At 71.8% G+C, this 109324-nt stretch carries 117 protein-coding genes, 1 tRNA gene, 2 pseudogenes and 1 riboswitch (1 of these 121 cut by a window edge); of the genes and pseudogenes, 65 read left to right on the top strand and 55 right to left on the bottom strand.

The window, feature by feature from the left end; translation table 11 throughout:
- Together AB0412_RS26985 and AB0412_RS26980 are read right to left on the bottom strand one after the other, a co-directional pair.
- A protein-coding gene (locus tag AB0412_RS26985) for an ABC transporter ATP-binding protein (RefSeq protein WP_366405163.1) crosses the window boundary here: on the bottom strand, window positions 1–376 show its beginning. 533 nt of this gene lie to the left of the window's left edge; 376 of the gene's 909 nt are visible here — the first part of the coding sequence; it begins with the start codon at window positions 374–376; its stop codon lies off the left edge, out of view.
- Window positions 373–780, bottom strand: coding sequence for a GntR family transcriptional regulator (locus tag AB0412_RS26980; protein ID WP_366405206.1), 408 nt, complete (start codon window positions 778–780; stop codon window positions 373–375). Before AB0412_RS26980 ends, AB0412_RS26985 begins: the two co-directional genes overlap by 4 nt.
- Window positions 781–891: 111 nt before the next feature.
- Here AB0412_RS26980 and AB0412_RS26975 point away from each other — a divergent pair, with 111 nt between their 5' ends.
- The 8 genes from AB0412_RS26975 (at window position 892) to AB0412_RS26940 (ending at window position 9765) form a co-directional block, all read left to right on the top strand.
- On the top strand, window positions 892–1449 hold the full coding sequence (locus AB0412_RS26975) for an RNA polymerase sigma factor (RefSeq protein WP_366405162.1): 558 nt from the start codon (window positions 892–894) through the stop codon (window positions 1447–1449).
- The gene (locus tag AB0412_RS26970) at window positions 1446–2306 is read left to right on the top strand and encodes a zf-HC2 domain-containing protein (RefSeq protein ID WP_366405161.1); all 861 of its coding nucleotides are present in this window, start codon (window positions 1446–1448) and stop codon (window positions 2304–2306) included. Before AB0412_RS26975 ends, AB0412_RS26970 begins: the two co-directional genes overlap by 4 nt.
- 49 nt (window positions 2307–2355) lie before the next feature.
- Window positions 2356–3219 (top strand): ABC transporter ATP-binding protein, encoded by an 864-nt coding sequence (locus AB0412_RS26965; protein ID WP_366405160.1) that lies wholly within the window; start codon window positions 2356–2358, stop codon window positions 3217–3219.
- Window positions 3216–4742 carry an ABC transporter permease gene (locus AB0412_RS26960; protein ID WP_366405159.1) on the top strand — a complete coding sequence of 509 codons (1527 nt, stop codon included), beginning with the start codon at window positions 3216–3218 and terminating at the stop codon, window positions 4740–4742. Before AB0412_RS26965 ends, AB0412_RS26960 begins: the two co-directional genes overlap by 4 nt.
- A gap of 28 nt (window positions 4743–4770) precedes the next feature.
- Window positions 4771–5451, top strand: a complete 681-nt coding sequence (locus tag AB0412_RS26955) for an ABC transporter (protein ID WP_366405158.1) — start codon at window positions 4771–4773, stop codon at window positions 5449–5451.
- Window positions 5452–5675: 224 nt separating this feature from the next.
- Window positions 5676–7655 carry an ATP-binding protein gene (locus tag AB0412_RS26950; RefSeq protein WP_366405157.1) on the top strand — a complete coding sequence of 660 codons (1980 nt, stop codon included), beginning with the start codon at window positions 5676–5678 and terminating at the stop codon, window positions 7653–7655.
- Window positions 7652–8359, top strand: a complete 708-nt coding sequence (locus tag AB0412_RS26945) for a response regulator transcription factor (RefSeq protein ID WP_366405156.1) — start codon at window positions 7652–7654, stop codon at window positions 8357–8359. Before AB0412_RS26950 ends, AB0412_RS26945 begins: the two co-directional genes overlap by 4 nt.
- A 224-nt stretch (window positions 8360–8583) precedes the next feature.
- Complete coding sequence (locus AB0412_RS26940) at window positions 8584–9765, top strand: PASTA domain-containing protein (RefSeq protein ID WP_366405155.1); 1182 nt, start codon at window positions 8584–8586, stop codon at window positions 9763–9765.
- A gap of 71 nt (window positions 9766–9836) precedes the next feature.
- Here the strand turns inward: AB0412_RS26940 and mshD are convergent, their stop codons facing one another.
- Complete coding sequence (mshD, locus tag AB0412_RS26935; protein WP_366405154.1) at window positions 9837–10763, bottom strand: mycothiol synthase; 927 nt, start codon at window positions 10761–10763, stop codon at window positions 9837–9839.
- Between the two features lie 172 nt (window positions 10764–10935).
- On the opposite strand from mshD, the gene AB0412_RS26930 reads away from it, so the two are divergent.
- Window positions 10936–12768 (top strand): bifunctional metallophosphatase/5'-nucleotidase, encoded by a 1833-nt coding sequence (locus tag AB0412_RS26930; RefSeq protein ID WP_366405153.1) that lies wholly within the window; start codon window positions 10936–10938, stop codon window positions 12766–12768.
- 76 nt (window positions 12769–12844) lie between these two features.
- Window positions 12845–14089 (top strand): LmeA family phospholipid-binding protein, encoded by a 1245-nt coding sequence (locus AB0412_RS26925; protein ID WP_366405152.1) that lies wholly within the window; start codon window positions 12845–12847, stop codon window positions 14087–14089.
- A 126-nt stretch (window positions 14090–14215) separates the two neighbouring features.
- Here AB0412_RS26925 and AB0412_RS26920 read toward each other — a convergent pair whose 3' ends face one another.
- The 7 genes from AB0412_RS26920 to AB0412_RS26890 all read right to left on the bottom strand — a co-directional run bounded on the left by AB0412_RS26920 (window position 14216) and on the right by AB0412_RS26890 (window position 20662).
- On the bottom strand, window positions 14216–14560 hold the full coding sequence (locus AB0412_RS26920) for a hypothetical protein (protein WP_366405151.1): 345 nt from the start codon (window positions 14558–14560) through the stop codon (window positions 14216–14218).
- 147 nt (window positions 14561–14707) lie between these two features.
- Complete coding sequence (locus AB0412_RS26915) at window positions 14708–15328, bottom strand: hypothetical protein (RefSeq protein WP_366405150.1); 621 nt, start codon at window positions 15326–15328, stop codon at window positions 14708–14710.
- Window positions 15329–15370: 42 nt separating this feature from the next.
- On the bottom strand, window positions 15371–16825 hold the full coding sequence (locus AB0412_RS26910; RefSeq protein WP_366405149.1) for a HAMP domain-containing sensor histidine kinase: 1455 nt from the start codon (window positions 16823–16825) through the stop codon (window positions 15371–15373).
- Window positions 16822–17580 carry a response regulator transcription factor gene (locus AB0412_RS26905; RefSeq protein WP_366405148.1) on the bottom strand — a complete coding sequence of 253 codons (759 nt, stop codon included), beginning with the start codon at window positions 17578–17580 and terminating at the stop codon, window positions 16822–16824. The genes AB0412_RS26910 and AB0412_RS26905 overlap by 4 nt, the downstream gene beginning before the upstream one ends.
- Before the next feature lie 94 nt (window positions 17581–17674).
- A complete protein-coding gene (locus tag AB0412_RS26900; protein ID WP_366405147.1) occupies window positions 17675–18685 on the bottom strand; it encodes a trypsin-like peptidase domain-containing protein in 1011 nt (336 codons plus the stop codon).
- Between the two features lie 102 nt (window positions 18686–18787).
- Window positions 18788–19810, bottom strand: a complete 1023-nt coding sequence (locus tag AB0412_RS26895; RefSeq protein WP_366405146.1) for a LacI family DNA-binding transcriptional regulator — start codon at window positions 19808–19810, stop codon at window positions 18788–18790.
- 72 nt (window positions 19811–19882) lie between these two features.
- Window positions 19883–20662 (bottom strand): response regulator transcription factor, encoded by a 780-nt coding sequence (locus AB0412_RS26890; RefSeq protein WP_366405145.1) that lies wholly within the window; start codon window positions 20660–20662, stop codon window positions 19883–19885.
- A 217-nt stretch (window positions 20663–20879) separates the two neighbouring features.
- Between AB0412_RS26890 and AB0412_RS26885 the strand changes: the two genes are divergently transcribed.
- From AB0412_RS26885 to AB0412_RS26850, 8 genes are all read left to right on the top strand, one after another.
- A complete protein-coding gene (locus tag AB0412_RS26885) occupies window positions 20880–21716 on the top strand; it encodes an alpha/beta fold hydrolase (RefSeq protein ID WP_366405144.1) in 837 nt (278 codons plus the stop codon).
- A gap of 40 nt (window positions 21717–21756) precedes the next feature.
- On the top strand, window positions 21757–22011 hold the full coding sequence (locus AB0412_RS26880) for a MoaD/ThiS family protein (RefSeq protein ID WP_366405143.1): 255 nt from the start codon (window positions 21757–21759) through the stop codon (window positions 22009–22011).
- Window positions 22012–22019: 8 nt separating this feature from the next.
- Window positions 22020–23222: a hypothetical protein gene (locus tag AB0412_RS26875; protein WP_366405142.1), complete on the top strand. Its 1203-nt coding sequence runs from the start codon at window positions 22020–22022 to the stop codon at window positions 23220–23222.
- Between the two features lie 136 nt (window positions 23223–23358).
- The gene (locus AB0412_RS26870; RefSeq protein ID WP_366405141.1) at window positions 23359–24099 is read left to right on the top strand and encodes a DUF2993 domain-containing protein; all 741 of its coding nucleotides are present in this window, start codon (window positions 23359–23361) and stop codon (window positions 24097–24099) included.
- A gap of 172 nt (window positions 24100–24271) precedes the next feature.
- Window positions 24272–24352, top strand: coding sequence for a putative leader peptide (locus AB0412_RS26865; protein WP_350310325.1), 81 nt, complete (start codon window positions 24272–24274; stop codon window positions 24350–24352).
- Between the two features lie 124 nt (window positions 24353–24476).
- Window positions 24477–25322, top strand: a complete 846-nt coding sequence (locus AB0412_RS26860) for a sulfurtransferase (RefSeq protein WP_366405140.1) — start codon at window positions 24477–24479, stop codon at window positions 25320–25322.
- 40 nt (window positions 25323–25362) lie between these two features.
- Window positions 25363–25650 (top strand): DUF1416 domain-containing protein, encoded by a 288-nt coding sequence (locus AB0412_RS26855; protein WP_010351646.1) that lies wholly within the window; start codon window positions 25363–25365, stop codon window positions 25648–25650.
- Window positions 25651–25749: 99 nt separating this feature from the next.
- A complete protein-coding gene (locus AB0412_RS26850; RefSeq protein ID WP_366405139.1) occupies window positions 25750–26022 on the top strand; it encodes a DUF3099 domain-containing protein in 273 nt (90 codons plus the stop codon).
- Here AB0412_RS26850 and AB0412_RS26845 read toward each other — a convergent pair.
- A complete protein-coding gene (locus AB0412_RS26845) occupies window positions 26016–26378 on the bottom strand; it encodes a DsrE family protein (RefSeq protein WP_366405138.1) in 363 nt (120 codons plus the stop codon). The genes AB0412_RS26850 and AB0412_RS26845 overlap by 7 nt on opposite strands.
- Before the next feature lie 101 nt (window positions 26379–26479).
- Here AB0412_RS26845 and AB0412_RS26840 point away from each other — a divergent pair, with 101 nt between their 5' ends.
- The 6 genes from AB0412_RS26840 to AB0412_RS26815 all read left to right on the top strand — a co-directional run bounded on the left by AB0412_RS26840 (window position 26480) and on the right by AB0412_RS26815 (window position 31464).
- Complete coding sequence (locus AB0412_RS26840; protein ID WP_366405137.1) at window positions 26480–27274, top strand: hypothetical protein; 795 nt, start codon at window positions 26480–26482, stop codon at window positions 27272–27274.
- Window positions 27275–27630: 356 nt separating this feature from the next.
- Window positions 27631–28290, top strand: coding sequence for a hypothetical protein (locus AB0412_RS26835; RefSeq protein ID WP_366405136.1), 660 nt, complete (start codon window positions 27631–27633; stop codon window positions 28288–28290).
- On the top strand, window positions 28287–29222 hold the full coding sequence (locus AB0412_RS26830; RefSeq protein WP_366405135.1) for a hypothetical protein: 936 nt from the start codon (window positions 28287–28289) through the stop codon (window positions 29220–29222). The genes AB0412_RS26835 and AB0412_RS26830 overlap by 4 nt, the downstream gene beginning before the upstream one ends.
- A gap of 220 nt (window positions 29223–29442) precedes the next feature.
- Window positions 29443–30018, top strand: coding sequence for an FABP family protein (locus tag AB0412_RS26825; RefSeq protein WP_260825149.1), 576 nt, complete (start codon window positions 29443–29445; stop codon window positions 30016–30018).
- 32 nt (window positions 30019–30050) lie between these two features.
- Window positions 30051–30488 carry a transcriptional repressor gene (locus AB0412_RS26820; RefSeq protein ID WP_366405134.1) on the top strand — a complete coding sequence of 146 codons (438 nt, stop codon included), beginning with the start codon at window positions 30051–30053 and terminating at the stop codon, window positions 30486–30488.
- A gap of 10 nt (window positions 30489–30498) precedes the next feature.
- Window positions 30499–31464, top strand: coding sequence for a folate-binding protein (locus AB0412_RS26815; RefSeq protein ID WP_366405133.1), 966 nt, complete (start codon window positions 30499–30501; stop codon window positions 31462–31464).
- Between the two features lie 30 nt (window positions 31465–31494).
- On the opposite strand, the gene dtd is transcribed toward AB0412_RS26815, so the two are convergent.
- Window positions 31495–31920 (bottom strand): D-aminoacyl-tRNA deacylase, encoded by a 426-nt coding sequence (dtd, locus tag AB0412_RS26810; RefSeq protein ID WP_366405132.1) that lies wholly within the window; start codon window positions 31918–31920, stop codon window positions 31495–31497.
- 178 nt (window positions 31921–32098) lie between these two features.
- Between dtd and AB0412_RS26805 the strand changes: the two genes are divergently transcribed.
- The 3 genes from AB0412_RS26805 to AB0412_RS26795 all read left to right on the top strand — a co-directional run bounded on the left by AB0412_RS26805 (window position 32099) and on the right by AB0412_RS26795 (window position 35153).
- A complete protein-coding gene (locus tag AB0412_RS26805) occupies window positions 32099–32731 on the top strand; it encodes an aerial mycelium formation protein (protein ID WP_366405131.1) in 633 nt (210 codons plus the stop codon).
- 73 nt (window positions 32732–32804) lie between these two features.
- Window positions 32805–33797 carry an asparaginase gene (locus tag AB0412_RS26800; RefSeq protein ID WP_366405130.1) on the top strand — a complete coding sequence of 331 codons (993 nt, stop codon included), beginning with the start codon at window positions 32805–32807 and terminating at the stop codon, window positions 33795–33797.
- A gap of 99 nt (window positions 33798–33896) precedes the next feature.
- On the top strand, window positions 33897–35153 hold the full coding sequence (locus AB0412_RS26795) for a GNAT family N-acetyltransferase (protein WP_366405129.1): 1257 nt from the start codon (window positions 33897–33899) through the stop codon (window positions 35151–35153).
- 190 nt (window positions 35154–35343) lie between these two features.
- On the opposite strand, the gene AB0412_RS26790 is transcribed toward AB0412_RS26795, so the two are convergent.
- Complete coding sequence (locus AB0412_RS26790; protein ID WP_366405128.1) at window positions 35344–35529, bottom strand: hypothetical protein; 186 nt, start codon at window positions 35527–35529, stop codon at window positions 35344–35346.
- 174 nt (window positions 35530–35703) lie between these two features.
- Here AB0412_RS26790 and AB0412_RS26785 point away from each other — a divergent pair, with 174 nt between their 5' ends.
- Window positions 35704–36618: a GntR family transcriptional regulator gene (locus AB0412_RS26785; protein ID WP_366405127.1), complete on the top strand. Its 915-nt coding sequence runs from the start codon at window positions 35704–35706 to the stop codon at window positions 36616–36618.
- Between the two features lie 72 nt (window positions 36619–36690).
- Here AB0412_RS26785 and AB0412_RS26780 read toward each other — a convergent pair whose 3' ends face one another.
- A complete protein-coding gene (locus AB0412_RS26780; RefSeq protein WP_366405126.1) occupies window positions 36691–36879 on the bottom strand; it encodes a hypothetical protein in 189 nt (62 codons plus the stop codon).
- Between the two features lie 138 nt (window positions 36880–37017).
- Here AB0412_RS26780 and AB0412_RS26775 point away from each other — a divergent pair, with 138 nt between their 5' ends.
- Entirely contained in the window at window positions 37018–37899 is an 882-nt protein-coding gene (locus tag AB0412_RS26775) for a winged helix-turn-helix domain-containing protein (RefSeq protein WP_366405125.1), read from the top strand.
- A gap of 47 nt (window positions 37900–37946) precedes the next feature.
- A complete protein-coding gene (locus AB0412_RS26770; RefSeq protein ID WP_366405205.1) occupies window positions 37947–38648 on the top strand; it encodes an HAD-IA family hydrolase in 702 nt (233 codons plus the stop codon).
- A 68-nt stretch (window positions 38649–38716) separates the two neighbouring features.
- On the opposite strand, the gene AB0412_RS26765 is transcribed toward AB0412_RS26770, so the two are convergent.
- Window positions 38717–38899, bottom strand: a complete 183-nt coding sequence (locus tag AB0412_RS26765; RefSeq protein ID WP_366405124.1) for a hypothetical protein — start codon at window positions 38897–38899, stop codon at window positions 38717–38719.
- Between the two features lie 174 nt (window positions 38900–39073).
- Here AB0412_RS26765 and AB0412_RS26760 point away from each other — a divergent pair, with 174 nt between their 5' ends.
- Both AB0412_RS26760 and AB0412_RS26755 read left to right on the top strand, forming a co-directional pair.
- Window positions 39074–39949, top strand: coding sequence for a GntR family transcriptional regulator (locus AB0412_RS26760; RefSeq protein WP_366405123.1), 876 nt, complete (start codon window positions 39074–39076; stop codon window positions 39947–39949).
- 389 nt (window positions 39950–40338) lie between these two features.
- A complete protein-coding gene (locus tag AB0412_RS26755) occupies window positions 40339–42375 on the top strand; it encodes an aminoglycoside phosphotransferase family protein (protein WP_366405204.1) in 2037 nt (678 codons plus the stop codon).
- A gap of 21 nt (window positions 42376–42396) precedes the next feature.
- On the opposite strand, the gene AB0412_RS26750 is transcribed toward AB0412_RS26755, so the two are convergent.
- The 3 genes from AB0412_RS26750 to AB0412_RS26740 all read right to left on the bottom strand — a co-directional run bounded on the left by AB0412_RS26750 (window position 42397) and on the right by AB0412_RS26740 (window position 44210).
- Entirely contained in the window at window positions 42397–42867 is a 471-nt protein-coding gene (locus tag AB0412_RS26750) for a pyridoxamine 5'-phosphate oxidase family protein (RefSeq protein ID WP_366405122.1), read from the bottom strand.
- Window positions 42864–43520 carry a glyoxalase gene (locus AB0412_RS26745; RefSeq protein ID WP_366405203.1) on the bottom strand — a complete coding sequence of 219 codons (657 nt, stop codon included), beginning with the start codon at window positions 43518–43520 and terminating at the stop codon, window positions 42864–42866. Before AB0412_RS26745 ends, AB0412_RS26750 begins: the two co-directional genes overlap by 4 nt.
- Window positions 43521–43799: 279 nt before the next feature.
- The gene (locus tag AB0412_RS26740) at window positions 43800–44210 is read right to left on the bottom strand and encodes a VOC family protein (RefSeq protein ID WP_366405121.1); all 411 of its coding nucleotides are present in this window, start codon (window positions 44208–44210) and stop codon (window positions 43800–43802) included.
- Between the two features lie 172 nt (window positions 44211–44382).
- On the opposite strand from AB0412_RS26740, the gene AB0412_RS26735 reads away from it, so the two are divergent.
- The 5 genes from AB0412_RS26735 to AB0412_RS26715 all read left to right on the top strand — a co-directional run bounded on the left by AB0412_RS26735 (window position 44383) and on the right by AB0412_RS26715 (window position 47696).
- Complete coding sequence (locus AB0412_RS26735; protein ID WP_366405120.1) at window positions 44383–44943, top strand: pyridoxamine 5'-phosphate oxidase family protein; 561 nt, start codon at window positions 44383–44385, stop codon at window positions 44941–44943.
- A 196-nt stretch (window positions 44944–45139) separates the two neighbouring features.
- Window positions 45140–45880 carry an alpha/beta hydrolase gene (locus AB0412_RS26730; protein WP_366405119.1) on the top strand — a complete coding sequence of 247 codons (741 nt, stop codon included), beginning with the start codon at window positions 45140–45142 and terminating at the stop codon, window positions 45878–45880.
- Between the two features lie 137 nt (window positions 45881–46017).
- Window positions 46018–46560, top strand: a complete 543-nt coding sequence (locus tag AB0412_RS26725) for a helix-turn-helix transcriptional regulator (protein WP_366405118.1) — start codon at window positions 46018–46020, stop codon at window positions 46558–46560.
- Window positions 46561–46636: 76 nt separating this feature from the next.
- The gene (locus AB0412_RS26720) at window positions 46637–47245 is read left to right on the top strand and encodes a hypothetical protein (RefSeq protein ID WP_366405117.1); all 609 of its coding nucleotides are present in this window, start codon (window positions 46637–46639) and stop codon (window positions 47243–47245) included.
- 118 nt (window positions 47246–47363) lie between these two features.
- A complete protein-coding gene (locus AB0412_RS26715; RefSeq protein ID WP_260825175.1) occupies window positions 47364–47696 on the top strand; it encodes a DUF2516 family protein in 333 nt (110 codons plus the stop codon).
- 89 nt (window positions 47697–47785) lie between these two features.
- On the opposite strand, the gene AB0412_RS26710 is transcribed toward AB0412_RS26715, so the two are convergent.
- From AB0412_RS26710 to AB0412_RS26700, 3 genes are all read right to left on the bottom strand, one after another.
- Window positions 47786–49207, bottom strand: coding sequence for a fused response regulator/phosphatase (locus AB0412_RS26710; RefSeq protein ID WP_366405116.1), 1422 nt, complete (start codon window positions 49205–49207; stop codon window positions 47786–47788).
- A 344-nt stretch (window positions 49208–49551) separates the two neighbouring features.
- Window positions 49552–50637 (bottom strand): NlpC/P60 family protein, encoded by a 1086-nt coding sequence (locus AB0412_RS26705; RefSeq protein ID WP_366405115.1) that lies wholly within the window; start codon window positions 50635–50637, stop codon window positions 49552–49554.
- A 263-nt stretch (window positions 50638–50900) separates the two neighbouring features.
- Complete coding sequence (locus tag AB0412_RS26700; RefSeq protein WP_366405202.1) at window positions 50901–51692, bottom strand: class I SAM-dependent methyltransferase; 792 nt, start codon at window positions 51690–51692, stop codon at window positions 50901–50903.
- Between the two features lie 285 nt (window positions 51693–51977).
- Here AB0412_RS26700 and mshA point away from each other — a divergent pair, with 285 nt between their 5' ends.
- From mshA to AB0412_RS26685, 3 genes are all read left to right on the top strand, one after another.
- A complete protein-coding gene (mshA, locus tag AB0412_RS26695; protein ID WP_366405201.1) occupies window positions 51978–53315 on the top strand; it encodes a D-inositol-3-phosphate glycosyltransferase in 1338 nt (445 codons plus the stop codon).
- Entirely contained in the window at window positions 53308–53808 is a 501-nt protein-coding gene (locus tag AB0412_RS26690; RefSeq protein WP_366405114.1) for a YbjN domain-containing protein, read from the top strand. The genes mshA and AB0412_RS26690 overlap by 8 nt, the downstream gene beginning before the upstream one ends.
- 72 nt (window positions 53809–53880) lie before the next feature.
- Window positions 53881–54687 carry a hypothetical protein gene (locus tag AB0412_RS26685; protein ID WP_366405113.1) on the top strand — a complete coding sequence of 269 codons (807 nt, stop codon included), beginning with the start codon at window positions 53881–53883 and terminating at the stop codon, window positions 54685–54687.
- On the opposite strand, the gene AB0412_RS26680 is transcribed toward AB0412_RS26685, so the two are convergent.
- Window positions 54669–55508, bottom strand: coding sequence for an AraC family transcriptional regulator (locus AB0412_RS26680; RefSeq protein WP_366405112.1), 840 nt, complete (start codon window positions 55506–55508; stop codon window positions 54669–54671). The two genes, AB0412_RS26685 and AB0412_RS26680, sit on opposite strands and share 19 nt — an antisense overlap.
- A 50-nt stretch (window positions 55509–55558) precedes the next feature.
- On the opposite strand from AB0412_RS26680, the gene AB0412_RS26675 reads away from it, so the two are divergent.
- Both AB0412_RS26675 and AB0412_RS26670 read left to right on the top strand, forming a co-directional pair.
- Window positions 55559–55975 (top strand): DUF2000 domain-containing protein, encoded by a 417-nt coding sequence (locus AB0412_RS26675; protein WP_366405111.1) that lies wholly within the window; start codon window positions 55559–55561, stop codon window positions 55973–55975.
- Between the two features lie 12 nt (window positions 55976–55987).
- On the top strand, window positions 55988–56623 hold the full coding sequence (locus AB0412_RS26670) for an HAD domain-containing protein (protein WP_366405110.1): 636 nt from the start codon (window positions 55988–55990) through the stop codon (window positions 56621–56623).
- Here AB0412_RS26670 and AB0412_RS26665 read toward each other — a convergent pair.
- The 8 genes and pseudogenes from AB0412_RS26665 to AB0412_RS26630 form a co-directional block, all read right to left on the bottom strand.
- Window positions 56606–57520, bottom strand: a complete 915-nt coding sequence (locus AB0412_RS26665; protein WP_366405109.1) for a phosphorothioated DNA-binding restriction endonuclease — start codon at window positions 57518–57520, stop codon at window positions 56606–56608. The two genes, AB0412_RS26670 and AB0412_RS26665, sit on opposite strands and share 18 nt — an antisense overlap.
- 44 nt (window positions 57521–57564) lie before the next feature.
- Window positions 57565–57951: a toxin-antitoxin system, toxin component, PIN family protein gene (locus tag AB0412_RS26660; RefSeq protein ID WP_366405108.1), complete on the bottom strand. Its 387-nt coding sequence runs from the start codon at window positions 57949–57951 to the stop codon at window positions 57565–57567.
- On the bottom strand, window positions 57941–58597 hold the full coding sequence (locus tag AB0412_RS26655; RefSeq protein WP_366405107.1) for a DUF433 domain-containing protein: 657 nt from the start codon (window positions 58595–58597) through the stop codon (window positions 57941–57943). Before AB0412_RS26655 ends, AB0412_RS26660 begins: the two co-directional genes overlap by 11 nt.
- 85 nt (window positions 58598–58682) lie before the next feature.
- Window positions 58683–59520 (bottom strand): annotated as a pseudogene (locus tag AB0412_RS26650) (hypothetical protein).
- Between the two features lie 374 nt (window positions 59521–59894).
- Window positions 59895–60539, bottom strand: a complete 645-nt coding sequence (locus AB0412_RS26645) for a response regulator transcription factor (RefSeq protein WP_366405106.1) — start codon at window positions 60537–60539, stop codon at window positions 59895–59897.
- A complete protein-coding gene (locus tag AB0412_RS26640) occupies window positions 60530–61702 on the bottom strand; it encodes a histidine kinase (RefSeq protein ID WP_366405105.1) in 1173 nt (390 codons plus the stop codon). The genes AB0412_RS26645 and AB0412_RS26640 overlap by 10 nt, the downstream gene beginning before the upstream one ends.
- A gap of 92 nt (window positions 61703–61794) precedes the next feature.
- Window positions 61795–62463 carry a DedA family protein gene (locus AB0412_RS26635; RefSeq protein ID WP_366405104.1) on the bottom strand — a complete coding sequence of 223 codons (669 nt, stop codon included), beginning with the start codon at window positions 62461–62463 and terminating at the stop codon, window positions 61795–61797.
- A 218-nt stretch (window positions 62464–62681) separates the two neighbouring features.
- Window positions 62682–63443 carry a phosphoglyceromutase gene (locus tag AB0412_RS26630; RefSeq protein ID WP_366405103.1) on the bottom strand — a complete coding sequence of 254 codons (762 nt, stop codon included), beginning with the start codon at window positions 63441–63443 and terminating at the stop codon, window positions 62682–62684.
- 149 nt (window positions 63444–63592) lie between these two features.
- Between AB0412_RS26630 and AB0412_RS26625 the strand changes: the two genes are divergently transcribed.
- Complete coding sequence (locus AB0412_RS26625; RefSeq protein WP_366405102.1) at window positions 63593–64858, top strand: MFS transporter; 1266 nt, start codon at window positions 63593–63595, stop codon at window positions 64856–64858.
- 18 nt (window positions 64859–64876) lie between these two features.
- On the opposite strand, the gene AB0412_RS26620 is transcribed toward AB0412_RS26625, so the two are convergent.
- From AB0412_RS26620 to phoU, 3 genes are all read right to left on the bottom strand, one after another.
- Window positions 64877–65125 carry an SCO4226 family nickel-binding protein gene (locus tag AB0412_RS26620; RefSeq protein ID WP_366405101.1) on the bottom strand — a complete coding sequence of 83 codons (249 nt, stop codon included), beginning with the start codon at window positions 65123–65125 and terminating at the stop codon, window positions 64877–64879.
- 132 nt (window positions 65126–65257) lie between these two features.
- A complete protein-coding gene (locus tag AB0412_RS26615) occupies window positions 65258–65422 on the bottom strand; it encodes a hypothetical protein (protein ID WP_366405100.1) in 165 nt (54 codons plus the stop codon).
- 133 nt (window positions 65423–65555) lie between these two features.
- Complete coding sequence (gene phoU / locus AB0412_RS26610) at window positions 65556–66236, bottom strand: phosphate signaling complex protein PhoU (RefSeq protein ID WP_366405099.1); 681 nt, start codon at window positions 66234–66236, stop codon at window positions 65556–65558.
- Window positions 66237–66457: 221 nt separating this feature from the next.
- Here phoU and AB0412_RS26605 point away from each other — a divergent pair, with 221 nt between their 5' ends.
- Window positions 66458–67798 (top strand): ATP-binding protein, encoded by a 1341-nt coding sequence (locus AB0412_RS26605; RefSeq protein ID WP_366405098.1) that lies wholly within the window; start codon window positions 66458–66460, stop codon window positions 67796–67798.
- Window positions 67795–68478, top strand: coding sequence for a response regulator transcription factor (locus AB0412_RS26600; RefSeq protein WP_366405097.1), 684 nt, complete (start codon window positions 67795–67797; stop codon window positions 68476–68478). The genes AB0412_RS26605 and AB0412_RS26600 overlap by 4 nt, the downstream gene beginning before the upstream one ends.
- A gap of 82 nt (window positions 68479–68560) precedes the next feature.
- Here AB0412_RS26600 and AB0412_RS26595 read toward each other — a convergent pair whose 3' ends face one another.
- Window positions 68561–69277, bottom strand: coding sequence for a DUF461 domain-containing protein (locus AB0412_RS26595; protein ID WP_366405096.1), 717 nt, complete (start codon window positions 69275–69277; stop codon window positions 68561–68563).
- A 659-nt stretch (window positions 69278–69936) separates the two neighbouring features.
- On the opposite strand from AB0412_RS26595, the gene AB0412_RS26590 reads away from it, so the two are divergent.
- The 6 genes from AB0412_RS26590 (at window position 69937) to AB0412_RS26565 (ending at window position 76344) form a co-directional block, all read left to right on the top strand.
- Window positions 69937–70419, top strand: a complete 483-nt coding sequence (locus AB0412_RS26590) for a CarD family transcriptional regulator (protein ID WP_003953493.1) — start codon at window positions 69937–69939, stop codon at window positions 70417–70419.
- Window positions 70420–70745: 326 nt separating this feature from the next.
- Window positions 70746–71522, top strand: coding sequence for a 2-C-methyl-D-erythritol 4-phosphate cytidylyltransferase (gene ispD / locus AB0412_RS26585; protein ID WP_366405095.1), 777 nt, complete (start codon window positions 70746–70748; stop codon window positions 71520–71522).
- Window positions 71512–72006 carry a 2-C-methyl-D-erythritol 2,4-cyclodiphosphate synthase gene (gene ispF, locus AB0412_RS26580; RefSeq protein WP_366405094.1) on the top strand — a complete coding sequence of 165 codons (495 nt, stop codon included), beginning with the start codon at window positions 71512–71514 and terminating at the stop codon, window positions 72004–72006. The genes ispD and ispF overlap by 11 nt, the downstream gene beginning before the upstream one ends.
- 129 nt (window positions 72007–72135) lie before the next feature.
- Window positions 72136–73536, top strand: coding sequence for a cysteine--tRNA ligase (cysS, locus tag AB0412_RS26575; protein WP_366405093.1), 1401 nt, complete (start codon window positions 72136–72138; stop codon window positions 73534–73536).
- Window positions 73537–73586: 50 nt separating this feature from the next.
- Window positions 73587–74528, top strand: a complete 942-nt coding sequence (rlmB, locus tag AB0412_RS26570) for a 23S rRNA (guanosine(2251)-2'-O)-methyltransferase RlmB (protein WP_366405092.1) — start codon at window positions 73587–73589, stop codon at window positions 74526–74528.
- Window positions 74529–74646: 118 nt separating this feature from the next.
- Complete coding sequence (locus AB0412_RS26565; protein ID WP_366405091.1) at window positions 74647–76344, top strand: DoxX family membrane protein; 1698 nt, start codon at window positions 74647–74649, stop codon at window positions 76342–76344.
- Between the two features lie 85 nt (window positions 76345–76429).
- Here the strand turns inward: AB0412_RS26565 and AB0412_RS26560 are convergent, their stop codons facing one another.
- The 4 genes from AB0412_RS26560 to AB0412_RS26545 all read right to left on the bottom strand — a co-directional run bounded on the left by AB0412_RS26560 (window position 76430) and on the right by AB0412_RS26545 (window position 80158).
- Window positions 76430–77161: a nucleotidyltransferase family protein gene (locus AB0412_RS26560; protein ID WP_366405090.1), complete on the bottom strand. Its 732-nt coding sequence runs from the start codon at window positions 77159–77161 to the stop codon at window positions 76430–76432.
- A 49-nt stretch (window positions 77162–77210) separates the two neighbouring features.
- Entirely contained in the window at window positions 77211–77663 is a 453-nt protein-coding gene (locus AB0412_RS26555; protein WP_366405089.1) for a hypothetical protein, read from the bottom strand.
- 191 nt (window positions 77664–77854) lie between these two features.
- The gene (gene ugpC / locus AB0412_RS26550; protein ID WP_366405088.1) at window positions 77855–78943 is read right to left on the bottom strand and encodes a sn-glycerol-3-phosphate ABC transporter ATP-binding protein UgpC; all 1089 of its coding nucleotides are present in this window, start codon (window positions 78941–78943) and stop codon (window positions 77855–77857) included.
- Window positions 78944–79186: 243 nt separating this feature from the next.
- On the bottom strand, window positions 79187–80158 hold the full coding sequence (locus AB0412_RS26545) for a WYL domain-containing protein (RefSeq protein ID WP_366405087.1): 972 nt from the start codon (window positions 80156–80158) through the stop codon (window positions 79187–79189).
- Window positions 80159–80260: 102 nt separating this feature from the next.
- Between AB0412_RS26545 and AB0412_RS26540 the strand changes: the two genes are divergently transcribed.
- On the top strand, window positions 80261–80674 hold the full coding sequence (locus AB0412_RS26540) for a DUF3224 domain-containing protein (protein WP_366405086.1): 414 nt from the start codon (window positions 80261–80263) through the stop codon (window positions 80672–80674).
- A gap of 84 nt (window positions 80675–80758) precedes the next feature.
- Window positions 80759–80832: transfer RNA gene (locus AB0412_RS26535), tRNA-Thr, on the top strand.
- Window positions 80833–80872: 40 nt separating this feature from the next.
- Here AB0412_RS26535 and AB0412_RS26530 read toward each other — a convergent pair.
- Window positions 80873–81760, bottom strand: coding sequence for an aminoglycoside phosphotransferase family protein (locus AB0412_RS26530; RefSeq protein ID WP_366405085.1), 888 nt, complete (start codon window positions 81758–81760; stop codon window positions 80873–80875).
- A gap of 103 nt (window positions 81761–81863) precedes the next feature.
- Here AB0412_RS26530 and AB0412_RS26525 point away from each other — a divergent pair, with 103 nt between their 5' ends.
- Entirely contained in the window at window positions 81864–83267 is a 1404-nt protein-coding gene (locus AB0412_RS26525; RefSeq protein WP_366405084.1) for an FAD-dependent oxidoreductase, read from the top strand.
- Window positions 83268–83287: 20 nt separating this feature from the next.
- Here AB0412_RS26525 and AB0412_RS26520 read toward each other — a convergent pair whose 3' ends face one another.
- Together AB0412_RS26520 and AB0412_RS26515 are read right to left on the bottom strand one after the other, a co-directional pair.
- The gene (locus tag AB0412_RS26520; RefSeq protein WP_366405083.1) at window positions 83288–84262 is read right to left on the bottom strand and encodes a zinc-binding dehydrogenase; all 975 of its coding nucleotides are present in this window, start codon (window positions 84260–84262) and stop codon (window positions 83288–83290) included.
- A gap of 75 nt (window positions 84263–84337) precedes the next feature.
- On the bottom strand, window positions 84338–85498 hold the full coding sequence (locus AB0412_RS26515; RefSeq protein WP_366405082.1) for an FAD-dependent oxidoreductase: 1161 nt from the start codon (window positions 85496–85498) through the stop codon (window positions 84338–84340).
- A 137-nt stretch (window positions 85499–85635) separates the two neighbouring features.
- On the opposite strand from AB0412_RS26515, the gene AB0412_RS26510 reads away from it, so the two are divergent.
- Entirely contained in the window at window positions 85636–86313 is a 678-nt protein-coding gene (locus AB0412_RS26510) for a pentapeptide repeat-containing protein (RefSeq protein WP_366405081.1), read from the top strand.
- A gap of 24 nt (window positions 86314–86337) precedes the next feature.
- Here AB0412_RS26510 and AB0412_RS26505 read toward each other — a convergent pair whose 3' ends face one another.
- The 3 genes from AB0412_RS26505 to AB0412_RS26495 are packed head-to-tail and all read right to left on the bottom strand — an operon-like array spanning window position 86338 to window position 88750.
- Window positions 86338–86838, bottom strand: coding sequence for a hypothetical protein (locus AB0412_RS26505; protein ID WP_366405200.1), 501 nt, complete (start codon window positions 86836–86838; stop codon window positions 86338–86340).
- Between the two features lie 35 nt (window positions 86839–86873).
- Complete coding sequence (locus AB0412_RS26500) at window positions 86874–87548, bottom strand: response regulator transcription factor (protein WP_366405080.1); 675 nt, start codon at window positions 87546–87548, stop codon at window positions 86874–86876.
- Window positions 87545–88750 (bottom strand): sensor histidine kinase, encoded by a 1206-nt coding sequence (locus AB0412_RS26495; protein WP_366405079.1) that lies wholly within the window; start codon window positions 88748–88750, stop codon window positions 87545–87547. Before AB0412_RS26495 ends, AB0412_RS26500 begins: the two co-directional genes overlap by 4 nt.
- Before the next feature lie 257 nt (window positions 88751–89007).
- Here AB0412_RS26495 and AB0412_RS26490 point away from each other — a divergent pair, with 257 nt between their 5' ends.
- Both AB0412_RS26490 and AB0412_RS26485 read left to right on the top strand, forming a co-directional pair.
- The gene (locus AB0412_RS26490; protein WP_366405078.1) at window positions 89008–89604 is read left to right on the top strand and encodes a heme-binding protein; all 597 of its coding nucleotides are present in this window, start codon (window positions 89008–89010) and stop codon (window positions 89602–89604) included.
- A gap of 76 nt (window positions 89605–89680) precedes the next feature.
- Window positions 89681–91072: a M1 family metallopeptidase gene (locus AB0412_RS26485; RefSeq protein ID WP_366405077.1), complete on the top strand. Its 1392-nt coding sequence runs from the start codon at window positions 89681–89683 to the stop codon at window positions 91070–91072.
- A 10-nt stretch (window positions 91073–91082) separates the two neighbouring features.
- On the opposite strand, the gene AB0412_RS26480 is transcribed toward AB0412_RS26485, so the two are convergent.
- The 3 genes and pseudogenes from AB0412_RS26480 to AB0412_RS26470 all read right to left on the bottom strand — a co-directional run bounded on the left by AB0412_RS26480 (window position 91083) and on the right by AB0412_RS26470 (window position 92581).
- Window positions 91083–91553 (bottom strand): hypothetical protein, encoded by a 471-nt coding sequence (locus AB0412_RS26480; protein WP_366405076.1) that lies wholly within the window; start codon window positions 91551–91553, stop codon window positions 91083–91085.
- 29 nt (window positions 91554–91582) lie between these two features.
- Window positions 91583–91937 (bottom strand): annotated as a pseudogene (locus tag AB0412_RS26475) (GNAT family N-acetyltransferase); the annotation flags it as partial.
- Window positions 91938–92005: 68 nt separating this feature from the next.
- Entirely contained in the window at window positions 92006–92581 is a 576-nt protein-coding gene (locus tag AB0412_RS26470) for a TerD family protein (protein ID WP_260825064.1), read from the bottom strand.
- A 144-nt stretch (window positions 92582–92725) separates the two neighbouring features.
- On the opposite strand from AB0412_RS26470, the gene arfB reads away from it, so the two are divergent.
- Window positions 92726–93163, top strand: coding sequence for an alternative ribosome rescue aminoacyl-tRNA hydrolase ArfB (gene arfB, locus AB0412_RS26465; protein ID WP_366405075.1), 438 nt, complete (start codon window positions 92726–92728; stop codon window positions 93161–93163).
- Window positions 93164–93439: 276 nt separating this feature from the next.
- Here arfB and AB0412_RS26460 read toward each other — a convergent pair whose 3' ends face one another.
- Window positions 93440–93910 (bottom strand): GNAT family N-acetyltransferase, encoded by a 471-nt coding sequence (locus tag AB0412_RS26460; RefSeq protein WP_366405074.1) that lies wholly within the window; start codon window positions 93908–93910, stop codon window positions 93440–93442.
- A 76-nt stretch (window positions 93911–93986) separates the two neighbouring features.
- The gene (locus AB0412_RS26455; RefSeq protein ID WP_366405073.1) at window positions 93987–94571 is read right to left on the bottom strand and encodes a flavin reductase family protein; all 585 of its coding nucleotides are present in this window, start codon (window positions 94569–94571) and stop codon (window positions 93987–93989) included.
- 350 nt (window positions 94572–94921) lie between these two features.
- Here AB0412_RS26455 and cdgB point away from each other — a divergent pair, with 350 nt between their 5' ends.
- Complete coding sequence (gene cdgB, locus AB0412_RS26450; protein WP_366405072.1) at window positions 94922–96625, top strand: diguanylate cyclase CdgB; 1704 nt, start codon at window positions 94922–94924, stop codon at window positions 96623–96625.
- Between the two features lie 118 nt (window positions 96626–96743).
- Window positions 96744–97673 (top strand): carbohydrate-binding protein, encoded by a 930-nt coding sequence (locus AB0412_RS26445; RefSeq protein WP_366405071.1) that lies wholly within the window; start codon window positions 96744–96746, stop codon window positions 97671–97673.
- Between the two features lie 361 nt (window positions 97674–98034).
- Here AB0412_RS26445 and AB0412_RS26440 read toward each other — a convergent pair whose 3' ends face one another.
- The 3 genes from AB0412_RS26440 to AB0412_RS26430 form a co-directional block, all read right to left on the bottom strand.
- Window positions 98035–98964, bottom strand: a complete 930-nt coding sequence (locus AB0412_RS26440) for a 1-phosphofructokinase family hexose kinase (RefSeq protein WP_366405070.1) — start codon at window positions 98962–98964, stop codon at window positions 98035–98037.
- Between the two features lie 121 nt (window positions 98965–99085).
- Entirely contained in the window at window positions 99086–100231 is a 1146-nt protein-coding gene (nagA, locus tag AB0412_RS26435) for an N-acetylglucosamine-6-phosphate deacetylase (RefSeq protein WP_366405069.1), read from the bottom strand.
- Window positions 100231–101175 carry an ROK family protein gene (locus AB0412_RS26430; protein ID WP_366405068.1) on the bottom strand — a complete coding sequence of 315 codons (945 nt, stop codon included), beginning with the start codon at window positions 101173–101175 and terminating at the stop codon, window positions 100231–100233. The genes nagA and AB0412_RS26430 overlap by 1 nt, the downstream gene beginning before the upstream one ends.
- 118 nt (window positions 101176–101293) lie before the next feature.
- Here AB0412_RS26430 and AB0412_RS26425 point away from each other — a divergent pair, with 118 nt between their 5' ends.
- Both AB0412_RS26425 and AB0412_RS26420 read left to right on the top strand, forming a co-directional pair.
- Window positions 101294–102562 (top strand): extracellular solute-binding protein, encoded by a 1269-nt coding sequence (locus tag AB0412_RS26425; RefSeq protein WP_366405067.1) that lies wholly within the window; start codon window positions 101294–101296, stop codon window positions 102560–102562.
- A gap of 53 nt (window positions 102563–102615) precedes the next feature.
- Window positions 102616–102867 (top strand): DUF3263 domain-containing protein, encoded by a 252-nt coding sequence (locus AB0412_RS26420; RefSeq protein ID WP_366405066.1) that lies wholly within the window; start codon window positions 102616–102618, stop codon window positions 102865–102867.
- An 8-nt stretch (window positions 102868–102875) separates the two neighbouring features.
- Here the strand turns inward: AB0412_RS26420 and otsB are convergent, their stop codons facing one another.
- The 3 genes from otsB to AB0412_RS26405 are packed head-to-tail and all read right to left on the bottom strand — an operon-like array spanning window position 102876 to window position 106190.
- Complete coding sequence (gene otsB, locus AB0412_RS26415; RefSeq protein WP_366405065.1) at window positions 102876–103739, bottom strand: trehalose-phosphatase; 864 nt, start codon at window positions 103737–103739, stop codon at window positions 102876–102878.
- Window positions 103740–103796: 57 nt separating this feature from the next.
- Window positions 103797–105185 carry a trehalose-6-phosphate synthase gene (locus AB0412_RS26410; protein WP_366405064.1) on the bottom strand — a complete coding sequence of 463 codons (1389 nt, stop codon included), beginning with the start codon at window positions 105183–105185 and terminating at the stop codon, window positions 103797–103799.
- A gap of 60 nt (window positions 105186–105245) precedes the next feature.
- On the bottom strand, window positions 105246–106190 hold the full coding sequence (locus AB0412_RS26405; protein WP_366405063.1) for a glucosyl-3-phosphoglycerate synthase: 945 nt from the start codon (window positions 106188–106190) through the stop codon (window positions 105246–105248).
- A gap of 163 nt (window positions 106191–106353) precedes the next feature.
- Window positions 106354–106501, top strand: a riboswitch (SAM riboswitch).
- Window positions 106502–106519: 18 nt separating this feature from the next.
- Here AB0412_RS26405 and thrC point away from each other — a divergent pair.
- The 3 genes from thrC to AB0412_RS26390 all read left to right on the top strand — a co-directional run bounded on the left by thrC (window position 106520) and on the right by AB0412_RS26390 (window position 108840).
- A complete protein-coding gene (thrC, locus tag AB0412_RS26400; RefSeq protein WP_366405062.1) occupies window positions 106520–107803 on the top strand; it encodes a threonine synthase in 1284 nt (427 codons plus the stop codon).
- 117 nt (window positions 107804–107920) lie between these two features.
- A complete protein-coding gene (locus AB0412_RS26395) occupies window positions 107921–108196 on the top strand; it encodes a MoaD/ThiS family protein (RefSeq protein WP_061918629.1) in 276 nt (91 codons plus the stop codon).
- A gap of 440 nt (window positions 108197–108636) precedes the next feature.
- The gene (locus AB0412_RS26390) at window positions 108637–108840 is read left to right on the top strand and encodes a cold-shock protein (protein WP_004986573.1); all 204 of its coding nucleotides are present in this window, start codon (window positions 108637–108639) and stop codon (window positions 108838–108840) included.
- Window positions 108841–109324 lie beyond the last annotated feature (484 nt).

Raw genomic sequence — 109324 nt, 5'->3', positions numbered from 1 at the left:
GGTCGCCGCCGGCCACGACCCGCCGCGCGGTGTCCGCGTCCCAGCGGCCGGGGTTGAGATCCGCGCCCATGCGCAGCGTCTCGGCGACCGTGAGCTGCGGGTACAGCGGCTTGGCCTGGTCGACGAAGCCGACCCGGGGCCGGGCGGACGCCGGGTCGGTGCCGAGGACGGCGACCGTGCCCTCGGTGGGGGCCAGCAGCCCGGCGGCGAGCGCGAGCAGCGTGGACTTGCCCGCGCCGTTGGGGCCGACGACGGCGCAGACGCGGCCGGCCGGCAGCCGGAACGAACAGTCGCGCAGCGCCCAGGACGCTGAGCGCCGTCCTCGTCGGCCGAAGCGCTTGCCGAGCGCGGCTGCCTCGAGGGCCGGGTCGGTCATGACGGGTCTCCCTGAGAGGTGGGCTGGGGTGCCGGGAAGTGTGTGTCGAGTACGGCGCTGAACAGGGCTGCCACGTCCTCGCGCTCCAGACCGGCCGCGCGGGCCCGTGCCGCCCAGTCCTCGAGTTCCGCGCGCAGCGGGGAGTCGGCCGGGGCGGCGCCCAGCGAGCGCCGTACGAAGGTGCCGAGGCCGCGCCGGGCCTCGACCAGGCCCTCGCGCTCCAGTTCGCGGTAGGCCTTCAGCACGGTGTTGGGATTGACGGCGGTGGCCTCGACGACCTCCCGGGCCGTGGGCAGCTTGTCGCCGGGCACGAGCAGGCCCAGGCGCAGGGCCTGTTTGGTCTGCTGGACGATCTGGACGTAGGTGGCCACGCCACTGTGCCGGTCGATCCGGTAGTCGACCACTCGGACAACCACCCTTTCACTAATTGAGTAGTGAAAGGGTGGTGCACGGGGTGCCGGAAAGTCAACTGCGATCGTGTGAACCGACCGGCCGGGCTCGTCCGATGAGGAGACGTGAGCGAAACGAGAAGCGACGGGGAGCTGCTGCGCGCCATCGCGGCGGACCGGGACCGGCGCGCCTTCGAGGAGCTGTACCGGCGGTACGCGCCGTGGCTGACCGCGCGGATGCGCAGCCGGTGCGCCGACGCGGCGATCGTCGACGACGTCGTCCAGGACACCTTCCTCGCGGTGTGGCGCGGCACCGCCCGCTACCGGCCCGAGGCGGCCGGTGCCTCCGGCGACGCCGCCGGCTGGCTGTGGCGGATCGCCTCGCGGCGCCTGATCGACGCGCTGCGCGGCGCCGGGGCCCGGGGACGGCTGCGCCAGACGCTGGCCCGGCTGCGGCACCGCGACGAGGCGTCGGCGGAGGAGCGGGTGCTGGCCGGGGTGGAGCACGGGGACCTGGCCGGCGCGCTGGTCCGGCTCTCCCCGGAGCTGCGCGCGGTCCTCCAGGCCACGGTGATCGACGGACTGACCACCCGCGAGGCCGCCGTCCTGCTCGGCATCCCGCCGGGCACGGTCAAGACCCGGGCGATGCGCGCCCGCAGGCAACTCCGGGAGGCGCTGGCATGACGGACCGAACGAACAACGGCTCGCAGTGGCACGTCCGCGAGGACGACCTGCGGGCCTACCTGCGGGGCGAGTTGGCGGCGCCCGCGCTGTGGTCGGCCGACTCCCATCTCACCGCGTGCGCCCGCTGCCGCGGGGCGCTCGCCGAACTGAGCGATCCCGCGGCCCTCGACGCCGGATGGCAGCGGCTGGACGCCGAACTCGACGCACCCCGGCCCGGGTTGCTGGAGTCCCTGCTGCTGCGGCTCGGCGTCGCCGACCACACCGTGCGGCTGCTCGCGGCCACGCCGGTGCTGCGGCGGTCGTGGCTCGCCGCGGTCGTCGCCGTGCTCCTGCTGACCGTGACCGTGGGGCACGCGGCCGGCGGCGCCGGCTCGCCCACCCTGTTCCTCGCCCTCGCGCCGCTGCTGCCACTCGCCGGCGTCGCCCTGTCGTACGGGCCCGCGCTGGACCCGACGTACGAGATGGCGGTCGTCGCCCCGATGCACGGCTTCCGGCTGCTGATGATCCGCACGGTGGCGGTGCTCGTCGCCGTCCTCGGACTCAACGGGCTGGCGACGCTCGCCCTGCCCGGCTACGGACTGCGCGCGCTGGCCTGGCTGCTGCCCGCCCTCGCGCTCACCGCGACCGGGCTGGCGCTGACGGCCCGTCTGGGCCCGGTGCTCGCGCCGTCCCTCGCCGGCGGCGGCTGGGTCGCGCTGCTGCTCGCGGCGGACGTGGTCCGCGCGAGCGCCGACGAACCGCTGGCCCCGTTCACCGCGGCCGGGCAGGGCGTGGCGGCGCTGGTCGCCGTCCTGGCCGCCGGGCTGATCCTCCTGCTGCGCGACCGCTTCGACCTCGGTGAGGGCAGCCCCGCATGACCACCGCCGACCTCCTCGATCCCTTCTGCGACTTCCCCGGGAGTGCCGTATGACCCCCACCGTCTCCGCCTCCGGGCTCAGCCTCCGCTACGGCGCCACCCGCGCCCTCGACGACGTGTCGCTGCGGCTGTCCGCCGGAGTCACCGGGCTGCTCGGGCCCAACGGCGCGGGCAAGACCACGCTGCTCAGGGTGCTCGCCACCGCCGTACCCGCCGACCGCGGCGCGTTCACCGTGCTCGGCCACGACCCCGGTACCTCGCGCGGCCGCCAGGAGGTCCGCCGCAGCCTCGGCTATCTGCCGCAGAATCCGGGGTTCCACCCCGACTTCACGCCCTTCGAGTTCGTCGACTACGTGGCGATCCTCAAGGAGCTCACCGACCGCACCGCCCGGCACCGCGAGGTGCGGCGCGTGCTGGACGAGGTCGGCCTCACCGACGTACGCGGCAAGCGCATCAGGAAGCTGTCCGGCGGCATGCGGCAGCGGGTCGCGCTGGCGGCGGCCCTCGCCGGGGACCCCGCCTTCCTGGTGCTGGACGAGCCGACCGTCGGACTCGACCCGGAACAGCGCATGCGCTTCCGCGAGTTGATCGCGCGGGCCGGTGAGGGCCGCACCGTGCTGCTGTCCACCCACCAGACCGAGGACGTGGCGATGCTCTGCCACCGGGTCGTCGTCCTGGCCGGCGGTGCCGTCCGCTTCGACGGCACCCCCGCCGAGCTGACCGCGCGGGCGCAGGGAAGGGTGTGGAGCAGTACGGAACGCGACCCCGGCGCGAAGGCGGGCTGGCGCACCGGACTCGGCACCTTCCGCAACCTGGGCGATCCGCCCCCCGGCGCCGACCTCCTCGAACCCACCCTGGAGGACGGCTACCTGCTCACCCTCGACGGCACGGGCGCGGAGGTGACGGCCGCATGACCGCCGTGACGCGACCCCCGGCCCCGGCGACGACCGTCCCGGCGGCGCGACCGCACACGACATGGGCCGCCGTGCTCGCCCTGGCCCGCTTCGAGGCCCGCGGACTGCTGCTGCGGCTGCCCGTCCTCGTCGCCTTCGCCGTGTACACCGGCTGGACGCTGTGGCGGACCCCCTCCTCCTGGAACGGCTACCCCGCACTGCAGGACGCCGACCGCGCCACCCAGAGCGGTGCCCTGCTCATCGGCCTCGCGGTGCTGCTGTGCGCCAACCAGGCGGTGCTGCGGTCGCGGCGGCACGACACCGAACGGCACTTCGCCGTGTGCGTGCTGCCGCCGTGGCGGCGTACGGTCGCGCATCTGCTGTCCGTCGTACCGGCGGCGCTGCTCACCGCGGTGTGCGTCGGAGGGCAGTTCACCTGGGAGGCGCTCAAGCCTGGGGCGGTCGGCCACGGGTCGCCGGGGGAGCTGCTCGTCGGGCCCCTGGCGGTGCTGCTGTTCGGGGCGGCGGGGGTGCTGCTGGCGCGCGTCGTGCCCGGGGCGCTCGCGGCGCCGCTGCTGATCGTCCTCGCCCTGTCCTTCGCCGTGCTCGGCACCGGATTCGGCGGCGAGGGCCGGACCCGATGGCTGGCGCCCGTGGTGGGCGAGAACAGCACCGCCACCCTGCCGTCCGACCTGCTGGGCCGCCCCGCCGCCTGGCACGCCCTCTACCTGACCGGGCTCGCGCTGTCCCTGGCCCTGGTCGCGGTGCTGCTGTCCGGCGGCCTGCGGCTGCGGACGGTCCAGGCGGGCCTCGCCGGTGCGGTGGCGCTGACGATGGTCGGGGCGGTGGCCCAGTCGGGAGAGGTGCCGGCGGAGACGAGCGCGGCGCGCACGCGGGCGTCGGTCAGCCCGGAGAAGGTGCAGGACTGCACCGAGCGGGACGGCACGACGTACTGCGTCTACCCGGAGTGGGGGCCGAGAGTCCGTCACTGGGCCCCGGTGGTGGACCGGGTGCGGTCCCTCGCGGGCGCCACGGCCGCGGACCGTCCGCTGCTCGTACGGCAACGCGTCGAGGCGCGCTACGGCCTGTCCGGCGACGCGGCGATCCGGCCGCTCACCCGGCCCGGCGAGGTGACGGTGGGCACGGCCTGGGGCGGCAACCGGGTGCCGGAGTTCTCCGTCGCGGTGGCCGGCGTGCTGGTCGCGGGCAGGGAATCGGAGGTGGGCGCCCTCTGCGACGGCCGGATGGTCACCGTCATGTGGCTGGGCCTCGCCGGGCGGCCCGACCCGCTGGGCGACCTGCGCGGCGTACGTCTGGACGACAGCACCAGCGGCGCGGCCGTGGTCGTCTCCCGGACGGAGCCGCTCAGCATGACCGGGGCGCACACCGAACTCGTGCGCGAGCTGCTGGAACGGCCTCGGGACGCGGTGGCCGCGAAGGTGAGGGCGAACTGGGCCGAGCTGACGACGCCGAAGGTGACGACGGGACGAGTGGCGGAACTGCTGGGGCTGCCGGCGCCGGCCGAGCCGGACGAGTGCCTGTGAGGGAGGGACGGGGAAGCGAGGGATGTCCATGAGCGCGGGAGCGGCAGGCACCGTCGTGGGGCTCGCGTTGGTCCGGCCGGTGGCGCGGGCGCTGCCGTGGCGGGCGATCGCGGCCGCGGGGTGTCTCGGCCTGATGCTCGCCGGTGTGGCCCGGCTGATGGGAGATCGGACGACCGAGTGGCAGGCGGTGAACGTGCTGCGGGCCTGCGCCCTCGCCTTCGCGATGGGGCTGGCGTTCCTGCTGGACGACCCGGCGCGGCACACCACCGCCGCCGTACCGAACCGGCGAGCCGTCCGCCACCTGCTGCGCGCAGCCCTCGTCGCGCCGGTCGCCGCCCTGTGGTGGACCGCCGCGCTGCTGCTCGTCCCCTCGGACGTACGGCCCCCGGCCGCCGGCATCACCCTGGAGGCGTCGGCGGCCTGCGCCCTCGCCCTGGCCGGCGCGGCCCTCGCCGTCCGCCGCGGCGACAGCACCCGCCCGGGCCGGTCCGTCGCCGGCGCACTGCTCACCTCGGCGGTCCTCGCGGTGCTGCTGTGGCCGGACCGGTGGGAACTGTTCGTGGCACCGGGCCAGCCGGCCTGGGCGGCGGCGCACGACCGGTGGGCCGTACTGCTGGGGGCGGCGCTGGCGGTGTGGGCGGCGTGCGGGGCGGAGCCGCTGCGTCGACGGCCGAGGGGCCGCACACCGCGCCTGCGCCGGCCGGGGTGACGGGAACCGGGGCGGGATTTGCCGCCGGACACGCACAGGATGCCCCCGGTCGCGTACGGTGACGGGGAGCCCTGCTCGGGCGACCAGGCCGTCGGCGTGGCGGGGACCGGGCCGGGGTACGACACCGGGTGCGCGGGGGGACCAGGCAGCCGACTCGTCGAGGTGCGCGGGAGTTTCGCGCACCCGAGGCGAGGGCCGCCGTCACAGGGGGAGGGGTGGTGCCCATGCGGGGCAGCGCTCGGCGGGCCGCCCGCGTCTTACCGTCCGCCCGCGCCTTGCCGTCCGCCGGGTCCGCTCCGCCGCGACCGGCTGCCGTCGGGCCGACGGGACCGTCCCCCCGGCACACCGCCGTCGTTCTCGCCGTCGTCGGCGCCGGATTCGGCACGTACGTCCTGCTGATCACCGCGCCCGACCGGCACGCCGACTCCACCTCGACGCTGTTCTCCGGCGCCGTCGGCGGCCTGTATCTCGCGGCCGGTCTGCTGGCGCGGCTGCGCAGACCGCGCAACGCGGTCGGGCTGCTGATGCTGCTCGTGGGCATCGGGTGGTTCGCCGAGGACCTGCAGATCTCCGCCGACCCGCTGGTGCACACCGTGGGCCTGTTCGTGACCTCGGCGTCCAGCGGCTTCCTCATCCCGCTTCTGCTGGTGTTCCCCGACGGCCGGCTGCGCTCCCGCCACGGTCCCGGCCACGGCTGTCCCCGCGACCCCGACGTCGAGGCAGGGCCGCCCGCGAGCGACCGCCGGAACCACCCCACGGCCGCCGCCGTGGTGGACCGGACCCTGGTCGTGGCGGGCTGCTCGGTGGCGTTCGTCCTGGTGCCGCTCAGCGTGTTCTTCCATCCGAGCGTGGTCCCCAACCTGCTGCTGGTGCACCCGGTGTGGGAGCTGCACCAGGTGATCGACGCGGTGCAGTTCGTGATGAGCGGAGCGGTCGTCGCCGTACTCGTCTGGCGCTGGGCCTCCGCGACACCGCCCGCTCGCCGGGTGCTCTCCCCGCTCCTCGCCGTCGGCCTGGTGGGCGGCCTCGCCTCCGGGCTCGACGCGCTGCTCGGTACGCACGGCGACTGGCTGCACACCCCGCTCCTCACCGCCGTACACCTGTCGGTCCTCCTGCTGCCGCTGGCCTTCCTCGCCGGCGTGTGGCGCGTCCGGCTGGGCCGCACGGCCGTCGCGGAACTGCTCCGGAAGATGCCGTTCGATTCACGGGCGGAGCTGAACGAGGCACTCGCCAGGGCGCTCGGCGACCGCCCGCTGCAGGTGGGCTACCCCACGCCCGACGGGGCCGGCTACCTCGACGCCGACGGCAGACCACTGGTCGTGCGGCCTGGACGGCAGATCACCGCCTTGGAGCGCGACGGCCGCAGAGTGGGCGTACTCGTCCACGACCCCGCGCTGTGGGAGGACCGTTACGTCCTGGAGGCCGTCCTCTCCGCCACCGCCCTGGAACTCGCCAACCAGGCCCTGGTGGCCGAGTTGCGCGCGTCCCGCCGGGAGGTCATCGAGGCCGGTGACAAGCAGCGCCAAGTCGTGCAGCAGTCCCTGCACGACGGTGCGCAGCAGAAGTTCATCAATCTCGGCCTCCAACTGGAACTCGCACGCCGGCGCCTCGACCGTCGCCCGGCACCGGACCGCGACCCGGAACTGGCCCGGATGCTGGAGGCCGCCGTCACCACGCTGCACCAGGGGCACACCGAACTGCGGATGGCCGCCCGGGGCATCCACCCGGCGGTCCTGACCGAAGCGGGCCTCATGGCGGCCCTGCGAGCGCTGGCCGCCGACCTGCCCCTGCAGATCGACCTCCATGCCCCCGCGCTGCCGCCGCTGCCCGAACCGGTCGAGATCACGGTCTTCTACGTGGTGAAGGAGGCGATCAGCAATGTGCTCAAGCACGCCCACGCGCACACGGTCCGCGTCGACCTCCGCTTCGATCCCGGCCCCGCGGACGGGGACGGCACCGGAGTGCTGCGGCTCAGCATCACCGACGACGGCGTCGGGGGCGTGGACCCGGCCCGCGGCAGCACGGGGCTGTTCGGACTGCGCCCCCGGGTGTCCGCGTACGACGGCGAACTGACCGTGCACAGCCGCCCCGGGGAGGGCACCACCGTCTCGGTGACGCTGCCGACCGCCCTGCGGACGCCGTGTGACAACGCCGAGAGCGCCGAGAAGAGCAGGAACAGCGAGAAGGACGACGCACCGCGATGACCGACGAGGGGAACCACCGGGCGCCACGGCGGGCCCTGCGCATCGTGCTGGCCGACGACGACCCGGTGTACGTGCGGGGACTGGCCGGCATTCTGGAGGAGGAGGGCCACGAGATAGCCGGACGGGCCGGGGACGCGCCGGGGCTGCGGGCCGCCGTCTCCGCGACGTTGCCCGACCTGGCCGTGGTCGACATCAGGATGCCGCCCGCCTACGGCCTGGAAGGGCTCCGGGCCGCGGTGGAGATCCGCCGTGCACACCCCTCCGTGGGCATCCTGCTGCTGTCCAAGGACATCGAGCTGACCCACCTGCGCCAGTTGCTGGAAGCCGGCGCGCAGGCCGACGCCGGCGGAATCGGCTATCAGCTCAAGTGGCGGGTGACCGGACCGGACTTCGTCACCGACGTCGTGCAGGCCGTCGCGGCGGGCCAGTACCGCATCGACGGGGAGATCCAGCGCGCCCTGTACAGCAGTCCCCGCAGACGTGAGCGTCTCGCCGGGCTGACGGACCAGCAGCTGAAGGTGCTCGCGCTCATGGCGGAGGGGCTGGCGAACTCCGCCGTCGCCGCCAGGCTTTCGATCAGCAAGCGCACGGTGGAGGACCACGTCAACACCATCTTCGACCGGCTGGCGCTGCCCCCCGAGGCCGGCAAGACCTACGACCGCCGGGTGCGCGCGGTGCTCATGCACCTGGAGTCCGACGGCTGACGGGGCCGTCGCCGGCGAGCAGCGCAGCGGCGAGCAGTGGAGTGCGGGGCATGGCCCCATGCTCGACGTCGCCCGGCTCGCAGGCATCCGTGCCGGCACGGTGATCGCCCTCCCCGTGGCCCGTGCGGACGCTGATGACCGGGCCGGTGCCCTTCCGCAGACTGGCGTGGCAGGGCGCTCCCCCGGGAGCCGCCGCACATCCGGAAGGAGCCCAGCACACGATCATGAAACGCACAGGGGGGACCGGACGGGTCGCGCTCGCGCTCGCTTCGGTACTGATCATCGTCGGAATGCTGTCCACGGCCTGCGGATTCGTCGTCAACAAGGTCGCCGTCCGGGCCGTCGCCCGGGGTGCCCCGGCGGCGGCTCCCTTCTTCTCGCAGGCGCTCCGCCTCGGCGGTGACATCGCCGTGGGCGAGGCGCTCTCCCGTTTCGGCGGTGAGAAGAAGGGCAACCAGCCCGGCCTGTACGGCGGCACCCGGGACGCCGCCCACTGCGACAAGGACAGGCTGGTCGCATTCCTCGGCAAGCCGGAGAACCGCCGCAAGGCCGAGGAGTGGGCCAGGGTCTCAGGGCTCGACGGGCCCGGCGAGATCGCCGGGTACGTGAAGAAGCTGACGCCCGTGCTGCTGCGCGGCGACACCCTGGTCAAGAACCACGAGTTCAAGAAGGGCAAGGCGGTGCCCTTCGAGGCTCTGCTGGAGGCGGGCATCGCCATCCTGGTCGACCACCTCGGCAGACCGGCCGTCCAGTGCAGCTGCGGCAACCCGCTGAGCGCGTTCGACCACGACATCGGCGCCGCCGACGTGGAGTTCGACCGCCGCAACAAGAAGTGGGCGTCGTACGACTCGAAGAAGGTGAGCAAGGTCGAGCCGGCGCCGAAGGACAAGCCGGTCGAGGTCTACGCACTCGTCGACGTCGAGGAACCGGACGACGGGCTGGCCCGGCCCGCCGGCTCGGACGGCACCAGCGACACGGTGCTGGAGGAGGCACCGGTCGAGTCGTCGTCCTCCTCCTCGCCGACGGCGGGCACCGGGGTTCCCGATGTGGTGGGCGCCTCCGCGGAAGAGGCACGGCGGATCCTGGAAGAGGCGGGCCTCACGGTGGGCCCCGTGCAGGAGGTCTTCGACCCGGCCGCGGCCGGCACGGTCCTCGCGCAGAGCCCGGCAGCGGGCGAGGAGGCCCCGGGGGACGGCGTGGTGACACTGACCGTGGCGACCGCCACGAGCCCGACGGCCGATCCGTCTGCCTCGGGGGAGCCCGTGGGCGAGACGACGGAGGACACCACGGGGGACACCACGGGAGGTGCGGGAGCCGTCGGCGGTGTCGGGGATCCCGGCGGCGGCACGGCGGAGCCCGGGGCCTCCGGTACCGAGGGCGCACCGGACGGCTCGGACGCCGTATGACAGCCGTGTGACAAGGGCCCCTCCCGGCCGGAGGGGCCTTGCCGCACCGGGGGAAGCAGGGAGGAACCCGCTCACGTCTCCGTGCGGTACATCAGGTCCGTCTCATGCGTCACGAAGCCCAGCCGCTCGTACACCGACACCGCCGCCTTGTTGTCGGCGTCTACGTACAGCATGGCCGTCGGCAGACCCCGCTCCGCCAGGTGGCGCAGCCCGATCGTGGTGAGGGACTTGCCGAGGCCGCCGCCCTGAGCGTCGGGGCTCACGCCCAGCACGTACACCTCGCCGAGCCCCTCCTGCGCGTGCACCTTCGTCCAGTGGAAGCCGACGATGCGGCCCTCGCGTTCGGCGAGGAAGAAGCCCTCGGGGTCGAACCAGGGCTCGGCCTTGCGGTCGTCGAGGTCGCGTTGGGTGAGGGAGCCCTGCTCGGGGTGGTGGGCGAAGGCGGCGGCGTTCACCGCGAGCCAGGCCGCGTCGTCCTGTCCGGGGACGAAGGTGCGGACGGTCACGCCCTCCGGGAGCACCGGATCGGGCAGGTCCAGGCCCGCCAACGGCCGCCGCATCTGGCGGAGTTCACGGAACAGCGTGAGTCCGAGGACCTGCGCGAGATGCCGGGCGGCGGAGTGGCCGCCGTGCGCCCACACCCGCAGCCGCTTGCCGGAGGCGGCGAGCAGCGCGGCACCCAGCGCCCGCCCGTGCCCCTGCCCGCGGTGCGAGGGATGCACGACCAGCTCCGCGGCCGGCGGCTCCACGGGGTCGGTGTCCTCCAGCTGGGCGTAGCCCACGAGTTCACCGTCGACGGACAGCAGCAGATGGGACACGCCCTCCCGCTCCCGGCCGCGCAACTGCAGCCGCCCCTGCTCGGACACCGCCTGCTGCCCGTCGGTCCGGGCGGCCTCCGCGAGCAGGGCGAGCACCGCCTCGATCTGTTCCGGGGAGAGCGCGGCATAGGTCTGGAGCGAGCGGGGCCGGCCCGGAGTTGCGATGTCGTCGCTGGTCATGCGTACGAGGGTAGGGGAGCGGGCGGCGAATCGGACGGCCACGGCGGTCACGGAACCGGGTGACGCGGCCGGATCGGAAGAATAAACCAGGATGTAACCCCGAAAGCCCTGTTGCGCTACGCGCGTTGACTCTAGGCTGCGCCCGGACCACACCAGACCCACAGGGGGGCGTATGCCAGCCACATCCCCGGCGCACCACCCGCGCCGCAGACGCCGTACGAACCGTCTCCTCGCGACCGCAGCCGGCGTCCTCACCGTCGGCGCGCTGGCCGCGGCGGCCCTGCCCGGGTCGGCGAGCGCGGGGGAGAACGCCGAGACCAAGGGCGCGTCGTACGGTCACGGCCACCAGGGCCGCTACCAGGACGTGCAACTGCTGTCCTTCAACGACCTGCACGGCAACCTCGAGCCCCCGGCGGGCTCCTCCGGCCGGGTCACCGAACTCCAGCCGGACGGCACCACGAAGACCATCGACGCGGGCGGTGTGGAGTACCTCGCCACCCATCTGCGTGAGGCCCGCAAGGGCAACCGGTACTCCATCACGGCGGCCGGCGGCGACATGGTCGGCGCGTCCCCGCTCATCTCGGGCCTGTTCCACGACGAGCCGACGATCGAGGCGCTGAACAAGCTCGACCTGGACGTCACCTCCGTGGGCAACCACGAGTTCGACGAGGGCGCGGCCGAACTCGCCCGCCTGCAGAACGGCGGCTGCCACCCGACCGACGGCTGCTACACGGACCAGGAGTTCGAGGGCGCCGACTTCCCGTACCTGGCCGCGAACGTCCAGAACGAGAAGACCAGGAAGCCGATCCTCGACCCGTACTGGGTGTGGAAGAAGAACGGCGTCAAGGTCGGCTTCATCGGCGTGACCCTGGAGGGCACCCCGGACATCGTCTCCGCGGAGGGCGTCAAGGGCCTGGTCTTCAAGGACGAGGTCGAGACGATCGACAAGTACGCCAAGGAGCTGCGCCGCAAGGGCGTGAAGTCCATCGTCGCGCTCATCCACGAGGGCGGCTTCCCGGCGTCCCAGTCGTACAACTACGACTGCGACTCCCCGGGCGCGGGCGACGGCATCTCCGGTCCGATCGCGGAGATCGCGAAGAACGTGACGCCCGACGTGGACGCGCTGGTCACCGGCCACACCCACGCGGCGTACGTCTGCACGATCCCCGACCCGGCGGGCAAGCCCCGCATGGTCACCTCTGCGGCGTCCTTCGGCCGTCTCTACACGGACACGACGCTGACCTACGACCGCCGCACGGGTGACATCGCCCGTACGGCCGTGAAGTCCGCGAACCACGTGGTGACGCGGGACGTTCCCAAGGCGCCCGACATGACGGCGCTGATCGACCAGTGGAACACCCTCGCCGCCCCGATCGGCAACCGCCCCATCGGCTACATCTCCGCCGACATCTCCCGCGACGGCACCGAGTCCCCGCTCGGTGACCTGATCGCCGACGCGCAACTGGCGTACGGCAGGACGCTGGACCCGGAGACGGACCTGGCGCTGATGAACCCCGGCGGCATCCGGGCCCCGCTGACCTACGCCGCCAAGGCCGGGGAGGGCGACGGCGTGGTGACGTACGCCGAGGGCTTCACGGTGCAGCCGTTCGCCAACACGGTGAACCTGCAGAACTTCACGGGCGCCCAGCTGATCCAGGTGCTCAAGGAGCAGGTGAGCGGCGCGAACGAGGCGGCCCCGAAGATCCTGCAGATCTCGTCCGGTCTCACCTACACGCTGGACATGACGAAGACGGGCGCGGACCGCGTCGTCACGGACTCCATCAAGCTGAACGGCCGGCCGATCGACGCGGGTGCCACCTATCGTGTCGCGACGAACAGCTTCCTCGCGGGCGGCGGCGACGGCTTCCCGACCCTCGGCCAGGGCACGAGCGACCTGGTCGGCGAGGACGACCTGACGGCCCTGGAGCAGTACCTGACGGCCAACTCGTCGGCGGCGGACCCGCTGGAGCCGCCGAAGGCGGACCGGATCACGGTCGTGAACTAGGTCGCATACCTCGGGCAGAGGTTGCGGGTGGGGCCGGTACGCATGGTCGGATGGACCGATGCGTACCCCCCACCGCATGACCGCGCATCACCGTCCGAACCCGTACGAAGAACTCGGCGCCCTCGACGAGGGCCCGCTGCAGGAGACCCGGCTCGAGGACTTCCTCGGCCGGGAACCCTGGGACCCTGGGGATCCGGAGGATCCGGTCGAGGGCGCCGGGAGTTCCGCGGACGGCGAGGGCCCCGAGGACCCCTGGTCCCCGCCCGTCCACCGGCGCGGCAGCCGTCGGCGCCGACGCCGCTTCTCGACCCTGCCGCTCGCCGCCAAGGCGCTGGTGGCGGTACTGGTCCTCACCGCCTTCCTCACGCTCGCCGACCGCTGGGCCGTGCTCTACGCGGAACACCGCGCCGCCGACGTCCTGCGGGACCGCATGCATCTCGCCGCCGCTCCGGAAGTGGAGATCGGCGGATTCCCCTTTCTCACCCAGGTCGCGGACGGCCGACTGGATTCCGTCCGGCTGACGGTCCCGGACGTGGCGGCCGACCGCGTCTCGCTGGCCCGGGTCAGCGCCACGGCACGGGACGTACGCCTGGACACCGACGGACCGGTCTCGATACGCGGTGCCCACGCCCCGCGCCTCGACGGCGAGGTCCTGCTGTCCTTCGCCGACCTCAACCGCGAACTCGGTGCCTCCCAGGTGACGTTCACCGGTGTGGGCGGCGACCGGGTGCGCGCCCGCGGCACGCTGCCCGTCGCCGGTCATGAACTGCGGGTGAGTGCTCAGGCGCGCATCCAGCGTGACGGCGAGCGGGGCATCTCGACCAGCATCGACGGCATGCGCCTGGACATAGGCGAGCTGGCGACGTACCGCCCCGGCACCCGCGCCTCCCAGGGCCTGCACCTCACACCGGCCGCCGCGGCCGACGTGGCCCGGGAGTCCCGCAAGGCGAAGGCCCTGCTCTCGCTGCCGGCGATGGCGCGACGTCTCGGAGTGCCGGATGGGGTGATCCGCGAGGCCCTGAGCGACGACGGCAAGCTCGCCGAGCTGACCGGTTCCCCGCGCTTCGCCCGCCAGGCGGTCCGCCTCAACCTCGTCGACCTGGCCCTGGACCATCCCGAGGCCCTCCGCCGCCTCGGCCTCGACCCCAAGCTCCTCGACACCCTCACCCACCTCACCCGCCCGGCCCTCGCCGACCGCCTCTCCCTCGCCTTCGACCTCCCGGCCCCGACCCACGGCGACCTGCGCCTGCGCGACGTGCGGGTGGAGAAGGAGGGAATCAGGGTCCGGGTAACGGGCGAGCACCTGACGACGGGCCACTGAGCCGAGGATCCTCGATCTCCCAGTACAACTGGGCGAATTCCGTGAGGGAAGCCGGTAGTGAGAAGGGCGGCGGTGCCGGGGAGGTTTCTCGGCACCGCCGTTTCTTTGGTGTTCGTGTGGTTCGGGTCAGCTGGGCCAGTAGATCCAGCCGGAGCAGCCGACGTGGTCCTCGCAGACGCGGAACTGCTTGATCTGGGAGTCGTAGGTGGCCCACGGGCCCCAATCGCCCTTGGCGCCGTTGCCGTCCCACTGGGAGACGTGGGCGCCGTTGGCCAGGTAGGCGTCGGCGTAGACGCCGTTGCCGTCGCGCTCACCGTCGAAGGCGCGCATCGAGTAGCTCGTCGCCTGTGCGCGGTCGGATCCGTGGCTGGCGGTGGCGGCCGAGGCCGAGGTGGCGGTGGTGACGGCCAGGAGCGCAGCACCGGCGAGGACCGTCGAGGTCCTCAGCAGATTCCTCGCTGACAGTTTCATACGGTTTGTTCCCCCTTGCTCGTATCGGTCGGTATGACCGTGGTCGGGGGCCACGCTAGGGAGAGCCTGTGTCTCCGTGCCAGCCTCGATTCCGCCAACCGGCATGCTGCGCAAGGGAGTTGAGGGAATCGGACAGCGGCGACGCTGTCAGGAGCGGAACCCGATGACGCCGAAGCCGGGGCGGTCCGCCGCGTGGCGCATCCAGCTCAGGCACTGCATGACGGCTTCCACGACCTCCCGCTCGAGCGGCGGTGCCTCCCCCGACGCGTCGACGGCCCGCTTGGTCGCCTCGAACTGCTCCAGCGCCAGCGCGATCCGATCCGGCGTCCACTCACCACACCCCGGGGTGTGGGTGTACGGCAGCGGTGCGGGCAGGTCGCCGTAGCCGAAACTCTCCACCGACACGGCGGTGATGCCCAGCGCCCTCAGTCCCTCGTCGACGACCGACAGCCACGCGCCGCGGTGCGGTGTGAAGCAGGAGTTGTCCAGGAAGGACCCGGTGAGCGAGCACAGCCGCTTGTAGGCGTAGCCGTACTGGAAGGCGTGGTCCTTGTCGTCGCTGAACGGCCCGCCGTGCACGACCGCGCGCAGCGCCTCGTACGCCGTGGGAGCGCCGTCGGCTATCTCGTGACCGAAGTAGTCGTCGTCGCGGGCGAGGTCGTCACCGAAGCTGGTGCGAATCACCTCGAGCAACTGATCGTCACGGGAACCGACAAGGGCGCGGGTGGCGGCGACATCGAGGAGGTAGACGCTCAAGGAGGAACTCATGCGACCCACCGTAGGCGCCGCCACCGACAACGCGTCGAGCTGTCACGGCGCCTCGGCCGGCGGCGGTGTCGGGGCGCCCGGCAGACGGATCGTGGCGGTGGTGCCGCCTCCCTCCGCCGGGGTCAGGGTGACCTCGCCCCCCGCCTGGCGGACCGTGCGGGCCACGATGGACAGGCCGAGGCCGGAGCCGGGCAGGGCGCGGGCGCCGGGGGAGCGCCAGAAGCGGTCGAAGACGTGCGGGAGTTCGTCGGCGGGGATGCCGGGGCCGTGGTCGCGGACGGTCAGGACGCCGTCGGCCAGGCGGACCTCGATCGTGCCGCCCTCGGGGCTGAACTTCACCGCGTTGTCCAGGATGTTGACCACGGCCCGTTCCAGCGCGGACGGTTCGGCGCGTACGTACCAGGGCTGGACGTCCGCCGTGATCGTCAGCTCCGGGCCGCGCAGCCGGGCGCGGCGCAGGGCCGAGTCGACGACGTCCTGCCAGGCGACGATCTGGGCGCGGGCCGAGTGCTGGCCCACGTCCGGGCGGGACAGCTCTTGCAAGTCGCCGATCAGCGCGGCCAGTTCCGTCATCTGCGCCTTCACCGACGCGAGCAGCGCCTTGCGGTCGGCCGGCGGGATCGGGCGGCCCGTCTCCTCGCTGCGGGTGAGGAGTTCGATGTTCGTACGGAGAGAGGTCAGGGGGGTGCGCAGTTCGTGGCCGGCGTCGGCGATCAGCTGCTGTTGCAGGTCGCGGGAGCTGGCGAGGGCGGAGGTCATCGAGTTGAAGGAGCGGGACAGGCGGGCCACCTCGTCCTCCGACTCCTCCTCCACGGGGATGCGGATGTCCAGGTCCTCCGTGCGGGCCACGTGCTCCACGGCCTCGGTGAGCTTGTCCACGGGGCGGAGCCCTGCGCGGGCCACGGCGAGACCGGCGGCGGACGCGCCGAGCACGCCGACCCCGGAGACGAGGAGCAGGAGCAGGGCCAGCTCGTTGAGGGTGGAGCGGGTGCTGTCGAGGGGGACGGCCGCCACGTAGGCGTAGTTCTCGGCCACTCCCCGGCCGACGGGAGTCTTCACGGTGACCGCGGTGGTGAGCACGCGTACCGGGTCGCCGTTGCTGTCGGTGCCGTTGCGGTACCTCAGCACCTCCGGGTCCGGGTCCTTGGCCACGTCCCGGTCCTGGCCGGTGACCTTGACCGCCGCGGAGGCGAAGGGCAGCAGGCAGACCGTGCCGTCAGTGCGTACCAGTTGCCCGTATGTCCCACTGCGCGGGCCGATGCCGTCCGTCTCCGGGGTCTGCCCGCAGGTGGCCGCGACACTCTCGAGCTGGCCCCGGTCGAAGACGACGACCGAGGACTGCAGATCGTCGTCGAGCTCGGCGTACAGCTTCCCCTGCACGATGAACCAGCACGTCACCGACACCGCCGCCACCGCGAACGCCACCGCCGCCGCCACCAGCAGCGCCAGCCGCGCCCGGATCGGCAGTGCGCGGAACCCGCGTACGACTCTGCTCACTCCGCGCCGCCCTGCCGCAGTACGTACCCCACGCCCCGCACGGTGTGCACCAGGCGCGGCTCGCCTCCCGCCTCCGTCTTGCGGCGCAGGTACATCACGTACACGTCCAGCGAGTTGGACGACGGCTCGAAGTCGAAGCCCCAGACCGCCTTCAGGATCTGCTCACGCGTGAGGACCTGGCGCGGGTGTGCCATGAACATCTCCAGCAGGGTGAACTCGGTGCGGGTCAGCTCCACCGGCCGCCCGCCCCGCGTCACCTCCCGCGTCGCCAGGTCCATGCGCAGGTCGGCGAAGGTCAGGACGTCGCCGGAATCGGCCGACGCCGCCACCGCCGCCGCATAGGAGCTGCGGCGCAGCAGCGCGCGGATCCGGGCGAACAGCTCGTCCAGCTCGAACGGCTTGACCAGGTAGTCGTCGGCGCCCGCGTCCAGCCCCGTCACCCGGTCACCGACCGTGTCCCGGGCGGTCAGCATGAGGATGGGCGTGGTGTCGCCGGTGCCGCGGATCCGCCGCGCGGCGGTCAGGCCGTCCATGCGGGGCATCTGGATGTCGAGGACCACGAGGTCCGGCCGGTAGGCCGCCGCCTTCTCCAGCGCGTCCGCCCCGTCCACGGCGACCTGAGTGTCGTATCCCTCGAAGGCCAGGCTGCGCTGGAGCGCTTCGCGGACCGCCGGCTCGTCGTCGACGATCAGGATGCGCTGGGCGGCAGGGCCGCCCTCTGCCGAAGGGGACGGAGCGGACGGGACGGGGCTCATGGGCTCGGGTTCCTCGTCTGTGGGACTGGCTGCGTTGAAGGACTCAGGTTTCAGCCTCGCACGCGCGGCGACCGCGCGGCCGTGGCCGTGGCCCTCAGTCCGTCGCGCCCGCCCGCAGCTTCGCCAGGTCCGCCTTCACCGTGTTGATCGGGATGGCGAAGCCGAGGCCCACGCTGCCCGCGTCGGAGGAGTCCGCGCCGCTCGCCGAGTACATCGCCGAGTTGATGCCGATGATGTTGCCGTTCATGTCGATCAGCGCGCCGCCGGAGTTGCCGGGGTTCAGGGACGCGTCGGTCTGGATCGCCTTGTACGTCGTCGTCGACCCGCCGGTGTCGCCGTTGAACTCCCGGCCGCCGAACTCGAACGGCCAGCCGTCGCCCTGCTGCCACTGCTGCCGGCCCTGGCTCTCGTCCGTCGAGACGGTCACGTCACGGTCGAGCGCCGAGACGATGCCGCTGGTCACGGTGCCGGTCAGGCCCTCGGGGGAGCCGATCGCCACGACCTGGTCGCCGACCTGCACGCCCTCGGAGTCGCCGAGCGTGGCCGCCCGCAGCCCGGAGGCGTCCTCCAGCTTGATCAGCGCGAGGTCCTTGGAGCTGTCGGTGCCGACGACCTTCGCGGTGTACGTCTTCCCGTCGCTGGTCCGCACCTTGACCGACGAGGCACCGGCGACGACGTGGTTGTTGGTGACGATCTCACCGTCGCTCGTGATGATCACGCCGGAGCCGGTGGAGGAACCGGCGTCGGTGGCGGCCTTGATCTCCACGATGCTCGGGCTGACCGCCTCGGCGACTCCGGCCACGGTGCCCTTCTGGCCGGCCGGCACCACGTTCGTGCTGGTGGAGCTGGAGGCCACCGTGTCGTGACCGGTCAGCTCCTGGACGCCGTAGGCGGTGCCGCCGCCGACGGCCGCCGCGACGATGGCGACGGCGGCGAGCAGGGCGACCGGGCCGCGGTTGCGCTTCCCGCGCGGCCGCTCGGGCTGCTGGTCGGACTGCCCGGACTGCGCGGCGTGCGCGGCCTGCTCGGGCGGAAACGCCGGCGGGGGCGGCCACTCGGGGTTCACGGGACTGCCGGGGTTCACAGGAGAGGAGTAGTCCGTCATGGCAATGAGACTCGCGCCCGACGATGAGAGCATCCTGAGGACGGTCTGAGAAGCCCGACAGAAGCGCGTATGCCCGATATAAAGGTCCGCCGTCCGCCCGCGTTACGCGCAGCCGCAGGACCGCCGTACCACCAGCCGCGACGGGAACACCTTCAGCCGCTCGCGCCGCGAGCCCGCCACCCGCAGGCCGTCGTCGAGGACCAGGTCCACGGCCGCGCGGGCCATCGCCGAACGGTCGGAGGCCACCGTGGTCATCGGCGGATCGGCGAGCGCCGCCTCCTTGATGTCGTCGAAGCCGACGACGGCGAGCTCGCCGGGCACGTCGATGCGCAGCTCGCGTGCCGCGCGCAGCAGGCCGATCGCCTGGTCGTCGGTGGAGCAGAAGATCGCGGGCGGGCGGTGCGGCCCGGAGAGGATGTCCAGGCCGACGCGGTAGGCGTCGTACCGGTTGTAGGGGGCCTCGAAGAGGCGGCCCTCGGTCGGGACGCCGGCCTCGTCCATCGCGCGCCGCCAGCCCTCGACGTGGTCGGAGACCGGGTCGCCGACGGCGGGGGTCTCGGCGGTGCCGCCGACACAGGCGACGTACTCGTAGCCGTGCTCCAGCAGGTGGCGTACGGCGAGCTGGGCGCCGCCGAGGTCGTCGGTGACGACGGCGACGTCGTCGATGGCCTCGGGGCGCTCGTGCAGCAGGACGACCCGGGCGTCCCAGGCGTCGATCTCCGCGGCGGCCAGGTCGTTGAGCGCATGGCTGACCAGGATCAGGCCGGAGACGCGCATCCCCAGGAACGCCCGCAGGTAGTGGACCTCACGCTCGCCGATGTAGTCGGTGTTGCCGACGAGGACCATCTTTCCGCGCTCGGACGCGGCCTGCTCCACCGCGTGCGCCATCTCCCCGAAGAAGGGCTGGCGGGCGTCGGGGATGATCAGGCCTATGAGGTCCGTGCGCCGCGACGCCATCGCCTGGGCGACGCGGTCGGGCCGGTACCCCAGCTCCTTGATCGCGGCGAGCACCCGCTCGCGCGTGGCCGGGGCGACCGGCCGGGGTCCGTTGTTGATGACATAGCTGACGACGGCGGTGGAAGTCCCCGCCAGCCGCGCCACATCATCCCTAGTCACCTTGGCCACGCGCGGAGTCTACGCGGATATACCCGGTACGGGCAGGGCGTACGGGAGGTTATGTACGGCACGCTCTCGCGCTCACGCCTTCGTGCGCACCGGGGTGGCGTCGGACGCCGCGGCCGGGTCCGCCGTCTCCGGCTTCGTGCGCTCGCTCTTGGCCTTGGCCTCCTCGGCGGCGCGCTCGACCTTCTCCGGCGTGACGAATCGGTAGCCGACGTTGCGGACGGTGCCGATCAGCGACTCGTGCTCGGGACCGAGCTTGGCGCGCAGCCGCCGCACGTGCACGTCGACGGTGCGGGTGCCGCCGAAGTAGTCGTAGCCCCACACCTCCTGCAGGAGCTGGGCGCGGGTGAAGACCCGGCCGGGGTGCTGCGCGAGGTACTTCAGCAGCTCGAACTCCTTGAAGGTCAGGTCGAGGACCCGGCCCTTGAGCTTGGCGGAGTAGGTGGCCTCGTCGACCGAGAGATCACCGTTGCGGATCTCCATCGGGGAGTCGTCGTTGACGATCTGCTGGCGGCCCATGGCGAGACGCAGACGGGCCTCCACCTCGGCGGGACCGGCGGTGTCGAGGAGGACGTCGTCGATGCCCCAGTCCGCGGTGACGGCGGCGAGACCGCCCTCGGTCACGACGAGGACGAGGGGACAGCCGGGACCGGTGGAGCGCAGCAGCTGGCACAGGCTGCGGACCTGGGGGAGGTCGCGCCGGCCGTCGACGAGGATGACGTCGGCGCCGGGGGTGTCGACGAGGGCCGGGCCCTCCGCGGGCGCCACGCGCACGTTGTGCAGCAGCAGGCCGAGGGCGGGGAGCACCTCCGTCGACGGCTGAAGGGCGTTGGTCAGGAGCAGGAGAGAGCTCATCGCGTCCCACCTGCCTGGATCGTCCTGCGTTCGTGCACGGTTCGCTCGCCCATAACGTCTGGTTCCTCCTCGGTCCCTTCGAGGACGTTTACGGCACTGCTGCGTGCGATCGAGGCGCGCGGCCTGCACGGCGTACACGTCGTATACAACGCTCCGAAAGCACAAAAGGACCCGGGGGCTTCGCTGCCCGAGTCCTCTTCGCAGCAGAATAGCCGACATGAGCACCGGTCCGGCAGGTCATGTGGCACGTTCCACCCATCGTCCGAATGGCGAGACGGGTGGCGGGCCGCCGACGGCTCCCGTTCGGACGTTCCTTCGTACGGCGGACGGAGTGCCGATCGACTCCGTATACGAACCCGGGCCCGGCGCCGGTGCTCCGGGTGAGCCGGTGTTCGTGGTCGCGCACGGATTTACGGGGGACGCGGACCGGCCGCACGTGCGCAGGGTGGCGCGGGCGTTCTCGCGCCACGGGGCCGTGGTGACGTTCTCCTTCCGGGGGCACGGGGCGTCGGGCGGGCTGTCGACCGTGGGGGACCGGGAGGTGCTGGACCTGGCGGCGGTGGTGGCGTGGGCCCGGGAACTGGGGCACACGCGCGTGGCGACGGTCGGGTTCTCCATGGGGGGCTCGGTGGTGCTGCGGCACGCGGGGCTGGGGCTCGACGGGGGCACGGACGCCGTGGTCTCGGTGAGCGCGCCCGCGCGGTGGTTCTATCGGGGGACCGCTCCGATGCGGCGGCTGCACTGGCTGGTGACGCGGCCCGCGGGGCGGCTGGTGGGGCGGTACGGGCTGCGGACGCGGATCCATCGCCGGCAGTGGGACCCCGTGCCGGTGTCCCCCGTCGAGGCCGTGCCGAGGATCGCCCCGACGCCGTTGCTGATCGTGCACGGGGAGCGCGACGGTTACTTCCCGCTCGACCATCCGCGGATGCTGGCCGCGGCGGCCGGGGAGCACGGGGAGCTGTGGGTCGAGCCGGACATGGGGCACGCGGAGAACGCGGCGCCGGAGGAGCTGCTGCACCGGATCGGGGACTGGGTGGCCGGCCGGGCGGGCTAGCCTGACGGTGTTCACCGTCAAGGGATTGAGGAACCAGCAGATGGCAAAGGTCACGGTGCGGTACTGGGCCGCCGCCAAGGCCGCGGCCGGAGTGGCCGAGGAGCCGTACGAGGCGGCCACGCTCGCGGAGGCGCTCGACGCGGTGCGCGAGCGGCACCCCGGCGAGCTCGCCCGCGTACTGCGGCGATGCTCGTTCCTCGTCGACGGTGACCCCGCGGGGAAGCGCCCGCATGAGACGGTACGGCTGGCCGACGGCGGCACGGTCGAGGTGCTTCCGCCGTTCGCGGGAGGGTGAGCGGAGCGATGACGAACCAGCCGTACGAGGGACAGCCGTACCCGGGTCAGCCGGGCCCGGGGCAGTCGTACCCGGGACAGCCCGGCCAGGCGCAGCCGTACGACGGGAACGGGGCGTGGCAGGGGTACGACGATCCGTACGCCGCGCAGCAGCAGACGCAGCAGTGGCAGGGACAGACGTGGGAGACGTCGGTGCAGCCGCCGGTGTCGCCGGTGCCGGCGGCGGAGGAGACGGCGTATCTGCCGCCGCAGCCGCCGCAGGGTGACGCGGTGTACGCCGGGTACGGCGAGCCGGCTCCCGGCTACGGGGCGACGGCCGGGCCGATGCCCGCGGCCGCTGACGCGCCCTTCGCCCCTGCCGGAGCCGCCCCTGCCCCTGCTGGGACCGGGACCGGGGCTGGGACCGGCGGCGGTGATGTCCCCGAGTACGGTCCCGCCACGCTCGCCGGGAACGCCCGCATCACGGATGCGCAGCGGGCCCGGGCGGAGGGGCGGTCGCCGATCATCGAACCCGGGATGCAGCCGGCGCTGCTGACCGCCCTGCTGGGGCTGCTGCTGGCCGCGGGAGCGGCGCTGGGGACGTACGCGCTGCTCGTGCCGCTGGTGATCCTCCAGGGGGTCACGGCGGCGGGCTGGTTCCGGCTGAACGGGATGTGGCCGGCCAGGCAGGGCATCGCGCTCGGGTTCCTGGGCGCGCTGGTGGCCGACGTGGCGCTGCTGGCGTCGGACAGGTCGCCGGCGGCGATCCTGGGGACGCTGGGCGTGTGGGTCCTGCTGTCGCTCGTGTCGCAGCTGCGGTCGCACGCGGACCCGGACGAGCGGATGTACGGCCTGATGGCGACGGTCGCGGCGGCGGCGCTCGCGATCGTGGCCGGCGGCTATCTGGCGGCGGACGCCGAGGCCGTGACGGTCGGGGCGCTCGCGGTGGCGGTGGCCGCCGTGGCGCGGGCGGTGCCGCTGCCGACGGCGGCGAGTGTGGTGGCCGCGCCGGCCTCCGCCGGGGGTGCGGGCGCGCTGGCCGGTGCGCTGACGGACCTGGGCGGCGCATCGGGCGCGCTGCTCGGCGCGGGAGCGGCGGTCTGCGCCCTGATCGGCCACCGGGTGGCGAGCTACGACTACCCGTCCCGCTTCGTGCACTTCACCGCGGGCGTGGCCCTTCCGCTGGCCGCGGCGGCTCCGGCCGTGTACCTGCTGGGCCGGGTCGTCGCCTGAGACCCGTCACGCCTCGTGAGGCTCGTCCGGTGTCACAGGTGATCGACAATTTCGCGTCGGCCCTTCCGTCCGGAGTTACCCTCGCGCTGGGCGGCCGGCCGGTCGTCGGGACCAGCCTGGGTGGGGGACACACCGCATGCGTGCACTGCGAATACTGCTCGTCGTCGTCGTGATACTGGGCGGGCTCTTCGTGATCGTGGACCGTGTGGCGGTCAACTTCGCCGAGGGCGAGGCCGCCGACCGGCTGAAGGCGACCGAGAACCTCGCAGCCACTCCCGACGTGTCCATCAAGGGCTTCCCGTTCCTCACCCAGGTCGCCGGCGGCAGCCTCGACGAGGTCGAGGTGGGGATCCAGGACTACGAGGCCACCGCCGGCGACGGCGCCCGGAAGATCCGCATCGACGATCTGCACGCCGACATGAAGGGCGTCGAGTTCTCCGGCGACTACAGCTCCGCCACGGCGGACAGCGCCACCGGCACCGCGACCGTCTCCTACGACGAGCTGCTGAAGACCGCCAGGTCCGAGCCCACGCAGGTCGCTCCGGGCGTCACCGCGAACGTCGTCGGGCTCTCCGACGGCGGCAACGGGAAGATCAAGGTCGAGGTGGAGGCCACCGTGCTCGGCACCGAGCTGCCCGAGCCGGTGTACGTGCTCAGCTCGGTGCAGGTCGTGGACGGCGACACGGTGCGGGTCCAGGCCGACGCGCTGCCCAAGTTCGGGTCGATCGCGCTGCCCGAGTCACGCGTGCGGAAGATCACCGACTTCCAGCAGAAGATCGACGGCCTGCCCGGCGGCATCCGGCTGGACAAGGTCGAGGCGGGGAAGTCGGGCGTCCACATCACGGTGAAGGGCTCGGACGTCCGTCTGGCCGGGTAGTCCGACACGTGAGACTCCGACGTCCGTAGGGCAGATGTGACGCCGGATACATACGGGGGAGTTCCCCGCGGGCCCGGTTCGACGACCCGCTCGTCCCGCGATTCGGACGATCGCGTCTCACGATACGACACGCCGGTGACACGCCCACCCCGGCGTCCCTACGATCGGGCACATGAAGCGACAGGCGGATCTCACGAAGCGGCGGGCAGTAGACCTGTGCCGTGTCGCCGCCATGCTCTGTCGCACCTTCTGAGCGGACGCGTCGACGCCCGCATTCCCCCTGCCCGGATTCAGGGCCACCCGTGTGCCGGTCCCGTACGGCCGCGCGCACCTCTGACTTGCACGCCCCGCCGCAACTGCCCCGGAGGAGAAAGAGCATGAGCCGCAGCGACGTCCTGGTCGACGCCGATTGGCTCCAGGAGCACCTGGACGACCCGACCATCGCCATCGTCGAGGTGGACGAGGACACGTCCGCCTACGAGAAGAACCACATCAGGAACGCCATCCGGATCGACTGGACCAAGGACCTGCAGGACCCGGTCCGCCGTGACTTCGTCGACCAGGCCGGCTTCGAGAAGCTCCTGTCGGACAAGGGCATCGCGAACGACCACACCGTCGTCCTCTACGGCGGCAACAACAACTGGTTCGCCTCGTACGCCTACTGGTACTTCAAGCTGTACGGCCACGAGAACGTCAAGCTCCTCGACGGCGGCCGCAAGAAGTGGGAGCTCGACGCCCGCGAGCTGGTGCCCGGCGACGAGGTGCCGGAGCGGCCGAAGACGGACTACAAGGCCAAGCCGCAGGACACCTCGATCCGTGCCTTCCGGGACGACGTCGTCGCCGCCATCGGCGCGCAGAACCTGGTCGACGTGCGCTCGCCCGACGAGTTCTCCGGCAAGCTGCTCGCCCCGGCCCACCTGCCGCAGGAGCAGTCGCAGCGCCCCGGTCACGTGCCGAGCGCGAAGAACATCCCGTGGTCGAAGAACGCCAACGACGACGGCACCTTCAAGTCGGACGAGGAGCTCAAGGAGCTCTACGCCGAGGAGAACGTCGACCTCGCCAAGGACACCATCGCCTACTGCCGCATCGGTGAGCGTTCCGCGCTGACCTGGTTCGTCCTGCACGAGCTGCTCGGCGTCGAGAACGTCAAGAACTACGACGGCTCCTGGACCGAGTACGGCTCGCTCGTCGGCGTGCCGATCGAGCTCGGCTCCGGCAAGTAAGCCCTCCCGACCGACCTTTCCAGACCTTCAGGAGTAAGACATGTGCGGTGCGAAGGCCGGCGGCCCGGACGCCTCGACGATCAAGCCCGGTGAGACCACCATCCAGGGTCAGGTGACCCGCGACGGCGAGCCGGTGACGGGCTACGTCCGTCTGCTGGACTCGACCGGCGAGTTCACCGCGGAGGTCCCGACCTCCGCGACCGGACAGTTCCGCTTCTACGCGGCCGAGGGCACGTGGACCGTCCGCGCGCTGGTGCCCGGCGCCACCGCCGACCGCACGGTCGTCGCCCAGCAGGGCGGTCTCGCCGAGGTCGCGATCGCGGTCTGAGGGCCCTGACGAGGGCTGGTGACGGCTGAAGGGCCGTACCCCACGGGTTGGACGCCCGGGGTACGGCCCTTCGGTGTGCGACGGACCTACGCTGGCTGTATGTACGCGCGCAGGCGCCGCATCTACTTCGCCCTGATGGGCACGTGCATCGCGCTGTTCGTCCTGGCCTGGGGCGTCGTGCGGCTCTGGTCCGTGCCGGTGGCCGTCGGCATGTGCGTGGTGGCCATGGTCATCCCGCCGGTCGCGGCGATGATCGCCAACCGGCGGGGGCCGGAGGACCGCTGGTGGGACGATCCGTCCGGCGACCCGCAGTCGGACGAGTGGTGGGACGAGCTCGACGGCAAGAAGCGGCCCGGGGGCCCGTCTCAGTAGACGAGCGCCTGCGTCTCGTCCCCCAGCGCCTCCTGCACGAAGACCTGCGCGCCCGCGATCCGTACGCCCTCGATGACGTCCTTCTCCGTGATGTCGCGGCGGGCCGCGCACTGCGTGCACAGGGTGATGCGGCCGGCCGCGAGGACCGACTCCAGCAGGTCCGGGAGCGGGGCCGCGTGCGGCAGCTCGAACTCGGCGGCACGGCCCGGCAGGGCGAACCACGAGGACTCGCCGGTGAGCCACAGGGAGACGTCCACGCCGCTGGCCGCGGCCACCGCCGCCACCGTGAACGCCTGCGAGCAGCGTTCGGGGGCATCGGCCCCCGCGGTCACCTTGATCACGAGCTTCTTCGCCATGCCCGAATCGTAATCAGGGCCGCTACAACCTGCCCCGTGGCATGGGGGTCTCCTGTGCGCGCGCAGCGGAATGCGCGCTTCACCTTCTGTGGGGGGACGTCTTGGAACAACCCGAAGAGATGGTCCACGACCCGGATGCGGCGAGATCTTCCGATGTGCCCGAGGCCGTCGGCGCGGTCGAGCGGCCCGCGGGCGGGAAGCGGCGGCGAGGGCGTACCGCCGCGCTGATCGCCGCCGGCGCGGTGCTCGGTCTTGTCGCCGGCACGTGCACCGGATACCTCATCCAGGCCGACCGCGAGCCCACCGAGCTGCCCTCGCTGTCCCAGCCGGTGCTGCGGCAGGCCGAGGGCGAGGCGCCCGGGCCGCTGCCGGCGGCGCAGGACCGGCGTGTGAGGACCGACGGCGACCTGCGCAAGCTGCTGCTGAAGAAGCCGCGCGGGGCGAAGGAGAGCGACTTCCTGTCGGACGACGGCTGGTGGAGCATCGACGAGTACGCCGCGTCCTACACCAACTCGGACGCCATGTTCGCCGACCTCGTCGCCGACGACCTCCGCCGTGTCGCCGTGACCGGCTGGGAGAAGGGCGACCTGACCGTCGAGATCCGGCTGGTGCAGTTCCGGCAGGAGGAGGGCGTCGCGGCCGGCGACTACGCCTCGAACAACCACTACTGGGCGGGCCAGGAGGACGTCACCGACAGCTGGGACATCCCGGGTGCCCTCACCGGTGAGGCCTACGTCCACGGGCCGACCGAGGAGCCCGGCTATCTGCCGTACTACACCGCCGAGGCGCACGCCTGGCGTGGTGACATCTCGATGGAGATCTGGCTGTCGGACACGAAGCCGATCAGCAAGTCGACCATCCTCGACCTGGCCGAGCGGCAGATGGAGCGACTGTGACCACCAACCCGACCGACCCGACCCCGCCGACGGGGATCCCGGCCGACCCGCTCCCGGCTGACCGGACCCCGGCCGACCCGCTCCCGACCGACCGGACCCCGGCCGACCCGCTCCCGGCTGACCGGACCCCGGCTCTGGAGCTCCCGACCGATCCGTCTCAGGTGACGGCGTCTTCGGTCGACGCGTTCCCGGTTGATACGGCCCCGGTCACGGTGCCTCCGGTCGATCCCCTCCCGGCCGACCCGGCCCCCGAGTCGGCGGGGAAGCCCCGGCGGCGTGGGCGTATCGCGTCTGTCGTCGGCGGGGTGTTGGTGGCTCTTGCCGTGCTCGGTGGTGCCACGTACACCGTCGTGACCGTGAACGGCGCCGATCGGGATGCCGGCGCCCCCGTCTGGGAGTTCCCCGAGAAGGCCGAGGACCGTGCCGCGAAGGCGGACGAGGACACCGGGCTCGCCGGTCTGCTCGTGCCGTACGAGGCCGGCGGCTGGAGCCGTGGGCCCGACCTCGGGGAGTTCGGCCCCGACGTCGAGCTCAGCGGCGAACGGGCCACGGCCCTGCGCAAGGAGCGGCTGCGCGGGCTGCCGCGCACGCTGCGCAGGCAGATGGAGAAGGAGATCGACCGGCAGCGCCTCACGGGCCTGGCGATGCGCAGCTACCAGAGCACCGGTGAGGCCGCGTGGAGCGTCAAGGGCCACACCTTCACCATGAGCATCGAGCTGGCCCGGATGGAGAGCCCCGCGGCCGTACGGGACCGGGCACGCACGCAGAGCCGGTTCCTCGAGGCCATGGACATCTTCCGCAAGGGTCCGGCGATCAAGGGGCACGAGAACGCCCGGTGCTATCTGCAGCCGAAGATCGACGAGGTGGACCTGGACCGCATGTTCTGCACCGCCTACGTCGGCAATGTGCTGGTCACCGCCACCGCCGCCGGTGCCGTACCGCTCAACACGAAGGGGGCCGCGATGCTGCTGACCGAGCAGCTCGACCGGATCGACGAGCCGGGGAAGGCAGTATGAGCGAGCACCAGATCCTCGGCGAGCCGGACGCCGTCACGACTCCGGACCACCCCGGCCCGCCCCCGGCCGGCCCCACGCTTCCGCACCCGGTCGAACCCCCGGTGGCACCCCCGGCCGACCTCCCGGTGGAACCCCCGGCCGACCCCCTGGTGGCACCCCCGGCACGAAAGGACCGCCGTGTCCTGCGTGCCGTCCTGCGCTGGACCGCCGCCGTCGCCGTGTTCGCCGCGGTCGGCGCGACCACCGCGTACGGGATCACCCGGATGGAGCGCACCGACGTACCGGGGCTCGCCACCGAGTCCGACGGGCGCTCGGACTACCCGACGCTGACGAAGCCGCCGCTGCCGTCCGGCAGTCCGGGACCGCTCGCCGAGTCGAACAAGGCCGGGGCGCACTACGCCGACCTGCGCGAGCTGGTCCTGCCCGCGCCCGACGGCGCCGAGGAGGACCCGGCGCTGCGCGGCACGCGGGGCTGGCTGAAGACGGACGTCTTCCTGAAGGAGTACGCGGAGGAGGAGGACCGCGAGGAGTTCGGGGACACGCTCGCCTCGCACGCCCTGCGGCACATCGCCGCCCGCGGCTGGACCATGCCGGACGGCACCCGGACGCGGATCTACCTGCTGCGGTTCAACACCGCTGCCGTCGTCGACACCCTGATCGAGGACGGCCTCGTCCCGGTCAGCAGCCCCAAGTACCGGCTGCGCGGCGCCGAGGTGACGCTGTGGGACGAGGACTTCCCGACGCGGGCGCAGGTCGACGAGGTCCGCCGGTTCCCCTATGTGGAGAGCGGGGCGGACGGCGCCGAGCACGTCCGCCACGCCTACCTCGCGTCCGGCGACACCCTCGCCCTCGTCGTGCAGTCCCGCAAGGGCGGCGCGAAGGCCGTGCCGTTCTGGCAGACGGTGACCCTGCAGGGGCAGCTGCTGGCCTGACGTGGCTGACGTACCTCACAGGGAGGGCCGGATCCCGGACGCGTAAGCTGGGGTCCGGCCCTGTGCACACTTCCGCACCCCCGCTCAAGGAGCACCCCGTGGAACTCTTCTTCGAAATTCTGTTGGTCCTGGTTGCCGTCGGCGTCCTCGCCTTCGCCGGGCTGACCGTGAAGAAGCTGTACCAGGGCCAGCGCTGACACGACGCTAGGAACTACTGCTCATGATCGAGATCCCGTCCGACCTGCACAAGGACCTCGTCCCGCTCGCCTTCCTGCTCGGCAACTGGGCCGGCGCCGGCGTGCACGACTTCCCCGGCTCCGAGAAGTGCAACTTCGGGCAGGAGGTCGCCTTCACCCACGACGGCCGGGACTTCCTGGAGTACCGCTCGCACACCTGGGTGCTCGACAACGACGGCAACAAGGTCAGGCCGCTGGAGTCCGAGCACGGCTTCTGGCGGATCGACGCCGAGCGCAAGGTCGAGGTGACGATGACCCGCGACGACGGCGTCATCGAGATCTGGTACGGCGAGCTCGCCGACAAGAAGCCGCAGATCGACCTGGTCACGGACGCCGTGGCGCGCACCGCCGGCTCCCGCCCCTACAGCGGCGGCAAGCGGCTGTACGGCTACGTCAAGAGCGACCTCATGTGGGTCGGCGAGAAGCAGACCCCCGAGGTCGAGCTGCGCCCCTACATGTCGGCGCACCTGAAGAAGGCCGTCACCCCGGAGGAGGTCGAGCGCTGGGCCAAGGCCCTGCCCGACGATCTCCCGGACGACGGGATCGCCTTCTTCAAGTAGGTCCTCGCCGCCCACCGCCTAGACTGGCCGGTGTGGTGAGCACCGACTGGAAGAGCGACCTCAGGCAGCGCGGCTACCGGCTGACGCCGCAGCGCCAGCTTGTCCTCGAAGCAGTGGACACCCTGGAGCACGCGACCCCCGACGACATCCTCGTGGAAGTGAGGAAGACGGCGTCGGGGGTCAACATTTCCACGGTCTACCGGACCCTGGAGCTCCTGGAGGAGCTGGGCCTGGTCAGTCACGCGCACCTGGGACACGGCGCTCCGACGTACCACCTGGCCGACCGCCACCACCACATCCACCTCGTCTGCCGGGACTGCACCAACGTCATCGAGGCGGACGTGTCGGTGGCCGCCGAGTTCACCGCGAAGCTCCGGCGTGAGTTCGGTTTCGACACGGACATGAAGCACTTCGCGATCTTCGGCCGCTGCGAGGACTGCTCGCTCAAGAGTTCAACTACCGAGTCGTAGGCTTAGGGATATGAAGAGCCCCCTGCTGACCCTGCCCGGCGCCGTCCCCGCCGAGGGCGTGGACGAAGGCGTGGCCGCCCACTACGGCGACCTGTTCCGCGAGCAGCGCGCCCTCGCCGACGGCACCGGTTTCGTCGACCTGTCCCACCGCGGGGTCGTCACCGTCTCCGGTCCGGAGCGGCTCGGCTGGCTGCATCTGCTGCTCACCCAGCACGTCAGCGAGCTCCCCGCCCACCAGGCCACCGAGGCGCTGATCCTCTCCGCGAACGGCCACATCGAGCACGCGCTGTACCTCGTCGACGACGGCGAGACGGTCTGGGCGCATGTCGAGCCCGGCACCCAGGACGCGCTGATCGCGTACCTGGAGTCGATGAAGTTCTTCTACCGGGTCGAGGTCGCCGACCGCACCGCCGACATCGCGGTGGTGCACCTGCCCGCCGGGTCCATCACCGAGGCCCCCGAGGGCGTCGTCGTACGCGAGACGCCGTACGGGCGTGATCTGTTCCTGCCCCGCCAGGACCTGGAGTCGTTCGCCGAGCAGGCGGGGCCGCCCGCCGGGATCCTCGCCCACGAGGCGCTGCGGGTGGAGCAGCACCGGCCGCGGCTCGGCTTCGAGACCGACCACCGCACCATCCCGCACGAGCTGGGCTGGATCGGCACCGCGGTGCACCTGCAGAAGGGCTGCTACCGCGGGCAGGAGACCGTCGCGCGGGTCCAGAACCTGGGCAAGCCGCCCCGCCGGCTGGTCTTCCTGCACCTGGACGGCAGCGAGGTCCATCTGCCGGCGCCCGGCACCGAGATCCGGCTCGCGGACGAAGGCCCCGACGGCCGCAGGATCGGCTTCGTCACCACGTCCGTACGCCACCACGAGCTGGGGCCGGTCGCCCTCGCGCTGGTCAAGCGGAACGTGCCCGTGGACGCCCGGCTGATCGCGGGGGAGACGGCCGCGGCCCAGGAGACGGTCGTCGAGCCCTGAGCCCCCAGGACCTGATCCGCCGGACAGGCCTCAGATCTCCAGAAGGACGGTGAACGGGCCGTCGTTCGTCAGCGACACCCGCATCTGCGCGCCGAAGCGGCCCGTCGCCACCGTCGCGCCCAGGGACCTCAGCTGGGCGACCACCTCGTCGACCAGCGGCTCGGCGATGTCGCCGGGGGCGGCGGCGTTCCAGGTGGGGCGGCGGCCCTTGCGGGCGTCGCCGTAAAGGGTGAACTGGCTGATGACCAGCAGCGGCGCGTCGACGTCGCTGCACGACCGCTCGTCCTGGAGCATCCGGATCGACCAGAGCTTGCGCGCGAGCTGCGCCGCCTTCTCCTTGGTGTCCTCGTGGGTCACGCCGACGAGGACGCACAGACCCTCGCCCTCGATCGCCCCGACCGTCTCGCCGTCCACGACGACGCTCGCGCCGTCCACCCTCTGCACCACTGCTCGCATACGACCATCATGCCGGTCGGCGAACAGACGCTTGAACGAGGTCCGCGGACCGCCCCGGTCGGGCTATTTTTACTCCTTAACCCCCATCTGGGGCCGATCGGGGGCACTCGGTCACATAGCGGCCACATGGGGTGGCACGATGCTTTGCACACGCCGGTCGAGGGGACGGTAGAGGCACATGAGCACACCAGGTACCGGGCAGCCGCCTGGGGCTGTCTCGTTGACCCACGCGGCGGCCGGGGAACGGGAGTTCCACCGGCCGCCCACACAGCGCACGGACAGTCCCGCACTCCCTAAGGAGCCGCCGGAGCACGATCTGAGCATCCTCAGCCTGGCCGAGCTGCGCACCCTGCGCCGCGAGGCGCAGCGCGACGAGGCGGACCTCAGCTATGTACGACGGCTGCTCCAGGGGCGGATCGACATTCTGCGCGCCGAACTGACCCGGCGCACACCGGTGGGGACGGCGTCGGTGGCCGCGCCGGCCGAGGCGTCCGTCGTCGAGCGGCTGCCGGAGATCCTGCGGGACACCCCGGCCCGGCACCGTTCCTCAGCGCGGCACGTCACGCTCGGCACGCCGCACAGCGAGGAGTACCGGCGGCTGGCCGCCGACATGCTCGCCGAGGTCGAGCTGTCGGACCTGGGCGCCCGCACCGACGGCGAACTGAACGCCGCGATGGGGCGGCTCGTGCGGTACGAGCAGCAGGTGTCCCGCAGGCGCCAGGGGCTTCAGCGGACGGCCGACGACTGCAGTGCCGAGATCGCCCGCAGGTACCGTGAGGGGGAAGCGCAAGTCGACGACCTGCTCGTATGACACCGATACGGCCCGGTGACCCCGGGCCGTACGGGGCGGGCGGGTCGTTCCGTCGTCCGGAGGGCCACCGCCGATGTCCGCACCCGCGTCCGTACCGTCCCAGCCGCACATATCGGCCTCCTCCGCGCCACCGCCGGTGCTCGCGGAGGTCGTCCGCTCCGGCTTCGTCGAGGGGCGGCACCGGGGGAGCCTGGTGCTGCTCGGCGCGGACGGGGCGGTGGAGCTGGCGCTCGGTGATGTGACGGCGCCGGTGTTCCCGCGCTCCAGCAACAAGCCCATGCAGGCGGCGGCGGTGCTGCGGGCGGGGCTCGACCTGTCCGGGGAGCGGCTGGCGCTGGCCGCCGCGAGTCACTCGGGGGAGGTCTTCCACCGTGACCTGGTCCGCAAGATGCTGGCCGACCACGGGCTGAGCGAGGAACAGCTGGGCTGCCCGCCCGACCTGCCGCTGGACGCCGAGGAGCGGGAGACCTACCTCGCGGCCGGCGGGGCGCGGGACCGGGTCGCCATGAACTGCTCCGGCAAGCACACCGCGATGCTGGCGGCGTGTGTGCTGCGCGACTGGCCGCTGGAGAGCTACCTCGACCCGGATCACCCGCTCCAGCGGATCGTCCACAGGGGTGTGGAGGACGCGGCGGGAGAGCGAGTGGCCGCCGTCGGCACGGACGGCTGCGGCGCCCCGCTCATGGCGATCAGCCTCACCGGGCTCGCCCGTGCCTACCGCTCCTTCGTGCTCGCCGAGCCGGGCACGCCCGAGCGCCGCGTCGCCGACGCGATGCGCGCCCACCCCGAGTACGTCGCCGGCACCCGTCGCGCCGACACCCGGCTGATGCGGGGCGTCCCGGGCGCCCTGTCGAAGATGGGCGCGGAGGCGGTCCAGGCGGTCGCCCTGCCGGACGGCCGCGCCCTGGCCTTCAAGGTGGAGGACGGCGCGGTGCGCACCCTGGGCCCGGTCCTGGCCCGGGCACTGCGCCTGCTGGGCGTGGACTCCCCGGTGCTCGACGAGATCGGCAGGGCACCGCTGACGGGCGGCGGGAGCGTGGTGGGGGAGATCCGGGCGGTGTTCTAGGGAGCCGGCACCGCCCGCGCCCGGAACACCGCCTCGCTGTGGTGCCCGTGCGGGAAAAAACGCGCGACACCTCCGCGTGCCGCCGCCTACCGTGGGCCCATGACCTCGCGCGCCGACATCGACGTACGTCCGATCGACGAGACCGAGTTCGCCGACTGGAACCGGGCCCTGAACACCGGGTTCCTGCGGGAGCCGCACTCGAGCGAGGAAGTGGTCGAGGCGCGGCGGGCGCAGTTCGTACCCGGGCGGTCGCTGGGGGCGTTCGACAGCGGCCGGTGTGTCGCGACGTTCCGTTCCTTCGCGCAGGAGCTCACCGCGGTCGGCGGGGCCGCCGTACCCGCCGACGCCATCTCGAACGTCACCGTCACCGCCACCCACCGCCGCCGCGGACTGCTCAGCCGCATGATGGAGCGGGACCTCGCCGCGGCGAAGGAGCGCGGGGACGTCGTGGCGACCCTGATCGCCGCCGAGTACCCGATCTACGGCCGCTACGGCTTCGGTCCCGCCACCTCCACCACCGAGTGGACGGTCGACGTGCCGCGGACCGGACTCGACCCGCGCTGGTCGGACCCCGGGGACGGCGGCCGGATCGACCTCGTGGACGGCGAGGACGTCCGCAAGCTGGGCCCCGACCTGCACGACCGGCTGCGCCGCAGCCAGCCGGGTGCGGTCAGCCGGGACGAGCTGTGGTGGAAGCTCAACACCGGGGCCGTGCGCTTCCACAGCTCGTGGACGGAACCGTACTTCGCCGTGTACCGCTCGGCGTCCGGCGAGGTCGAGGGAATGGTCTCCTACACGGCGGACGACCACTGGGGCGACGGCAAGCAGCCGCTGAACACGGCGAGCGTGAACTGGCTGCTCGCGGTGAGCCCCGCAGCCGAGCGCGCGCTGTGGCGGTATCTGTGCTCGGTCGACTGGATCGTGAAGGTGAAGAGCGGCTACCGGGCCCCCGACGACCTGCTCCCGCTCTTCCTGCCGGACCCGCGCGCCGCCGCCGTCACCACCCAGGCGGACTGGCTGTGGGTGCGGATCCTGGACGTCGTACGGGCGCTCGAGGCGCGGACGTACGAGGCGGCCGGCTCGCTGGTGCTGGAGGTGACCGACCGCGGTGGGCTGACCGGGGGCCGGTACCGGCTGGAGGCGTCCGAGGGCGGCGAAGGATCGTGTACGCCCACCGACGCCGGCGCCGATCTCAGCCTGGACGTGGGCGAGTTGGCGGCATTGTGGCTGGGCGACGAGTCGGCGGTGCGGCTGGTGGCCGCGGGCCGGGTGCGGGAAGAACGAGCGGGCGCCGCCCGTCAGGCCGACGCCCTGCTGCGTACGTCCAGGCGACCGTGGTGCCCGGACCTGTTCTGAGCGCTGTCCGTGCGCTCGGGGTGCCTGCCTCCTTCCGACGGCTGCGGGTGGGCGCTCATCCGTAGCGAGCTGTTCAGTTGTGGTTGTGGTTGTTGTGCGGGTGGTGCGGTGGTGCGGGTGGTGCTGACTGGCCGGTCTCCCGGCTCCCCTCCGGAAGGGAGCCCGGCCAGACGCTGGTGGAGGTGTGCTGTCAGCCGGACTGGGCGAGCAGCATCACGAGGATGACCGCGCCGATGCCGCTGATCATGGTGTTGCGGGCCTTCAGACCCACCGCGAGGGCGACGAAGGCGATGATGCCCATCGGCCCGTACTTCCACTGGACGAACTGCTCGAATCCGATGGCCAGGGCGGCGAGGACGATGGCGATGAGCGGCATGGCGGTCCCCCTTGGACTCGGTGATCCCCAACCGTCACCCTGATGGCCAACGCCCCGAAGGTCTGACCATGTCGCTCAAGTTGGTGACCAACTTCTCCTTGGTTATCTCCACTTGGAAGCGGCTCATAACCACCTTCCCCTGAACTGCCCAAAGATGGCGGGAAGTTGTAGGGTTTGGTTGTGGACCCGGAACACGCCTCCGTCAATGGACGGAAGAGGCCACAGCGGCCACAGCGGACACACCGCGAGGTGGCCGACGAGCTGCGCGCCCGGATCAGGTCCGGAGTGCTGCGCCCGGGCCAGCGCATGCCCACCCAGGCCCAGCTCGCGGACGAGTTCGGTGTCGAGCGCGGCGTGGTCCGCCAGGCGCTGCGCATCCTGCACGCCGAGCAGTTGCTCACCAACGTCTCCAAGGGGGCGCCCGCGAAGGTCGCCGCCGACCCCGTCAGGGCGCTGACCGGCCCCGCTGCCCCGCCCCTGCCCACCACGGTGGCCCTGGCCCCGCGCATCGCCGCCGCCTTCGCGGCCGAGCACGTGGAGATCGACGCCGTCTGTCTGACCTCCATCTCGCTCAACCTCGCCCTCGGTGAGCCGCTGCGCCAGATCCACGCCGGGCGACTGAAACCGGCCAAGGTCGACGTCCGGATCCTCCTGCCCAGCCGGGACATCGACCTCGCCTTCCCGGTCCCGGTGGACGGAAGCCGCCACGACGACGACACGGTGCACGAGCGGTGGCTGCTCCAGCGCAACGCCCAGGGGCAGGTGCTCCAGCACAACCTCCTCGCGCTGCGGGCCACGCACGGCATCGACGTCCGGGTCTCCTTCCGCGCCCTGCCCTTCACCCCGCCGGTGAAGCTGTACCTGCTCAACGGCACGGAGGCGCTGTTCGCGTACTACACGCTGTCGCGCCGCGAGGCGCAGATCGACCACGAGAGCCTGGAGATGTACGACGCGGAGGGCATCCGGTCCATGCTCTTCGCCTTCGCGCAGGGCGCCGGTCTGCGGGACACCACGTTCGTGGAGCAGTCCCATCTGTGGTTCAACGCGCTGTGGGAGACGATCAGTTCGGAGCTGGTGCTCACGAGCTGACGTCTCCCACGGGTTCCGGGCGGTGCGTATGTGCGGTGGGACGTGCGGTGGGACGTGCGGTGGATCCTTGTCTCACAGGGCCGGCCTCGCCAGCAGCAGGGCGAGCAGGACCGCCCCGGCGGAGCTGACGCCTGGGCTGTTGGCCTTGATGCCTATGGTGAGCAGCAGCAGGCCGACGATGCCGGCGACGCCGAACTTCCACTGGACGAGCTCTTCGACGGTGATGACGAGGACGGCGGAGATGATGGCGAGGACGGGCACGAGGTTCCTCCTTCGGAAGCAGAACTTCCGCCAACTCGACCAAGTTGGCTGCCAACTTTGATTAGGTTGTCCCCACTTGGCTACTACTCATAAACAACTCGCAAACAACTCCCCATAGATGGATCAGAGTTGTAGCGTTTGGTCGTGACCCAGGAGAACGTCGCAGTGAACGGCAGCAGAAGGCTCACGCCCCAGGAAATCGCCGACATCCTGCGCGAACGCATCCGCGCCGGCGAGCTGAAGGCCGGTGACCGCCTGCCCACCCAGGCCGAGCTCGCCGAGGAGTTCGGCGTGGAGCGCGGCACCGTCCGGCAGGCCCTGCGCGCCCTCCAGCAGGACGGCCTGCTCAGCAACGTCAGCAAGGGCAGCCCCCCGCGGATCGCCGAACCGCCTCCCGCCCGGGAGGAGCCGCAGCCCACCATGGTCGCGCTGGCGCCCCGGCTGACCGAGGCGTTCTCCGCGCCGCACGTCCACGTCGACGTGGTGTGCCACACCTCCGAGACCCTCATGCTCGCCCTCGGCGAACCGGTCCGCCTGATCCACGAGGGCCGCATCCGCCCGGAGTCGATCGACTTCCGCATCCTGCTGCCCTCCCGTGACATCAACCTCGCCTTCCCGGTGCTGGTCGGTCAGGACGCCGAGGGGCGCGACCCGGTGCACGACCGCTGGCTGCAGATGCGCAACGCGCAGGCCCAGGTGCTGGACCACAACCTGCGCGCCTTCCGCTCCACGCACGGCATCGACGTCCACGTACGCTTCCGCGCCCTGCCCTTCACCCCGCCCATGAAGCTCTACATGCTCAACGGCGAGGAGGCGCTGCTCGGCTACTACATGCTGGTCCGCCGCGCGGAGGAGTGGGGCAGCCAGACCCTCGACATGTACGACGTCCTCGGCTCCCAGTCCCTCCTGTTCTCCTTCGTCAAGCAGGCCGGCCAGCGGGACGCGGCGTTCGTGGAGGAATCCCAGAAGTGGTTCGACGCCCTCTGGGAAACCATCACGACGGACCTGACACTCTCCTAGTGACTTCTGAGACGACACAGACTGATCCGGTGACGGCCGAGACCGAGATGGATCCGAACGCAGTGCAGAACCTGATCGCACCCGCCCGTGTCGTGCTGTGGGACTTCGACGGGCCGATCTGCCGCCTGTTCGCGGGCCACTCGGCGGAGCGGGTGGCGAGGGAACTCGTCGAATGGCTGGAGGGCCGCGGTCTGCACGGCCTGCTCACGGAGAAGGAACGCGAGTCCCTGGACCCGCACGTCGTCCTCCGTGCCGTCGACCGCCGCCACCCCGGCAGTGATCTGGTCGCGGAGCTGGAGGAACGTCTCACCAAGGAGGAGATGCGGGCCGCCGCCTCGGCGATGCCCACCGCCTGGGCCGACCCCCTCATCCGCACCTGGACCGCGGTGGGCTCCCGGCTGGCGATCGCCACCAACAACTCCCCCCGCGTGGTGCGCAGATACCTCGACAGCCGCGGCCTCGTCCCCTGCTTCACCCCCCACATCTACGGCCGCACCCAGGAACTCCACCACCTCAAACCCGACCCCCACTGCATCAACCGCGCCCTGAGCGCCATGGGCGCCGCTCCCGCGTCCGCCCTGATGATCGGCGACACCCCCTCCGACCTCCACGCCGCCCGCTCCGCCGGAGTCCCCTTCCTCGGCTACGCCCGCAACGAGCGCAAGGGGAAGCTGCTGCGGGACGCGGGCGCCGAGGCGGTCGTGGGATCGCTGGAGCCGGTGCTGAAGATGGTCCGCGCGGCGGGCTGAGGCCTGTGCCGGGCCGGTGCGGGCGGCGGGCGGCGGGCGGCGGGCGGCGGGCTGACGCCCGTGGGAGCTCACGCCTGGATCATCAGCAGCGTGAACACCACGGCCGCGCCGACGGCGAGCCTCTCCCGCCGCATCCGGATCCACACGCCGATCAGGAACAGGAGCACCACACCGACCGCGCCGAGCCGCGTCTGCGCGAGCGCACTCACGCACAGTTCGCCGATGCGGGCGAGCATATGGAGCAGGGGCACGTCCACCAACTCCCCTCCACTTCAGGTGAGGCGCCCAACTGGCCGTCCAATTGGACTGGTTGTTGTGAAGGGGGTCTGCCCGGTCGGCCTGATCGCTTAACCAACCTGCCAATTAGCGCGGCCAGTTGACGGGAAACCTGTTTGCCGGTCGCCGGTGAGCGGTACCTTCCCGACGTGGACGGACAGCAGGCCGGCGAGGGTGCCGGCAAGGGATTCCGGGCGATCGCCGACGATCTGCGCGGGCGGATAGCCGACGGGCGGTATCCCCTGCGGTCCTTTCTGCCGTCCCAGCGTGATCTCGCCGAGGAACTGGGTGTCTCCCGCGACACCGTGCAGCGGGCGCTGCGGGAGCTGGCCGACGAGGGCTGGATCGAGTCGCGGCAGGGCAGCGGCTCGCGGGTGATCAAGGTCCAGCACATCCAGTCGACGATGCCCAAGGCCACCCGGCTGAGCCGGGACGTGACGCTGGAGCTGTTCATCAGCGAGGCCTTCGAGGCGCCCGAAGTCGAGCTGGACGTCTACACGTTGACGTCCGAGTCGCTCAGCGCCCACATCGGCCTCCAGGCCCAGCGTATCCGGCGCGGTTCCATCTCTCCGCAGCGCATCACCCTGCGGATGCTGCTGCCGGACGCCTCGCTGCCGCTGCCGTATCCCCGGGTCAAGGACGACCGCACGGACACCCGCCCGCTGGAGCGCCTGCGCGGTATCACGGAGCTGCACACCACCTCACTCCAGACAGCGCTGAGAGATCTCCAGACGGAGAAGCTCGTGCCGTCGGTCGACGTACGGATCCGGCACACCCCCCTGCCCCCCGCCTTCAAGCTGTACCTCTTCAACGCGGTGGAAGCGCTGCACGGTATGTACGAGGTGGTGGAGCGGCCCATGGAACTGGAGGCGGGCGAGGTCATCACCGCCCTGGACGTCCTGGGTCTCGGCGCCACTCTCACGCACCACGTGAAGGACGACGACCCGTACTCCTCCGGGTCCGTGTTCGTGGACAGCATGCGCCAGTGGTTCGACTCGGTGTGGAGCCTGCTCGCCGCTGAATAGGGGGACTGAGACACCCAAGGGACGCCGGAGATGCGAGTCGCGTGCTGTAGCATCTGCGCACCGATGAGCGATTGCTCGCCTCTGTTCGTATAGAGGCTCACCAGCCGGACTCGAACGGGCTCGCGCAGTCTCAGGCAAACGGGTGACAAACCGCCCGAGGCGACTACGCCGACAGGCGCGACCTACCCGTGCATGCATACCGTCAGTCGTGACTCCTTTCGCACCTTCCGGAGCGGCCCGTGGGCGCACCACCTCTTCCCCGACCCCTCGTCGGGGAGCGCGCCGCATCCGGCGCCTCCTGTCGCGCTTTCGTGCACCGAGCCATTGAGCACGGGCTGGCGATCAACGGTCATCACAATCAGAACTACATACTGCCGCTGACCGAGCCCATGGCGAGGCTCGTCGGCCACGAGACCGGGACGTCCGTGACGGTGCGGGTTCGCCGTACCGATGCCCTGCCCGTGGTGATCAGAACCTGGCCCGACGAGGCCGAGATCCTGCGCGCGATCAAGGGAGTCCTGCCGCACGTACCGGAATGTCTGGTCAAGGGTGACGGCTTCGCGATCAACAGCTACGTCGAAGGCGTCCCCCTGTCGAGTGTGTGCGGGAACGGCAAGCCCGTCGACACGCTGCTCATCAAGGCGCTCGCCCGGTTGCTGACCCAGATGACCCAGGTGCGGCGGGGTGCCCTGCCGCCCTTGCCGCGTCTGTGGCCCAGCAACGACACGGACAGTCAGGGCTTCCTGCGCACGCTGGCGCACCTCGCGGACCGGCAGATCAGGCAGCCCAATTGGGCTGCCTTCGGCGGCCTGTTCGCGGCCCTCGGCATCCCCGAGGACGTCCTGATCGGGTTTGCCGACCGGGTTCCCGCCATGGCCCGGCGGCCGTACAGCCTGCTCCACGCCGATCTGCACCGCGACAACCTGATCGTGTCGTACGCCGGGGAGCCGCCGCTGATCTGCGTCGACTGGGAACTGGCCACCTACGGCGATCCGCTGCACGATCTGGCCACCCATCTGGTGCGCATGCAGTATCCCGTCCATCAGCGCCCCGAGGTGGTCGATGCATGGGCGGAGGCCATGCAGCGGGTCCGTCCTGCCGCGGTCAACGGCCTGGGCAAGGATCTGCGGCACTACCTGGACTTCGAGCGAGCGCAGTCCGTCTTCCCCGACGTGATGAGAGCCGCCCGTTCCCTGGAGTGCTCCTTCACCCAGAAGAGCCTCGACGAGGCCACGGTCGAGGTGAGCAGGGCGCTCGAAGCGGCGGCCCGGCCGCTGCGGCTGCGGAACGTGCCGGGCGAGAGGGAGATCGAGCGAGCCCTGTTCCGCTGGCTGGCTTCCCGCAGCGGTCGTCACGATCACCGTGGCCTGGTCGCCCAGGCCTTCGACTGGCAGCCGGACCGGCGTCTGCCCCTTCCCGCCGACTTCCCCGAGTCCGCCGTGCGAGAGGCTCTCGCGGTGGAGGGTGCCGCGCCGGCGGGCCGTGTCTTCAAGGGGACCGCGCATCTCAACACCGTGGTCCGGCTGCCGAGCACCGGAGCACTGGTGGTCGTACGCCGAAGACTCACCGAGGCGTGTCGTCGGGAGCGCAGCTTCCTCAGCGAACACGCGATCCTGCGGGCCATCGAAGAGACACCGGTCGCCGTGGCGGCGCCGAGAGCCCTGGCCCTCGGCGTGAGCTACCCGAACGACCATTTCGCCATCCACACCTACGTGGGCCCGTGCGACACCGGCCGCCCGCCGAACCACCCGGTGAACGGCCTGCTGCCGCACGAGGCGGACGGTCTCGTCGACCAGTTGTGCGCTCTGACGAAGGTGGACTACAAGCAGCTCGACCCGCTGGCCGGGGAGCGGGGGTTCTACCGCTGGCTGCGCGACCAGCTCGTCGCGCTCGTCGGCGACCTGCCCAAGAAGTCCCAGCAACTGGCACGGCACCTCGGACTGCCGGACGCCCCACGTCTGTACCAGATTCTGTCCCGCCATGAGGTGAGCCACCGCAAGCCGTCTCTCCTCCACGGCGACCTCAACCCCTGGAACCTGGTCCGACGGGACGACGCCCTGGCGCTCACGATCATCGACTGGGAGATGGCGCTGGTCGGCGACCCGCTGTACGACCTCGTGAGGCACATGCACCTCACACCGACGCGTCCCGAGATCCGCGACCGCATGTTCCGCCGCTGGGAGCGCAGCCTGCCGCCCGAGTACACCCGCGACTGGCGCAAGGACTGGCAGGTCTACCGCTGGCTGGAGATCGTCCGCTCCGCCTATGTCGACCTCGATCGCATGGTGAACGGCGAAGGCCTGGACGCACCGAACGTCCAGCGGGCGGTGAGTTCCTACGCGCTCACCCTCGCGGCCGCCACCGGGTCACTGGGCCTGCCCGTCCGCTTCACCGCCAACCCGTATCTTGCCCGTGCCCTGGTGTGAGGGGACCGTCGACATCCGGCGTCAGCCGAGCCAGTGGCCGTTGCGCATCAGGGTGCGACCCGGGAGTTCGTCGGCCTCGCGCCAGGCCTGGACGCGGTGGGGACGGATGCGGAAGTACTGGTAGGGCTCGTCGAGTGTGCGCGGGTCGAAGCCGGTCCTGGTCGCGAACGCCTCCGCCGTCTCGGCGCCCAGCTCGGCGAGGTCCACCGGCTCGGCGGTGCCGTCGACGGTGACGACGTCGCGGGTGGGGCCGAGGCTGAGGCGTACCCGGGGGTCGCCGAGGAGATTGCGGGCGGTGATCGAGGCGCGGGGGGTGGAGATGAGGAACGTGGCGCCGTCCCAGTGGTAGGAGAGCGGGACGAGGTGGGCACCGCCCGGGGAGCCGGCCGTCGCGACCCAGAGATCGATCTCGCTCTCCAGCTTCGCGCGGGTGTCCCGCAGGCGCTCCGCCAGGGAGCGCGGCGGCGCGATCGTCGGGTCCGGTGCGGTCACTGCGTCTCGATCCCTTCCGCGAGCTGCGCGAGCGTCGGCGCCGAGGGGGCGTCCTCCCACACGAAGCCGTCCGGGTCCGTGAAAGAGCCGATGTCGCCGCCGACGGCGAGGCAGTGCGAGCCGGTCCCCTCGGGGGAGACGCCGGCGACCTTGGCGAGGCCGCGGCGCTTGTACAGCGCCAGCTTGACGGGGCCCGAGCCGGTGGCGAACTCGACGTACTTGCTGCCGAAGCCCTTGGCGACGGTGAGCCCGCGGTCGACGTAGAAGCGCTTGCTCGCGGTCACGTCCGCGACGCCCAGCAGGAGCACCAGCTCGTCGAACTTCCGGGTCGCCGGGCCGGTGTCCTTCTTGGACGACGACGCGAGCTGCCAGATCGTCCCGTCCGGGGCCTGTACGACGCCGCCGTAGCCCCACAGCGACTTCGCGGCGGGCTTCAGCGTCGTGGCGCCGGCGGCGACCGCGGCGTCGACGAAGGCGTTGACGTCGGCCGGCTGGGACACCACGAGCGAGAGCGTGAAGCCGCGGAAGCCGGTGCTGGGGGCCTGAGAGGGCCGCAGGCGCAGCTGCGTGTCCAGGCCGAAGGCGGTGGTGTAGAAGCGGTGGGCGGCCTCGGTGTCGGCCACTTCGAGGGTGAGGGATTCGATGGTTGCCATGTCCTTCACGCTAGGTGCGGTGGGGTGAGTGGTGCTTCTCGATTCCTGACCGGTCTCGTCCTGACCGGTCTCGTCCTGGCCGGTCTCGGCGAGGGCCGCGGTGCGGGCGCGTCCCCATTCGGGCTGGCACATGTGTGACTCCTCAGCGCGACTGAGTGGGTGACTGAGAGCGTGAAACGAGTGCGTGAACGAGTGCGTGAATGAAGGACGCCGCCGCCCTTGCGGGCGGGCGGCGTGCGAGGGGTGTGATGGGGGCGAGGGGCGATGGCCCGGAAGGGCTCAGCGCAGCTCCTGGATGCGGACCAGGTTGCCCGCGGGGTCGCGGAACGCGCAGTCGCGGATGCCGTAGGGCTGCTCGGTCGGCTCCTGGACGACCTCGACGTCGCGGGCCTGCACCTTCTCGAACGTCTCGTCGAGGTTCGGGGTGGCCAGCAGGATCCAGCCGTAGGTGCCCTTGGCCATCATCTCGCGGATGGTGCGGCGCTCGTCCTCGGTGATCCCGGGGTCGACGGCCGGCGGCGCCAGCAGGATGGAGGTGCCGGGCTGGTTGGGCGGGCCGACGGTGATCCAGCGCATCGTGCCCTTGCCTACGTCGCTGCGGACCTCGAAGCCGAGGACGTCCCGGTAGAAGGCGACGGAGGCCTCCGGGTCGTCGTGCGGGAGAGCGGTGGTGTGAATCGTGATGTCCATGTCGATCAGGCTAGGCAGGGCCCGGGGGCGGCGCTTCTCGATTCCTGACCGTTCCTGACTGTTCTTCTCCTGCCGTCGGCCCCATGGCTGACGAGTCTTTTCCGTGCGTGGAAGGGCGACACCGGGCCCCGCTGCGTAGCCTTCGTGGCAGGAACAGGGAAAGGAGTTCCGCATGACTCCTCAGCAACCCAGGACCGAACTCGACGCCCGCTACAGCTCCGCGCTCAACCCGCGCCCCGGCGCCCAGGACGTCACCGCCACCGACTGGGCCGAAGCGCAGCGCCGGATGCGGGACGCCGAGGTCTTCTGGATCACCACGGTCCGGCCGGACGGCCGCCTGCATGTCACGCCGCTGATCGCCGCCTGGCACGACGGGGCGCTGCACTTCAGCACGGGGCGGGGTGAGCAGAAGGCGAAGAACCTGGCCGGGAATCCCCGCTGCGCCCTGACCACGGGGCACAACTCACTCTCCGAGGGCCTCGACATCGTGATCGAGGGCACCGCGGAGCGGGTGACGGACCCGGCGCGGCAGGAGGAGGTCATCGCCGCGTTCGAGGAGCAGTACGCCGACCACATCACCTCGCCGGAGGGGACGTTCTTCGGTTTCGGCGACCACATCCGGGGCGGGGACGACCTGCTGTTCGCGGTGGCACCCGCCACGGCGTACAGCTTCGGGCACGACGGCCGGGTGTTCAGCCACACCCGCTTCACCTTCCAGGACGTTCGCCGGTGATTCCAGCTCTATCCGAGCCCGCGCGACAACCCATAGGCGGACCACGGCGGCCGCTGCTACTTTCGCGGAGGCCGTGCGAGAGAACGAGGAGGTGGTACCCGTGAACGGATCGACATGGGTGCTCTCCTTCGGAGTCACGGTCGGGCGATAGGTCGTCCGGGAGCGCCGTTCAAGCGCACTCCCGAAAGGCACGACCATGGCCCTTCACTTCACGTCCGAACAGCGCCTCGACGACGGCGTCCTCGAGCGCGGATTCACCCTCGGCGAGATCCCCGGCATCCTGTGGACGCCCGCATCCGCATCCGCACCCGCGCCGCTGATCCTGCTCGGCCACCCCCCGCTCGGCCTGCACGCGATGTACCCCCGGCTGGTGGCGCGGGCCCGGCAGGCCGCGGCGGATGGCTTCGCCGCGGCCACCATCGAGCTTCCCGGCAGCGGGGACCGGCCCCGTTGGACCGCCGCCGAGCAGGCCCGCGCCGACCTGCGCCGGGCTGTGCAGGCCGGCGAGCCGGTCAGCGACGAGATCGTCGACGCGCTCGTCCTCCCGCTCGTCGACAAGGCGGTCCCGGAATGGCGGGCCGCCCTCGACGCCCTCCTGCCGCTGCCGGAGATCGGCGGCCCGGTCGGGTACTCGGGGGGAGTGATCTCCATCGGCGTTCGCCTTGCGGTGGTCGAGCCGCGCATCGTGGCCGCCGGTCTCTTCGCCGGGAGTTTCGTGCCTCGCGCCATGTTCGAGGAGGCCCGCCAGGTCACCGTTCCGCTGCACGTCCTGCTGCAGTGGGACGACGAGGGGAACGACCGGCAGGCGGCCCTGGACCTGTTCGACGCCTTCGGCTCCAAGGAGAAGACGCTGCACGCCACCATGGGCGGACACACCGGCGTCCCGCAGTACGCGGGGGACGCCGTGGCCCGGTTCTTCACCCGGCACCTGAAGTGAGGCCGGGCCGCCGGGCCATCAGCGGGCGGTGAGCCATCCGGGCCACGCCGGAAGTCACAGCGCCGCGGTGAGGCGCCTTGGCTCACTCTTGCAAGCAGGTGCTTGCAATAGTTAGCGCTGTGCGGCAAGGTGGGGGCATGGCATCGCTCAACGTCGGCAATCTCGGTGAGTATCTGCGCGAGCAGCGGCGCAGCGCGCAGTTGTCGCTGCGGCAGCTCGCCGATGCCGCCGGGGTGTCCAATCCGTATCTGAGCCAGATCGAGCGCGGGCTGCGCAAGCCGAGCGCGGAGGTGTTGCAGCAGGTCGCCAAGGCGCTGCGGATCTCCGCCGAGACGCTGTACGTCCGCGCCGGGATCCTGGACGCCGAGCGGGACCGGGACGAGGTCGAGACGCGTGCCGTGATCCTCGCCGATCCGACCCTGACCGAGCGTCAGAAGCAGGTGCTCCTGCAGATCTACGAGTCGTTCCGCAAGGAGAACGGATTCGGGGGCACCGAGGACGGTGAGGTGTCCGAGACGGCGCAGGAGCCCGTCGAGGAGGACGGCGCCTCGATACGGGTCGCCGGGAGCGATGCCTCCACGAGCAAGGGCGGCACGTCCGCCGAACGCCGCGGCCGCAGCGGTGGCAGTAGCCGCAAGAGCGGCGGCAGTGACAGCGATCCGCAGCAGACGGCCGGCTGAGCCGGACCAGGGCACCGGCCGCCCGCCGCGGATCACCCAACCCTCAGCCGAAACGACATCCGGGAGGACCCTCACCATGGCCATCACCGACGACCTGCGCAAGACTTTCAGCGACCCGACTCCGCTCTACTTCGCCGCCGGTACCGCCGACCTCGCGCTGCAGCAGGCCAAGAAGGTGCCGGCCCTGGTGGAGCAGCTGCGCACCGAGGCACCGGCCCGGATCGAGGCCGTCCGCAAGACCGACCCGAAGGCCGTCCAGGAGAAGGCGACCTCCCGGGTCAAGGAGACGCAGGAGAGCCTCCAGGCCAAGGTCAACGAGCTCCTCGGCTCGCTCGACGCCGACCTGAAGAAGCTCGGTGAGACCGCCCAGGACCTCGCCCTGCGCGGGGTGGGCGTGGCCGCCGAGTACGCGGTCAAGGCCCGGGAGGCCTACGAGAAGGTCGCCGAGCACGGCGAGCAGACCGTGAAGACCTGGCGCGGCGAGGCCGCGGAGAACATCGAGGACATCGCCGTGGCCGTCGAGCCCAAGGCCGAGCCCGCCACCGAGGCGAAGGCCGAGCCCAAGGCCGAGGCGAAGCCGGCCGCCGTCGAGGTCACGGACGACTCCAAGAAGCCCGCCGCCAAGAAGGCCCCGGCGCGCAAGACCACGCCGGCCGCCAAGAAGACGACCCCGCCCGCGAAGTAAGGATCACGGGCCGGGCACTCTCGCGGTGTCCGGCCCGTTCTACGGGTAGCCGGCCGGCGGTTGCGGGTACGGTGACCGCGTAAGGGACGAGCCGACTCGGGTGGTGGACGTTGTGCTGATGCAGGGCTTCGCGAATCTCATGTGGCTGCTGAGCATGGCACTGATCGTTTTCAGCGGCTTCGCACTGATCGACGCGGCCACGCGCCGTGAGGACGCCTACCGCGCGGCGGACAAGCAGACCAAGCCGTTCTGGCTGATCATCCTCGGGATCGCCTTCGTGGTGAACCTGATCTTCCCGATCCTGTCGTTCCTGCCGATCATCGGCCTGATCGCCATCATCGTGTACATGGTCGACGTCCGCCCGGCCCTCCGCGGCCTCCCCGGCGGCGGCCGCAGGACCAGAGGCTCCAGCAGCGACGGCCCCTACGGCCCGTACAACGGCGGCCGCTAGACAGAGACGCGAGCGGACGCGCCCCACAGGGGCGCGGGAACCGCGCGACCAGCCACAACGGACGCGCACCCGGGAACGCGAGCGCACCCCTACGGCGCGTCCCCGCTCACCCCGCCCCGGTCCAGCAGAAGCACAGCCACGTCATCGGTCAGCTCGCCCCCGTTGAGCTCCCTGACCTCGTTCACCGCGGCCTGCAGCAGCTCCTCCCCCCGCAGGCCCAGCGCCAGCTGCCTCCGCACCATCTCGACCATCCCGTCCTGCCCGAGCCGCTCCCCGCTCTCGCCGACCCTGCCCTCGATCAGCCCGTCGGTGTAGAGCATCAGGCTCCACTCGGCACCCAGCTCCACCTGCATCCGCGGCCACCGAGCACCCGGCAGCAGCCCGAGCGCCGGACCGTTGTTGTCGTACGGCAGCAGGCGCGCGGGAAACCCGGGCCGGGCCAGCAGCGGCGACGGGTGACCGGCCAGGCACAGCCCCGCCCGGCGCCCGTCCGGCGCGATGTCCACCGTGCACAGCGTCGCGAAGATCTCGTCGTCCGCCCGCTCGTGCTCCAGCACCTGCTGCAGCGTGCCCAGCAGCTGGTCGCCGCACAGACCCGCCAGGGTCAGCGCGCGCCAGGCGATCCGCAGCTCCACGCCGAGCGCGGCCTCGTCCGGGCCGTGCCCGCAGACATCGCCGATCATGGCGTGCACGGTGCCGTCCGAGGTGCGGACGACGTCGTAGAAGTCGCCGCCGAGCAGTGCGCGCGACCGGCCCGGGCGGTAGCGGGCGGCGAAGCGCAGCGAGGAGCCCTCCAGCAGCGGCGTCGGCAGCAGGCCGCGCTCCAGCCGGCGGTTCTCCTGGGCGCGCACCCGGCCCTCGGCGAGCCTCCGCTCCGCGGAGTCGGAACGTTTCCGCTCCACCGCGTACCGGATCGCGCGGCTCAGCAGCCGGCCGTCCAGCTCGTCGCGGAAGAGGTAGTCCTGGGCGCCCACGCGCACCGCCTCCGCGCCGCGCTCGGCGTCGCCGGACGCGGTCAGCGCGAGCACGGCGTGCCGGGGCGCGAGCTCCAGTACGTGCTTGAGCACCGCGAGCTCGTCGTGGTCATCGCCGCCGCCACTGCCGTCGGCAGCGTTGTCACCGCTCCTCGTCCGGCCCGGCGCGGGCAGCGCGAGGTCCAGCAGGATGCAGTGGACGTCGTCGGTCAGCAGCCGCTCGGCCTCGGTGAGGTTGCGGGCGGTGCGGACACGGATCGGCTTGCCGGCCTGGTCGAGCAGGTCCGGCACGATCGGCGACCCTGCCGGGTCGTCCTCGATCAGCAGCAGGGTGAGGTTGGTGTGGGCGGTCGTCTCGGCCCTCCCCGGCGCGGTCCTGGCCTGGTCCGTGACGTTCTCGGCCTGGCCTGCCGTGCGCGGGGCGCCTGCCAGGGCCTCCGTGGAGACCTTGGTGGTGCCGCCGTTGTGGGACGCGGCGTGCGCCTGACCGCCTTCCGCGGCCGGGATCGCTCTCTGCCGCGGTACGGGTACGGGCATTGTTCCGGGTTCCTTCCCTCCCCCCGAGGGCATGGCGGGGGCGAGGGATCGCGGCCCTTCCCCGGACCGCACGTCGCGACTGTGCGTCGTGCGAGCGGGGGATGCCCCTTCGAACGGGGACCATAGCGGGTGTCGCCGCCGCAGCGGAATGGTGTGAGGCACGCCGCTCGGCCATCGGCCACTGTCATATGCCGCGTTTAGTACCGCAGTTGGACAGGCCGGAGATGCCCCAGGGATGACGAACGTCACGTCCACGCCTGGTTTGGGGGCGTGATCACCGTGCCCTGGGTCACGTGGCCCATGTCACCTGCGTGTTGGCGGGGTGCGGGGCGCGGTGGGACCGGTCAGCCGGCGTCGGGCCGGACCACCCCGAGGATCGGCATCGACCCCGCCCCCGCGATCGTCACCGTCCGCCCCGGCCGCGGGGCGTGCACGACGGCGCCGTCCCCGACGTACATGCCGACGTGGCTCGCGTCGTCGAAGTAGATGATGAGGTCACCGGGCCGCATGTCCCGGATGTCCACGCGCTTCAGCTGCTTCCACTGCTCCTGCGAGGTGCGCGGGATGCCCGTCCCGGCCGACAGCCAGGCCTGTGAGGTGAGCCCGGAGCAGTCGTACGCCTTCGGGCCCTCGGCGCCCCACTGGTACGGCTTGCCGATCTGCGCGGTGGCGTAGGCGATGGCCTTCCTGCCCTGTGCGGTGGCCTCGCCCTTGATGTCGTCGAGGATGCCGGAGCTCAGCCAGGCGCTCTGCGCCTGCTCGGCGGCCTCCTCCTCCAGCCGGGCCAGGCGCTCCCGCTCCTCTTCCTCCAGCGTGGCCTCGAGCTTCTCGGCCGCCTTGATCTGCTTCTCGATCTTCTTCTGCGCCTTGGCCTTGGCTTTGCGGCCAGCCTCCAGCTTGCGCCACTGTCCCTCGGCGTCCTTGGCGTACTGCTCCAAGTCCTCCTGGGTGCGGGTCATTTCGGCGAGCAACCCCTTGGCCGCGTGCTGGCCCTGGCGCGCCCGGCCGGCCCCGTCGAGGAATTCCTGCGGATCGTCGCTGAGCATCAGGTGCGCCTCGGGCGGCAGCCCGCCGCCGCGGTACTGGGCGGCGGCAGCGGCGCCCGCGCGGTCCTCCAACTCCTCCAGCCTCGCCTTGCCCTTGACGATCTTCTTGGCCAGTCGGATGATCTCGGCGGACTGCTTCTTCGCCTTCTCCTCCGCCGCGTTGTACTCCTCGGTGGCCACGGCCGCGGCGCGGTAGAGGCCGGCGAGTTTCTTGCGTACGGCTTCGAGTTCGGCGGTGGTGGCGGGGGTGCCCGCGGATGTGCTCGCGCTCGGGGACGGTGTGGGGGTCGGGTTCGCGAACGCCGTTCCCGGTGCCGCCAGTACGGTGACCGCGCAGACCACGGTCACGGCCGCCGTGAGCAGACCGCCCTTGCCCGTCCTCATGAACCGGTCCCCCAAACTGATTTACCGTCAGTAACATTCGGTCGTCCGGGGGATGCTGCCACGCCGGTGCGCGCACCGTACAGAGGGAGTACTGCCCGTCCCTCCTTCCGTTGCACACCCGGCACGACGATCGCCCCGCCGATGTGACGAACGACTCACGGAGATCGTTCCCGCCGATCCACCGTCCGTGGGGACGCAGAAGCGGCGCGACCTCAGACGCGGCAGGACCTCAGACGCGGGGGGACCTCAGACGCGGCGAAACCTCAGGCGCGCGGCGCCAACGCCTCCCATCGCACGGTCACTTCCCCCTGCCGCCACCGCGCCGGCCGGTCGGTCACCGGCCAGTCGGCCGTGAGGTCGCGCACCGCGCGGATCCAGCGCTGGCGGGCGCCGTAGGAGGCGTAGGGCGCGGCGGCCGCCCAGGCGCGGTCGAAGTCGCGCAGGAAGGCGTGCACCGGCTCGCCCGGGACATTGCGGTGGATGAGCGCCTTCGGCAGCCGTTCCGCGAGGTCGGAGGGGCGGTCGAGGGAGCCGAGCCGGGTCGCGAAGGTGACCGTGCGCGGTCCCTCCGGGCCGAGGGCGACCCACACGTGCCGGCGACCGATCTCGTCGCAGGTGCCCTCGACGAGCAGCCCGCCGCGCGAACCCGTCGCCGGATCGGCGGGCGCCAGCCGCGCGCACAGCCGCTGCCAGGCGCCGGCGACCTCGGCCTCGTCGTACTGGCGCAGCACGTTCGCCGCACGGACAAGGAGGGGCCGTCCGTCGACCGGGATCTCGAAGCCGCCGTGCCGGAAGCGCAGGCCCTCGCGCTCGTAGGGGCGGGCCGCCGCGACCCGGGCCGGTTCGATCTCGACGCCCACCACGCGCGTGCGTGGCGCAGCTCCGCGCAGCCGGTGCAGCAGTTCGACCGCCGTCCAGGGGGAGGCGCCGTAGCCGAGGTCGACGGCGACGGGATCGGCGGCGCGGCGCAGTTCGGCGCCGTGCGTGGCGGCGATCCAGCGGTCCATCCGGCGCAGCCGGTTGGGGTGGGTGGTCCCGCGCGTCACCGAGCCCACGACGGGCGTCCCCGCGCGCGAGCGCAGCCGGGCGTGGGGGAGCGGGAGGGCGCGGGCTGTCATACGTACGAGGGTATGCGGGTACGCGGACGGGGCCGTGCGCCCGTCCTTTCGGTGCTACGCACCCCGGTCTCGAACGGTTGAGCGATGTCCGGTAATGATTCGGCAAAGAAGCGTTCCGTGGCTGCTGCACGGAAATGGGAACGTGCCCTTCCGCTGTTCACCCACCGGAGGAGCCGCATCCCCTCCGCAGCCATGCCTGCCCGCAGCGAGGAGGAACGCCACGTGAGCCAGTACATCGCGAGGCTCGGTCGGCGCTCCCCGTCCACCCCTCCGCGCCTGCGGCTGCACCGCAGGCCACGCCGGGTGGCGATGCTCTCCGTGCACACCTCCCCGCTGCACCAGCCGGGCACCGGCGACGCCGGCGGCATGAACGTCTACATCGTCGAACTCGCGCAGCGCCTCGCCGCGATCAACATCGAGGTCGAGATCTTCACGCGGGCCACCGCCGCCGCCCTCCCGCCCGCCGTGGAACTGGCCCCCGGCGTCCTCGTCCGGCACGTCGACGCCGGCCCCTACGAGGGTCTCGCCAAGGAGGACCTCCCGGCCCAGCTGTGCGCCTTCACGCACGGCGTGATGCAGGCGTGGGCGGGTCACCGCCCCGGCCACTACGACCTGGTCCACTCCCACTACTGGCTCTCCGGCCACGTCGGCTGGCTCGCCGCCCAGCGCTGGGGCGTCCCCCTGGTGCACGCCATGCACACCATGGCCAAGGTCAAGAACGCCAACCTGGCCGACGGCGACACCCCCGAGCCCGCCGCCCGCGTCATCGGCGAGACCCAGATCGTCGCCGCCGCCGACCGGCTGATCGCCAACACCGCCGAAGAGGCCGACGAACTCGTGCGGCACTACGCGGCCGATCCCGCCAAGGTCGCCGTCGTCCACCCCGGTGTGAATCTCGCCCGCTTCCGCCCCGCCGACGGCCGCGCCGCCGCCCGCGCCCGCCTCGGTCTCCCCCAGGACGCGGTGATCCCCCTCTTCGCGGGCCGCATCCAGCCCCTCAAGGCGCCCGACGTGCTGCTCCGCGCGGTCGCCGTCCTGCTCGCCGAGCGCCCCGAACTGCGCTCGCGGCTCTGCGTCCCCGTGGTCGGCGGCCCCAGCGGCAGTGGCCTCGCCAAGCCGGAGGGGCTGCAGAAGCTGGCCGCGCGTCTGGGCATCGCCGACGTCGTGCGCTTCCACCCGCCCGTCGGGCAGGAACAGCTCGCGGACTGGTTCCGCGCCGCCTCCGTCCTCGTCATGCCGTCCTACAGCGAGTCCTTCGGCCTGGTCGCCATAGAGGCGCAGGCAGCCGGCACCCCGGTGCTCGCGGCGGCCGTCGGCGGCCTGCCGGTGGCCGTACGGGACGGCCGCACCGGCTTCCTGGTGCAGGGCCACGACCCCGCCGCCTACGCGCGCGTGCTGCGCGAGTTCGCCGACAACGCGGAGCTGTCGTCCCGCATGGGCGCCGCCGCCGCCCGGCACGCCCAGTCCTTCGGCTGGGACACGGCCGCGGCCGCCACGGCCGACGTCTACACGGCCGCGACCCAGGCCCACCGCCGTCACGTACGCTCGCACCATGGCTGACGCAGAGAAGGCGGCGCAGGTGATCGAGGCGGCCCTGAAGGACGCCGACCTCGCATGGGAGAGCACGACACCCGGCACCTACGTCGTGAAACTCCCCGGCACCCGCAAGCTGTCGACGACGGTCTCCCTCATCGTCGGCCGCCACTCGCTGTCGCTGAACGCCTTCGTCGTCCGCCACCCCGACGAGAACGAGGCCGGCGTCCACCGCTGGCTCCTCGAGCGCAACCTCAAGCTGTACGGCGTGAGTTACGCGGTGGACCAGCTCGGCGACGTGTACGTCACCGCCAAGCTGTCGCTGGCCGCCGTCACCCCCGACGAGATCGACCGCCTGCTCGGCCAGGTGCTGGAAGCGGCGGACGGCGCCTTCAACACCCTGCTGGAGCTGGGGTTCGCCTCCGCGATCCGCAAGGAGTACGAGTGGCGGGTCTCGCGGGGGGAGTCGACGCGGAACCTGGAGGCGTTCGCGCATCTCACCCGGCGTACGAAGGAATGACCGCCGTACAACCTCAGGGGGGTCCGGGCGGTCTGTGACGCTGGTCAAGCCCTACCAGCTAAGAGGTTGTGCATGCGCACTGGCAGAACCGGCACCGTGGCCGCGCTCGCGGGGGCGCTCGCCCTCGTGGCGTTCGGCGCACCGGCCGCTCAGGCGGCGGACACCGGCATCACGGTGACCGGCATGGTCGTCAACGACGGCAAGCCCATCGTCGTGGGCGTCAGCGAGGAGAAGTTCCCCAGCGTCAGCTTCCGCGTGACCTGGCCCTCGGGTTACACGCCCCACACCATCGACGCGTTCCCGTACCTGTACCACGGCACCACCGCCGCCGCGGGCGCCGAGGACGGCGGCATCTACATGGCCGGCACCATCCTGTACGAGGACAGCCCGACCTCCGCGGACGTCGAGGGCGACCTGTACATCGATCCGCGCTACACCCTGGACTCCCACAACGACGCCACGACCTGGAAGATCGCCGTCACCGCGCGGCTGTGGGACAAGACGGACACGAAGATCAAGGCCGAGGAGCGTCTGACCGGCCTCGGCTCCGTGCAGGTCAAGCGCGCGGCCCGGGTCTCCGTCAACGCCTCGCCCGAGCCGGTCGCCAAGGGCAGGACGATCACCGTGACGGGCAGCGCCACACGCGCGGACTGGGTGAAGCACGCCTACGTGGGGTACGGCGGCAAGCTTGCCAAGCTCCAGTTCCGCAAGGCGGGCACCAGCACGTACACCACGGTGAAGACGGTGCAGGCGAGCTCCACGGGCGCCCTGCGGACGACGGTCACGGCCGCCGCCGACGGCTACTGGCGCTGGACCTTCTCCGAGACGTCCACGACGGGCGGCGCGACGGCGAAGGGCGACTACGTCGACGTGAAGTGACGTGCCGCCCCGGGGCCTTGCCCACCGCGGTAACGCCCCGGGGTGACCCCGACCAGCTTCCGGAAGTGCCGGGTGAGATGGGCCTGGTCGTAGAAGCCGGTGTCCAGGGCGACCTGGCTCGGGGAGCCGCCCGCCAGCAGCAGCCGGCGGGCCCGGCCGACCCGGCGGGACATCAGGTACTGGTGCGGGGCGATGCCGTAGGCGCCGCTGAACGCCCGTACGAGATGGGCGGGATGGGCGTCGAGCAGGGCGGCGGCGTCCTTCAGGCTCAGCCCTTCCACGACGTGCTCGTCGAGCAATTCCCGTAGCTGCCGCGCGAGAACGGGATCGGGCCGGGGCGGCTGCCCGGCGTTCCGGGACCGCAGATGCTCGCGCAGCCGCTGCCCGACGAGCGTCAGCCGGCTCTCGGCCTCCAGCTCGTCACCGGGCCGCAGCAGCGCGGCATGCACCTGCCCGACCCGGCGCCGCAGCAGCGGGTCGCGCAGATCGGGCCGGTCGACGGCGGCGCCGATGAGCCGGTCCTCCAGGTGGGTGCCGTCCAGGTACAGGACACGCTTGCGGAAGCCGTCCGCGGTGGCCGCGGCGCCGTTGTGCGGAACGTGCGGCGGCAGCAGGGTCACCGTGTCGTGCGGCGTGCCGTGCTCGTGCCGGTCGAGGTCGTACCGCACGGCGCCGTCGTCGACGATCAGCAGCGTCCAGGCGTCGTGGACGTGCATCGGGTAGGCGTACTCGGTGAAGCGGGCGTGGAACACCTCGACGACGCCGGGCACGCCGGGCCGCCAGGCGGAGACCTGCTGCTCGGTGGCTGGCTGCGGAGCCATGCAAAGAACGTACAAGACGCGCGCGGGACCGGACCGGCAGTCTCGCTGCCATGAGCACACGCTTCGACACGAAGATCGCCGTCCTGCTGCGCGAGGACCTGGAGACCTGGCAGCGTCTGAACGTCACCGCGTTCCTGGTCAGCGGCCTCGGCACCCAGCTCCCCGAGGTGATCGGCGAACCGTACGAGGACGCGGACGGCGTCCCCTACCTGCCGATGTTCCGCCAGCCGGTGCTGGTCTTCGAGGGCCCGAAGGAGACCCTGACGGCGGCCCACGGCAAGGCCCTGTCCCGCGCCCTGCCCCGGGCGGTCTTCACGAGCGACCTGTTCGCGACGGGCAACGACACCGACAACCGCGCGGCGGTACGGGCGGTGGGGACGGCGGACCTGGACCTGGTGGGCCTCGCGGTCTACGGCCCGAGGAACGCGGTGGACAAGATCCTCAAGGGCGCCCGCATGCACCCGTGAGACCCTGAGGCCATGCCCCGCCCCCTCCTCTTCCTGGACGTGGACGGCCCGCTCCTGCCCTTCGGCGAGCCGACGCGGGACGCTGCGGACGCGGGCGACGGGGCCAACGGAGACAACAGCGGCAACCGAGCCGACGGGGCCAAACCCCCGGCCAACGGCGGCAACCGAGCCGACGGGGGCAAACTCCTGGCCAACGGCGGCACCCGAGCCGGCGGGGACAACCCCCTGGCCAACGGCGGCACCCGAGCCGGCGGGGACAACCCCCTCCTCCACCGCCTCGACCCGGCCCTCGGCCCCCGCCTCCTCGCCCTGGACTGCGTCCTGGTCTGGGCGACGACCTGGTCCGACGAGGCGAACACCACCATCGCCCCGCTGCTGGGCCTCCCGCCCCTCCCGGTGATCGACTTCCCGGAGGCAACGGCCCCCGTCCCCCGCGGCGTGCACTGGAAGACCCACTCGCTGTCGGAGTGGGCGGGCCACCGCCCGTTCATCTGGCTGGACGACGAGATCACCGAGACGGACCGCACCTGGACGACCGCGGCCCACCCGGCCCCGACCCTGCTGCTGCGGGTGGACCCGGCGCGCGGTGTGACGGAGGAGGACTTCGCAACGATGGGGGAGTGGCTGCGCCTACACGGCTGCCGATGACGGGCCCGTGCCGGCCGGGCGAGGCTCGCCGTGGAAGACCTGCGTGGCATGCCAGGTGCGGTGAGCCGCGGCGACGGGCCGGGCACCCGGCTGAGGCCCGACGATCGGACGCCCGGAGAGCGAGAGCACATGCGCCCGGGCGGCATCACTGTGCCCGACGAACTGCTGCGAGACGACTATGCGGTGACCTTCGCCGACACCGAGGACGCCCTTGTCGAACAGCTTGTGGTGCAGTGAGCAGAGGCACAGCCCGTTGTCGACCTCGTCCGGTCCGCCGAACGCCCACCAGCGCACATGCGCCGCCTCCAGCCCGACGGGCACCGCGCCGATCCGTCCGTCGTAGCCACAGAAGGCGCACCGGTACTCGTAGGCGGTGAGCACCAGCTCACGCATCCGACGGTCCCGCTGCTGCCGCCGAGTGCCCGAGAACTGCTCGACCTCCAACGGCTCCAAAGCCAGCCCGACGGCTTCGCACAGGTCGGGGTGGAGCGAAGGCGGGAAGTTCGCGTCGAGCACGGCACGTGCCATACGTCCGAGCAGATCCGGTTCCCTCCGCAACGCCGCCCGCAGATCCGGCGCGAGCCGCCCGGCTGCACGGGTCGCGCGCAACTCCCGTATCCCGGTACCCGGACTACCGGGGCCGCGATCGCTCCGCACTTCCCACACCCCGTCACTGACCAGGTGGTGGAACGGATAGGCGGGCGTAGTGGGCCCGCTCGGACCGTACTCGGCCAGCAACCGCTTGAGATCGTCCTCCACCGCGCTGTACACCAACGCGCCTTCGCCGTCCCGCTGAAACCGCCCCAGGGCATACAGGAGAAGCAACGGTTTGTGTGGAGCCCGAACCCCACTCCGGCTCCACTGCCTCAACTCCGCCGCACGCCTGACCCAGTCCATGACGGGCGATGGTATCGACGCAGGACGACCCCTCAGGCTGTGCGTCAGGGCCAGGTGCACTCGATACGGTCATGCCGCACGGCATAAGCCGCGGGCCCACCCTTCTCGACAGCCCGGTGAATGGCATCACGCCGGGCGACGAGCCTTTCGACCATCTCGGCACTGCGAAGCTGCTGGTTGTCGAGGTAGAACAGCACTGCCTCCCGCTCCAGAACGGGCCGGATCTCTACATCCCGGGTCTTGATCCGTCCGTCTTTGGAGAGCGGGACCCAGGACCGATCGAGACCGTGCGTGATCCATTCCTCGTCGGGGACGTCCTGCCCGTCTTCGGGGAAGACGTCTCCGATGCGATGGACCGTCCACCCACAGGCTCTCAGCCCCTCGGCGACACGTCGCCCCAGATTCCGGTCCAGGAAGAACTCATGCGGCAAGGTGCACCACTGCCCGGCAGAGCGCGTCCACTTGCTCAGGCGTCATGTCGTAGTCGTAGGCGATGTCCTCGACGGTCTCCCCGGCTTCCCACAGATCGGTGATGGCCTTGACCGGGACCCGGTTGGCGGCGACCACGGGCAGACCGTGACCGAATCGTGGGTCGATCACCACGGGAACCGCGTCCGGGTACTGCCGTAGCCGCAGACTTGAAGGGAAATCGTCGCCCGGCTCCCAGGTGAGGAAGCGGAGATAGTCGGAGACCACTTCCCTGATGGGTACCTGGCCGTCGCGGGCCCTGCGGAGATCTCCCCAACCGTGCTCGATGAAGATGTCCACACCGTCCGTGGCGATGCGCTTCGAGACGAGACCGTAGGGCGTGTCGAAGGCGTCCCGTACGGCGGCGGCCGCCTCTCTGATCTCGCTCATGCGCAGGCCGAGAGAGCGCAGAGAACGCAGGACGTGCGCCTCTGCCACCGCGATGAACGGCACGGAGGGCTGCCCCTTCCGCACGGGCTCCACCTGGTGGACCAACGGAGCTCCAGCAGCTGTGCCCTTCAGCCAGGAGGTGAGGGTCGACTGCGGAATCTCCAGGTAGGAGGCGGTCTCCGTGGGTGTCAGAAGCCCGTCCTTGAACCTGTCGACCATGCCCCACCTCCTCCTCGCGCCGGACCTCGCATCGTGGCACATCAAGCCTCCCACCCAAGGGTCCCCCGCACACCCGGTCCGGGTTTCAGCCGGCCGCAAGGAAGGGTTCCTGGCAGCGGCAGTCACGGCAACGCCCTGGTTCCCGTGCGCGGAAGGCGCGGTCGCAGCCGTCGCAGGTCTGAAAGGGCAGGACGGTGGCAGGGCGACGTTCGTCGGGCGCTGACCTGGCGGGGTCGGGCAGTGGTGTCTGACGCAGCCGGAAGGCGAGGATGCCTGCCGAACGAGCGCGGAGCCGGTCGGGGAGCCTCGCGGTGAGCCGCTCGGTGATCTCGACGGCCCCGAGACCCGCTGCCAGCCACTCCGCCACGGCAGGTGCCAGCCGTGCGGCCTCCTCCGTGGAGAGGACGAGCCGCGGATCGACTCGACGCAGAGCGGCGAGCACGGCGACCGCTTGCGGGTCGGTGTCGGTGAGCGCGGGCCGGGCTCACCGGCCTGGGCGGGAGAGGCTCCGCAGTGGGCTCGGGCATCGACGCCACACGACCGGCCGCGGGGTCCGGGTCCGGGGCAGCGTCCGCGGCCGGAACGTCGTAGAAGAACGTGCGCGTACGGATCTGCCCTGAGGCCGTCCGCTCGCGGCGGCGCTTCAGGTGACCGGCCTGCTCCAGCTCCCTGAGAGCGCGCGAGATCAGGATCTCGCCCTCGGTGAAGTGCTCACACAGGGCGGCGATGGTGACGGGCGAACCGTCCGGGAGAGACAGGATGTACGTCGCCACGCCGATCGTGACCGCACTGCCGCGCCGTTGCGCGAGGGCGTTGGAGATCACGGTGAAGTCGGCGGTGAGCCGGGTGCGTACATGAATCACACCGGAGGTCGGAGCTCCGGCGTCGGCGCGCAGGCGCGCGTTAGACTGCGGGTCAGCCATCGGGAAGGGGCTACTTCCTGATCGGTGAGGCCCTCGTTCGGGATGCCAGTCCCGGCCGGGGGCCGTATCTGTTTGCGGTTGTCGCGGCGAACGTAACCGTCCGTATCCCAGCGCCGCAAGCCGGTCACTCGGACGGGTGATGCGGTCGGGAGGGTGGGTGGGCGGGTAGTTCTTTCCCCGGTTCTTTGGGAGTTGAGCCGTCCACCGCCTCCTCGCGGACGAGGAACCGGCGGGCCGGGAGGACGGACGGGGACCGGGGCCCGGTGGGCTCGGAAGCGGTGCCGGTCAGTCCTGATGGTGTCCATGAATGCCGTACGCCCAGACGGATCGCCTACTGCCTCGCCCTCGCTCCGCCTCTCCGTGCGCCTGGCGCCTCACGTCTCCAGGTATCTCAACACCGCCAGGATGCGCCGGTTGTAGCCCGTCGTGTGGGACAGCTCCAGTTTGTCGAAGATCGCGTTGAGGTTCTTCTCCACCGCGCTCAGGGAGATGTGCAGCTTCTGCGCGATCGCCGTGTTCGTGTGGCCCTGGGCCAGGACCTCGAGGACGCTGCGCTCGCGGGGGGTGAGGCGGGCCAGGGGGTCTGCGTGGGTCGTGCGGATGACCAACTGCCGTACCACCTCGGGATCGATGGCGGCGCCGCCCGCCTGGATGCGTTCCAGCGCGTCCAGGAACTCCTCGACCTGGGCGACCCGGTCCTTGAGGAGGTATCCCACCCGCTCCGCGCTGGAGGCCAGCAACTGCGCCGCGTAGTTGCGCTCGATGTGCTGGGACAGCACCAGCACGCCGACCTCCGGCCACCGTTCCCGGATCTCCAGGGCCGCGCGCAGTCCCTCGTTGGTGTGGGTCGGAGGCATCCGGATGTCGAGGACGACGACATCGGGGCGCCGGGCGGCCATCTCCTCCAGCAGGGGCCCGGCCTCGCCGAACGCGCCCAGCACCTCGTGGCCCTCCTCCACGAGCAGCCGGACCACGCCCTCGCGCAGCAGGGTCGAGTCCTCGGCGATCATCAGGCGCATGGCAGCTCCGCGGTCACGATGGTGGGTCCCCCCTCGGGGCTGTCGACGTGCAGGATGCCGTCCAGCGCGGCCACCCGGCTGCGCAGTCCGCTCAGTCCGCTGCCCGACGGATCCGCGCCGCCCCTGCCGTTGTCCCGGACCTGCACCGCGAGCACCCTGTCACGCAGCGCCACCCGCACCACGACGGCCGTGGCCCGGGAGTGCTTGGCCGCGTTGGTCACGGCCTCCGACACCACGAAGTACGCCGCGGTCTCCACCGGTTGCGGCAGTTCGCCGACGACGTCGAACTCCGTACGGACGGGGATGCCGCACCGCTCGGACACCCCGCTCAGTGCCTCCTCGAGCCCCAGGCTGTCCAGCGCCGAGGGATAGACCCGCCAGGCCACCTCGCGCAGTTCGGCGAGGACGTCCTGTGACTCCTGGTGCGCCTGGCGCAGCAGGGCCTCAGCCCGTGCGGTGTCGCCGTGCGCGCGGCGGGCGCGGCCGAGCAGCATGGCGAGCGCCACGATCCGTTGCTGGATCCCGTCGTGCAGGTCCCGTTCGATGCGCCGGCGTTCGGCGTCCACGGCCTGGACGACCGCGGCCCGGCTGGCGGCCAGTTCGAGGACGCGTCGCCGCAGCAGCTCCCGCTCGGAGGGGCCGAAGCACTCACGGGCGATCCGCGCGTCCAGCTCGGCGAGCGCGTGCAGTCCCTGGAGGTCGAGGAAGAGCAGGACCCCGCCGAGGACCACCTGGCCCACCACGTTGTGCCAGGGCAGACTTCCCCGGAGCATCGCCCACAGCAGTACGACCGCCAGTACGGCACCGAAGGCCAGCAGGGCGACGACGACACTGCACACCAGCCCCGCGACCGTGCGAACCGCCAGGTAGCGCAGGAGCTTCCGGTCGGACACCTCGTACTGCTCGGGGAAGCGGTCGCCGAAGAAGGCGGACCGCCGGGCGCGCTCCAGCACCGTCAGCCGGCGGATCCCGGTCATGAGGAGGCCGAGCGCGCCGGGCCGGGTGCGGGGCCACAGCAGGAAGGGGCCGAGGGCGGTGCCGGCGAGCAGGAAGTAGAGGAGGCCGATCAGGGCCGTCGCGCAGCCGAGGAGCACACCGGCACTTCGCCGCGGCCAGGAAGGGGGCCGGGTCGTCGCGTCGTCCTCACCGGCGTCCCCCTGCACGAGGGCCGAGCCTAGGGCGGGCCCATGCCGCGAGCAAGATCGGCCGGGTGCCGGGGGAGGCGGAACCCTCTCGTGGGAGGAGGCGGGGCGGGTCATGACGTACGGCGGTGCCGGGCGCCGGTGCGGTCGCGGCCGCGCAGCCGTACGGTCACGTACGCCACGATGGCGGCGGCCACCAGGGCCAGCACCGCCTTGGAGAGCACGCCGACATAGTCCCCCACCGTCTCCCACTGGTCCCCCAGCCAGTAACCGGCCATCACCAGCACGGAGTTCCAGACCAGGCTGCCGAGCCCGGTCAGCAGGACGAACACGGGCAGCGGCATCCGCTCCACCCCGGCGGGGACCGAGATCAGACTGCGGAAGATCGGCACCATACGGCCGAGGAGGACCGCCTTGGTGCCGTGCTTAACGAACCATTGCTCCGTGCGCTCCAGGTCGGATGCCTTCACCAGGGGCAGCTTCGCCCAGATCGCATGCATCCGTTCACGGCCGAAGAGCATGCCGATCCAGTACAGGAGCACCGCTCCCGCGACCGAGCCGAGCGTGGTCCAGAACAGCGCGGAGGCCAGGGTGAGCACCCCCTGCCCGGCGGCGAACCCGGTCAGCGGCAGGATCACCTCGCTCGGCAGCGGGGGGAACAGATTCTCCAGCGCGACGGCCAGACCGGCTCCGGGCCCGCCCATCGCGTCGACGAGATCGGCGGCCCACCCCGCGATCCCGTCGGCGGGTTCCTGCGGCAGGGCCAAGGAGATGAGAGGCACGGAAGTCTCCAAGCAGACGAGGCGATCCAGTCCCCCGGGCAACCGCCCCGGGCCTCTTCAGCCTAGAAACCCCAGCTCAACCCCGGTATGAGGTTCACCCCCCAGCCCACTGCGGTTTCCCGCACCCCGCCCTTGAGGCCCATGGGCTTGTCGCTGCGGCGACAGCGACAAGCCCCCTGCCTGCCACACGCCGCAGGCAGGGGGCTGATCAATACCCCTTACTTCTTCTTGCCCTGGTTCTTCACGGCCTCGATCGCCGCGGCTGCCGCCTCCGGGTCGAGGTAGGTGCCGCCGGGGTTCAGGGGCTTGAAGTCGGCGTCCAGGTCGTAGGAGAGCGGGATGCCCGTCGGGATGTTCAGGCCCGCGATGTCGGCGTCCGAGATGCCGTCCAGGTGCTTGACCAGGGCGCGCAGGCTGTTGCCGTGGGCGGCGACCAGGACCGTGCGGCCGGTGAGGAGGTCGGGGACGATGGCGTCGAACCAGTAGGGGAGCATGCGGACGACGACGTCCTTCAGGCACTCCGTCTGCGGGCGCAGCTCCGGCGGGAGGGTCGCGTAGCGCGGGTCGGAGAACTGGGAGTACTCGGCGTCACGGGCGAGCGGCGGCGGCGGGGTGTCGTAGGAGCGGCGCCACAGCATGAACTGCTCCTCGCCGAACTCCGCGAGCGTCTGCGCCTTGTCCTTGCCCTGCAGCGCGCCGTAGTGACGCTCGTTCAGGCGCCACGAGCGGTGGACCGGGATCCAGAGGCGGTCGGCGGACTCGAGGGCGAGCTGCGCGGTGCGGATCGCACGCTTCTGGAGGGACGTGTGGACCACGTCGGGGAGCAGGCCGGCGTCCTTCAGCAGCTCGCCGCCGCGCGTCGCCTCCTTCTCGCCCTTCGGGGTGAGGTTGACGTCCACCCAGCCGGTGAACAGGTTCTTCTCGTTCCACTCGCTCTCGCCGTGGCGGAGGAGGATCAGCTTGTACGGTGCGTCGGCCATGGGGCCGAGCGTAATCGAAGCCCTGCACGGCCCGCGCGCCCTGCCCGGTGGGCGGACGGTTGACGGGATCTGCTAATTGAGTGGTCCGCCCGGACGACGGGTTTGTAAGTTGTGCCTGCCGCTGAAGCCGCTTACATCCGGGGGGTCCCATGTCTGCCGTCGTCCGTGCGAGACGGGCGGTCCGCGAGACCGTCTCGGGGCTGCCCCCGGCGTTCTGGTGGCTGTGGACCAGCACCCTCGTCAACCGGCTCGGCGCCTTCGTCGCCACCTTCATGGCGCTGTACCTCACCCTCGACCGCGGCTACTCCGCCACCTACGCCGGTCTCGTCGCCGCACTGCACGGACTGGGCGGCGTGATCTCCTCCCTCGGTGCCGGCGTGATGACCGACCGGCTCGGACGGCGGCCGACGCTGCTCGTCGCGCAGGTCGCCACCGCCCTGTCGGTGGCGGCGCTCGGATTCGTGCACCACCCCGTCGCCATCGCCGCCGTCGCCTTCCTCGTCGGCATGGCCTCCAACGCCTCCCGGCCCGCCGTGCAGGCGATGATGGCCGACATCGTGCGGCCCGAGGACCGTATCCGCGCCTTCTCCCTCAACTACTGGGCCATCAACCTCGGCTTCGCCGTCTCCTCCATGGCGGCCGGCTTCATCGCCGAGTACAGCTACCTCGCCGGCTTCCTCATCGAGGCCGCGATGACGCTCGTGTGCGCCGTGGTCGTCTTCGTGAAGCTGCCCGAGTCGCGGCCCGTGCGCAGCGCCGAGACCGTGGCCCGGGAGAACTCCGTCTCGCTCGGCACCGTGCTGCGCGACGGCCGGTTCATGAGCGTCGTCGGGCTGTCGTTCCTCATCGCGCTGATCTTCCAGCAGGCCTCGGTGGGCCTGCCGGTCGCGATGGGCGAGGCCGGGTTCACCCCGGCCGACTACGGGATGGCCGTCGCCGTCAACGGTGTGCTCATCGTCGCCCTGCAGATCCCGGTGACCCGGTTCATCCAGCACCGCGACCCCGGGCGGCTGCTCGTGATCTCCTCGGTGCTCGCCGGGTACGGCTTCGGCCTCACCGCCTTCGCCGGATCGGTCGCGGTGTTCGCCCTCACCGTGTGCGTGTGGACCCTCGCCGAGATCGTCAACGCGCCGACCCAGACGGGACTCGTCGTACGGCTCTCCCCGGTGCACGGACGCGGCCGCTACCAGGGCATGTACACGATGTCCTGGTCCGTCGCCGCGCTCGTCGCCCCGCTGATGTCGGGCTTCGTCATCGACCGTTTCGGGGCCGAGTGGCTGTGGGCGGCGTGCGCCGTCATCGGCACGATCGCCGGTCTCGGGTACGGGCTGCTCATGCGGCGCCTGCCGGCGGAGGAACCGACGGCAGGCGTCTCCAAGGAGGAGCCGGTACGACCCGAGGTCAGCGCGTCCTGAGTTCCTCGGCAGGCCCGCTCACACCGACAGCGGCACCGCGTGGATCTCGTCGGCCTTGTGGCCGGTCCGCTCGTGGATGCGCTGGACCGCTTCGGCGGAGGGGGCCTCGGACAGGCAGTAGATCGTCCCGGACTCCGGGTCCGCCCAGGCCTGCCGGAAGTGGACTCCCTCCTCTTCCTGTATCTCGACGTCGGCAGCGTGCGCCTGCCTCAGCTGCTCCTCCGTGATGCCCTGCATTCCGTGGTGGACGTCCATGAACTGCGTCATCGCCTCGCACCTCCTCGTCCCGTGGCGTCCCGTACCTCCATGGTGGGCCTCGCCGCGGCCCCCGGCATGCCGGAGGACCCCGGCGCTCATGCCGCCGGGGTCCTCCGACTCCGTACCGAGAGCCCTGCCCCGTCAGCCGCACTGGCAGGGGTTGCCCGACTGGCAGCCGCAGCCGCAGCCCGAGCCGCAGCCGCAGGCGGCGATCAGCGTGAGGTTCCTGATCTCGGCGGGCTGCTCGGTCTCGCGCTCCTGGGTGGGGTCGGGCGTCGTGCTGGGGGAACTGGGGGAATCGGACATGGGTCCCTCCTCGAGGCCGGTGCCTGTGCCCATTGGACGCCCGCCCCGCCGGGCGCATCAACGGCGCACTGAGGCTCACGCACGCCCCGCCCGGCTCCCCACACGCCCGCCCCGCCGCAGGCCCGGGGAAGCCCTACGCCTGGATCTCCTGCTGCATCTCCGCCTGGATCTCGTCCGCGTGCTCACCCGTCACCAGGTACACCACGCGCTTGGCGACCGACACCGCGTGGTCGGCGAAGCGCTCGTAGTAGCGGCCCAGCAGCGTGACGTCGACGGCCGTCTCGATGCCGTGCTTCCAGCGGTCGTCCATCAGGTGCTGGAACAGCGTGCGGTGCAGCAGGTCCATCGCGTCGTCGTCCTGCTCCAGCTGGAGCGCCAGGTCGACGTCCTTGGTGATGATCACCTCCGCGGCCTTCGCCATCAGACGCTGGGCGAGCTGGCCCATCTCCAGGATCGTCGCGTGCAGATCGCTCGGCACCGCGTGCGACGGATAGCGCAGCCGGGCGAGCTTCGCCACGTGCTGGGCGAGGTCGCCGGAGCGCTCCAGGTCCGCCGACATCCGCAGCGAGGTGACGACGATCCGCAGGTCGGTCGCCACCGGCTGCTGCCGGGCCAGCAGGGCTATCGCACGGGCCTCCAGGTCGTGCTGGAGCTCGTCGACCTTCTGGTCGGCCTCGATCACGCTCTCGGCCAGCTTCAGATCGGAGTCGAGGATGGCGGTCGTGGCGCGCCCGATCGCCGACCCGACCAGCCGGGCCATCTCCACCAGACCGTCGCCGATCGAATCCAGTTCCTCGTGGTACGCGTCCCGCATCAGGCTTCCTCTCGTGCGTCTCTTCGGGGATCAGGGGCCAGGGCTCACTCGCTGCCGGGGACTCCCCGAACCCCACGCTCCCACGGTCCGTCCCTTACGCGTCCGTTTCCGTCACCCCAAATGAACCATCCCTGGCTCCAAGGTGAACTCTGGGCGACGAGTGTTCGAGCACGACCCCCGGCGGCTGTGGTCACCGCCTGAGCCGTGCCTAACCTGGATGCATGGACGTGAACGCGGCGGTCGCCGCAGCGGCAGCGATCGCCGGAGTGCTCACCGGCGTCATCGCCATGCTCGCGGTCCGTTTCAGCGAGCGCGAGCAGAAGCGCCCCACGCGCAGCTCTCTGCACACCGACCCGGTGCTTCCGCCGGGCGTGGACACCGTCCTGTCCGTGCTGCGCTCCTCCGCCGTCGTCCTCGACGAGGCCGACGGCGTGGTCAAGGCCAGCTCCGCCGCGTACGCCCTCGGGCTGGTCCGCGGCGGCAAGCTCGCCGTGGAGCCGATGCTGCAGATGGCCCGCGACACCCGGCGCGACGGCGAGATACGCCAGGTAGAGCTGGATCTGCCGCGGCGCGGCACCGGGCGCGGCGAGGCCCTCGCCGTCTCCGCGCGGGTGGCCCCGCTCGGCTCCCGGCTCGTGCTGCTGCTGGTCGAGGACCTCACCGAGGCCCGCCGGATCGAGGCGGTCCGGCGGGACTTCGTCGCCAACGTCAGCCATGAGCTCAAGACCCCCGTCGGTGCCCTCTCCCTGCTGTCCGAGGCGGTCATGGACGCCGCCGACGACCCCGAGGCGGTGCAGCGTTTCGCCGGCCGGATGCAGATCGAGGCGACCCGGCTCACCAACCTGGTGCAGGAGCTCATCGACCTCTCCCGGGTGCAGAACGACGATCCCCTCGAGGACGCCGAGCCGGTCCGGGTGGACGAACTGGTCGCCGAGGCCGTCGACCGCTGCCGGCACGCGGCCGGCACCAAGCAGATCACCATGGTCTCCGGAGGCACCGACGACCTGGCCGTGTGGGGACACCGCGGCCAGCTCGCCGCCGCGCTCGGCAATCTCGTCGAGAACGCCGTCAACTACTCACCCGCCCGCACCCGCGTCGGCATAGCGGCCCGCAGGGTCAGCCAGCCGGGCGGGGACCTGATCGAGATAGCGGTGACCGACCAGGGCATCGGTATCTCCGACAGGGACAAGGAGCGCATCTTCGAGCGCTTCTACCGCGTCGACCCGGCCCGCTCCCGTGCCACCGGCGGTACGGGACTCGGCCTCGCGATCGTGAAGCACGTGGCCGCCTCGCACGGCGGGGAGGTCACGGTGTGGAGCGCCGAGGGCCAGGGCTCCACCTTCACCCTCAGGCTGCCGGAGGCCGGTGCGGTGCGTGACCGCGCCACCCACCAGCAGTCCGACCGGGACACCTCCGACGGCTTCGACGGCGAGGCCGGCCGGTCGCATCCCCCCGCTACCTCTTCCCCCGCGTCCCCCGCTTCCTCTGCTTCCCCCCACGCTGCCCCTCCATCCGACACATCCGCGTACGAAACGCTTCCCTCCCCGGAGGTCCTTCCGTGACCCGAGTGCTCGTCGTCGAGGACGAGGAGTCCTTCTCCGACGCCCTGTCGTACATGCTCCGCAAGGAGGGCTTCGAGGTCGCCGTCGCGACCACCGGGCCCGACGGACTCGACGAGTTCGAGCGCAACGGCGCCGACCTCGTCCTTCTCGACCTGATGCTGCCCGGGCTGCCGGGCACCGAGGTGTGCCGTCAGCTGCGCGGCCGTTCCAACGTCCCCGTCATCATGGTGACCGCCAAGGACAGCGAGATCGACAAGGTGGTGGGCCTGGAGATAGGGGCCGACGACTACGTCACCAAGCCCTTCTCCTCCCGCGAACTGGTCGCCCGGATCCGCGCCGTGCTGCGCCGCCGCGGCGACGGTCCGGAGGAGGTCGCCCCCGCAGCGCTGGAGGCCGGCCCGGTCCGCATGGACGTCGACCGGCACGTGGTGACCGTCGGTGGCACCAAGGTCGACCTGCCGCTGAAGGAGTTCGACCTGCTGGAGATGCTGCTGCGCAACGCCGGCCGCGTCCTCACCCGCATGCAGCTGATCGACCGCGTCTGGGGCGCCGACTACGTGGGCGACACCAAGACCCTCGACGTCCACGTCAAGCGCCTGCGCGCGAAGATCGAACCGGACCCGGGCGCGCCGCGGTACCTGGTGACGGTCCGGGGGCTGGGCTACAAGTTCGAGCCGTAGGAAGCGCCGGGCGCACGCGCCCACAGGGAAGGGCGGGACCCCGTGCAGGGGTCCCGCCCTTCTTGCTGTGCCGTACGAACGATCAGTGGCCGGCGGCCTGCTCGCTCGCGGACGCGGCGTCGGACGGGGTGCCCGACGGGGCGTCGGTGCTGCCGTCCGCCGGAGCGCCGGACTCGTGGGCGCCGCCGGACTCGCCCGCACCGGCCGACTCCTCGGCGCCCGGGTTCTGCGCGGCCTCCTCGGACTCTCCCGCCGACGGCTCCGCCGAGGCGCCCGGCGCGGCCGGCTCCTCGCTCGGGCCCCACTCCTCGTAGAAGTTCTCGGCCGGGAAGACGAACGCGCGCAGGCTCACGTCGCCGGTCCTGCTGAACGTGAAGGTGACCCGCTGGGCGTTGCCGTCCTGGATGGCCTCACGGCTGGCGGGCAGGACGGCGGAGGCGTTGCCCTCGCCGCCCAGGATCAGCCGGCCGCCCGGCGGGATGGTCAGGCTGCCGCCCTCGGCGGGGGTCAGCTCGGCGCTCTTGCCGGTGCCGGCGACGGTGATCGACTCCAGCGTCTCGGGGGAGTCGCCCTCGTTGAACAGCGTCGCGGAGACGACGGCCGGGCCGGTCGACTCACGCTCGGCCGGCGTGATGACCGTGGCGTTCTGGACCTTGATGTTGCCGACGGTCGTGGCCGCGTTGTCCGGCTTGACCTGAAGCGTCTGTGCGTTGTTGCCGGCCGCGCACGCGGAGAGCGAGGCGATCGAGATTGCGATGGCGGCGGCGGCGAGGGCGCCGCGTCGAAGGCTGCTGCTCACGGCGGCGGCAACTCCTTGACTCGAGCGTGGCGACCGGTGAAGCCGCCTGGAGGGTCGGTAAGCGTCTGTCAGCGGCCTTAGGTTACCGAGCCGTTCCCACGCGCCCGCACCCGACCCTCCCCGGAGCCCCGGGCGTTCCCCCGAGAAGCCCCACCCCCCTCACCGATGTCCCCCGGTCATTCGAACGTCTCCCGCTCACTCCTGCGGCATTCACATAACCCGCGCGCATTTCCCCGAAGAATGCGCGGATGGATCCCGGAATTGATCACACTGCGGATCACCGGCGGCTGCTCGACGCGCCCCGTGATCCGCAGTGTGATCCGTCCTGTGATCCGCCCGTGATCCGCTCTGTGATCAATTCCGGATTCGGCCGGAACGCGGCTCGGGCCACCGAACGGAGTAGCGGAACTCGAGCACATGGAACCGGACATATGGGGATGTTCGGCCGCTCGTGCGAGCCTCCGGATGCGTGTAACGTGCGCGTTTCACTCGCCCCGGAGAGCCGCTCCGACCTGCGAATACCTGCTTCCGCTCCGCCTGCGCAGCACGTTCATGTTGCGCTTGTCAAGCCCCGAGAATGGCCCTGACCTGCGAAAACGCCATTCAGAAGACGGCGTATCCGTGTTACCCTGGATAGCCACGGAAGGGGTACCTGTCACATGACGTTCAAGGTTGGCGACACCGTGGTCTATCCCCATCACGGGGCCGCGCTGATCGAGGCCATCGAAACTCGCCAGATCAAAGGCGTGGACAAGACCTACTTGGTGCTGAAGGTCGCCCAGGGTGACCTGACGGTACGTGTGCCAGCGGACAATGCGGAGTTCGTCGGCGTGCGTGATGTGGTCGGTCAGGACGGGCTGGACCGGGTCTTCGAGGTGCTGCGCGCGCCGTATGCCGAGGAGCCCACGAACTGGTCGCGTCGCTACAAGGCAAACCTGGAGAAGCTCGCCTCGGGCGATGTCATCAAGGTCGCGGAAGTCGTACGTGACCTGTGGCGTCGTGAGCGCGAGCGCGGACTGTCCGCCGGCGAGAAGCGCATGCTCGCCAAGGCGCGCCAGATCCTGGTCAGCGAGCTCGCTCTCGCGGAGAACACCAACGAGGACAAGGCAGAGGCCCTGCTCGACGAGGTTCTCGCCTCCTGACCCGAGGCGGAGCCCGTTCGCTCAGCGCCGCGCTCGCCACACAGCGCATCATCATGCCGCGGTGCCCGATGACACACACTGTCGCCGGGCGCTGCGGCATGTTCGCTCCCGGCCGCCGCGTCCGTACGCTGCACTTGCGCCGCGCCGGGGAATGTGTCATCACTCACGCCCCGCCCCTGGCGTGCCGGGCCCGGGCGGGCCGGCTCGACCAGAGTCACGGAAGGGGCTGGTCAAGGCGTCACGCCCGGCACTCCCCTCGCTACACAGCGAGGGCTACGCCCAGGCCATACCCACGTAGGCCGAGCACACAAACCTGACAGGAACCGATGTCTGACGATCCGCTCCCCGCGCCCTCGCCGAGCCCCGCGCCCGGCCGTACGACGGCCCGAACGGCAGCCGTGATCCCGGCCGCCGGCCGGGGCGTGCGCCTCGGACCCGGCGCCCCGAAGGCACTGCGCGCCCTCGGTGGCACGCCCATGCTGATCCACGCGATCCGCGCGATGGCCGACTCCCGCGCCGTCTCCCTGGTCGTCGTGGTGGCCCCGCCCGACGGCGCCGCCGAGGTCAAGACCCTCCTCGACGCCCACGCGCTGCCCGACCGCACCGACTTCCTCGTCGTCCCCGGCGGCGACACCCGCCAGGAATCGGTCAGGCTCGGCCTCGACGCGCTCCCGCCCGGCTACGACATCGTCCTGGTCCACGACGCGGCCCGCCCGCTCGTCCCCGTGGACACCGTCGACGCCGTGATCGAGGCGGTCCGCGACGGAGCCGTCGCCGTCGTCCCCGCGCTGCCGCTCGCCGACACGGTCAAGCAGGTCGAACCGGCCGCGACCCCGGGTGACCCGGAGCCCGTGATCGCCACCCCGGACCGCTCCCGCCTGCGCGCCGTGCAGACCCCGCAGGGCTTCGACCGGGCCACCCTGGTCCGTGCCCACGAGACGGTCACCGACAACGTCACCGACGACGCGAGCATGGTCGAGCAGCTCGGCCTGACCGTGGTCACCGTCCCCGGCCACGAGGAGGCCTTCAAGGTCACCCGCCCCCTCGACCTGGTCCTCGCGGAGGCCGTCCTCGCCCGCAGGAGGCTCAACGATGGCTTCTGAGCCGTACCCGCTGCCCCAGGTCGGCATCGGCACCGACATCCACGCCTTCGAGGAGGGCCGCGACCTGTGGTGCGCCGGCCTGAAGTGGGAGGGCGAGGGCCCCGGCCTGGCCGGCCACTCCGACGCGGACGTCGTGGCCCACGCCGCCTGCAACGCCCTCTTCTCCGCCGCGGGCCTCGGCGACCTGGGCCGGCACTTCGGTACGGGCCGCCCGGAGTGGTCGGGCGCGTCGGGGGTGACCCTGCTGACGGAGGCCGCACGGATCGTCCGGGAGGCCGGTTTCCGTATCGGCAACATCGCCGTACAGGTGGTGGGGCCCCGCCCGAAGATCGGCAGGCGGAGGGACGAGGCGCAGAAGATCCTGTCGGAGGCGGCGGGAGCACCGGTGTCGGTCTCGGGTGCCACCACGGACGGCCTGGGCTTCCCGGGGAGGGAAGAGGGCCTGATGGCAGTGGCGACAGCGCTGGTCGTGCGAGAGGCGTGAGCGTACTCACCTCCAGGGGCGCGGGGCTGTGTCACTGTGCGGCAGCGCCGCGTGGGCGCGACCAGCCCCCACGCGGCCCGCACCCGACGAAGACACATACACACCCCCACGCCCACTACCCTTGGTCCCGTGACTATTCGCCTGTACGACACCAGCGCCCGGCAGATCCGTGACTTCACCCCGCTCAAGCCGGGCTGTGTCTCGATCTACCTCTGCGGTGCCACCGTGCAGGCGGCACCCCACATCGGCCACATCCGTTCGGGCCTGAACTTCGACATCATGCGCCGCTGGTTCACCTACCGCGGCTACGACGTGACGTTCATCCGCAACGTCACGGACATCGACGACAAGATCATCGCCAAGTCGGCCGAGCAGAACCGCCCCTGGTGGGCCATCGGCTACGAGAACGAGCGCGCCTTCGGCGACGGCTACCACGCCCTCGGCTGCCTGCCCCCGACCTACGAACCGCGTGCCACCGGCCACATCACCGAGATGGTCGAGATGATGCGCGGCCTCATCGAGCGCGGCCACGCCTACGAGGCCGACGGCAACGTGTACTTCGCCGTCACCTCCTTCCCGGAGTACCTGGAGCTGTCCAACCAGGAGCTGGACAACCTCCTCCAGCCCTCCGGCGAGGGCGAGACCGGCAAGCGCGACCCCCGCGACTTCGCCATGTGGAAGGCCGCCAAGCCCGGCGAGCCCAGCTGGGAGACCCCGTGGGGACGCGGACGGCCCGGCTGGCACCTGGAGTGCTCGGCGATGGCGCACAAGTACCTCGGCAGCGCCTTCGACATCCACGGCGGCGGCCTGGACCTGATCTTCCCGCACCACGAGAACGAGATCGCCCAGGCCAGGGCCTACGGCGACGAGTTCGCCCGGTTCTGGGTGCACAACGCCTGGGTCACCATGAGCGGCGAGAAGATGTCCAAGTCGCTCGGCAACTCGGTGCTCGTCTCCGAGATGGTCAAGCGCTGGCGGCCCATCGTGCTGCGCTACTACCTCGGCACGCCCCACTACCGCTCGATGATCGAGTACAGCGAGGAGGCCCTGCGCGAGGCGGAGTCCGCGTTCGCGCGGATCGAGGGCTTCGTGCAGCGCGTCACCGAGCTGGCCGGGGGAGTCGTCGAGCCGTCCGCCCAGGTGCCGCCCGCCTTCGCCGAGGCGATGGACGACGACCTGGGCGTGCCGCAGGCGCTGGCGGTGGTGCACACCACCGTCCGGCAGGGCAACAGCGCGCTGGCTGCCGACGACAAGGAAGCGGCCGTCGCCCGCCTCGCCGAGGTCCGCGCCATGCTCGGCGTCCTCGGCCTGGACCCGCTCGATGCGCACTGGGCCGGCGAGACCGACCGCGGCGAGGACCTGCACGGCGTGGTCGACACGCTCGTCCGTATGGTCCTCGACCAGCGCGAGGCCGCCCGCGCCCGCAAGGACTGGCCCACCGCGGACGCCATCCGCGACCAGCTGAACCAGTCCGGCCTGGTCATCGAGGACAGCCCGCAGGGTCCGCGCTGGAGCCTCGGCCCGCGCTGACCCGCACGCACCCCGTACGCACCCACCACTTCACGAAAGACGGAAACCTCATGGCCGCGAACAACCGCCGCATGTCCGGCAAGAAGGGCGCGCAGGTCGGCAGTGGCGGCAAGCGGCGCCGGGGCCTGGAAGGCAAGGGGCCCACGCCTCCCGCCGAGATGCGCAAGGGCCACGCCAAGCAGCGCGCCGCGCAGGCCAAGGCGCGCCGCGCCCAGGGCCGGACGCAGGGCCGGCGCGGCGGCGGACGCTCCGCCTCCGAACTCGTCGTCGGGCGCAACCCCGTCGTCGAGGCGCTGCGCGAGGGCGTGCCCGCCTCCACGCTGTACGTGCAGCAGTTCATCGACAGCGACGAGCGGGTCCGCGAGGCGCTGCAGCTCGCGGCCGAGCGCGGCGGGATCAACCTCATGGAGGCGCCCCGCCCCGAGCTGGACCGGATGACCAACGGCCTGAACCACCAGGGCCTGGTCCTGCAGGTCCCGCCGTACGAGTACGCGCACCCCGAGGACCTGGTCGCGAACGCCCACGACGAGGGCGAGGACCCGCTGATCGTGGCCCTCGACGGTGTCACCGACCCGCGCAATCTCGGCGCCGTCGTCCGCTCCGTCTCCGCCTTCGGCGGCCACGGCGTCGTCGTGCCCGAGCGGCGGGCCGCCGGGATGACCGCCGGCGCGTGGAAGACGTCCGCCGGTACGGCCGCCCGTACGCCGGTCGCCCGCGCCACCAATCTGACGCGCGCTCTGGAGGCGTACAAGAAGGCCGGGATCGTCGTCGTCGGTCTCGCCGCCGACGGGGAGGCCGAGATCGGGGAGCTGGAGGCGCTGGAGGGTCCCGTCGTCATCGTCGTCGGCAGCGAGGGCAAGGGGCTGTCCCGGCTGGTCGGGGAGACCTGTGACTTCCGCGTGCGGATCCCGATGCCGGGTGGCGCGGAATCGCTCAACGCCGGTGTGGCCGCGGGCATCGTGCTCTACGAGACGGCGCGCCGCCGCGGCTGAACGAGCGTTCGGCTTCCTCACCCACATGGTGGATTCCGGGGGGTCCGGGCTGGCTTGACGCGGCCCGGACACTTCCGGCCGGTCAAGGCAGTGTCCTAACGCCACATCACTCGGTTAGATGAGTGTGGACACCAGAACACCCCGCACACCCACGGGGGACCGCTCGTCGGGACTCGACGACGCTCCCGCGCTGAGCATGGTGAAGGTGCCGAGCGATCCGGCGCAGATCATCGTCAATCACGCCAGCTTCCGCGTGCAGCTGGGCGCTTCGGCGCGACGCGCGGCCTCGCCGCGGATCGCACGGTATTCGAGCGCCGCCGAGGACACCGCCGCCCGCATCCCCGTCGTCACCACCATGGGCGCCGCGGGCCCGACCGCCGCCCGCCGCCGTCCCGTCGTCTGGAGCGGCCGTTCGGCCCCCGACGACACCGGCGCCCACCGACTGCTCCAGGCCGTGCGGCACGGCGGCGTCCGGTACCCCGAGGAGCCGCTCGCCGACCCCGGAGCCACCCAGGTCATCCCCCGCGTCGGTACCGGCCGCGGCTACGACTACGACGAGGACCCGGCCGAACGGACCCTCGAGACGCCCGTCATCGGCGCCCAGCGCACCCAGGACGGACCCCTGCTGCCGCCCATGCGCACCGTCGGCAGCGCCTACGACGAACCCGCCTACGCGGGCCCGCAGTTCGACGACACCGGCGCTTACGACACCGGCGCGTACGACACCGGTGCGTACGACAGCGCCGACGACCTGCACCGGGACTCGGGTGCCCGGGGCACCGAGCGGCGCTCCCGGCGCCACGGCGACGACCCCGCGCGGCACGCCTATTACCCCGGCCGCCGGATGAACCTCGGCGTCGTCCTGCTCCCGCTGCGGGTCGCCCTCGGCTTCGTCTCCGTCTACGCGGGCATGGGCAAGCTCTGCGACCCCGCCTACTTCGACGGCGGCAAGCGCGGCTCCCTGGTGACGTGGCTGAACAGCCTCCACCCCTGGGAAGTCGCCGAGCCCCTGCGGCAGTTCGCCCTCCAGCACCCCATCGGCACCGGGCTGGGCATCGCCTTCCTCCAGGTCGTCGTCGGCGTCCTGACCGTCCTGGGCTGCTGGCAGCGTGTCGCCGCCGTCATCGGCGCGCTGCTGTCGGCCGGGCTGCTGGTCGCCGTCAGCTGGAAGGACGTGCCCGTCTACGACACGACCGACATCCTCTACCTCGCCGCCTGGTCCGCGCTGGTCATCGCCGGTGCCCCGGTCTACTCCGTCGACGGCCGCCTCGCCGGCAGTGCCTGGCGGCGCCTCGGTCCCCGCGCGGACATCTGGCACCTGCGCCGGTACGTGCTGCGCCGCGGCGCCCTCGTCACCGGCGTGGTGTGCGGGCTGACGCTGCTGGTCGGCTCGATCCTCGGCGGCGCCGTCCGCGACTCCGACCGGGTGGTCGTCCCCGGGCCCGGCGAGTCCCCGCGCAACGAACTGCCCGGCTCCCCGCTGCCGAAGGAGCCCGGAGAGCGCAAGAAGCGCACGCCCTCGGCCTCCACCTCGCCCTCCCAGGGCGCCACGTCCGGCGCGGCGAGCCCGTCCGCGGACGCCGGCACCCCCGACGCGACCCGGGACACCGGTGCCGTCACCGGCGCCCCCAGCCAGACCCAGGGCAGCGCGGGGCAGGCCCCGCCGCAGCAGTCCTCCCCGGCCGAGCAGGCTCCGAGCACCAGCGCCGGACCCACCTCCGGTGGCGGCTCGGGCGGCGGCGGCAGCGGCACCCCGGGCGGAGGCGACGGCTCGTCCGACGACCGGCCGGGACTCGTGGGAGGCCTGCTGGGTTAGACCGCGGCCCGCCTCACCGCCGTACGCCAGTGGGGTCCCGCACGCAGAGACGTGTGCGGGACCCCACTGGCGTGTGTACGGCGGGTCAGCGGCCCTGGGCCGCCAGTTCCTTCGCGGCCTCCGTCAGGTCCTTCGCCGTGTCGATGGCGCGCCAGTAGGAGCCCTGCGGGATCGGGAAGCCGGCCAGCCGGCGCTCGCGGGCCAGATGCGGGAACGTGGTGCGCTCGTGGTCGCCGCGCTCAGGGAGCAGGTCGGCGAAGCCGGGGGAGAAGACGTAGACACCCGCGTTGATCTCGAACGTCGACGGCGGGGCCTCGATGAAGTCGGTGATGTGTCCGAACCCGTCGGTCTTCACCGCGCCCCACGGCAGGCGCGGGCGGGCGAGGGCGAGGGTGGCGACGGCGTCCCGCTCGGTGTGGAAGTCCGCCATGTCGCGCAGCGAGAAACGGGTCCAGATGTCGCCGTTGGTGGCGTACCAGGGGCGGTCCGGGTGCGGGAGGCGGGCGGCGGCGTACTTCAGGCCGCCGCCGCGGCCGAGGGGCTCCGTCTCGACGACGGTGGTGACGGAGAGAGGCAGTTCGGCGGTCTCCAGCCACTTCTGCAGGACCTCGGCGAGGTGGCCGCAGGAGACCACCACGTCCGTGACGCCCTCCTCGGCGAGCCAGGACAGCTGATGGCCGATGATCGGCGTCCCCGTGCCGGGGATCTCGACCATCGGCTTGGGCCGGTCGTCGGTGTACGGGCGCAGGCGGGAGCCCTGGCCACCGGCGAGGACGACGGCTTGAGTGGGGCGGGACGCGGCACTCGGATCGGTCATGACCGAACTGTACGTGGCGCCCCGCCGGCCGCACCGTGGCGGGCGGCGCTCAGTGGTGAGCCGCGAGCACCCCCGACGCGAAGGACGTGTCGCAGACCGGGCGGGCGTACGACTGGGCCTTCGTCGGGCCGTACACCCGGACCGCGGCCTTGCCGAGGGCGCGGGCGATCGACGCGCAGTGCTTCGCCAGCGACGGGCGGTCGTTCACGGCCTGCTGGAGGTGCGTGAGCGCCACGCCCGGGTCCTTCTCCTGGAGTTCCACCAGCAGCTTGTCGCGGAGCACCTCATGCGGGGCGCGCGCGGCACGCGAGGAGGTGCCGGACGCGGAGGTGTCGGCGGCGGTGAGCACCGGGCTCGTGGAGTCGCCCGACCAGTTGACTCGCGCGACCGCGAGGGTCCCGGAGAGCACCAGGACGACGGGCAGGACGAGGGCGAGGGTGCGGCCGACCCGGCGGGCGGGGCCCCGGCCGCGTCGCGTCTGAGGGGTAGTGGAGTGCTTCACGCGAGTGAGGGTAGCGTCAAGTGATGATTTGGAGACATTGAGTCACCGGTTCGGGGGATGTGAGACGCCCGAATTCTGGGTATCGCGTTGACGCACACTGCTCGAAACGTCCGGTGTGCCGGGGTATTTGTCGACAACGCGAAGGGCCCCGCAGCAGTGCCGCGGGGCCCTTCGCCGTGCTTCTCCGGGCGTCAGTCGGACAGACGCGCGCCGGTGGAGGTCGAGAACACGTGGGTCTCGCCGGAGCGCGGCACGACGTGCAGCTGGCTGCCCTTCTCCGGGACGTCACGGCCGTTGACGCGGACCACCAGGTCCTTGGACTCGGTGCCGACCTTCGCCGTGCCGTACACGTAGGCGTCGGCGCCCAGCTCCTCTACGACGTTCACCGTCACCGCGAGGCCCTGGTCCGACTCGGCGCCGGCCACGTCGAAGTGCTCGGGACGCACACCCACGGTGACCGTCTTGTCGGTGGTCGCGGAGAGCGCGTCGCGGTCCACCGGCACGACCGAGTTGCCGAACTTCACGCCGCCGTCGGTGACCGGCACCTCGACCAGGTTCATCGCCGGGGAGCCGATGAAGCCGGCCACGAACAGGTTCGCGGGCTTGTCGTACATGTTGCGCGGGGTGTCGATCTGCTGGAGCAGACCGTCCTTGAGGACCGCCACACGGTCGCCCATCGTCATGGCCTCGACCTGGTCGTGGGTGACGTAGACGGTGGTGATGCCCAGACGGCGCTGGAGGCTGGCGATCTGCGTACGCGTCGACACACGCAGCTTGGCGTCCAGGTTGGACAGCGGCTCGTCCATGAGGAACACCTGCGGCTCACGCACGATCGCGCGGCCCATCGCGACACGCTGACGCTGACCACCGGAGAGCGCCTTCGGCTTGCGGTCCAGGTACTCGGTCAGGTCGAGGATCTTCGCGGCCTCCTCGACCTTCTGCCGGATCTCCGCCTTGTTCACGCCTGCGATCTTCAGGGCGAAGCCCATGTTGTCGGCGACGGTCATGTGCGGGTACAGCGCGTAGTTCTGGAACACCATGGCGATGTCCCGGTCCTTCGGCGGCAGGTGCGTGACGTCACGGTCACCGATGCGGATGGCGCCGGCGTTCACGTCCTCGAGCCCCGCGAGCATGCGGAGCGAGGTGGACTTGCCGCAGCCGGACGGGCCGACCAGAACGAGGAACTCCCCGTCCTCGATCGCGATGTCGAGTGCGTCGACGGCGGGCTTGTCGGAACCCGGGTAGATCCGGGTCGCCTTGTCGAACGTAACTGTGGCCATGGTGAATGGGCCCCCTTCTACCGGCAGGAACGTGCCGGACGATCCGAGTAGGAAGGTGGTGCCACGACGGTCTGTTCCGCGGTGGGCGGCGCTTATTCCGTTGTGGTTCCGTGTGGTGTAGTCCACGAGGGTGAACTGGCTCAGGACGGTACCTGGCGTTCACCTGGTCTGTCAGTACCTCCGGGGCTGTGAATTTCGCGGAAACTTTCGAGCGCGGGGACGACCGGGCGGTGAGCGACCCGATCAAGAGGTGCCCGCGTAGCGCTCGGCGAGCACCCCGACCACATGCGCGACCGCCTGCCGCAGCCCCGCCGGACCGAGCACCTCCGCCTCCGGGCCCAGCCGCAGCAGATCGCCGACCGCGACCGCCTCCGACTCCACCGGCAGTTCCACCTCCACCCATCCCTCGGCGTCCGGCGGGCCCGCCCCGTCGAGCGCCTGCCTGCCCGCCGCCCCGAACTGCATCGGCAGCAGCTTCTGCCCGCGCGGCGACAGCCGCAGGAGCGCGGTCTGCTGCCGCAGCGCCGCCTCCATCCGCTGCGAGGACCGGGCCCAGTACGCGCCCAGGTCGAATCCTGCGGGCCGCGCGAACGTCCCGCCCGTCTCCTCCACCGTCACAAAGCGCGACACCCGGTAGGTGCGTACGGCGTCCTCGGCGAGCGCCACCAGGTACCAGATGCCGCCCTTCAGTACGAGCCCCAGCGGGCACACCTCCCGGTGCACCTCACCCCGCCAGCGCCGGTAGTGGGTGCGCAGCACCCGCCCCTCCCACACCGCCCGCGCGATCCGCCGCAGGTGCGGTACGGGGTCGGCGTCCCGGAACCACGCCGGCGCGTCCAGGTGGAACCGTTCCTGCACCCGCCGCGCCTGACCCGCCGGCTCGTCCGGCAGCGCCGCCTCCACCTTCAGCCGGGCGCTCGCCAGGACGGCCCCCAGCCCCAGGTCCTTGGCCGGCCCCGGCAGCCCCGCCAGGAACAGCGAACCGGCCTCCGCGTCCGTGAGCCCGGTCAGCCGCGTCCGGTACCCCTCCATCAGCCGGTAGCCGCCCTCCGGCCCCCGCTCCGCCCGCACCGGCACCCCCGCCGCGCCCAGCGCCTCGATGTCGCGGTACACCGTGCGGACCGAGACCTCCAGCTCGGCCGCGAGCTGGGGGGCGGTCATCCGGCCGCGGTTCTGCAGCAGCAGGAGCAGGGAGAGAAGCCGGTCGGCACGCATGCGGGAGATTGTCGCGCCGCTGCCCGCCGTACCTGACAGGAGGTGTCAGGTACGGCCGGAAGAGTGGTCCCCCGACAGCCCGGCCACGACACAGGGAGCCGCATGCCCACCACCACCCGCACCACCGGCCACTTCACCTTCACCGACTGGAAGGAGAACTCCCTCGGCCCGGAGGACACCCAGCCGCGCCTCGCCCACGCCACGGTCGTCAACGCCTTCTCCGGCGGCATCGAGGCCGAGGCCACGACCTGCGACTACACGATCGCCTACCGCACGCAGACCACCGGCACCTTCGCCGGCATGGAACTCGTCTCCGGCCGCGTCGACGGCCGTACGGGCACCTTCGTGCTCGAGGAGCGCGGCCACTTCGCCCCCGACGGCACCGTCCACTGCGCCTTCGAGGTCGTCGAGGACTCGGCCACCGGCGAACTGACCGGACTGCGGGGGAGGGGCGAGTTCACCCACCGGCAGGGGGAGACGAAGGTGCCGTACAGCTTCGAGTACACGGTGGGGTGAGCGGACCGGGGGCACCCCGGTAAGTGCGTGGCTCGGCGAAACCGGCTCTGTGTACAGTGGACCAGCCTTCGCGCGCCGCGCGGTGCCTCCTTAGCTCAGATGGTCAGAGCAGCTGTCTTGTAAACAGCAGGTCGTCGGTTCGAATCCGACAGGGGGCTCTGAACGATCCCAGGTCAGGACCATCTGACCTGGGATTTCTCATGCCGCCCCGGCGCGCAGGCGGCGCGCGATCTCCAAGTGCTGTTCCTCCACCGGGTCGTCGTCCTCGACGTTCCACAGGATGTTCTCCAGCAGACGGGCGTACGTCCAGGCGCGGGCCCGTTCGCGGTCCAGGCCCATCACCTCCGTCATGGCGTCGAAGCGCCAGCGGATGTCCTCGGGGTCGAAGCGGTTGGCGAGGGCGGGCCAGAGTTCGTAGCCGGGGTCGCCGGCGAGGGGCTTGGGGTCGATGGCGAGCCAGGGGGCCCGGTCGGAGGCGAGGACGTTCTCGTCGTGCAGGTCCCAGTGGAGGAGGCGGTCGCCGGGTTCGCCGGCGACTTCGCGCAGGGCTGCCGCGCAGTCGGCGGTGATGCGGCGCGCCCTGGGGTCGGGGATGCGGGTCAGGGCCCAGGGGGTGCGCTCCAGCATCCGCCGCGCGATGTCGCCGAGGCGGCGTATCCCGGGCGGGGCGGGTGTCCTGTTGAGGTGGCTGAGGAGGCGGGCGATCTCCTGGACCGACGCGTGGACGTCGGCGACGTGCGCGAGCGTGCGGGTGGGGTCGAGGCGTTCGAGGAGCATGGTGCCGGTGGCCGGGTCGTGGTCCAGGAGGCGGACCGCTCCGTCGCCGTCCCAGGTGCGCAGGGCGACCGGTTCGCCTTCGCTCTCCTCGTCGAGGAGCTGGAGCTTGAGGACCGCAGGGGTGTCGTCGGAGCGGACCACGGGGAGGACGAGGGCACTGACGCCGTGCATGGGCGTGCCGGTGATGCGCAGCTCCCAGCGGTGCAGGAACGCGGCGGTCAGATCGGGCAGTCGGGCGATGAAGGCGCGGCCTTCCTCTCCGTTGAACTTCTCTTGGGCGCGGGCGAGTTCCTCGGGAATGTCGGTCACCCCGGGCACGCTAGCCGGGCGCGCCGCGCGGGGCGGGTGAATAACGCGGGCTGCGGATTCCGCAGGAGACAGCGGGTGTCGGCAGGGGTTAACGTCCGGGGCCATGAGCAGCATGACCAGCGGTGTTGTGAACGGCGGCGTGTCTTTCTGGTTCGCGGACGACGGACTTCCGGCGGTTCGGGCGCCGCTCGCGGGCGACGCGACGGCGGATGTGGTGATCGTGGGCGGCGGGTACACCGGGTTGTGGACGGCGTACTACCTGAAGAAGGCCGTTCCGTTCCTCCGGGTCACCGTTCTGGAGCGGAAGTTCTGTGGCTACGGCGCCTCGGGGCGCAACGGCGGCTGGCTGTACAACGGGATCGCGGGCCGGGACCGGTATGCGCGGCTGCACGGTCATGAGGCGGCGGTGCGCTTGCAGCGGGCGATGAACGCGACCGTGGACGAGGTGATCCGGGTGGCGCAGGCGGAGGGGATCGACGCCGGGATCCACCGGGGCGGCGTGCTGGAAGTGGCGCGTACACCCGCCCAGTTCGCGCGGCTGAAGGCGTTCCATGAGCGGGAGCTGGCGTTCGGGGAGAAGGACCGGGAGCTGTACGGGGCGGAGGAGACCGCCCGGCGGGTGCGGGTGGCGGACGCGGTGGGGTCGTCGTGGACGCCGCACGGGGCCCGGCTGCACCCCGTGCGGCTGGTGAAGGGCCTGGCGGCCGCGGTGGAGGCGCTGGGCGTGACGATCCACGAGTCGACGCCGGTGACGGAGATCCGCAAGAAGCACGCGGTGACGCCGTACGGGACGGTGCGGGCGCCGTACGTGCTGCGCTGCACGGAGGGGTTCACGGCGGGGCTGAAGGGGCAGCGGCGGACGTGGCTGCCGATGAACTCCTCGATGGTGGTGACCGAGCCGTTGAGCGAGGAGCAGTGGGAGGCGGTCGGCTGGGCGGGTCGGGAGACGCTGGGCGACATGGCGCACGCGTACATGTACGCGCAGCGGACGCCGGACGGGCGGATCGCGCTGGGCGGCCGGGGTGTGCCGTACCGCTTCGGTTCGCGGACGGACAACGACGGTACGACGCAGGCGGCGACGGTGGAGGCGCTGCGCGAGGTGCTGGTCGGTTTCTTCCCGTCGCTGGCCGGGGTGCGGATCGAGCATGCCTGGTCGGGGGTGCTGGGGGTGCCGCGTGACTGGTGCGCGTCGGTGACGCTGGACCGGTCGTCGGGGCTCGGCTGGGCGGGCGGGTACGTCGGCTCGGGGGTGGCCACGGCGAATCTGGCGGCGCGCACGCTGTGCGACCTGGTGGCGCTGGACTCGGGGCAGGGCGGACGCACGGAGCTGACGGAGCTTCCGTGGGTGGGCCACAAGGTCCGCCGCTGGGAGCCGGAGCCGCTGCGCTGGCTGGGCGTGCGGGGGCTGTACGCGGCGTACCGCGCGGCGGACCGGCGGGAGCAGTCGACGTACGCGGCGGACTCGTCACGCCTGGCGCGGGTGGCGGACAAGGTGGCGGGGCGCTAGCCGCCACCCGCCCGCGTGTTTCACGGCTCCAGTACGACCTTCCCCGTCGTCCCCCTGTTCTCCAGGGCCCTGTGGGCCTTCGCGGCGTCGGCGAGGGGGAAGCGGTGGACGGCGGGGGTGAGGTGGCCGGCGGCGGCCTGGCCGAGGGCGCGGAGTTCGAGGGTGCGGACGGGGTCGGCGCCGCCCGCCCTGCGCATCATCTCCGGGCCGAGGACGTTCACGGAGACGCCGTCGACGAGGTAGGGGCGGTCGCTGTCGAGGCCCTCGGCGGACCAGCCGAAGACGATGTGCCTGCCGCCGGGGGCCAGGAGGGCGACGGCCTCGCGGGCGACGTCGCCGCCGACGCCGTCGTAGACGATGGTCACCTTGCCGTCGTGGGCGGCGAGTCGTGCGGGCCAGTCGGGGTCCGTGTAGTCGACGGCGAGGTCGGCGCCGTTGGCGCTGACGCGGGCGGTCTTCGCGGGGCCGCCGGCCAGGCCGATGACGGTGGCGCCGGCGTTCTTGGCGTACTGCACGAGGAGGGTGCCGAGGCCGCCGGCCGCGGCGGGGACGAGCACCACGTCGCCGGGGCCGGGTTCGGCGAACTGCACGATGCCCATGGCGGTGCGGCCGGTGCCGATCATGGCGACGGCCTCCGCGAAGTCGAGGCCCTCGGGGATCTCGTGGAGGCGTTCGGCGTCGCTGACGGCGAGCTCGGCGTAGCCGCCGGGGGCGAATCCGAGATGGGCGACGACACGCTTGCCGAGCCAGTGTCCGGGCGTGCCGTCGCCGAGCGCGTCGACGGTGCCGGCGACCTCGCGGCCTGGGACGGTCGGCAGGGTGGCCGGTGCGGGCGCGGGGCCCCGCTGCCCTTGGCGGAGGGCGGTGTCCAGGAGGTGGACGCCGGCGGCCCGTACGGCGATACGGACCTGTCCGGGGCCCGGCCGGGGGTCCTCGACCTCTTCGTAGGTGAGGTTCTCGGCCGGGCCGAAGGCGTGCAGGCGGATGGCGTGCATGAGGGTCCCCCCTGTGGGTGTCCGGGCGCCGGCGGGTCTCGTGGCCGGCGCCGCTGCTGTCCCCACTGTTCAACCTCAAGCATGCTTGAGGTCAAGTTCGTGCCGGCCGAGAGCAAGGGAGACCGCGGTCAGGGCGCTGTTGAAGGAGACCTCCGAGAGCACGCCGGGGGCGGCGACCTGGTCACCGGCGAGGTAGACGCCGTCGCCCCGGTCGACGGCGGGCCGGTCGCGCCAGCTGGTGCCGGGCAGGTCGACGGCTCCGGTCCGGCCCTGGGCGATCGCGTCCTGCCGCCAGGTGAGCCGGTCGCGCCAGCCGCCGAAGCCGAGATCCAGCAGCTCCTCGGCGCGCCGGATACCGTCGGCCTTCGTCTCCCCGGGGCCGATGGGGATCTGACCCTGGATCAGCTGCTCGCCGGCGGGAGCGAGCGTGCGGTCCTGGGCGGTGAAGCGTTCCAGCCAGCCCGGCGCGTCCAGGTCGGACACCACGAACGCGTCACCGCGGCGGGTGCGTACGGCGAGGTCGACGAGGACGGTACGGCCGCTCGGCCAGGTCAGCGAGGAGTCGCCGAGGAGCCGGCGGGCGGAGTCCAGGGAGGTGGCGACGACGACCGGGGTGTCGGTGGGGAGGGTGTCGACCCGGGACAGCGTCTCCATGCGGACGCCCAGGTTCCAGGCGCGGGCGGCCATCCGGTCGATGAGCGAGCCCCAGCCGCCGCGCGGGTAGTGCGCCTCGGGCGGCAGCTTGGTCGCGCGGCGCAGCCGCTCCTGCACGAAGGCGGCGGACAGCGAGCCCGGGTCGTGGTGGAAGAGGGCGACCGCGGAGTAGTGGGCGGCGGCCCGCGCGGCCTCCTCGCCGGCGACGCGGGTGGCCCAGGTGAGGAAGTCGGTGTCGACGGGGGCGTCGGCGCCGCTGCGGCGCAGCAGCTTCAGCATGGCGAACGGCGGTGTGCGGCGCAGCACGCCCCGGTGCCGCAGACGCAGCCGGGCCGCCTCCAGGGGCGGGAGCGGGGCGAGCGGGCCGATGAGGTTGCGCTGCCGGAGCCAGGCCCAGTGCGGGCCGCCGTTGTAGAGGGCGTGCGGTCCCTCGTTCGTCCGGTACGGGCCGTCGGCGGTGCGGGCCCGGCCGCCGAGGGTGTGGTGGGCCTCGTGAACGGTGACCTTGGCGCCCGCCTCGGCGGCGGTGATGGCCGCGGTCAGTCCGGCGAAGCCGCCACCGATGACGGTGATGCGATGCATGGCTGGGGGTCTCCCTTGCTCGGGTCGCCTGATGACGTGTTCTCCCGCTAGGACCGCTCGAGCGCCCCGGAATGTGACATGGGCGGTGTCTTCGCAGGTCACGGCCGTTGTCAGTGGCGGGGTGCAGCATGGGGGGCATGGCGAGGAGAGCGGCGGGCGGTACGGGAGTGAAGGGGGCGCGGCGGCCCGAGCTGCGGCTGCCCGCGCTGGAGCGGTTCGAGGGGGGCGGGCTGGAGCCGGACGGGGACTACGACGGACTGGACTTCCGGGAGGCGGACCTGTCCGGGCAGGACGGGGGCGGTGCCCGGTTCATGGACTGTGCGCTGACCGGGTGCGCGCTGGACGAGACGCGGCTGTCCCGGGCACGGATCCTGGACTCGGTGCTCGCCGGTGTCCGGGGGGTGGGCACCGGGCTCGCGGAGGCGACACTGCGCGACGTCGAGCTGACCGACGCGCGGCTCGGCGGCACGCAGCTGCACGGGGCGGTGCTGGAGCGGGTGCTGATCCGGGGCGGGAAGATCGACTTCCTGAATCTGCGCGCGGCCCGGCTCAGAGACGTCGTCTTCGAGGGCTGTGTGCTGGTCGAGCCGGACTTCGGCGGGGCCCGGCTGGAGCGGGTGGAGTTCGTGGACTGCGCGCTGAAGGGCGTGGATCTCACCGGGGCCACGCTGACGGACGTCGATCTGCGGGGGGCGGCGTCGCTGGAGATCGCGGGGGGTGTGGACCGGCTGGCGGGGGCGGTGATCAGCACGGGGCAACTGCTGGATCTGGCACCGGTGCTGGCCGGTCAGCTGGGGATCAGGGTGGAGGGGTGAGGGGCGCGGTGCCGTGGAGACCGGTCAGGTGACGCGGGGATAGCGGGCCTGGAGGGTCCAGATCGCCGGGTTCTCACCGAGGTCGTCGTGCAGGTCGACCAGGTCGGCGATCAGATCGTGCAGGAAGTCCCGGGCCTCGCGGCGGAGTTCGGCGTGGGAGAAGGTCAGCGGGGGCTCGGCGGCGGGCAGCCATTCCGCCTCGATGTCCACCCAGCCGAAGCGGCGCTCGAAGAGCAGGCGGTCGGTCGACTCGGTGAAGTCCAGCTCCGCGTGCTGCGGGCGGGAGGCGCGGGAGCCGGCCGGGTCCCGGTCGACGCGCTCCACGATGTCGCACAGCGCCCACGCGAAGTCGAGCACCGGCACCCATCCCCAGGCTGTGGAGATCTCCCGGTCCGACTCCGTGTCGGCGAGGTAGACGTCACCGCAGAACAGGTCGTGGCGCAGGGCGTGGACGTCCGCGCGGCGGTAGTCGGTCTGCGGGGGGTCGGGGAAACGGTTGGAGAGCGCGTAGCCGATGTCGAGCACGGGGGTGATGGTGTCACGGCAGCGGGAGAGCCCGCTCACGGCAGCAGGCGGCGCTCCTTCGCGACCGCCACCGCTCCCGCCCGCGTGTCCACGCCGAGCTTGTCGTAGATGCGGCGCAGGTGCGTCTTCACCGTGGCCTCGCTGATGAACAGGGCGCGGGCGATGTCCCGGTTGCCGAGGCCACGGGCGAGCTGGGCCAGGATGTCGCGTTCCCGGTCGGTGAGGGTGGGCCGGGGGCGGCGCAGGTTCGCCATCACCCGGCCGGCGACCGGAGCGGACAGGGCGGTGCGGCCTTCGGCGGCGGCGTGGATGGCGGCGAACAGCTCGTCGGGCCGCTCGGCCTTGAGGAGATAACCGGTGGCGCCGGCCTCGATGGCACGGGTGATGTCGGCGTCGGTGTCGTAGGTGGTCAGCACCAGGACGTGCGGGGAGGCGCCGGAAGGGGTGTGTTCGGCCGAGGTGAGACGGCGGGTGGTCTCCACGCCGTCGATGCCCTCGCCCAGCTGGAGATCCATCAGGACCACGTCCGGCGTGAGCTTCGCCGCGAGCGCGAGCGCCTCCTCGCCGGTGCCGGCCTCGCCGACCACCTCGATGTCCGGGGCGCTGTCGAGCAGGGCGAGCAGCCCGGCGCGTACGACGGCGTGGTCGTCACAGACCAGGATGCGCACCGCGGTCGTGCGGCGGCCGGAGGCCGAGCGGTCGGGGGTCATGGGTGCGCCTCCAGGGGGACGGCCGCGGACAGGACGGTGCCCTCGCCGGGCGCGGACTCGACGGTCAGGGTGCCACCGAGCGCGCGCAGCCGCGCCCGCATGGCGGGCAGCCCGTGGCCGCGGGAGCCGCCCGGGGCGTCGGGCAGGGCGGCGGGGTCGAAGCCGTGGCCGTCGTCGGCGACGTCCAGGACGACCTCGTCGTCGAGGACGGTGAGGGTGAGGGTGGCGCTGTGCGCGGCGGCGTGTTCGCGGACGTTGGCCAGGGCGCCCTGGGCGATGCGCAGCAGCGCGGACTGGACACGGTCCGGCAGCAGGGGCAGCCGTCCGTCGCCGTCGACGTGCACCCGTACGGTCAGGTCCGTGCCGGACTCCCGCGCGGCCAGCGCGCGCAGCGCTTCCTCGAGGCCGCCGCCGCGGGCGAGGTCGGCGGGCGCCAGGTCGTGCACGAAGCGCCGGGCCTCGGCGAGGTTGTGCTCGGCGACCGAGGCGGCGGTGCGGACATGCGCGCGGGCCTTGTCCGGCTCGGTGTCCCACACCCGGTCCGCGGCCTGGAGCAGCATGCGCTGGCTGGACAGGCCCTGGGCGAGGGTGTCGTGGATCTCCATGGACAGCCGCTGGCGTTCGGCGAGGGTGCCCTCGCGACGCTCGGAGGCGGCGAGTTCCCGGCGGGTGCGGATCAGGTCGTCGATGAGCAGACGCTGGCGGGCGGTGTGCCGTTCCATCTGCAGGAACACGGCGGTGGCGAGCGCGGCGACGGCGGGCGGCGCCAGCACCAGATTGGGGTCGAAACGCCCGGCGAGCTGCACCTGCGCGGCCACCACGAACGCCGTCAGCACGGCCACCAGGACGAGGGCGGCGCGGGCCGGGAGGGTCCGCAGCCCGGTGTAGAACAGGGGCACCGCGCACCAGGCGAAGCTGGGCGCCAGCACGACCAGCACCATCCACACGACGACGACCAGGGCGAGCCAGGCGGCGCGTCGCGGGGCGGTCCGCGACCCGGCGGCGGCCGTCCCCGGGCCGAGCAGATGCAGCGCCGCGAGGACGACGCACAGGGCGATGATCCACGGGGTGCGGGGCTCGCCGGGATGGCGCAGCAGGAAGCGGGCGAGCGCCCCGCCGAGCAGCAGGAAGAACGCCGCGTGCATCACGGCACCGAGCCACCGGGTGTCCACGGCGGCCGGCTCGTACGACCGGTCTCGCATGCCGGGTGCGCCTCCCTTCAGGGCCGGTCCAGCGGCGCGGCGCTCGGTGCGGGGGCGCTGAACTGGGCAAACACCTCCATTGTCGCCGTGCGAGGGAACGGGAGGGTCAACCGATCGGATGACCGCCGTGTCGTCCGTCGAGGGGCGGGGGCGCAGCCGGAACGCCGACGGTGAAGGCCCCGGTCCGGGCGGAGGGTGGACAGCGGACAGAACGGGGCGGCACCGGGCCGCCCGCCGATCATCCGAGGAGTCCCCGCATGGCTGCCGAGAAGCCCGCCCACAAGAAGTCGTCCCGCCGCGCCCGCATCGCCACCGGGGGCGCCGTGCTCGCCGCCGTCGCCCTCGGAGGGTTCGGTGCGGTGTCCGCCAACGCGTCGGCGCCGGACGCGTCCCCCAAGGCCGCAGCGGCGGCTTCGGCCGCTTCGGCCTCCGTGCCGGACCGGGCCACCACCACCTCCACCCACCTGACCATCGACGCCGCGACGCGTGCCGCGCAGGCGGCGCTCGACGCTGCGGAGAAGGAGAACCAGCGGGTGACGGTCGCCGTGGTCGACCGATACGGCAACACCGTCGTCACCCTGCGCGGTGACGGCGCCGGCCCGCAGTCGTACGCGTCCGCGGAGCGCAAGGCGTACACGGCGGTGTCCTGGAACGCGCCGACGTCGGAGCTGGCGAAGCGGCTGGAGCAGGCGCCGAATCTGAAGGACATCCCGGGCACGCTGTTCCTGGGCGGCGGTGTGCCGGTGACCGCGGGGAACGCGCCGATCGCCGGGATCGGTGTGGCGGGGGCGCCGTCCGGGGCGCTGGACGAGAAGTTCGCGCAGGCCGGGGCCGAGGCCGTGGCGCGGCGCTGAGCTGAGCGGCGCCCCTGAAGGGGCGCTGTCCTGCCGCGTCCTTCATAGGATCACGGAGCCTTCATAGGATCACGGAGTGCGTGCTCACCGGTCCCTTGTCGCCGTACTTGTCCTGCTCGCCGCATGTGGCGGCGGGGTCGACGGCACACCCGGTGCGGCAGGTGTACGCGACCCGTACTTCCCCAAAGCCGGCAACGGTGGCTACGACGTCGCGCACTACGACCTCGACCTGGCCTACGAGCCGCGCACCCGTCACCTCTCCGGCACCGCGACCCTCACCGCCCGCGCCACGCAGGACCTCTCCGCGCTGAACCTCGACCTCGAGGGACTGGACGTCGGGCGCGTCACGGTCGACGGGGCCGAGGCCCGCTGGAACCGTGCCGGGCAGGAGCTGACCGTGCGTCCGCGGGACGAGGTGGAGCGGGACCGGACCTTCCGGCTGACCGTCCGTTACTCCGGCACCCCGCTCACCCTCACCGACCCGGACGGCGCCGAGGAGGGCTGGCTGCCCACGGCGGACGGGGCGCTGGCGCTGGGGGAGCCGGTCGGGTCCATGGCGTGGTTCCCCGGCAGCCACCACCCCTCCGACAAGGCGACGTACGCCGTCTCCGTGACCGTGCCGGAGGGGCTGCGGGCGGTGTCCAACGGGGAGCCCGCCGGGCAGGAGACCAGGAGCGGCCGTACGACGTGGAGGTGGCGTGCCGGCGAGCCGATGGCGAGCTATCTCGCCACCGTCGCGATCGGCAGGTACGACATCGCCCGCACCAGGACCGCCGACGGGCTGCCCGTCCTCACGGCCGTCGACCTGGAGCAGCGGGAGGTGAGCCGGGGCGCCCTGGCCGAGCTGCCGCGCGTACTGGACTGGGCCGAGCGGAGGTTCGGCCCGTATCCGTTCTCCACGGCGGGCGCGATCGTCGAGCGGCCGGAGGATTCCGGGTACGCGCTGGAGACCCAGACCCGCCCCGTCTTCCCCGGCGCCCCGGACACCGGCCTCCTCGTCCACGAGCTCGCCCACCAGTGGTACGGCAACTCCGTCACCCCGAGGTCCTGGCGGGACATGTGGCTGAACGAGGGCTTCGCCACCTACGCGGAGTGGCTGTGGCGGGAGGACCACGGCGGCGACACCGCCCAGCAGACCTTCGACGCGCTGTACGCGGGCGAGCACTTCGCCGACGCCGAGTCGGACGAGGCCCTGTGGTCCTTCCCGCCCGCCGACCCGCCCGACGCGGCCCACATCTCCGACCTGCCCGTCTACTGGCGCGGCGCGATGGTGTTGCACAAGGTCCGGCAGACAGTGGGCGACGCCGCGTTCTTCGGGCTGCTCCGCGGCTGGGCCGCCACTCACCGGCACGGCACCGCGGACACCGCCGACTTCACCGCCTACGTCGAGCGCCGGGCCCCGGACCACGACTTCACCGCGATCTGGTCGCAGTGGCTGCACGGCGACGGGAAGCCGCCGCACCCCTGAGCCGCTCACGTCACGCGCGGCGTTCGAGGTCCTGGCGTATCGACGCGCGGGCCGCCCACACCGCCTTCCCGTACCGGAGACGGTGTTCCTGGAGCTCCGGGGAGTCGAGCGAGGGCTGCCCGGAGGCGAACACCTCCAGCAGGTCACGCAGGCCCTCGTAGACGCGCTCGATCACGTCCGACATCTCCTGCGGGGCGCACAGCAGCGCCGACTCGCGCACCTCGTCGCAGCCCGACGCCCGGAACGCCTCGCGTACGGCGGCGTCGCGCGCCTCCGGATCGCCCCGGTGGCGCACGGCGACCGTGTACATGTCCTCGTAGGCCTGCCGGTACTTCGTCAGGCAGGTCACGTAGATCTCCCGGCGCTCCTGCCGGTTCCGCTCGGTCAGTTCCCGGCGCCAGCGCGCGCGGTCGGCGAGCAGCGTCGCCCCGACACCGACCACCGCGCCAAGTCCCGTACCGGCCAAGGTCATCCAGTCCACGCGGACATGGTGCCCGTTCGGCGGTCCGCGAGCACCTTGCGCAACACGGCGCAGGGGCGGCCCAGTCGGCGGTCCTCGCGGTGGTCGACGATCTCGTAGCCGGGGGCCGTCCAGAAGGCCAGGGCCCTCGGGTTGTTCTCGAGGACGGCGAGGCGTCCGGGTCGGCCGGGTCGGGGTGGTGGGCGAGGGTGATCGCGATGCCGGCCGGCCGCCCGGCGTCCCGCGCGAGCAGCACTCCGCGTCCGGGTGCGCCGGCTCCTCGGCCGGCGCGGACGCCACCTGCTCCGGGCGGATGTCCCCGGGGTCCGGGAAGTCGCCGCTGAGCTCCTGGAAGGCGCGGTCGGAGGAGTAGAGGGCGGTGAGCTCGGCGAGGAGCGGGGCCGGACGCGCCGGAGCCCCCGGCCGGGAAGGGCAGGGGGCTCCGGTCGGGCACGTCCTGGTGCGGGCGTGCGTCAGACGTTCACGCCGAAGTCCTGGGCGATGCCGACCAGGCCCGAGGCGTAGCCCTGGCCGACGGCGCGGAACTTCCACTCGGCGCCGTTGCGGTAGAGCTCGCCGAAGACCATGGCGGTCTCGGTCGCGGCGTCCTCCGACAGGTCGTAGCGGGCGATCTCGGTGCCGCCGGCCTGGTTGATGATGCGGATGTAGGCGTTGCGCACCTGGCCGAAGTTCTGGTTGCGGTTCTCGGCGTCGTAGATCGAGACCGGGAAGACGACCTTCTCGACGTCGGCCGGGAGGGCGGCGAGATTGACGTTGATCGCCTCGTCGTCGCCGGCGCCCTCACCCGTGCGGTTGTCACCGGTGTGGACGATGGTGTTGTCCGGCGTCTGCTTGTTGTTGAAGAAGACGAAGTGGGCGTCCGAGTAGACCTTCCCCTGAGGGTTGACCGCGATCGCCGACGCGTCGAGGTCGAAGTCCGTGCCGGTGGTGGTACGGACGTCCCAGCCGAGGCCCACGGTGACGGCCGTCAGGCCCGGTGCCTCCTTGGTGAGCGAGACGTTGCCACCCTTGGACAGGCTTACAGCCATTGTTGGGAGTTCCTTCCCTCGTTTGCGTACGGCTAGAAGCTACAGCTACCTCCTTGAACGCGGAGAGGGGTACGCGAGGTTCCAGCTCCTTTACTTTCTTTACCTGCGATATTCGAGTGACGTGGACCGGTCACGGGCGGGACCATGGACGGCATGTCCGGTCCGTATGTCATCCGTGGCTCCGTCTGTCTGCCCGAGGCGGAGCTCCTGTGGCGTTTCTCGCGGTCGTCGGGGCCCGGGGGACAGCACGTGAACACCAGCGACTCGCAGGTCGAGCTGCGCTTCGACCTCGCCCGCACCGAGGCGCTACCCGAGGTGTGGAAGCAGCGTGCGCTGGAGCGGCTGGCCGGCCGGCTGACCGGCGGTGTCCTCACCGTCCGGGCCTCCGAGCACCGCTCCCAGTGGCGCAACCGCGAGACGGCCGCGGTGCGCCTCGCGGCGCTGCTCGCCGAGGCCACCGCCCCTCCGCCCAAGCCCCGCAAGCCGACCCGCATCCCGCGCGGCATCAACGAACGGCGGCTGCGGGAGAAGAAACAGCGCGCGGAGACCAAGCGGGGCCGCTCGGCACGCGACTGGACCTGACCCCGCGAGCCCGGTCCTGCGAGCCCGGGTCCTGCGAGCCCGCTCCCGCCAGCCCGGTCCGCGGGCCGGGCACGTTCAGCCCAGCGCGCGGCTGGAGTGACCCCGCGAGCCTGCTTCCGCGAGCGTGACCTCGCGAGCGTGACCCCGCCAGCCCAGTCCCGCGGGCCGGGCACGCTCAGCCCAGCGCGCGGCTGGAGCGGGCCCCGTGAGCCTGGCTCCGCGAGCCCGGCCCCGCGAGCGCGACCCCGCGAGCCCGGTCCCGCGGGCCGGGCTCGCTCAGCCCAGGTCCAGTACCCCCACCGTCTCCCCCTCCACGACCTCCCCGTTCGGGCGGAAACCGAGGCCCAGGTAGAAGTCCTCGGGCCCGTGCTCCTCGGGGTGCCAGGTGACGTAGAACTCCTTGGTGCCGCGGCGGCGGAGTTCCGCGGCGACCGATTCGACGGCGAAACGGCCGTATCCCTTGCCCTGCTCCCCGGCCGCGATGTTCAGCCGCCACAGGCCCGAGCGGATGACACTGCCACCGTCCTCGTACCAGTCGATGTCGAGGAAGGCCATCAGGAAGCCGACCGCGCGGTCGCCGTCCATGATCAGGCGGGGCCAGGCCGCGTCCGGGTGGACGTACGCCTCGGCGAGGGACTTCACCACCGGGGCGACCGCGAATTCCTGCTCGGGCCGGACGCGTATGCCGAGCGCGGCGTCCAGGTTCTTCGGGGTGATCTGTTCGAGGCGGGGCGAGGTGGTCGTCACGCCGGGCAGGGTAGGTGCGAAAAACCCGGCGGTAAAAGGAATTTCGCGACCGGGAACGGAAAAGCGCGGACGGATCTCAGCCCAACTGCCGGTAACGGCCCCGGAAATACGTCAGCGGCCCGCCCTCCGCGCTCGGCACGTCCGCCGCCAGCACCCGCCCGATCACCAGCGTGTGGTCCCCGGCGGTCACCCGCTGCTCGGTGCGGCACTCCAGGGTCGCCAGGGCGCCGCCCACCAGAGGCGCCCCGGTGTACTCGCCCCGTACGTACGGGATGTCCTCGAAGAGCAGCCGGTCGCTGATGCGGCCCTTCATCGCGAAGCGGCCGGCGATGTGCCGCTGGCTCTCGGAGAGCACGGAGACCGCCCACAGCGGCTGCTCCTCGAGCAGCTCGTCCATGCGGGACCCCTCGCGCAGGCTGACCAGCACCAGGGGCGGGTCCAGGGACACCGACAGGAACGCGGTCGCCGTCATGCCGACGTCCTCGCCGGCCGGTGCCCGCGGGTCGTCGGGATCCAGCGGCGGCTCCTTCGCGGTCACCAGGACCACGCCGGAGGCCAGCCGGGACATGGCGGCGCGGAACTCGTCGTTGCTCACCCCCTCAGCATGCCGGGCGGCGGGCGGAGCGGTGATCGTGGACTGCACGGAGGGAGTGTCGGGCACGCCGGAAACGCTAGTCTCCGCTCCATGGCCACCGCATCGGACCTCTGCCCGAGCGGGGACCTAGGACCAGCGGCCGAGCGGGACCGCCGGACAGCCCCCCGTCCGGCCCGCCGTCCGGCACCGGACACCCACAACCGCCACAAAATCCACCCTCGGTAAACGCACGCGGAAACGCGGAAAGACCCCGCAATTGTTCATGTTTAGCTGTGACTTGAGTCACAAGGGGGAGGAATTGTTGACCCTGTGTACCGAGTGGGCAGCGCGCTGTGATTCAGTGGCGGGGAAGCTGCCAGGACGATACGCCGATGAGCACCCTTGATTCGCCACGAGGTCTCGGGGGGAGGGCGAGCATGGAGACCGAGTCGGAGCCCTACGTCCGCCTTGCGTCCCTGCGACAACTGCACCAGGTCATGGCCGACATGAACACGGCCCGCAGCCTGGCGGACACGTTGCAGACCGTCGCCGACGGCGTCGTGAACGCCCTCGGGTACGAGCTGGCCTGCGTCAATCTCGTACGCCCCGACGGCGATCTCGTGGTCGCCGCCTTCTCCGGCAACCCGGCGGCCGAGGCGCTCATCACCGGCCGGGTCGGCTCCCGCGCGTCCTGGGACCGCCGCCTGTCCATGGGCGAACGCTGGGGCGACCTGATCTTCATACCGCACACCGAGGGCTGGGTCCTCGACGACGACGACGTCCCCCAGTGGTACACCGACGGGCCCGCGCCCCGCTTCGAGGACGAGTGGCACCCCTCCGACCGCCTCTTCGCCCCGATGTACGCGCCCGGCCCGCAGGGCGCCGGCGCCTCCGGCGAGCTGGTCGGCGTGCTCTCCGTGGACCGCCCGCGCAACGGCCGCCGGCCCGGCGCCTGGGGCCGCGAGGCGCTCCAGATGTACGCCTTCCAGGCCGCCATCGCGATCAGCAACGCGCGTCTGCGGGCCAACATGCAGCGCGCCCTGGTCCGCCTCGAGCGCGAGCAGCAGGCCCTGCGCGCCAGTGAGGAGAGCTTCCGGCAGGCCTTCGAGTACGCCCCCTCCGGCATGGCCATCGCCGAGATGGGCGGCGACCAGCACGGGCGGATCCTCAGGACCAACGACGCGCTGTGCCGCCTGCTGGGCCGCCCCGCCTCCGCGATGCGCCGCTACTCCTTCTCCGACCTCGTGCACCCCGAGGACATAGGCACCCTGCTCCGCACCTCCGCCGAGGGCGGTCGCGCCGAGCTGCGCCTCGGCCGCCGCGACGGCACGTACGTCTGGGTCTCCCTGCGCAACTCCGTCGTCGCCGACGCCGCCGACGGCCCCCGCTTCCTGCTCACCCACGTCGAGGACATCGAGGAGCGCAAGCGCCGGGAGCTCCAGCTCGCCCACCGCGCCTCCCACGACTCCCTCACCGGCCTGCCGAACTCCGCCGAGCTGCGCGCCCGGCTCTCCGCGCGCCTGTGCCGGCAGCGCCCGCAGCCGACGCTGCCCGCCGCGGTCGGCTCCGCCATGGCCCCCTACGAGTCCTTCGACTCGCTGGACTCCTCGCTGGACGCCGCCTACGGCCCGCCCGACTTCGACCGGGGCCACGACTTCGACTTCCCGCCCGGCGCGGACGAGTACGACGGCTACGACCACCATGTGCACACCGTCGCCCCCGCCGGGGACCGCGACGACGGCACCAAGGGGCTCGCGGTGCTGTTCTGCGACCTCGACGGCTTCAAGTCGATCAACGACCGGTTCGGGCACAACGCCGGCGACGCCGTGCTCATCGAGGTCGCCCGCCGGCTCAGCAACGGCGTCCGGGACGGCGACACCGTGGCCCGGCTCGGCGGCGACGAGTTCGTGATCCTCGCCGACGGGCTCGGCCGGGCCGACGCCCAGGACCTCGCGGTGCGGCTGCGCAACGAGATCATCCAGCCCATCCGGGCCGAGGGCCGGGCCGTCCGGGTCGGGGCCAGCTTCGGCATCGGCTGGGCGCACTGCGGCATGACGGCCGACGAAGTGCTGAAGTCCGCTGACGAACGGATGTACGTCGAGAAACGATCTCGTCCCAAACAGCACCGGCGCGCGGGATGAACCGCAGGTCAGTGGGTTGATGCGGTCTGAGTCACCCGTTTGGGCGCGGGGAAACGGGTAGGCTCGCCATCCTCACCACCCGCATCCGCACCCGATCCGCAGCTAGGAGCACCAAGGGATGACGCCCGGCAACAGCGGCGCGAGCACGCCCGAGGACGACGACCCGTTCGGCTACCTCTACGCCGACGGCCAGGCCAACGGGGCCCAGCCGCCGTCCGGTGGCTACGGCTACCCGAACTCGGTCAACCGCGTGCGGGCGGTCGGCACACGCCAGTACGGCCAGCAGGGCGGCGGCCCCGCCGCGCAGATACCGCAACAGCAGGGCACCTACGGCCAGCCCAACCCGCACTACGCGGCCCCGGAGACCCTGCCGGGCGGCGCCGCCCCCACGGTGCACTCCCCGCAGCCCGCCCACGGCGGCGGCCGCGGCCGCGGCCCCAACACCAAGGGCCTGCTGATCGGCGCGATCGCGGTGGTCGCGGCGGTCGTCATCGGCATCGGGGTCGCCATGATCGGCGGCGACGAGGACAAGGGCGGCAACCAGGCCGACGCCACCCCGACCCAGTCCCAGAGCTCGGAACCGAGCCCTTCGGCGAGCGAGAGCGGCAAGACCGAGGCCGACCTGCCCGAGATCGACGCGAAGGCCCTCCGCCTGGAGGGCGGCCCCGTCACGGCCTCGGACATCAAGGGGTCGAAGGCTGACGGCGGCGTCTACGTCGCGGGCTTCAACAAGGTGGGCGCCAAGGTCGTCTGGACCGTCAGCGGTATCGAGAAGGCCGGCACATACCGCTTCTACGTCCGCTACGGCATCCCCGGAGTGGACGCCAACGCGACCGTGGTGGTCAACGGCAAGGCGCAGTCCCGGCCGCTGAACATGCAGAACTTCGGCAAGCAGCCCGAAGGCGACTGGGAAAAGGGCTGGCAGACCACCTGGGCCAACGTGAACCTGACCGAGGGCACGAACACCATCGAGCTCGTCTGCAACGAGGGCAACCAGTGCAACGCCAACCTCGACCAGTTCTGGCTCACGGAGGAACCGCCGAGCTGATCCGACGAAGCAGCCGTGGCCGCGAGGAGCGTGCGGCCACGGCTGCTGTGTTTCCTGCGGAGTCATCGCCCGGGGTACGTCATCCCCGGACGGCCATGCTCTTCACGGGCCAAGGACCGCGTAGTGGCCGGCAAGGACAACGGCTGCTACCCGCGCAGCGGCCGGACGGGTCTCCAACCAGAGCAACAAGCTCATCACGCTCTACAAGGACGCTTCCTGCTACGGCAGTCACTTCGACATCAAGCCGCCGCTCGCGCACTTGGCCGCGGCGGGGTGTGATGCGGTCGTCGGTCATCCTTTCGATCTTGCCGTGGAAGGGCAAGCTGGATACCGGACGCCTCACCGCAGGCGTCGGCCGTTCTCAGGCCGCGCTCGCCTCCCTGGTCACCGCCACCCTCTCCAACAGGTCCTCGTAGACCTCCTGGTCGAACTCGCCCGCCACCGGGGACACGACCGTCGCCGCCGAGAGGGCGACCGCACGGGCCAGGCGGGTCGGCCACGGGAGGTGTTCGACCAGGCCCGAGAGCAGGCCCGCGACCGCCGAGTCGCCGGCGCCGGTCGGGTTGCCGTGGAGGTGTGCGGGGGGTGCCGCGCGCCAGTGGCCGTCCGGGGTCACCGCCAGCAGGCCCTGCGGGCCCAGGGACGCGACCACCGTGCCCGCGCCCCTCCTGCGGGCGTCCTGGGTGGCGCGCAACGGCTCGTGGGAGCCGGTGAGTTCGGCCAGTTCCTCGGCGTTGGGCTTCAGGATGTCGGGCCGCCCGGCCACCCCACGGCGCAGCGCCGCTCCGCTGGTGTCCAGCAGGGACGGAACCCCGGCCGCGCGGGCCGTGCGGATCAGGCCCGCGTACGCGCCCACCGGGACCCCCGGCGGCAGGCTGCCGCACAGGGCGACCGCCGAGGCGGAGGGGAGGAGGGTCTCGTACGCCTCCTGGAAGGCCGACCACTCGGCCGCCGTGATGGTCGGTCCCGGTTCGTTCAGCTGGGTCGTGCCGCCCGAGGTCTCGTCGACCACGGCCGTCGTACGGCGCGTCGTGCCGGAGATCGGGACCAGCGCGTCCGTCAGGGTCGGGACACGCAGCAGGTGGTCGCGCAGGACCTGTCCCGTCGTACCGCCCGCGAAACCGGTCACCGTCACCTCGTGCCCGAGCGCCGCCAGCACCCGTGCCACGTTGATGCCCTTGCCGCCCGGACGTTCCGTCACCTCGGAGACGCGGTGGGAGTGGTGCGGCCGAAGGGACGGTACGCGATAGGTGATGTCGAGCGCCGTGTTCAGCGTGACCGTGAGGATCACCGGGACGACCTCCCCCTGTTGCTGCGCCTGCCGTGGGCCCCGGAGACACGATCATGCCAAAGAGAGAGCGGTCGGCCCACCCCTCGGACCGGCCACCGTCCCGCCCGGTCCTCGGGACTGATCAGCCCAGTTGGGGATCGACCACCCATTCACCCCGGCGCATCACGCCCTTCAGTGCGAACTCCGCGTCCAGGACCACCAGGTCCGCGTCCTTCCCGGGCTCGAGGGAACCGATCCGGTCGTCCAGGCCGAGCAGCCGGGCCGGGGTGGCGGAGATCGCCGTGACGACGTCCTCGACGGGCAGCCGGTCCACGGTCACCGCTCGCTGGAAGGCACGGTCCAGGGTGAGGGTGGAGCCCGCGATCGAGCCGCCCTCCACCAGCCGGGCCACACCGTCCGCGACCTCGACCTCCATCGAACCCAGCATGTAGCGGCCGTCACCGAAGCCGGCCGCGTCCATCGCGTCGGTGATGAAGGCGACCCGGGCGGCGCCCGCGTGGTGGAAGGCCAGCTGGAGGGCGGCCGGATGCAGATGGGTGCCGTCGTTGATCAGCTCGACCGTGACCCGCTCGTCCTCCAGCAGCGCGGTGATCGGGCCCGGGGCGCGGTGGCCTACCGGCGGCATGGCGTTGAACAGGTGGGTGGCCACGGTCGCGCCCGCCTCGATGGCCTCGACGGTCTGCTCGTACGTGGCGTCCGTATGCCCGACGGCCGCGATCACCCCGTGGTCGGCGAGCAGCCGTACGGAGTCCAGGCCGCCCGGCAGTTCGGTGGCCAGCGTCATCATGCGGGCGTGGCCGTGTGCCGCGTCGATCAGCTTGCGGACCTCGGCCGGGTCGGGATCCCGCAGCAGTTCCTCGTCGTGCGCGCCCTTGCGGCACGGGGAGATGAACGGCCCCTCGAAGTGGATGCCGGCGATGTCCCCCTGCTGGGCCAGCTCCGCCAGCATCCCGGCGTGCCGGGCGAGGAAGTCCAGGTCACCGGTGACGGCGGAGGCGACCACCGTGGTGGTGCCGTGCCCGCGGTGGGTGTGCACGCCCTTGAGGACGTCCTCGGGGGTGCCGCCGGCGAAGGACGCGCCGCCGCCCCCGTGGTTGTGGATGTCCACGAACCCGGGGACGAGCCAGTGGCCGGACAGATCGATCGTCTCGGCGTTCTCGGGGGCCGTGTCCGCGATCCGCGTGCCCTCGACGATCACGCGGCCGTCGTCCACGGTCCCGGTGGGCAGGACCACCCGGGCACCGGTGAGAACCTTGGTGGGGGCCATCAGGTGGTTACCTCCGAGGGGTCAGTGGTGGTGAGGAGATCCCAGGCGAGGAGTCCCGCGCCCAGGCATCCGGCGGTGTCCCCGAGGGCCGCGGGGACCAGGGACGGCAGCTTCTGGAAGGTGACCCGCCGCCGGACGGCGTCCCGCAGCGGTGTGAACAAGGTTTCTCCTGCTTCGGCGAGCCCGCCACCGATGATCAGGGTGCGCGGGTCCAGCAGGGTGAGGGCGGTGACCAGCCCGTCGGCGAGGGCCTCGACCGCCTCCCGCCACACCTCACGGGCGCGTTCGTCCCCGGACTCGACGGCCTTGGCGCAGTCGGCCGCGTCCGCGTCCGGGTCCCCGCAGGCCGCCGCCCATGCCTCGCTCACGGCACCGGCGGAGGCGTACCGCTCCAGGCAGCCGCGCTGCCCGCAGGGACAGGCGGCCCCCGCGGGTCGTACGACGATGTGTCCGATCTCGCCCGCGAAGCCGTGCGCGCCCGCCTCGATCCGGCCGTCGATGCCGATGGCGCCGGCGATGCCGGTGCCCAGCGGCACGAACAGGTACCGGTCCGCGCCCCGCCCCGCCCCGACCCGGCCCTCGGCGAGCCCGCCGGTCCGCACGTCGTGGCCGAGGGCGACGGGCACGCCGCCGAGCCGCTCGGCGAGCAGCGCGCGCAGCGGCACGTCGCGCCAGCCGAGGTTGGCGGAGTAGACCGCGATGCCGAGCGCGTCGTCCACGATGCCGGGGACGGCGACGCCGGCGGCGGACGCGGGCACGCCGTAGCGGTCGATACCGTGCGCGCGCAGATCGGCGGCGAAGCCGAGGATGTCCGCGACGACCGCTTCCGGGCCGCGTTCGCGCCCGGTGGCCCGGCGGGCCTGGTGCAGCAGCTCGCCGCCCGCCCCGACCAGAGCGGCCTTCATCCCGGTGCCGCCCACGTCGAGGGCGATGACATGTTTCACGGGAAACAGTGTGGCCCGGGGACCCGGGAGAGGTCTAGTCCACTCACGTGGTGTAGACCATAATCCGACTATCGAAAAGTTTCGGATGGCGCGGGGCGCCAGGTTTGGGGCGACAGCAGTGCAGCGGCGGGTCAGGACGAGGACGATCGCGGTGGTGTCCGCACTGGGACTGACGGGGGTCCTCGGCGGATGCGGCGCCGGCGCCGGCTCCTCCGACGTCACCCTGCGGCTGGTCGCGGCCGACTACGGCACGTCGGCCGCCAACAGCTCCAGGAAGTACTGGGCCGAGCTGGTCGACGAGTACGAGGCCGGCCACCCCGGCGTGAAGATCGACGTCAGCGTGTACTCGTGGAACGACGTCGACCGCAAGGTCAAGGAGATGGTCGACGCGGGCGACCCGCCGGACATGGCCCAGATCGGCGCGTACGCCGACTACGCCGCCGACGGCCTCCTCTACAAGGCGGACGAACTGCTCTCCATCCCCGTCCAGGCCGACTTCGTCTCCCAGCTGGCCGAGGCCGGCCGGGTCAACGGCGTGCAGTACGGGATGCCGTTCGCCTCCTCCACGCGCGTGCTGTTCTACAACAAGGAGCTCTTCGCGGACGCGGGCATCACCCCGCCGCAGACCTGGGAGGAGCTCGCGGCCGACGCCGAGGCGCTCAAGGCCGACGGCGTGAAGTACCCCTACGCCCTGCCTCTCGGGCCCGAGGAGGCACAGGCCGAGACCATGCAGTGGCTGCTCAGCGGCAAGGGCGGCTACACCGACAGCATGGGCACCTACGCCATCGACTCCGCGCCGAACGTGAAGACCTTCACCTGGCTGAAGGACGAGCTGGTCGGCAAGGGCCTGACCGGTCCCGTCGCCCCGGGGAAGCTGAACCGGGCCGACGCCTTCGCGGCGTTCGCCGCGGGTGACGTCGGCATGCTCAACGGCCATCCCTCCCTGATGGCGATGGCCGGGAAGAAGGGCGTGAAGTACGGCATGGTGCCGACGCCCGGGGTGGACGGCGAGAGCCCCGCCACGCTCGGCGTCGCCGACTGGATGATGGCCTTCAAGAAGCACGGCCACCGCGACGAGATCGGTGACTTCCTCGACTTCGTCTACGGCGAGAAGCAGGTGCTCGACTTCTCCCGCGACTACAACCTGCTGCCGGTCACCACGTCCGCGTCCCGGACGATGGCCGGCGCCGAGCGGGACAAGCACCTGCGGCCGTTCCTCGACCAGCTGGTGACGTCCGAGCTCTACCCGGTCGGCAACACCTCCTGGGCGGCGGTCAACGCGGCCGTCAAGGAGCAGATCGGCAAGGCGGTCACCCCCGACGGCAGCCCCACGGACGTCCTGACCCGGCTCCAGACGACGGCGACCCGGGCGGAGAGCGCCCAGTAGCGCTCGCGGGCACGGCCGGGGCGTTGTCAGTGGCAGGGGCTACGGTGCAGAGCATGGACGAGGAACCGTCGGCCGAGCGGCAGGGCCTGGGCAGCCGCGAGCGGAACATCCTCGCGCTGGAACGCCGCGTCTTCCCCGGCCCCGGCGCGAAGGAACGCGCGATACGCGAGGAGCTGGGCCTGCCCCCCGTCCGCTACTACCAGCTCCTCAACGCCCTCCTCGACGATCCCCGCGCCCTGGCCCACGACCCGGTGACCGTGAACCGCCTGCGCCGTGTCCGGGACAGACGCCGCGCGGAGCGCTGACCCGGGGTTCAGCCGATCCGCTCCGCCAGCCCCCGCAGCAGTCCGACGACCCCCTCGGGGCCGTCGACCACGACGTCCGCGCGTTCCCTGAGTTCCGTCACCTCGTCGCTGCCGCTGCACACCAGCAGACCGGGGACGCCGTCGGAGCGGAGTTTTTCGACGGCGGCGAAGGCGGACAGGTCGCCCAGGTCGTCACCGGCGTAGAGGACGGACTCGGCGCCGATCTCGCGGGCGTACTCCAGCAGGGCGACGCCCTTGTCCATGCCCGGCGGGCGCAGTTCGAGCACCATCCGGCCGGGCTCGACGATCAGCCCGTGCCGCGAGGCCAGCTCGCTCAGTGGGTCCCGCAGCGCCTCGAACGCGGCCTGCGGATCGGCGGCCCGCCGCGTGTGCACGGCCACCGCCCGCCCCTTCTCCTCGATCCAGGTCCCCTGCCAGGCACCCACCCGGTCCAGCAGCCCCGGCAGCTCCTCACGGGCGGCGGCCACCCCGGGATGCGGGGCGGGCGCGGTGACACTGCCGGTGCGGGCGTCCCAGCGTTCGGCACCGTAATGCCCGAGGACGACCAGGTGTTCCAGTCCGCTCACCCCGGCGAAGCCCCCGTACCGCACCGCGACCCCGGGCGCCCGCCCGGTGATCACGGCCACGGAGGCCACCTTCGGCGCCAGCGCGGCCAGCGCCGGCACGGCCCCGGGATGCGCCCGCGCCTGCTCGGGATCGGCCACGATCGGCGCGAGTGTCCCGTCGAAGTCAAGCCCGACCAAGGCCTTCCCGGGCCGCGCGAGAAGCCCCTCCAGCCCTTCCCGTCCGGCCCGGCCGACGGACCTCACCAGCGAGTCGATCGCTCCCGCGGAATCCCCATGACTGCCCATACGCCCAACCTATCCACGCCCCCGCCCCGGCACGCATGCCTGATCGGCCACACAGGGTCAGGCCCGCAAGGCGTTCAGCTGGTCCAGGAACCACTGGGCCGGGGGGAGGGCGGTGGCTGCTGCGGTGAGGTGCTTGCAGCGTTCCGCCCGCTCCTCCGGAGGCATCGTCAGGGCCTCGTGGAGGGCCTGGGAGGTGGCGGAGATGTCGTAGGGGTTGACCGTGATCGCGTACTCGCCGAGCTCCTCGTGGGCGCCCGCCTCGCGGGACAGGACCAGGGCGCAGCCGTGGTCGGAGACCACCGGGATCTCCTTGGCGACCAGGTTCATGCCGTCGCGGATCGGGTTGACCAGCGCCACGTCCGCCATGCGGTACGCGGCCAGCGAGCGGGCGAAGTCGTCCTTGACGTGCAGCACGACGGGGCGCCAGCCCTCGGTGCCGTACTGCTCGTTGATCTCCTCGGCGAGCCGCTGCACCTCGGCGGTGTAGTCGCGGTACACGGCGAGATCCTGCCGGGAGGGGTAGGCGAAGGCGACGTGCACGACGCGTTCGTGCCACTCGGGGCGGTCCGCCAGGAGCTGCCGGTAGGCCAGCAGCCCGCGCACGATGTTCTTCGACAGCTCGGTGCGGTCCACCCGGACGATCGTGCGGCGGCCCTCCCCGATCTCGCGCCGCAGACCGGCCATGCGCTCCTCGACGTCCGCCTCGTGGGCGCGGGCCCGCAGGAAGTCGGCGTCGGCGCCCAGGCCGTGCACACCGATCCGGGTGTCCCCGACACCGCCCACGAAGCGCTCGCAGCACGCCGTGAACGCGTCCGCCCAGCGCCGGGTGAGGAAGCCCAGCCGGTCGGCGCCCAGCATGCCGCGCAGCACCTGGCCCGCGATGTCGTCGGGCAGCATCCGGAAGTACTCGGGCGGCGCCCACGGCGTGTGCGAGAAGTGCCCGATGCGCAGATCGGGGCGCAGCTCGCGGAGCATGCCGGGGACGAGGGTCAGGTGGTAGTCCTGCACCACCACCGCCGCGCCCTGCGCCGCCTCCTGGGCCAGCGCGTCCGCGAAGGCCCGGTTGTAGGTCTCGTACGACGCCCACTGCCGCCGGAACTCCGCGTCGAAGACCGGCTCCAGAGGAGTCTGGTACAGCATGTGGTGCACGAACCACAGCACCGAGTTGGCGATCCCGTTGTACGCGTCCGCGTGCACCTCGGCCGGGATGTCCAGCATCCGCACGCCGTCCTCGCCGACCCCGCGCCGCACGGCCTCCCGGTCGCCGTCGGACAGCGCCGAGCACACCCACAGCGCCCCCGCGTCCGGCCCGATCGCCGACAGCCCGGACACCAGCCCGCCGCCGCCCCGCTTGGCCCGCAACGAACCGTCGTCGTCCACCACGTACGAAACGGGCCCCCGATTCGAGGCCACCAGCACCTGAGCTGCACCGAACGTCGAAGCCATAAGCCTCAACCTAGCCCGGCCCACAACCGCTCAAACGTACGCATCGGCCGTATACGAACCTCAGGCCACCCTGCGCGCCTGGTACTCCGCGATCTCCGTCATGGGCGGCCGTTCCTCCGTGTCCACCGAGTACGTGCGCGGCTCGAAGTTGTCCCCGGAGCGCTCGAACTGTGTCAGCGCGGGGCGGATCAGATGGCCGCGGGCCAGGCGCAGCTGGGCGGTGCGGTAGATCGCGGCGGACATCCGGCCGAGCGCCTGACCGTCCTGGTGACGGTGCTTGCGCGCGCCCACGTCCACCTGCGCGAGCGCGTCCAGACCCACCAGGTGCAGGGCGTCGACCAGCATGCCCAGCTCGACGCCGTAGCCGACGGGGAAGGGCAGCTGCTCCAGCAGGGAGCGGCGGGCCGCGTACTCGCCGCCCAGCGGCTGCACGAAGCCGGCCAGCTGCGGCCAGTGCATGTTCAGCAGCGGCCGGGCCATCAGCTCCGTCACCCGGCCGCCCTGACCGGCGGCGGCGCCCAGCGGCCGGTCGTACATGGCCTTCACCAGCTGCACGTCCGGCTCGGTGAGCAGCGGGCCGACGATGCCGGAGACGAAGTCGGAGGAGAAGTCCTTCAGGTCGGCGTCGACGAAGCAGACGATGTCGCCGCGCGTGACCAGCAGCGAACGCCACAGCACCTCGCCCTTGCCGGGCACGGCGGGCAGCCGGGGCAGGATCTCGTCCCGGTGCACCACGGTCGCGCCCGCCGCGGCCGCCACCTCGGCCGTACGGTCCGTCGAGCCGGAGTCCACGACCACGATCTCGTCCACGAGAGGGGTCTGGAGCACCAGGTCGTGACGGATGACGGACACGATGTCGCCGACCGTCTCCTCCTCGTTCAGCGCGGGCAGCACCACACTCACCGACTGCCCGGTGGCCCGCTTGGCGGCCAGGATCCGGTGCAGCGGACGGTCGGACACGGACCAGGAGCGGTCGATCAGCCAGCGCTCGACTTCTTCCAGCACGATCGGCGGCTCCTCACTGGTCTGTGATCCATCTCGCGGTACGGACGGCTATCTCAAGTGTCCTGGCCGTCGGTTACAGTCTTGAACAACGCGCGTGACCATCGCATGCCGGGGTCGCCGCGCGGACGACGTTCCGCGACAACTGAAGAACACAACTGAAAACCGCTCATCCAGAGGGGCAGAGGGATACGGCCCGATGAAGCCCCGGCAACCCTCCAGTCGGTTCTTGTCACACAGACGTGGCGAGGCTCCCGGCTAGGGAAGGTGCCAAATCCGTCTCACGGCGAGATGCGTCGTGAGGAAGATGAGGAGAAAGGGCCTCGCCTCACATGGCTGTGCAGACTGTTGCAAGCACCACCGAGTCCACCGTCGATCTCGGTCCCGCCGCCGCGCTGAGCTGTCGCGAATGCGGCCACCGCGTGCCCCTCGGCCCGGTCTTCGCGTGCGAGGAGTGTTTCGGCCCGCTGGAGATCGCATACGACTTCTCGGCCTATGACACCGAGGAACTCCGGCGGCGCATCGAGGCGGGCCCCGCGAACATCTGGCGCTACGCGCCGCTGCTGCCCGTCCCCGCGGACGTGGCGACCAAGCCGAACCTCAACCCCGGCTGGACCAAGCTCGTCAAGGCCGACAACCTCGCCCGCGAACTCGGCGTCACCGGCGGCCTGTATGTGAAGGACGACTCCGGCAACCCGACGCACTCCTTCAAGGACCGTGTCGTCGCCCAGGCCCTCGAGGCCGCCCGTGCCTTCGGCTTCACCACCCTGTCCTGCTCCTCCACCGGCAACCTCGCCGGCGCGGTGGGCGCCGCCGCGGCCCGCGCCGGCTTCCGCTCCTGCGTGTTCATCCCGCACGACCTGGAGCAGGGCAAGGTCGTCATGGCCGCCGTCTACGGCGGTGACCTCGTCGGCATCGAGGGCAACTACGACGACGTGAACCGCTTCTGCTCCGAGCTGATCGGCGACCCGGCGGGCGAGGGCTGGGGCTTCGTCAACGTCAACCTGCGGCCGTACTACGCGGAGGGCTCCAAGACGCTCGCGTACGAGATCTGCGAGCAGCTGGGCTGGCGGCTGCCGGACCAGATCGTCGTGCCGATCGCCTCCGGCTCGCAGCTCACGAAGATCGACAAGGGTCTGCAGGAGCTGATCAAGCTGGGCCTCGTCGAGGACAAGCCGTACAAGATCTTCGGTGCGCAGGCCGAGGGGTGCTCGCCCGTGTCGACCGCGTACAAGGCGGGGCACGACGTCGTCCGCCCGCAGAAGCCGAACACGATCGCCAAGTCGCTGGCGATCGGCAACCCGGCGGACGGTCCGTACGTCCTGGACATCGCGCGCCGCACCGGCGGTGCTGTGGAGGATGTGACGGACGAGCAGGTCGTGGATGCGATCAAGGTGCTCGCGCGGACCGAGGGGATCTTCGCGGAGACCGCCGGTGGGGTGACGGTGGGTGTCACCAGGAAGCTCATCGAGAACGGTGTGCTGGATCCGTCGAAGACCACCGTGGTGCTCAACACCGGGGATGGTCTCAAGACGCTGGATGCGGTGGCCGGGACGGGGCTGACGGCGACGATTCGGCCGAGTCTTGAGTCGTTCCGTGAGGCTGGGCTCGCGTAGGAGTCGCTTGTCGTTCGTCTGCGGGCCGCATGTGGCTGGTCGCGCCCACGCGGCGGTAGCCGCACATTCGATACAGCCCCGCGCCCCTGGGGTAAGTCACCTGACCGGAGGTTTGAAGTGAGCGTTACTGTCCGCATCCCCACCATCCTGCGCACCTACACGGGTGGCCAGGCGGAGGTCTCCGCCGAAGGTGCCACCCTCGCCGAGGTCATCGAGGACCTGGAGAAGAACCACACCGGGATCGCTGCCCGTGTCCTTGACGATCAGGGAAAGCTGCGCCGGTTCGTGAACGTCTACGTCAATGACGACGACGTGCGCTTCGAGCAGGGGCTGGAGACGGCCACCCCGGACGGTGCCGGCGTCTCCATCATCCCGGCCGTCGCGGGCGGCTGACCGAGGCTGATCATTACCGTCGGTAACATCGATTACCGAGTGTTCATCGTGTTGCCCCCTCCGTGAGAGATGCGGAGGGGGCAATTCCATGGGATTGAGCGCGGTAGAGTTGGGGAACGCGCTCCTGATCCGCTGATCGGAAACCCTGAATTCCTGCCGTACGTCCGACTGGATACGGCCAAAGTGCGAGCCTTTTTCGCGGCATTTGCGGCATTTATGCGGTCCGACTTGCCCCGAATTCGGGTGAATTCTCACCACATTCCGGACCGGTGTCGTCCAGAATTCTCGTCCGATTGACCTGTTGCAGACGGCAGTTGGACAGATACATTCAGCCGCGGTCGACGCGTTCCGGCGCACGCCCCCAACCGTTGGGGGGTGAGGTCTGACCCGGATCCGCGAAGTGTGGATCTGTGCAAGGGCCAGTAATAGGGGAGTTAGGCATGGCTCAGGGCACCGTCAAGTGGTTCAACGCGGAGAAGGGGTACGGCTTCATCGCGGTCGACGGTGGTGCGGATGTTTTCGTCCACTACAGCGCGATCCAGATGGACGGCTACCGCACCCTGGAAGAGGGCCAGCGGGTCGAGTTCGAGATCTCGCAGGGTCAGAAGGGCCCGCAGGCCGACATGGTTCGCGTGACCGCCTGAACGCGCTACCAGCCGAGAACTGCAAGAACTTCTGCTGACGAAGGGCTCGTACCTCCCGGGGTACGGGCCCTTCGCCGTGCCCGGAGCGCGGCCGGCACCCGGTGCACGCCCCTGTTCGCGCGGGGCTGAGCGCCCGTCCGAACCCCGGAGGGCGCTTGCACTCACCATGCCCGAGTGCTAATCATTGGCGTTAGCACTCTGAAGGTGAGAGTGACAGCGAAGGACCGGGTCGGTGAGGCCCGCAGGCCGGGTGGGGCAAGGAACCACGAGGCGTGCGAGCCGTCCGTCGCGGGCGCGGGCGCGGTCCGAAGGAATCACCCCCAGTCCTGGAGGGACCACTTCACATGGCCAAGATCATCGCGTTCGACGAGGAGGCGCGGCGCGGCCTCGAGCGCGGCATGAACCAGCTCGCGGACGCCGTCAAGGTGACGCTCGGCCCCAAGGGCCGCAACGTCGTCCTCGAGAAGAAGTGGGGCGCGCCCAC

The organism is Streptomyces sp. NPDC052012, from assembly GCF_040689265.1.
GTDB lineage: Bacteria > Actinomycetota > Actinomycetes > Streptomycetales > Streptomycetaceae > Streptomyces.
The sequence above is the reverse complement of the archived record's forward strand: the minus strand, read 5'-3'. Positions and strand labels throughout refer to the sequence as shown.

Excerpts from the sequence above, each read along its gene's own strand:
- AB0412_RS26655 (WP_366405107.1), bottom strand. The coding sequence starts at position 58,597 with ATGGTCGACAGGTTCAAGGACGGGCTTCTGACACCCACGGAGACCGCC.
- dtd (WP_366405132.1), bottom strand. The coding sequence starts at position 31,920 with ATGCGAGCAGTGGTGCAGAGGGTGGACGGCGCGAGCGTCGTCGTGGAC.
- AB0412_RS26525 (WP_366405084.1), top strand. The coding sequence starts at position 81,864 with ATGAGCAGCATGACCAGCGGTGTTGTGAACGGCGGCGTGTCTTTCTGG.
- AB0412_RS26500 (WP_366405080.1), bottom strand. The coding sequence starts at position 87,548 with ATGACCCCCGACCGCTCGGCCTCCGGCCGCCGCACGACCGCGGTGCGC.
- AB0412_RS26865 (WP_350310325.1), top strand. The coding sequence starts at position 24,272 with ATGAAGCGACAGGCGGATCTCACGAAGCGGCGGGCAGTAGACCTGTGC.
- AB0412_RS26590 (WP_003953493.1), top strand. The coding sequence starts at position 69,937 with ATGACGTTCAAGGTTGGCGACACCGTGGTCTATCCCCATCACGGGGCC.
- cdgB (WP_366405072.1), top strand. The coding sequence starts at position 94,922 with ATGGAGACCGAGTCGGAGCCCTACGTCCGCCTTGCGTCCCTGCGACAA.
- AB0412_RS26755 (WP_366405204.1), top strand. The coding sequence starts at position 40,339 with ATGGCGAGGCTCGTCGGCCACGAGACCGGGACGTCCGTGACGGTGCGG.
- AB0412_RS26690 (WP_366405114.1), top strand. The coding sequence starts at position 53,308 with ATGGCTGACGCAGAGAAGGCGGCGCAGGTGATCGAGGCGGCCCTGAAG.
- AB0412_RS26925 (WP_366405152.1), top strand. The coding sequence starts at position 12,845 with ATGACCGCGCATCACCGTCCGAACCCGTACGAAGAACTCGGCGCCCTC.
- AB0412_RS26965 (WP_366405160.1), top strand. The coding sequence starts at position 2,356 with ATGACCCCCACCGTCTCCGCCTCCGGGCTCAGCCTCCGCTACGGCGCC.
- rlmB (WP_366405092.1), top strand. The coding sequence starts at position 73,587 with ATGGCCGCGAACAACCGCCGCATGTCCGGCAAGAAGGGCGCGCAGGTC.
- AB0412_RS26790 (WP_366405128.1), bottom strand. The coding sequence starts at position 35,529 with ATGCCGCTCATCGCCATCGTCCTCGCCGCCCTGGCCATCGGATTCGAG.
- ugpC (WP_366405088.1), bottom strand. The coding sequence starts at position 78,943 with ATGGCCACAGTTACGTTCGACAAGGCGACCCGGATCTACCCGGGTTCC.
- AB0412_RS26805 (WP_366405131.1), top strand. The coding sequence starts at position 32,099 with ATGAGCACACCAGGTACCGGGCAGCCGCCTGGGGCTGTCTCGTTGACC.
- AB0412_RS26670 (WP_366405110.1), top strand. The coding sequence starts at position 55,988 with ATGCCCCGCCCCCTCCTCTTCCTGGACGTGGACGGCCCGCTCCTGCCC.
- AB0412_RS26565 (WP_366405091.1), top strand. The coding sequence starts at position 74,647 with ATGAGTGTGGACACCAGAACACCCCGCACACCCACGGGGGACCGCTCG.
- AB0412_RS26605 (WP_366405098.1), top strand. The coding sequence starts at position 66,458 with ATGGACGTGAACGCGGCGGTCGCCGCAGCGGCAGCGATCGCCGGAGTG.
- AB0412_RS26845 (WP_366405138.1), bottom strand. The coding sequence starts at position 26,378 with ATGGCGAAGAAGCTCGTGATCAAGGTGACCGCGGGGGCCGATGCCCCC.
- nagA (WP_366405069.1), bottom strand. The coding sequence starts at position 100,231 with ATGGCCCCCACCAAGGTTCTCACCGGTGCCCGGGTGGTCCTGCCCACC.
- AB0412_RS26830 (WP_366405135.1), top strand. The coding sequence starts at position 28,287 with ATGAGCGAGCACCAGATCCTCGGCGAGCCGGACGCCGTCACGACTCCG.
- mshD (WP_366405154.1), bottom strand. The coding sequence starts at position 10,763 with ATGACCAGCGACGACATCGCAACTCCGGGCCGGCCCCGCTCGCTCCAG.
- AB0412_RS26735 (WP_366405120.1), top strand. The coding sequence starts at position 44,383 with ATGACTCCTCAGCAACCCAGGACCGAACTCGACGCCCGCTACAGCTCC.
- AB0412_RS26800 (WP_366405130.1), top strand. The coding sequence starts at position 32,805 with ATGTCCGCACCCGCGTCCGTACCGTCCCAGCCGCACATATCGGCCTCC.
- AB0412_RS26645 (WP_366405106.1), bottom strand. The coding sequence starts at position 60,539 with ATGCGCCTGATGATCGCCGAGGACTCGACCCTGCTGCGCGAGGGCGTG.
- AB0412_RS26560 (WP_366405090.1), bottom strand. The coding sequence starts at position 77,161 with ATGACCGATCCGAGTGCCGCGTCCCGCCCCACTCAAGCCGTCGTCCTC.
- AB0412_RS26855 (WP_010351646.1), top strand. The coding sequence starts at position 25,363 with ATGTGCGGTGCGAAGGCCGGCGGCCCGGACGCCTCGACGATCAAGCCC.
- AB0412_RS26470 (WP_260825064.1), bottom strand. The coding sequence starts at position 92,581 with ATGGCTGTAAGCCTGTCCAAGGGTGGCAACGTCTCGCTCACCAAGGAG.
- AB0412_RS26875 (WP_366405142.1), top strand. The coding sequence starts at position 22,020 with ATGACGAACCAGCCGTACGAGGGACAGCCGTACCCGGGTCAGCCGGGC.
- AB0412_RS26970 (WP_366405161.1), top strand. The coding sequence starts at position 1,446 with ATGACGGACCGAACGAACAACGGCTCGCAGTGGCACGTCCGCGAGGAC.
- AB0412_RS26515 (WP_366405082.1), bottom strand. The coding sequence starts at position 85,498 with ATGCATCGCATCACCGTCATCGGTGGCGGCTTCGCCGGACTGACCGCG.
- AB0412_RS26630 (WP_366405103.1), bottom strand. The coding sequence starts at position 63,443 with ATGGCCGACGCACCGTACAAGCTGATCCTCCTCCGCCACGGCGAGAGC.
- AB0412_RS26860 (WP_366405140.1), top strand. The coding sequence starts at position 24,477 with ATGAGCCGCAGCGACGTCCTGGTCGACGCCGATTGGCTCCAGGAGCAC.
- AB0412_RS26625 (WP_366405102.1), top strand. The coding sequence starts at position 63,593 with ATGTCTGCCGTCGTCCGTGCGAGACGGGCGGTCCGCGAGACCGTCTCG.
- AB0412_RS26770 (WP_366405205.1), top strand. The coding sequence starts at position 37,947 with ATGGATCCGAACGCAGTGCAGAACCTGATCGCACCCGCCCGTGTCGTG.
- AB0412_RS26890 (WP_366405145.1), bottom strand. The coding sequence starts at position 20,662 with ATGAGCTCTCTCCTGCTCCTGACCAACGCCCTTCAGCCGTCGACGGAG.
- AB0412_RS26680 (WP_366405112.1), bottom strand. The coding sequence starts at position 55,508 with ATGGCTCCGCAGCCAGCCACCGAGCAGCAGGTCTCCGCCTGGCGGCCC.
- AB0412_RS26815 (WP_366405133.1), top strand. The coding sequence starts at position 30,499 with ATGAAGAGCCCCCTGCTGACCCTGCCCGGCGCCGTCCCCGCCGAGGGC.
- arfB (WP_366405075.1), top strand. The coding sequence starts at position 92,726 with ATGGACGGCATGTCCGGTCCGTATGTCATCCGTGGCTCCGTCTGTCTG.
- AB0412_RS26540 (WP_366405086.1), top strand. The coding sequence starts at position 80,261 with ATGCCCACCACCACCCGCACCACCGGCCACTTCACCTTCACCGACTGG.
- AB0412_RS26390 (WP_004986573.1), top strand. The coding sequence starts at position 108,637 with ATGGCTCAGGGCACCGTCAAGTGGTTCAACGCGGAGAAGGGGTACGGC.
- AB0412_RS26410 (WP_366405064.1), bottom strand. The coding sequence starts at position 105,185 with ATGGCTTCGACGTTCGGTGCAGCTCAGGTGCTGGTGGCCTCGAATCGG.
- AB0412_RS26620 (WP_366405101.1), bottom strand. The coding sequence starts at position 65,125 with ATGACGCAGTTCATGGACGTCCACCACGGAATGCAGGGCATCACGGAG.
- AB0412_RS26900 (WP_366405147.1), bottom strand. The coding sequence starts at position 18,685 with ATGACGGACTACTCCTCTCCTGTGAACCCCGGCAGTCCCGTGAACCCC.
- AB0412_RS26495 (WP_366405079.1), bottom strand. The coding sequence starts at position 88,750 with ATGCGAGACCGGTCGTACGAGCCGGCCGCCGTGGACACCCGGTGGCTC.
- AB0412_RS26510 (WP_366405081.1), top strand. The coding sequence starts at position 85,636 with ATGGCGAGGAGAGCGGCGGGCGGTACGGGAGTGAAGGGGGCGCGGCGG.
- phoU (WP_366405099.1), bottom strand. The coding sequence starts at position 66,236 with ATGCGGGACGCGTACCACGAGGAACTGGATTCGATCGGCGACGGTCTG.
- AB0412_RS26940 (WP_366405155.1), top strand. The coding sequence starts at position 8,584 with ATGAAACGCACAGGGGGGACCGGACGGGTCGCGCTCGCGCTCGCTTCG.
- AB0412_RS26445 (WP_366405071.1), top strand. The coding sequence starts at position 96,744 with ATGACGCCCGGCAACAGCGGCGCGAGCACGCCCGAGGACGACGACCCG.
- AB0412_RS26545 (WP_366405087.1), bottom strand. The coding sequence starts at position 80,158 with ATGCGTGCCGACCGGCTTCTCTCCCTGCTCCTGCTGCTGCAGAACCGC.
- AB0412_RS26915 (WP_366405150.1), bottom strand. The coding sequence starts at position 15,328 with ATGAGTTCCTCCTTGAGCGTCTACCTCCTCGATGTCGCCGCCACCCGC.
- AB0412_RS26665 (WP_366405109.1), bottom strand. The coding sequence starts at position 57,520 with ATGGACTGGGTCAGGCGTGCGGCGGAGTTGAGGCAGTGGAGCCGGAGT.
- AB0412_RS26930 (WP_366405153.1), top strand. The coding sequence starts at position 10,936 with ATGCCAGCCACATCCCCGGCGCACCACCCGCGCCGCAGACGCCGTACG.
- AB0412_RS26795 (WP_366405129.1), top strand. The coding sequence starts at position 33,897 with ATGACCTCGCGCGCCGACATCGACGTACGTCCGATCGACGAGACCGAG.
- AB0412_RS26885 (WP_366405144.1), top strand. The coding sequence starts at position 20,880 with ATGAGCACCGGTCCGGCAGGTCATGTGGCACGTTCCACCCATCGTCCG.
- AB0412_RS26825 (WP_260825149.1), top strand. The coding sequence starts at position 29,443 with ATGATCGAGATCCCGTCCGACCTGCACAAGGACCTCGTCCCGCTCGCC.
- AB0412_RS26850 (WP_366405139.1), top strand. The coding sequence starts at position 25,750 with ATGTACGCGCGCAGGCGCCGCATCTACTTCGCCCTGATGGGCACGTGC.
- AB0412_RS26675 (WP_366405111.1), top strand. The coding sequence starts at position 55,559 with ATGAGCACACGCTTCGACACGAAGATCGCCGTCCTGCTGCGCGAGGAC.
- AB0412_RS26960 (WP_366405159.1), top strand. The coding sequence starts at position 3,216 with ATGACCGCCGTGACGCGACCCCCGGCCCCGGCGACGACCGTCCCGGCG.
- AB0412_RS26720 (WP_366405117.1), top strand. The coding sequence starts at position 46,637 with ATGGCCATCACCGACGACCTGCGCAAGACTTTCAGCGACCCGACTCCG.
- AB0412_RS26685 (WP_366405113.1), top strand. The coding sequence starts at position 53,881 with ATGCGCACTGGCAGAACCGGCACCGTGGCCGCGCTCGCGGGGGCGCTC.
- ispF (WP_366405094.1), top strand. The coding sequence starts at position 71,512 with ATGGCTTCTGAGCCGTACCCGCTGCCCCAGGTCGGCATCGGCACCGAC.
- AB0412_RS26420 (WP_366405066.1), top strand. The coding sequence starts at position 102,616 with ATGGACGAGGAACCGTCGGCCGAGCGGCAGGGCCTGGGCAGCCGCGAG.
- AB0412_RS26880 (WP_366405143.1), top strand. The coding sequence starts at position 21,757 with ATGGCAAAGGTCACGGTGCGGTACTGGGCCGCCGCCAAGGCCGCGGCC.
- AB0412_RS26725 (WP_366405118.1), top strand. The coding sequence starts at position 46,018 with ATGGCATCGCTCAACGTCGGCAATCTCGGTGAGTATCTGCGCGAGCAG.
- otsB (WP_366405065.1), bottom strand. The coding sequence starts at position 103,739 with ATGGGCAGTCATGGGGATTCCGCGGGAGCGATCGACTCGCTGGTGAGG.
- AB0412_RS26870 (WP_366405141.1), top strand. The coding sequence starts at position 23,359 with ATGCGTGCACTGCGAATACTGCTCGTCGTCGTCGTGATACTGGGCGGG.
- AB0412_RS26950 (WP_366405157.1), top strand. The coding sequence starts at position 5,676 with ATGCGGGGCAGCGCTCGGCGGGCCGCCCGCGTCTTACCGTCCGCCCGC.
- AB0412_RS26490 (WP_366405078.1), top strand. The coding sequence starts at position 89,008 with ATGGCTGCCGAGAAGCCCGCCCACAAGAAGTCGTCCCGCCGCGCCCGC.
- AB0412_RS26705 (WP_366405115.1), bottom strand. The coding sequence starts at position 50,637 with ATGAGGACGGGCAAGGGCGGTCTGCTCACGGCGGCCGTGACCGTGGTC.
- thrC (WP_366405062.1), top strand. The coding sequence starts at position 106,520 with ATGGCTGTGCAGACTGTTGCAAGCACCACCGAGTCCACCGTCGATCTC.
- AB0412_RS26520 (WP_366405083.1), bottom strand. The coding sequence starts at position 84,262 with ATGCACGCCATCCGCCTGCACGCCTTCGGCCCGGCCGAGAACCTCACC.
- AB0412_RS26920 (WP_366405151.1), bottom strand. The coding sequence starts at position 14,560 with ATGAAACTGTCAGCGAGGAATCTGCTGAGGACCTCGACGGTCCTCGCC.
- AB0412_RS26730 (WP_366405119.1), top strand. The coding sequence starts at position 45,140 with ATGGCCCTTCACTTCACGTCCGAACAGCGCCTCGACGACGGCGTCCTC.
- AB0412_RS26905 (WP_366405148.1), bottom strand. The coding sequence starts at position 17,580 with ATGAGCCCCGTCCCGTCCGCTCCGTCCCCTTCGGCAGAGGGCGGCCCT.
- AB0412_RS26745 (WP_366405203.1), bottom strand. The coding sequence starts at position 43,520 with ATGGCAACCATCGAATCCCTCACCCTCGAAGTGGCCGACACCGAGGCC.
- AB0412_RS26740 (WP_366405121.1), bottom strand. The coding sequence starts at position 44,210 with ATGGACATCACGATTCACACCACCGCTCTCCCGCACGACGACCCGGAG.
- AB0412_RS26955 (WP_366405158.1), top strand. The coding sequence starts at position 4,771 with ATGAGCGCGGGAGCGGCAGGCACCGTCGTGGGGCTCGCGTTGGTCCGG.
- AB0412_RS26715 (WP_260825175.1), top strand. The coding sequence starts at position 47,364 with ATGCAGGGCTTCGCGAATCTCATGTGGCTGCTGAGCATGGCACTGATC.
- AB0412_RS26945 (WP_366405156.1), top strand. The coding sequence starts at position 7,652 with ATGACCGACGAGGGGAACCACCGGGCGCCACGGCGGGCCCTGCGCATC.
- AB0412_RS26710 (WP_366405116.1), bottom strand. The coding sequence starts at position 49,207 with ATGCCCGTACCCGTACCGCGGCAGAGAGCGATCCCGGCCGCGGAAGGC.
- AB0412_RS26615 (WP_366405100.1), bottom strand. The coding sequence starts at position 65,422 with ATGTCCGATTCCCCCAGTTCCCCCAGCACGACGCCCGACCCCACCCAG.
- ispD (WP_366405095.1), top strand. The coding sequence starts at position 70,746 with ATGTCTGACGATCCGCTCCCCGCGCCCTCGCCGAGCCCCGCGCCCGGC.